Origin of the sequence: Corallincola spongiicola (assembly GCF_004284785.1) — a bacterium.
In the GTDB taxonomy this organism is placed as follows: domain Bacteria; phylum Pseudomonadota; class Gammaproteobacteria; order Enterobacterales; family Neiellaceae; genus Corallincola; species Corallincola holothuriorum.
In genome coordinates this window covers 115,344-230,686 of sequence record NZ_SHLY01000001.1, presented here as the reverse complement: position 1 = coordinate 230,686, position 115,343 = coordinate 115,344, and the positions used below count along the sequence as shown (strand labels likewise).

Annotated in this window: 84 protein-coding genes; 44 read left to right on the top strand and 40 right to left on the bottom strand. The window is 47.9% G+C overall.

Annotated features, from left to right (window positions below):
• The first annotated feature begins 131 nt into the window (after positions 1-131).
• The gene (locus EXY25_RS00970) at positions 132-605 is read left to right on the top strand and encodes an NYN domain-containing protein (protein ID WP_130566011.1); all 474 of its coding nucleotides are present in this window, start codon (positions 132-134) and stop codon (positions 603-605) included.
• A 33-nt stretch (positions 606-638) separates the two neighbouring features.
• Here the strand turns inward: EXY25_RS00970 and EXY25_RS00965 are convergent, their stop codons facing one another.
• The 5 genes from EXY25_RS00965 to EXY25_RS00945 form a co-directional block, all read right to left on the bottom strand.
• Entirely contained in the window at positions 639-1,055 is a 417-nt protein-coding gene (locus EXY25_RS00965) for a hypothetical protein (protein ID WP_130565401.1), read from the bottom strand.
• 191 nt (positions 1,056-1,246) lie between these two features.
• The gene (locus tag EXY25_RS00960) at positions 1,247-1,984 is read right to left on the bottom strand and encodes a TIGR00266 family protein (RefSeq protein ID WP_246019468.1); all 738 of its coding nucleotides are present in this window, start codon (positions 1,982-1,984) and stop codon (positions 1,247-1,249) included.
• A gap of 9 nt (positions 1,985-1,993) precedes the next feature.
• Complete coding sequence (locus tag EXY25_RS00955; protein ID WP_114338549.1) at positions 1,994-2,677, bottom strand: TIGR00266 family protein; 684 nt, start codon at positions 2,675-2,677, stop codon at positions 1,994-1,996.
• Between the two features lie 26 nt (positions 2,678-2,703).
• On the bottom strand, positions 2,704-3,366 hold the full coding sequence (locus tag EXY25_RS00950; protein ID WP_130565400.1) for a TIGR00266 family protein: 663 nt from the start codon (positions 3,364-3,366) through the stop codon (positions 2,704-2,706).
• Between the two features lie 56 nt (positions 3,367-3,422).
• Positions 3,423-4,631, bottom strand: a complete 1,209-nt coding sequence (locus EXY25_RS00945) for a M48 family metallopeptidase (protein ID WP_130565399.1) — start codon at positions 4,629-4,631, stop codon at positions 3,423-3,425.
• 668 nt (positions 4,632-5,299) lie between these two features.
• Between EXY25_RS00945 and EXY25_RS00935 the strand changes: the two genes are divergently transcribed.
• Entirely contained in the window at positions 5,300-6,361 is a 1,062-nt protein-coding gene (locus EXY25_RS00935) for a beta/alpha barrel domain-containing protein (RefSeq protein WP_165419212.1), read from the top strand.
• Positions 6,362-6,568: 207 nt separating this feature from the next.
• Complete coding sequence (locus EXY25_RS00930) at positions 6,569-7,411, top strand: alpha/beta hydrolase (RefSeq protein WP_130565397.1); 843 nt, start codon at positions 6,569-6,571, stop codon at positions 7,409-7,411.
• 272 nt (positions 7,412-7,683) lie between these two features.
• On the opposite strand, the gene EXY25_RS00925 is transcribed toward EXY25_RS00930, so the two are convergent.
• A complete protein-coding gene (locus EXY25_RS00925) occupies positions 7,684-8,085 on the bottom strand; it encodes a hypothetical protein (protein WP_130565396.1) in 402 nt (133 codons plus the stop codon).
• A complete protein-coding gene (locus EXY25_RS00920; protein WP_130565395.1) occupies positions 8,075-10,063 on the bottom strand; it encodes a DUF4132 domain-containing protein in 1,989 nt (662 codons plus the stop codon). The genes EXY25_RS00925 and EXY25_RS00920 overlap by 11 nt, the downstream gene beginning before the upstream one ends.
• A 449-nt stretch (positions 10,064-10,512) precedes the next feature.
• Between EXY25_RS00920 and EXY25_RS00910 the strand changes: the two genes are divergently transcribed.
• Positions 10,513-11,154, top strand: coding sequence for a LysE family translocator (locus tag EXY25_RS00910; protein ID WP_130565393.1), 642 nt, complete (start codon positions 10,513-10,515; stop codon positions 11,152-11,154).
• Positions 11,155-11,232: 78 nt separating this feature from the next.
• On the opposite strand, the gene EXY25_RS00905 is transcribed toward EXY25_RS00910, so the two are convergent.
• The 5 genes from EXY25_RS00905 to recC form a co-directional block, all read right to left on the bottom strand.
• The gene (locus EXY25_RS00905) at positions 11,233-13,122 is read right to left on the bottom strand and encodes an AsmA family protein (protein WP_246019506.1); all 1,890 of its coding nucleotides are present in this window, start codon (positions 13,120-13,122) and stop codon (positions 11,233-11,235) included.
• Positions 13,123-13,398: 276 nt separating this feature from the next.
• Entirely contained in the window at positions 13,399-16,644 is a 3,246-nt protein-coding gene (locus tag EXY25_RS00900) for an RICIN domain-containing protein (protein ID WP_130565391.1), read from the bottom strand.
• Positions 16,645-17,181: 537 nt separating this feature from the next.
• The gene (gene recD, locus EXY25_RS00895; protein ID WP_130565390.1) at positions 17,182-19,044 is read right to left on the bottom strand and encodes an exodeoxyribonuclease V subunit alpha; all 1,863 of its coding nucleotides are present in this window, start codon (positions 19,042-19,044) and stop codon (positions 17,182-17,184) included.
• On the bottom strand, positions 19,041-22,769 hold the full coding sequence (gene recB, locus EXY25_RS00890) for an exodeoxyribonuclease V subunit beta (RefSeq protein WP_130565389.1): 3,729 nt from the start codon (positions 22,767-22,769) through the stop codon (positions 19,041-19,043). The genes recD and recB overlap by 4 nt, the downstream gene beginning before the upstream one ends.
• Positions 22,770-22,771: 2 nt before the next feature.
• Complete coding sequence (gene recC, locus EXY25_RS00885) at positions 22,772-26,158, bottom strand: exodeoxyribonuclease V subunit gamma (protein WP_130565388.1); 3,387 nt, start codon at positions 26,156-26,158, stop codon at positions 22,772-22,774.
• A 414-nt stretch (positions 26,159-26,572) separates the two neighbouring features.
• Between recC and pykF the strand changes: the two genes are divergently transcribed.
• The 5 genes from pykF (at position 26,573) to EXY25_RS00860 (ending at position 34,673) form a co-directional block, all read left to right on the top strand.
• Positions 26,573-27,979: a pyruvate kinase PykF gene (gene pykF, locus EXY25_RS00880; protein ID WP_130565387.1), complete on the top strand. Its 1,407-nt coding sequence runs from the start codon at positions 26,573-26,575 to the stop codon at positions 27,977-27,979.
• A gap of 646 nt (positions 27,980-28,625) precedes the next feature.
• The gene (locus tag EXY25_RS00875) at positions 28,626-29,822 is read left to right on the top strand and encodes a hypothetical protein (RefSeq protein WP_130565386.1); all 1,197 of its coding nucleotides are present in this window, start codon (positions 28,626-28,628) and stop codon (positions 29,820-29,822) included.
• 25 nt (positions 29,823-29,847) lie between these two features.
• Positions 29,848-31,965, top strand: coding sequence for a 5-histidylcysteine sulfoxide synthase (gene ovoA, locus EXY25_RS00870; RefSeq protein WP_425455734.1), 2,118 nt, complete (start codon positions 29,848-29,850; stop codon positions 31,963-31,965).
• A gap of 247 nt (positions 31,966-32,212) precedes the next feature.
• A complete protein-coding gene (locus tag EXY25_RS00865; RefSeq protein WP_130565385.1) occupies positions 32,213-33,310 on the top strand; it encodes a phosphotransferase enzyme family protein in 1,098 nt (365 codons plus the stop codon).
• Positions 33,294-34,673, top strand: a complete 1,380-nt coding sequence (locus EXY25_RS00860; RefSeq protein ID WP_130565384.1) for an MATE family efflux transporter — start codon at positions 33,294-33,296, stop codon at positions 34,671-34,673. The genes EXY25_RS00865 and EXY25_RS00860 overlap by 17 nt, the downstream gene beginning before the upstream one ends.
• Before the next feature lie 46 nt (positions 34,674-34,719).
• Here the strand turns inward: EXY25_RS00860 and EXY25_RS00855 are convergent, their stop codons facing one another.
• Together EXY25_RS00855 and EXY25_RS00850 are read right to left on the bottom strand one after the other, a co-directional pair.
• Positions 34,720-35,700, bottom strand: a complete 981-nt coding sequence (locus EXY25_RS00855) for a hypothetical protein (RefSeq protein ID WP_130565383.1) — start codon at positions 35,698-35,700, stop codon at positions 34,720-34,722.
• Positions 35,701-35,906: 206 nt separating this feature from the next.
• Positions 35,907-36,971, bottom strand: coding sequence for a hypothetical protein (locus EXY25_RS00850; RefSeq protein WP_130565382.1), 1,065 nt, complete (start codon positions 36,969-36,971; stop codon positions 35,907-35,909).
• Between the two features lie 401 nt (positions 36,972-37,372).
• Between EXY25_RS00850 and EXY25_RS00845 the strand changes: the two genes are divergently transcribed.
• The 5 genes from EXY25_RS00845 to EXY25_RS00825 all read left to right on the top strand — a co-directional run bounded on the left by EXY25_RS00845 (position 37,373) and on the right by EXY25_RS00825 (position 41,059).
• Positions 37,373-37,813: a hypothetical protein gene (locus EXY25_RS00845; protein WP_130565381.1), complete on the top strand. Its 441-nt coding sequence runs from the start codon at positions 37,373-37,375 to the stop codon at positions 37,811-37,813.
• Positions 37,814-37,891: 78 nt separating this feature from the next.
• Entirely contained in the window at positions 37,892-38,665 is a 774-nt protein-coding gene (locus EXY25_RS00840) for a class I SAM-dependent methyltransferase (protein WP_130565380.1), read from the top strand.
• A 125-nt stretch (positions 38,666-38,790) separates the two neighbouring features.
• The gene (yghU, locus tag EXY25_RS00835) at positions 38,791-39,630 is read left to right on the top strand and encodes a glutathione-dependent disulfide-bond oxidoreductase (protein ID WP_130565379.1); all 840 of its coding nucleotides are present in this window, start codon (positions 38,791-38,793) and stop codon (positions 39,628-39,630) included.
• Between the two features lie 169 nt (positions 39,631-39,799).
• Positions 39,800-40,522 carry a hypothetical protein gene (locus EXY25_RS00830; protein ID WP_130565378.1) on the top strand — a complete coding sequence of 241 codons (723 nt, stop codon included), beginning with the start codon at positions 39,800-39,802 and terminating at the stop codon, positions 40,520-40,522.
• Between the two features lie 42 nt (positions 40,523-40,564).
• Positions 40,565-41,059 carry a hypothetical protein gene (locus EXY25_RS00825; RefSeq protein WP_130565377.1) on the top strand — a complete coding sequence of 165 codons (495 nt, stop codon included), beginning with the start codon at positions 40,565-40,567 and terminating at the stop codon, positions 41,057-41,059.
• A 68-nt stretch (positions 41,060-41,127) separates the two neighbouring features.
• Here the strand turns inward: EXY25_RS00825 and EXY25_RS00820 are convergent, their stop codons facing one another.
• Together EXY25_RS00820 and EXY25_RS00815 are read right to left on the bottom strand one after the other, a co-directional pair.
• Positions 41,128-42,567 (bottom strand): aminotransferase-like domain-containing protein, encoded by a 1,440-nt coding sequence (locus EXY25_RS00820; protein WP_130565376.1) that lies wholly within the window; start codon positions 42,565-42,567, stop codon positions 41,128-41,130.
• A 197-nt stretch (positions 42,568-42,764) separates the two neighbouring features.
• Entirely contained in the window at positions 42,765-43,688 is a 924-nt protein-coding gene (locus EXY25_RS00815) for a manganese-dependent inorganic pyrophosphatase (protein ID WP_130565375.1), read from the bottom strand.
• A gap of 300 nt (positions 43,689-43,988) precedes the next feature.
• On the opposite strand from EXY25_RS00815, the gene EXY25_RS00810 reads away from it, so the two are divergent.
• Positions 43,989-44,924: a DMT family transporter gene (locus EXY25_RS00810; protein WP_130565374.1), complete on the top strand. Its 936-nt coding sequence runs from the start codon at positions 43,989-43,991 to the stop codon at positions 44,922-44,924.
• An 83-nt stretch (positions 44,925-45,007) separates the two neighbouring features.
• Here EXY25_RS00810 and EXY25_RS00805 read toward each other — a convergent pair whose 3' ends face one another.
• Both EXY25_RS00805 and EXY25_RS00800 read right to left on the bottom strand, forming a co-directional pair.
• Positions 45,008-45,415, bottom strand: a complete 408-nt coding sequence (locus EXY25_RS00805) for a hypothetical protein (RefSeq protein WP_114338523.1) — start codon at positions 45,413-45,415, stop codon at positions 45,008-45,010.
• 51 nt (positions 45,416-45,466) lie between these two features.
• Positions 45,467-46,033 carry a TetR/AcrR family transcriptional regulator gene (locus tag EXY25_RS00800; protein WP_114338522.1) on the bottom strand — a complete coding sequence of 189 codons (567 nt, stop codon included), beginning with the start codon at positions 46,031-46,033 and terminating at the stop codon, positions 45,467-45,469.
• Positions 46,034-46,179: 146 nt separating this feature from the next.
• Between EXY25_RS00800 and EXY25_RS00795 the strand changes: the two genes are divergently transcribed.
• Together EXY25_RS00795 and EXY25_RS00790 are read left to right on the top strand one after the other, a co-directional pair.
• Positions 46,180-47,238, top strand: coding sequence for an efflux RND transporter periplasmic adaptor subunit (locus EXY25_RS00795; protein WP_165419211.1), 1,059 nt, complete (start codon positions 46,180-46,182; stop codon positions 47,236-47,238).
• A 5-nt stretch (positions 47,239-47,243) separates the two neighbouring features.
• Positions 47,244-50,309 carry an efflux RND transporter permease subunit gene (locus EXY25_RS00790; RefSeq protein WP_130565372.1) on the top strand — a complete coding sequence of 1,022 codons (3,066 nt, stop codon included), beginning with the start codon at positions 47,244-47,246 and terminating at the stop codon, positions 50,307-50,309.
• Between the two features lie 77 nt (positions 50,310-50,386).
• Here EXY25_RS00790 and EXY25_RS00785 read toward each other — a convergent pair whose 3' ends face one another.
• Positions 50,387-51,217, bottom strand: coding sequence for a spondin domain-containing protein (locus EXY25_RS00785; protein WP_114338519.1), 831 nt, complete (start codon positions 51,215-51,217; stop codon positions 50,387-50,389).
• Between the two features lie 299 nt (positions 51,218-51,516).
• Between EXY25_RS00785 and EXY25_RS00780 the strand changes: the two genes are divergently transcribed.
• Positions 51,517-52,185 carry a CBS domain-containing protein gene (locus tag EXY25_RS00780; protein WP_130565371.1) on the top strand — a complete coding sequence of 223 codons (669 nt, stop codon included), beginning with the start codon at positions 51,517-51,519 and terminating at the stop codon, positions 52,183-52,185.
• Between the two features lie 149 nt (positions 52,186-52,334).
• The gene (locus EXY25_RS00775) at positions 52,335-52,982 is read left to right on the top strand and encodes a class I SAM-dependent methyltransferase (protein WP_130565370.1); all 648 of its coding nucleotides are present in this window, start codon (positions 52,335-52,337) and stop codon (positions 52,980-52,982) included.
• 50 nt (positions 52,983-53,032) lie between these two features.
• Here EXY25_RS00775 and EXY25_RS00770 read toward each other — a convergent pair whose 3' ends face one another.
• From EXY25_RS00770 to EXY25_RS00760, 3 genes are all read right to left on the bottom strand, one after another.
• Complete coding sequence (locus EXY25_RS00770; protein ID WP_130565369.1) at positions 53,033-54,589, bottom strand: EAL domain-containing protein; 1,557 nt, start codon at positions 54,587-54,589, stop codon at positions 53,033-53,035.
• A gap of 88 nt (positions 54,590-54,677) precedes the next feature.
• Positions 54,678-55,646, bottom strand: coding sequence for a putative signal transducing protein (locus EXY25_RS00765; RefSeq protein WP_130565368.1), 969 nt, complete (start codon positions 55,644-55,646; stop codon positions 54,678-54,680).
• A gap of 49 nt (positions 55,647-55,695) precedes the next feature.
• The gene (locus tag EXY25_RS00760; RefSeq protein ID WP_165419210.1) at positions 55,696-57,636 is read right to left on the bottom strand and encodes an alpha-amylase family glycosyl hydrolase; all 1,941 of its coding nucleotides are present in this window, start codon (positions 57,634-57,636) and stop codon (positions 55,696-55,698) included.
• A gap of 268 nt (positions 57,637-57,904) precedes the next feature.
• On the opposite strand from EXY25_RS00760, the gene EXY25_RS00755 reads away from it, so the two are divergent.
• The 7 genes from EXY25_RS00755 (at position 57,905) to EXY25_RS00725 (ending at position 74,965) form a co-directional block, all read left to right on the top strand.
• Positions 57,905-58,510, top strand: a complete 606-nt coding sequence (locus EXY25_RS00755; RefSeq protein ID WP_130565366.1) for an NADPH-dependent FMN reductase — start codon at positions 57,905-57,907, stop codon at positions 58,508-58,510.
• 42 nt (positions 58,511-58,552) lie between these two features.
• Positions 58,553-58,972 carry a VOC family protein gene (locus tag EXY25_RS00750; protein WP_114338512.1) on the top strand — a complete coding sequence of 140 codons (420 nt, stop codon included), beginning with the start codon at positions 58,553-58,555 and terminating at the stop codon, positions 58,970-58,972.
• A 198-nt stretch (positions 58,973-59,170) separates the two neighbouring features.
• A complete protein-coding gene (locus tag EXY25_RS00745) occupies positions 59,171-60,835 on the top strand; it encodes an ABC transporter transmembrane domain-containing protein (RefSeq protein ID WP_130565365.1) in 1,665 nt (554 codons plus the stop codon).
• Positions 60,832-62,880, top strand: coding sequence for a peptidase domain-containing ABC transporter (locus tag EXY25_RS00740; protein WP_246019467.1), 2,049 nt, complete (start codon positions 60,832-60,834; stop codon positions 62,878-62,880). The genes EXY25_RS00745 and EXY25_RS00740 overlap by 4 nt, the downstream gene beginning before the upstream one ends.
• 3 nt (positions 62,881-62,883) lie before the next feature.
• Positions 62,884-64,209 (top strand): HlyD family type I secretion periplasmic adaptor subunit, encoded by a 1,326-nt coding sequence (locus EXY25_RS00735; protein ID WP_130565364.1) that lies wholly within the window; start codon positions 62,884-62,886, stop codon positions 64,207-64,209.
• An 11-nt stretch (positions 64,210-64,220) separates the two neighbouring features.
• Entirely contained in the window at positions 64,221-74,144 is a 9,924-nt protein-coding gene (locus tag EXY25_RS00730) for a VCBS domain-containing protein (RefSeq protein ID WP_130565363.1), read from the top strand.
• A gap of 224 nt (positions 74,145-74,368) precedes the next feature.
• The gene (locus tag EXY25_RS00725; RefSeq protein ID WP_130565362.1) at positions 74,369-74,965 is read left to right on the top strand and encodes an acetate uptake transporter; all 597 of its coding nucleotides are present in this window, start codon (positions 74,369-74,371) and stop codon (positions 74,963-74,965) included.
• A gap of 64 nt (positions 74,966-75,029) precedes the next feature.
• Here the strand turns inward: EXY25_RS00725 and EXY25_RS00720 are convergent, their stop codons facing one another.
• Complete coding sequence (locus EXY25_RS00720; RefSeq protein ID WP_114338506.1) at positions 75,030-75,803, bottom strand: SDR family NAD(P)-dependent oxidoreductase; 774 nt, start codon at positions 75,801-75,803, stop codon at positions 75,030-75,032.
• A 341-nt stretch (positions 75,804-76,144) separates the two neighbouring features.
• Here EXY25_RS00720 and EXY25_RS00715 point away from each other — a divergent pair, with 341 nt between their 5' ends.
• The 7 genes from EXY25_RS00715 (at position 76,145) to EXY25_RS00685 (ending at position 85,321) form a co-directional block, all read left to right on the top strand.
• The gene (locus EXY25_RS00715) at positions 76,145-76,756 is read left to right on the top strand and encodes a TetR/AcrR family transcriptional regulator (RefSeq protein WP_165419209.1); all 612 of its coding nucleotides are present in this window, start codon (positions 76,145-76,147) and stop codon (positions 76,754-76,756) included.
• A complete protein-coding gene (locus EXY25_RS00710; RefSeq protein WP_130565360.1) occupies positions 76,740-78,062 on the top strand; it encodes an efflux RND transporter periplasmic adaptor subunit in 1,323 nt (440 codons plus the stop codon). The genes EXY25_RS00715 and EXY25_RS00710 overlap by 17 nt, the downstream gene beginning before the upstream one ends.
• Positions 78,059-81,163, top strand: coding sequence for an efflux RND transporter permease subunit (locus EXY25_RS00705; RefSeq protein WP_130565359.1), 3,105 nt, complete (start codon positions 78,059-78,061; stop codon positions 81,161-81,163). Before EXY25_RS00710 ends, EXY25_RS00705 begins: the two co-directional genes overlap by 4 nt.
• A gap of 154 nt (positions 81,164-81,317) precedes the next feature.
• A complete protein-coding gene (gene mepK / locus EXY25_RS00700) occupies positions 81,318-81,878 on the top strand; it encodes a peptidoglycan L,D-endopeptidase MepK (RefSeq protein ID WP_130565358.1) in 561 nt (186 codons plus the stop codon).
• 46 nt (positions 81,879-81,924) lie between these two features.
• Positions 81,925-83,535 (top strand): L,D-transpeptidase family protein, encoded by a 1,611-nt coding sequence (locus tag EXY25_RS00695; RefSeq protein ID WP_130565357.1) that lies wholly within the window; start codon positions 81,925-81,927, stop codon positions 83,533-83,535.
• 52 nt (positions 83,536-83,587) lie between these two features.
• Complete coding sequence (locus tag EXY25_RS00690) at positions 83,588-84,403, top strand: potassium channel family protein (protein ID WP_130565356.1); 816 nt, start codon at positions 83,588-83,590, stop codon at positions 84,401-84,403.
• A 66-nt stretch (positions 84,404-84,469) separates the two neighbouring features.
• Positions 84,470-85,321: a lipase family protein gene (locus EXY25_RS00685; protein WP_130565355.1), complete on the top strand. Its 852-nt coding sequence runs from the start codon at positions 84,470-84,472 to the stop codon at positions 85,319-85,321.
• Between the two features lie 80 nt (positions 85,322-85,401).
• Here the strand turns inward: EXY25_RS00685 and EXY25_RS00680 are convergent, their stop codons facing one another.
• The 8 genes from EXY25_RS00680 to EXY25_RS00645 form a co-directional block, all read right to left on the bottom strand.
• Positions 85,402-85,770, bottom strand: a complete 369-nt coding sequence (locus EXY25_RS00680; protein ID WP_130565354.1) for a hypothetical protein — start codon at positions 85,768-85,770, stop codon at positions 85,402-85,404.
• 553 nt (positions 85,771-86,323) lie between these two features.
• Positions 86,324-86,731 (bottom strand): hypothetical protein, encoded by a 408-nt coding sequence (locus EXY25_RS00675; RefSeq protein ID WP_114338625.1) that lies wholly within the window; start codon positions 86,729-86,731, stop codon positions 86,324-86,326.
• An 88-nt stretch (positions 86,732-86,819) separates the two neighbouring features.
• The gene (locus tag EXY25_RS00670) at positions 86,820-87,521 is read right to left on the bottom strand and encodes a phospholipase D-like domain-containing protein (RefSeq protein ID WP_130565353.1); all 702 of its coding nucleotides are present in this window, start codon (positions 87,519-87,521) and stop codon (positions 86,820-86,822) included.
• Entirely contained in the window at positions 87,521-92,893 is a 5,373-nt protein-coding gene (locus EXY25_RS00665; protein ID WP_207232081.1) for a DNA repair ATPase, read from the bottom strand. Before EXY25_RS00665 ends, EXY25_RS00670 begins: the two co-directional genes overlap by 1 nt.
• Positions 92,894-93,038: 145 nt before the next feature.
• Entirely contained in the window at positions 93,039-95,099 is a 2,061-nt protein-coding gene (locus tag EXY25_RS00660) for a flotillin family protein (RefSeq protein WP_246019466.1), read from the bottom strand.
• A gap of 55 nt (positions 95,100-95,154) precedes the next feature.
• Positions 95,155-95,799: an OB-fold-containig protein gene (locus EXY25_RS00655; protein ID WP_130565351.1), complete on the bottom strand. Its 645-nt coding sequence runs from the start codon at positions 95,797-95,799 to the stop codon at positions 95,155-95,157.
• A 5-nt stretch (positions 95,800-95,804) separates the two neighbouring features.
• Entirely contained in the window at positions 95,805-96,530 is a 726-nt protein-coding gene (locus tag EXY25_RS00650; protein ID WP_130565350.1) for a hypothetical protein, read from the bottom strand.
• Between the two features lie 119 nt (positions 96,531-96,649).
• Positions 96,650-96,916 (bottom strand): DUF6471 domain-containing protein, encoded by a 267-nt coding sequence (locus tag EXY25_RS00645; RefSeq protein WP_130565349.1) that lies wholly within the window; start codon positions 96,914-96,916, stop codon positions 96,650-96,652.
• Positions 96,917-97,108: 192 nt separating this feature from the next.
• Between EXY25_RS00645 and EXY25_RS00640 the strand changes: the two genes are divergently transcribed.
• The 7 genes from EXY25_RS00640 to EXY25_RS00610 all read left to right on the top strand — a co-directional run bounded on the left by EXY25_RS00640 (position 97,109) and on the right by EXY25_RS00610 (position 102,248).
• A complete protein-coding gene (locus tag EXY25_RS00640; protein ID WP_114338497.1) occupies positions 97,109-97,537 on the top strand; it encodes a YjfI family protein in 429 nt (142 codons plus the stop codon).
• Positions 97,538-97,549: 12 nt separating this feature from the next.
• Positions 97,550-98,236 carry a PspA/IM30 family protein gene (locus tag EXY25_RS00635; protein WP_114338496.1) on the top strand — a complete coding sequence of 229 codons (687 nt, stop codon included), beginning with the start codon at positions 97,550-97,552 and terminating at the stop codon, positions 98,234-98,236.
• A 15-nt stretch (positions 98,237-98,251) separates the two neighbouring features.
• Positions 98,252-99,337, top strand: a complete 1,086-nt coding sequence (locus EXY25_RS00630) for a potassium channel family protein (RefSeq protein ID WP_130565348.1) — start codon at positions 98,252-98,254, stop codon at positions 99,335-99,337.
• On the top strand, positions 99,334-99,990 hold the full coding sequence (locus EXY25_RS00625) for a YjfK family protein (protein ID WP_130565347.1): 657 nt from the start codon (positions 99,334-99,336) through the stop codon (positions 99,988-99,990). The genes EXY25_RS00630 and EXY25_RS00625 overlap by 4 nt, the downstream gene beginning before the upstream one ends.
• A 90-nt stretch (positions 99,991-100,080) precedes the next feature.
• On the top strand, positions 100,081-100,485 hold the full coding sequence (locus tag EXY25_RS00620) for a DUF350 domain-containing protein (RefSeq protein ID WP_213014108.1): 405 nt from the start codon (positions 100,081-100,083) through the stop codon (positions 100,483-100,485).
• A 12-nt stretch (positions 100,486-100,497) separates the two neighbouring features.
• Positions 100,498-101,091, top strand: a complete 594-nt coding sequence (locus EXY25_RS00615) for a DUF1190 domain-containing protein (RefSeq protein WP_114338493.1) — start codon at positions 100,498-100,500, stop codon at positions 101,089-101,091.
• On the top strand, positions 101,091-102,248 hold the full coding sequence (locus EXY25_RS00610; RefSeq protein WP_130565346.1) for a glutathionylspermidine synthase family protein: 1,158 nt from the start codon (positions 101,091-101,093) through the stop codon (positions 102,246-102,248). The genes EXY25_RS00615 and EXY25_RS00610 overlap by 1 nt, the downstream gene beginning before the upstream one ends.
• A gap of 45 nt (positions 102,249-102,293) precedes the next feature.
• On the opposite strand, the gene EXY25_RS00605 is transcribed toward EXY25_RS00610, so the two are convergent.
• From EXY25_RS00605 to EXY25_RS00595, 3 genes are read right to left on the bottom strand one after another with little or no spacing between them, the layout of a single operon-like run.
• Complete coding sequence (locus EXY25_RS00605) at positions 102,294-102,779, bottom strand: hypothetical protein (protein WP_130565345.1); 486 nt, start codon at positions 102,777-102,779, stop codon at positions 102,294-102,296.
• A gap of 1 nt (position 102,780) precedes the next feature.
• On the bottom strand, positions 102,781-103,545 hold the full coding sequence (locus EXY25_RS00600) for an Imm49 family immunity protein (protein ID WP_165419208.1): 765 nt from the start codon (positions 103,543-103,545) through the stop codon (positions 102,781-102,783).
• 17 nt (positions 103,546-103,562) lie between these two features.
• A complete protein-coding gene (locus EXY25_RS00595) occupies positions 103,563-105,590 on the bottom strand; it encodes a hypothetical protein (protein ID WP_130565343.1) in 2,028 nt (675 codons plus the stop codon).
• A 367-nt stretch (positions 105,591-105,957) separates the two neighbouring features.
• Here EXY25_RS00595 and EXY25_RS00590 point away from each other — a divergent pair, with 367 nt between their 5' ends.
• On the top strand, positions 105,958-106,146 hold the full coding sequence (locus EXY25_RS00590; protein WP_114338488.1) for a hypothetical protein: 189 nt from the start codon (positions 105,958-105,960) through the stop codon (positions 106,144-106,146).
• A 37-nt stretch (positions 106,147-106,183) separates the two neighbouring features.
• On the opposite strand, the gene EXY25_RS00585 is transcribed toward EXY25_RS00590, so the two are convergent.
• The gene (locus EXY25_RS00585; RefSeq protein ID WP_130565342.1) at positions 106,184-107,380 is read right to left on the bottom strand and encodes an MFS transporter; all 1,197 of its coding nucleotides are present in this window, start codon (positions 107,378-107,380) and stop codon (positions 106,184-106,186) included.
• A gap of 157 nt (positions 107,381-107,537) precedes the next feature.
• Between EXY25_RS00585 and EXY25_RS00580 the strand changes: the two genes are divergently transcribed.
• Positions 107,538-109,472 (top strand): RecQ family ATP-dependent DNA helicase, encoded by a 1,935-nt coding sequence (locus tag EXY25_RS00580; protein ID WP_130565341.1) that lies wholly within the window; start codon positions 107,538-107,540, stop codon positions 109,470-109,472.
• Here EXY25_RS00580 and EXY25_RS00575 read toward each other — a convergent pair.
• From EXY25_RS00575 to EXY25_RS00565, 3 genes are all read right to left on the bottom strand, one after another.
• Entirely contained in the window at positions 109,469-109,795 is a 327-nt protein-coding gene (locus EXY25_RS00575; protein WP_233496479.1) for a hypothetical protein, read from the bottom strand. The two genes, EXY25_RS00580 and EXY25_RS00575, sit on opposite strands and share 4 nt — an antisense overlap.
• A gap of 313 nt (positions 109,796-110,108) precedes the next feature.
• Positions 110,109-111,497 carry an ATP-dependent RNA helicase DbpA gene (dbpA, locus tag EXY25_RS00570; protein WP_114338484.1) on the bottom strand — a complete coding sequence of 463 codons (1,389 nt, stop codon included), beginning with the start codon at positions 111,495-111,497 and terminating at the stop codon, positions 110,109-110,111.
• A 194-nt stretch (positions 111,498-111,691) separates the two neighbouring features.
• Positions 111,692-112,387 (bottom strand): M50 family metallopeptidase, encoded by a 696-nt coding sequence (locus tag EXY25_RS00565; RefSeq protein WP_130565340.1) that lies wholly within the window; start codon positions 112,385-112,387, stop codon positions 111,692-111,694.
• Between the two features lie 180 nt (positions 112,388-112,567).
• On the opposite strand from EXY25_RS00565, the gene EXY25_RS00560 reads away from it, so the two are divergent.
• Together EXY25_RS00560 and EXY25_RS00555 are read left to right on the top strand one after the other, a co-directional pair.
• A complete protein-coding gene (locus EXY25_RS00560; protein WP_130565339.1) occupies positions 112,568-113,182 on the top strand; it encodes a hypothetical protein in 615 nt (204 codons plus the stop codon).
• Positions 113,182-114,270 (top strand): rhomboid family intramembrane serine protease, encoded by a 1,089-nt coding sequence (locus EXY25_RS00555; RefSeq protein ID WP_130565338.1) that lies wholly within the window; start codon positions 113,182-113,184, stop codon positions 114,268-114,270. Before EXY25_RS00560 ends, EXY25_RS00555 begins: the two co-directional genes overlap by 1 nt.
• A gap of 85 nt (positions 114,271-114,355) precedes the next feature.
• Here the strand turns inward: EXY25_RS00555 and EXY25_RS00550 are convergent, their stop codons facing one another.
• Together EXY25_RS00550 and EXY25_RS00545 are read right to left on the bottom strand one after the other, a co-directional pair.
• Positions 114,356-114,727 carry a hypothetical protein gene (locus EXY25_RS00550; RefSeq protein ID WP_130565337.1) on the bottom strand — a complete coding sequence of 124 codons (372 nt, stop codon included), beginning with the start codon at positions 114,725-114,727 and terminating at the stop codon, positions 114,356-114,358.
• 50 nt (positions 114,728-114,777) lie between these two features.
• On the bottom strand, positions 114,778-115,275 hold the full coding sequence (locus tag EXY25_RS00545; protein WP_130565336.1) for a hypothetical protein: 498 nt from the start codon (positions 115,273-115,275) through the stop codon (positions 114,778-114,780).
• Between the last annotated feature and the right edge of the window lie 68 nt (positions 115,276-115,343).

Here is a 115,343-nt window from a genome sequence, read left to right as displayed (position 1 = left end):
AAACGCGACGAAAATGAGCATAATATTGCGCAATAAGTATGAAAATAACCATCAAAGCGCTTATAGTGGCAAGCATTGACCATGCCTTCTTAGAGTTGGCAATCAGCCGATCCCCCACTACGGAATACACCTTGAACAAAATAGCCTTATTCGTCGACGTGCAAAATATTTACTACACCTGCAGACAGGCCTTTGGGCGCCAATTTGATTATCACAAGCTGTGGCAGCGGATCGGTTATGAAGGTGAAATAGTCACGGCCAATGCGTACGCCATTGCACGACAAGACGATGGACAAAGGAAGTTTCAGGACGCCCTGCGCCATATCGGATTCGAGGTAAAACTTAAGCCGTTTATTCAGCGCGCTGACGGCTCGGCTAAGGGTGACTGGGATGTTGGAATTACCATCGACATAATGGATATAGCGCAGCAGGTAGATACTGTAATACTGCTATCTGGTGATGGGGATTTTGATCTGCTATTACAAAAAGTCACGGAGAAGTACGGCGTGACCACCCATGTCTACGGTGTGCAGGAACTGACAGCCAATAGCCTTATTCGTTCTGCCAGTCATTTTCATCCAATAGAACAAGATCTATTGAAGTAGGTCTTGTTTTCGTAATAAATTCAGAGATAGAACCTAGCCTTCGCAAGGTTCATCAGTCACCTGCCAAACAACAGGTTCCCAATACTCATTTTTCTTAGAGTAGCTCTTTTCTGGAATAAATTTCGCCGCCAGATTATAGCGCTTATTCGCCTCAATTTCGACTACAAGCACCTTGGAATAGCCGCGCTTATTTCCTACAACGCTAAGGCGCGAGTCAGTGATTTTTTCATACACTTTGAATGAGTGCTTTCCCGGTGCTAACTTATACGCACCTTTGGTAACCACATTGCTGCCATCAATTTGATCAATCGATGTCATATAAAGGTCCTGAGTTTTTGGCGGAACAAAGAACACTGAAGCGCGACCACAAGCCTCGCCAGCCTCTATGTTATTACTTTGACACGCAGACAAGGTCAGCACACAGGCCAACATTATAAAGATTTGCTTCATAGTGAACATTCCATTCAAAAATAGACACTTAACAACCCTAGTCACGTTGCTGAAAATTAGCCAACAAGTACGGCAGGTCGTTTGCCTCCATATAGACAACGAATACAGAACGATAATTCACTTTTCGGCAAAAAATAAAACAATTAATTCAAGGGCTAACAGGTATCCCCCCGCGTCAGCCCCATCTCTTACTACTTCTTATTTACCGGCCTAAACCAATGCGCCCAGCCGACAAAAGCGCTGGCGCCGCGGGTTTGGATCCAGACTTTACCCTTACCACTAAAGCGGCAAACAAACCCTTCACCGGAGAAGAACAGAGACTTATAACCACCCACTTTGGTGACTTTGTATTCCAGCCCTTCAGTGAAGGCGACGATGTTGCCGGTATCCACGACGTAGTCTTCTTCAACGTCAATCTCGATCACCGCACCGTACGAGTTGAAGAACAGATCTCCAGTGCCTTTCGCGCGGATCAAAAACAGACTTTCACCAGAGAAGAAGCCTTTCACCAGCCCCTGCCATTTGCTCTCAATCTCGATATCCGGGCCACAGGCAACAAATGCACCGTTTTGCAGATAGATGGTGTCGTCGTTCAGGTACTGATGACACAGATCGCCCGGTGTACCCGGCGCAATACCCACTTCACCATCCACACCTTCAGCGGTGAATTCGTTAATGAAGATGCTTTCACTGGTCAGCAAACGGCTAAGACCGCCACGCATCTTGGTTTTCATCTTCATATTAGTGTCCATGGTCGCCATCGCTGAGGCTTCCACTTTCAACATGTTGTCCGCGGGCAGTTGTACCGTCACAAAGCCGTAGTCTGGCTTACCAACCATCTCGAACGCGTAGCCTTTTGGCTCGGGTTGGCTTACTGACAAAGCTGGCTCAGGCGCTTGAGTATTATCTTCCATAGTTAACTCGCTCATTTTTGCTCCTTAGGCTTTACGCGCTCGTAATGAAGGTCCAAGGGCGTTTCCAAAACTAGAGGTGTTGTGGCTCTGACACCAAACCGTGCCCGTTCCCTTAAATTTACACACCAAACCTTCACCACCTAACCAGGAGTGCAACCAACTCTTACCGGCTTTGGTGATGCTGAAATCTAGGGTTTCATCGAACGCGACGATATGACCGGAATCGACAATATATTCGCCATCAACCTCAACCGGATAGATAGCACCAAACGAAGATAGTATCACCTTGCCTTGGCCCTTGAGGTTCAGCCAAAGTACTCCCTCACCGGAAAATAAGGACTTAAATCCCTGCCAACCTAGATCAACGTCGATACCGCTGTCACTAGCTAAGTAGGAGCCGCTTTGTACGATCAAATTATCGTTATCCAGCTCCATGGTCATCATGTCTCCCGCCAAATCCGTGCCGAAGAACACAGTACCGGAGTCACCTTTCGGCTCAAAGTGGTTGAGGAACAATGACTCGCCGCCGAGCATACGCTTGGCCGCTTTAAACAGACCACCAGAGTTCTTTTTGTGGGTAGTTGTGGTGATATCCATGTTACCGCTCATGGCGATCATGGCACCTGCTTCAGCAGTGATAGTTTCTCCCGCCTGCAATGTCACTTTTGCCGCCGTATTACCGGGACGATGAGTCAATTCAATATCCATTTATTTACTCCTATTAACGCCCTGGTTTATCGGAATTTCGGATTCAGCCAGCTCGACAAGCCAGACAAACTGCGGGTTTGCACGATAATTTTCCCTTTGCCCTGTACGCGAGTCACTAGGCCTTCCCCACCAAAAAAGCTAGAGAAAATGCCTCCTGCCAGTTGTAGCTTTAGCTTGATGCCTGGCTCATAGGCCACCAAATGCGAGGTATCAACAATATATTCGCCATCCACCTCTTTCTCGACCAGCGCGCCATAAGCACCGTAAAACACTTTACCGGTGCCTTTGACTGTCAGCTTAAACAAGCCTTCACGGGCGATAAATGACACGAAACCAGCCCAACGCAGGCCCAGTTCAACGCCGTCCGAAGACGCAAGATAAGCCCCTGGCTGGAGATGAAACTCTTCGTCATTTAGCTCGATGCAGCGGATCTCGCCCGGCACTGGCTGCACCAGAGTCACCCGCTTGTTAGCAATGGTATTGTTGGTAAAGCGGCTCACAAACAGTGTTTCACCACCCAGATACTTTTTCAGTAACCCTCTGAAGAAGCCCCCGTTGAAAGTCGCAGTAAGATCGAGATCGGCATCCATGCTGCTCATGGCATCCGACTCGCTGACAATGGTTTCTCCTGGCTCTAAATCGACATCGATATAAGAAAACGCCTGGGAGCCTTTTATTTCAGCTTTCATTCCCTTTTCCTTGTGGTCAGCGGTGAGAACTGTCACCGCACAAATTGAAATTAGTTTTATCGACCTGCTTCGAGCACAACATCAGTTTCATTAAGTTCCAGCTGACTGTCGTCATCAACCACAAACCCCTCAACACCGGCTTTTAGCCGGGCAAATGGCTGCGACAGGTCGAGAAATTCTGACGTTGCATTCGAGTTGTAGTCCTCTAGGGCATTAATCCGTTCATCCGTGGCGGGGTGAGAGCTGATAAAGCCCATGCCCGTCTTTATCCACTCCTGAGTATCTTCATCACCCAACTCGGCTAGCTTTTCCTGCTCTTTCGCTTGCATCTTTTGGAAAAAACGAGCCAAACCGGTGGGGTCGATGTTGGCTTTAATCAGTAAGGCATGACTGAGCCGATCCGCCTCTGATTCAAAATCCCTTGAATACCCCTGGCTAATCAGCAAAGGGGCCGCATCGGCTACTACAGCTAATACACCGGACACATCGCCAATCAGCGCACTCACGGCAACATAGATCCCAGCGTGAGAGATCACGTTACGAATACCATGACGCTCTCGGACATGGATGATTTCGTGCCCGACAACGCCCAGTAATTCAGCAGCATCGTCAGCAGTTAAAATCAATCCAGAGTTAATTACGACAATACCACCGGGCAGTGCAAACGCGTTCAAATTGCTGTCGTTGACGATATAAAAGTGATAATCAAAGCGCCGTTTCGGTAACAGATCGATCAGTGGCGTCACCAAGGGCTCAAGCAAACGTGACGATTGCTCATCGTCCATTAACTCGGCACTAATCTGATACTGGGCAAAACTGGATTCACCCAGCTGCTGCTCCCATTCTACGGGCACTTGCTCAGCGATCACGGCACTGGCACGATGCAGGTTCATCAACGCGGCAATGGGCACAGCTAAACAAACCAAAAGCACCACCACCAACAGCGACCAGTTAAATAGATGCTTAGAGCGAGCACCGCGCATCATACCGGCCAGGTGGGGATACTGTTTAAAGTGAGGGTCTTTGAGGACAGATTTATCCGAGGTATAAAAACGCCAATCAGGCCGGCCTGGATGGGTAAAAAACACCAGGCGATCGCTGGCCCCACCCTGCTCCATCTGCAACTCATTCAGACTTAATTCGATCTGCTGATCTGCAATGGTAAATATCAAATGCGAACTGCCCACCCGTAACTGACCGGAAGCTTTACCTTTCGCGAGAGACGAATGCACTCCATGACACGGATAGAGAGAGGGTTCAGACATTGTGCGGCGTATTCCCTGTGTTGATTAACTCACAACGCCATGGACGACTGGACAAGTTGTTACCAGTTCAGTCCAGCAAGGCCACTGCAAGCGCTATTAAAAATCCCTTAAACTTCAATCAGTCAGTTACAATCAATCGAAGCACTTTATACCAATCCGCATAAAGATATGGTCAACCAGGAAGTCTGGGCAAGTTCAATTCAAGGCGCAGTCATGCCGCAATGGTTGTTCCCTTGCAAATGGCTGCAACGTAGAAGTGGGCTTGCCCAGACTTCCCCGTAGGGCGGGTTTTAAATCACTTTATGCAGCGTTAGCTGATTTCGGCGCAGAACAACTATGCCTTCAGTCACCTGCCTTGCCTAAAGTGATTTAAATTCCCGCTGGTAAATCATATTCTTATGCGGATTGGTATTACCTTGAGCTGCGCATTATAAGCTGGCCCATAAGGAGCAACCTTGACCAAAGTCCAGTTTCTGGAGTCGAATCGCATCGGCAACAGTGATGTCGATAAATTGGGTCTGATATCTCTGTAAGACCAACGAATGATGTTTGGACGATCCCTGCGACTCTCTGATCCGGCTCAGAACTTGGGCTATTTTTACGATACTCATTCAAAGAGATAACACTTAAAATGGCTTCCTTTCATCACCATGGCTGAGGCAGCACCTATGCAATTCGAACTTTATGACATAAGCAAAACCTACGAAGATAATTACCAGAATGGTCCTTTCTTTGCGGGTGACATGCCGACCCGCCCTGCGATTAAGCAGATGCAAAAGGTGTTCGACTTTGAGGTAAACTCTCGTCTAGGTGTACCTGCTGGTCCCCTGCTCAACAGCCATTGGTGCGATGTCTATGCCCAACTGGGTTTCGATTTGCCGGTTTATAAAACCGTGCGCAGTGTCGAGCGCGCTTGCCATCCCGCGCCAAACTGTATCTTCCTTAATGCCGAAAATCAGTTTGGTCATCAGGATATCAATACCCAGATGAAACCGGGCGTACGCCCTTCGCTGGATGAAAAAATCACCATCACCAACTCGTTTGGCGTACCTTCACTTTCGCCCGAGGTATGGATGAAAGATATTGAAGCGGGCAACAAAAAAATGGCATCCGGCCAATTGATGCTTGTGTCCGTTAACGGTACACCAGGGTTGGCTGAACGCGATTTAGTTGAAGATTATGGCTATGTCTCTGCCATGGCCAAAGAAGCTGGCGCCAAGATCATTGAAGTGAATTACTCCTGCCCTAACTTGGGTGGCAGCAAAGAAGGTGCCCTGTTCTCAGATCCGGAAAACTCTGCACTGGTCTCGAAAAAGATACGTGAATCGATCGGCGACACGCCACTGATGATCAAACTAGGCTGGATGCCTGCAGAACAGCTGGAAAAAGTGATTGCAGCCAACCGACCTTACGTTGATGGCTTTGCCGCGATTAACACCATTCCTCGCAAGATCGTCAATGACCAAGGCGGCTCAGCCCTGCCGGGTGAAGGTCGATTGCAAAGCGGCACCTGTGGCTTCGCCATCGGCGAACTGGCCGAAGAAGTGACCAGCAACCTGATCGACCTGCGAACCAAGTGGAAAGATGACTTTGTAATCTGTTCCGTCGGCGGCATGATGACAGCACAGGATCTGCACCGCCGTCTGGAGATGGGCGCTGATATGGTGATGAGTGCTACTGCCGCGATGTGGGACCCATATTTGGCCCAGCGATTCCACGAATACAAGTAAGCAGATCACTCGCAGATTGATTTTTTAAAACCGCCTTCCGGCGGTTTTTTATGTACAGGAAGTACAGTACACCCGCAGCACTTCGCGGGGTGAGCCTTGCCGCGGGGGCATGGTATCCAAAACAGTTCCTGGGGCATGCTACTGCACAGGAGCGGCAGCTTACTTAAAGCTACAATTCGGAACAGCAAGTCATGATAGGAGAGATTGATGCAAGGCAGAGTTCTAATTCGGACGAGATGGTGTTTACTGATTGGCACGCTACTCATTATTAGCGGCTGCCGCGATGCCATGGTTAACGCGTTTGCGTTTTATCCTGAACGCTTGCCGCCTGAAGCCGCTGCCCCATCAGATGCTGAAGAGTTGATATTGAATACGCCAGATGGCGAACAGCTACAAGCACTTTGGTTTGATACACAATCAGATAGAACGGTGCTGTATCTGCATGGCAATGCAGGGCACCTTTTCTATCGCATTGACGACGCCAGAAAAATCGCTGCCTCCGGTGTTAACGTCTTGCTGCTTAGCTATCGTGGTTATGGCAAGAGTAGCGGCTCACCTTCCGAACAAGGGCTGTATACCGATGCGCAAACGGCGCTGGACTATCTGTTAACAGAACGTGGGTTCGAAGAGCAAGATCTGTTTATCTATGGCCGTTCTCTTGGCTCAGCGATGGCTGTTCACATCGCCCAGCATCGACAGCTGGCCGGACTGGTATTAGTTACGCCTTTTTCCAGCGGTAACGACATGGCAAAAGTCATGGGGATGGGTTGGTTAAACTGGGCGCTAGGCTCGCCATTAGATTCGATTCATAAAGTACCTAATATCCCTGCCCCCGCCCTGTTTATTCACGGCGACGCCGACGACATTGTGCCGTTTGCCTTAGGGCAAAAACTATTTGATGCATATCCAGGGGCAGAGAATAGCCATAAACGATTCATTGCCGTGCCCGGCGCAGACCATAACGACCTGAGTGTGATTGCCTATCCAGACTATTGGTATTGGATTGAAGCCTTTATGGCGGAAGTAAGCGAAAGTGATGCGAAGAGCTAAATCAAACAAGAGCGATCATGCTATAAAACGATTGGCGAGTTGGTACTTTGCGAGAAACAGATCAATCAAGGCATCTGCATGGCTGCAGCCAGATTTAATAAGGTGTTTGATGATCAATTATGTTGAAAATCCCCGCAGCTGATCAGCCTCATTAAAAAATAGACATTCTGTACCCCTTTTATTTTTGGCTTTGGTTAGCAATTAGTTGCCTATAGCGGAGCAGCTAACTCACATAGGCTGCTCTGTTTCGCATATAACATCGACTAGCTCACTTAACCCCCAACAAGTGGAGGTAAACGATAGAACTCTAGGGTAGACGATTTACGGACATCAACAACCGCATCTAAGCTGGTCAGTTGCTGGTCGTCATAAACAACAAAATAGCCGTTTATCTCAAAAGCGTTTAACGCAGATTCCTGAAGATTTTTCAATTCTTCCTCAGTTTTGGCGCCACTATTATCGACCAATAATGCCCAACGTTTTTCATCTGTTAAGAAAGTGCTGTTTTTATTAGAGAGAAGCGCCGCCTCCAACTCTACTTCGACACGTAGCGCAATAACCTCTCCTAAGGTAAGCGTGCTTTTTACGAGAGAAAGAGGTAACGACGACGAGTTTTTACTCGCACTACTCAAATCAAAACGGTCGAATATGCGTAGCTCGAACTTACTCGACATTTGAGACCTCTAGTCCCATCTGAGAGAGAATTTCCGTGTCCTTAATCTTGTCATCCGCGGCAAGCAACATCGCTTTAGACAAGATTAATGAGAGCATTTCATCTCCCTCAAAAGGCAGCATCACATTGGCCTTCTTTCGTGACTCAACAATACAAAGGTATCGGCTATTTGGCTTAATAAAGACACTGCCTGAACCACAGTGAATTCTGTAAGTTTGCCTTTTGCCTTCAACCTCAAGAAACTTGCCATCTATCTTGAGCTGTTTTGCGATTTTCAACTTAGGGATAAGTGCTGAAAGCACTTGTTTTCGAGTCTTAGCTGTCTCTGACAGTTCGCCTGCTGTTAGCTTATACCAGTCTCTATGGCGCTCTCTCCACTCTGGGTCATTCGCTATGGTGCTAACACTGACGAAGAGATCGACATCTCTCATGATCTCAGAGTAAATCAGCGATTCAACGTTCTCTAAGTCACCGCCTTTACCGTCAACATCAACAGTCAATCGGCCAGTTAAAACGGTGGCATAATACCCATGAGCAACCAACCCGTAATCATCATTTCCTCTTGCGTCGAATCGCACACTCGTCCCAAACGCTGGAATACCAATAACCGCTTCATTCTGTGAGCCACAATCCCACTGCCCACCAAGGGTCTGGTGCCAACCACGCTGATCGGTTAATGCATGAAACTGTAAATGATTAAGAACATGACCACTAAAACGCTCGCTATACACCTGTGATTTGCGCTCTGCGTCCGTTAGTGAGTATGTTTCTCGAAATGCCTGCTTAAAGGGTTGGGTAATTTCAGCCTTAACGATAAAAGTTCGCCATTTCAAAACCTGCTCAGTTGAGGCATTCAGGGGGTGCCATAGGCTAACGAGGCTCTTGGGAGCCGGCTCCACAACTTTGCCGGAACAATCGACAAACTGATCATCCTGCCATATTGCATCAACGACACAGTTCTCGTAGCTGAAGCGCCAAATGAGTCTGCGAGCAATAAAGCCAATAAGCCTATGATCGAGATATTGGTCCTGCCAATCGGCAAAGGGCAAATCGCTCTGTAGCCGATAAAGTCCCTCAATACGTTTAACGTGTGAACTGGATGCAAGCTTGATACTCTTGTCCAGTTGCCTTAACTGTTTCAGCGCTTCTACATGCCCGGTTTTTAAAGTCTGAGGCACTGACTTTTGGACCTTTCCCGTCTTGGTGCAGGACCACGTGAGTGACGACCGCCCATTTCCAATCAATGCCAACAAATAGGAGTACTCACCCAACTCACCTTGTTTGTAACCTACCCCCGACAATTCGTAATCAGAGGCAATTACAGAAACTAGTTGCTCGGTTGTTGTTTTTCTTAATTCGGCAGCTTTGTCGATACAGCGATCGATATTAGAGGTCGCTCTTTTGTATTTGGTCTGAGCTCGAAGATCGAGGAGTTGTCGAAGTCCGTGGCTGCCCTGCATTTTTGCCAGACACATAGCTGCCGCATTTGCGACTTTGGCATTGCGCGGACCTACGAGCGGAATCTTGGAAAACATATCTGCCGCGACAGTACGCATCAAAGTGGCAGTATCAGCATCATTGAACGTGTCACATAGCCAAATAAGCCCCTGGAGAACGTCTGAGCCAGCATTGTTGTGGGCGTAAACGATAGAGTAATCATCGAAGCTGCGATTGAAATCACCATCAGGATCTTCATCCGTCCGCTTCTCTTTTAACAAAGGAAGGCACTCGTTTAGAAAGCTCAAAAACGATTCATCACCAACGGCAGAGAATAATGGTTCAACTTCTTTGAGCCACTTTGTCTTTGGTGCTGACCCCTTGTCTCCGCTACAGTGACGCAGCAGGTTGGACCAACTAAACTGCAGTTCATCGGTTTGCGAACCGATAAAATCACGCGCTTTTACCGCCCAAGGCTCTCCACTATCAAAGAGCTTCTCTAGCTCAGATACCTTCGAACATCTATCCGAAATGGTGTGCATAGTATTCCCTTACATTGAGATAACAACACTATTCATGGGTAATTTAAATAGATCGAACTCAGGTGTCGATGGCTTTACCTTAGTTTTGGGAACTCCATATGCGAGCGATAAAAATAACTATATTCTTTGCTTAGGTAGGAAAAGCCATTCGACACGATGATTAAATAACGATGGTTTTCTGCGGGGTGTAGTGAACGACAATAACCTCAAAGGCTGGCTACAAAAGAGCGAGCTGTTTCACTCAATCGAACAACTTGAAAAGCATCGAGTATGGCTCGCTAAAATGGCTCTCCATTTACGACAAACGGCACTAAAGACTGAGCCGATGGAGCTCGATAAACTGCGTAATAATCTACATGCTATTCTAACCATCTCAGCTCAATGCTTACCCGACGCCAAATGAGATAACGCTACGGATCAGCTTTACTAAACCTTAAAGTGAGAAACGGATGTCAACCGAACTGATTATCAGCTTTTGCCTCGTCGCTTTACTCAGTGGCATGGTGCCTGGCCCCAATGGCTTGCTCATTGTGAGCCACTCCCTCACGCTCGGCAGAAGAACAGCCCTTATCACGCTTTCAGGCACCCTTTGCGCTTTTTACGCCCATGGCCTGTTTTCAGTGGTTGGGATCTCCGCTCTGATCATGAGTTCTTCAGAATTGTTTATGTTGGTCAAAGCCCTAGGTGTCGCTTATCTCTGCTACCTAGGCATAACGTCGCTATGGCAGGCAATTAATTCAAATAGAAACGTACAGAAAAAGACGCCCCAACCATTAGCGCATCGGCTTAACTACAAAAAAGCTTGGTTACAGGGGTTTATCACCAACCTGCTGAACCCAAAAGTATCGATGTTTTATCTCGCACTATTTCCGCAGTTTTTATCTGAGTCATCGGATATTGTAACTACCACTTTTTTTCTGGTCACAGTACAAATCATCATTGTGGGTTGCTGGTTCGCATCGTTGGCACTGCTTGCTCATAAAACAGTCGGACTAGGAAAACCGATGCTGACACGCCTCCTCAAAGGCGGTGTTGGCGTGTTGATGCTTTGGTTTGGGGTGAAACTGGCTAAAGTCCAAACCAGCGCTTAAATACGACTCCTTTCATCGGATATTTGAGGAGCCGAGGTGCCTTCTAGACTGCAAACACCATGAATGTGCGCTATCAACCTACTTAGCATCATTCTCAGAAATGGTAATGCAGTTATCAGCGTTATCTCCTAAATCTCCCAATCCCGCCAGTGCGGCTGGCGGAAAGATAAATAGGCTGGCGATACCTGCCACACGACGCGCTGCACCCAATTTTTCTAAAGATGATTTAGGTTCATAAAATGTACCCGTTACCGCCAATGGAACACCAAGGCTAATAGCTGATGACTTGGGTTTTGGGGTAAACACCATATCTAAGGTTTCCTTGCCAAAATCTATCGTGCCAGCACCTCGCACAGTAGATTTTTTCGTATCAACCACCACGGCCGTCGGCTTCGACACACCGTCTTTAACGGTGACATGCGCAGCTAAGCAATTCATTTTTACTCGTTTGTCATCTTTATCACCTAATTGCGAAATCAATAAGCGGCGAATGGAGGTTGCAGTCTCAGCCGCCCGCAACTCCGCAGTGCCTTCACTTATCAACGCTCGCCCTTCCCCCGTCATACTGGCCATCAATGCAGCTAAAGAATCACCTTGGCCTTGAACATCCACATTGACATGTCCCTGCCCTTCCAAAAACGTCATATCGGTCATCAAACCAACGATTTCGGCCATTTCCACGTCCGTTCCTGTGGCTTTAATATGGAACAAGGGCAGTTTGTGTGATGAATCGATGGTCGCATCAGCGGAGACCTTGCCGTGAAACATCTCTGTCGCTTCAATCGCAAGCATCAACACATCATCACTGAGTTTCATATCCAACACGCTGTTAGCAGCATGCAAAGCCGCAAAAGAAAACTGCTGAATATCTAACTGAACATGGCCATCAAAATCACGCATCCAATTCACCGAAAATGGTCTGTCGCTAAACACTTTTTCCGCTGAAACTTGTTCAGTTGTGCTGGAATTATCCGTGCTTGTTGCCGCCAGCAAGGGATCAAGGTTAAGCACCTTAGAGTGAAGCTGACCATCGACACGCCAACGCCTCGTGCTCTCTTTCAGCGTTAGGCTTCCTGCGATATCACTTTCACCAACCCGAACATTGATGTTTTTAGCATTAAACTCTGCTACACCGTGGCGCAAATCAAACGCTAGGTGCCAAGGCATAGGTGATGACAATTCGAGCCCGGTAAAGTGCTGCAACTGCGACAAGTCATCGCCGCTTGCGTTGACATGAACATCAAGACCTTTCAGTTCGAAAACATCATCTGTTTTACCACTGATATTGAACGCTAATCCCTGCGTAGTTAATGAAATGTCGCCTTGCCATGGCTCACCGTTAAAATGCCTTATTAAACTGCTCATTTCACCAGCGACAAGCAGTTCAACGCCATCTAACTTGCCACTAACATCCCAGGAAAATCGCTCATTTCCAGATTCGCTGGGCTCAATTCGTAAGGAGTCTATACCCAACGTATGTTCGTTTTGCTTGGCGGTATCGCGCCACACAATGGCTGAGTTTTCGACCGCTATCCATTCAAATGTTGGCAGTACAGCGTTCGAATCACCAAGTTGCCCCTCAAACTTCCAGTTACTGATGCCATCGGCATTTTTTTCAAATATCACTTCAGCGCCGCGTAACCGTACTTTACGAACATGTAGCTCGCCCATAAGCAAAGGTAGCCACGCCATCTGAATATCCAGGTAATCAGTTTTCAACATCAGTGGAGTTGAGCCCCAAGGCGCATTCGCCAGGGAGACATTGTTGATGGCAAAATACGGCTGAGGAAAAAGTTTCAACTCAGCATCACCAGTAATGGTCAATTGACGCCCCGTGGTTGCTAACACACGCTTTTCCAGCTCCACCCGATATTCGTTGGGATCGACAAGATGAAAGGCCACGCTCAACAAGACCAAGCCGAGTATAAAAAGGCTGCATAGAACCACTAATAGACGCTTGGTTATCATCACTTATCTTGTTCCTCGATTCGGCGGGTAATAAAGCCAGTGTTCAACATGCGGGGCGACTAATAGGATATAACAAACTGTTCAGTCAGTGAGAAAAGATCAAGCACGCCCTATTAGCGATAGCGTTAAATCACGTTGGCGATGAAGCCTAGGTCATGAAACTAGAGTTATGAAGCTAGAGTGATGGAGTTAAAGTAAGGTCAGATGTCGCTCGATGCTATAACGGCGGCATTAGCTCAGTTTAAACTGAGCTAATGCCGATAGATAACGCGCTATTTAGTTCATGAATCGGAACTGTTGATTAAGTCCGTTAATACATTGCCATTGATGCATGTTTGCACCGTTGGCTTCCGACACACCTTTGATGTCGGCACACTTATCACTCTTTCTTGACCGTAATTCAAACCAACCATCGCCGAGGTCAACTATCCGCCAATGCTGATTTTGATTACTGCCTTGGCAGCTGTACTGCTGCAATTTTGCACCATTGTTTTTACTGCCATACGCAAGATCTAAACACTTGTCACTGACCTGTGAACGAATGCTATACCAGCCACTACCCTGTTCTTCAAAACGGAAACGTTGATTAGCATTGTTGGTATTGCAGGACCACTGATGGTAAATCGAACCGTTATCTGTATTGCCGTTAGCGACATCCATGCAGCGCTGACTATGACGTAACTGCAGATTGACCCAGCCTGTCGACGGCTGAAGCGCAGCACTTTGCAATGTAATGTCATTTATCTGGTCTGTGGCGAGGTTTTCCGTCCATGATGAGCTAACTGGACGAATACTGCTTTTAGCTATGTAGCCTTCGCCTGCTTCAACGTCATAACCTAGATCTACCGTTAGCGTTACTGTACTTTCACCGGCAGGAACCGTTTCAGTAGCTTCACCGAGCCAGGTATCAGCAGACCAAAATTCGACCACAACATCTCGCTGTTCTGTGGCGGCATAAGCCACCTTAAAGCTGAAGCGAGAGCCTACATCTTGCTGTCGTTCGATGGCTGCAAAGCTGATGTCATCAACCTTGGGCAGTGGCGAAATGATGCTGATATCGTTCAACTGATCTGTATCGATATTCTCGCGCCATGTGGTATTGGTGGGACGAATAGCCCCTTTCAGTTGATAATCGTTAGCGCCCGCCAAAGGTGCCTCATTTAAATCAACAAACACATCTGTTGTGCCTGCCCCCGCATTAACAGCCGTTTTTCCTGCTGCTAGCCAGTTGCTGCCATCCCAAACTTCAACAACCAAATCCCGCGCTTGCGTAGCGGAATAACGCACAGCAAAGCGATAGCGAGTCCCGCTTTCTAACTCAGTGATGAGTTCAGCAAACTCAAACAAGTCCTCGCTTGGCGCATTCGCGGCTTCAATTCTTATCCCGTTAATTTGAACATTGTCGATGTTAGATTGCCAATCGGCCCCCACCGGACGAATGCTCGCTTTAAAAAGGTAGCCTGTCGCTCCACTGACAGTCGGTTGTGGTAGGGAGACGGTCAATGCTGTCACATCACTGCCGGCCGATACTGACTTACGTGTCGACGTGATGTATTGATCTTGATGCCACAACTCCAGTACCAAATCTCGGCCAATTGAAGCAGAGTATTCCACATTCACGGTATAGCTATCCGCAGGTGCTAATTCACTTATTTGGTCAGCAAATCGAATCGTATCTTCTTTGCCCGAAGTCTCAGCCCCACTATGAACTTCCAAAACCACAGAGCTGACTCGGCCGCCGTTATCAGGGAACGTCACAGTCACCACGGGGTTCTTAGACAGCAGTTGATTATCAACAGGGATATGAATGGCACCGAAGAACTCACCTCGAGAGGATTGGTCGCCTCCTTTCCAGTTTGACGGTACTGATACCTTAGTGCCATTTATCATCACTGTCGGTTTTTTCGAACGCTGATGAGAACGACCCAGGCTGAGTTTCAATAATGAATGGCCAGTGGCCACTTTAACGTCACGAAAACGGAAAGTAAGCGCCTTATTGGCGATAATAGATTGTAGGTGATCATCTGAGTAATAAGTCGCCACATCAAGAGACTCAGTAAACTGAATCGCTTCAGCGAAAGTGTATTCAATAACCACGGTTTCACCGGGGATCAAAGTTAAGCTAGAAGGCGCCATCACATTGTTTTCATCGCGATAGACAGGCTTAGAATTGGCGTAAATTTTAAGCTGCTTTTGACGCACATTAGTTATCTGCCCCATCTCATTAACAAAGGCTAGTGACACACTTTGTTCAGTTTCAGCAAGGCTGTTCAACGCAACATACGCCTTATTGCCATCAACAAACGCTTGCACCTGCACATCTTCATTTGAAGACAACGCTTTAACACGGTGGCCAGTCACATTTGCCCATAACTGATAGAAATGGATCCGAGGAGTCCAGAAGAAACGTTGTGGTTTGCCATTACTGATACTGCTTGGATCAGGACGTAAAACAACCGCACCATAGGGTGCCCAGTTATTCCCAGCATTGTAGTGCCAGGCCGCTTTACCGGTAATAAATGGAATAGAGGTCAACAGGCGATCCTGTCGATCTAAAAGTTGGAACAACATGTTATTGATGGAACGGATCGACTGCACACTCTTTATATCGCTATACCCGTCGCCGTAGCCTTTCTCGATGCCACCATATTCACTGATGGTTACCGGCTTAACACGATCCCATTTGTAATGGCTATAGGTTTCCAACAAATCAAGAATCGCTTCCAGATTGCTACCTGAACGCTGATTGTTAGCCCCTGTCACATTCACCCCGTCATAAGGGTGAACCGAAAACGAATCAATATAGGGACCCGCCTCATCCATGAACTGCTTCATGCGACCATTAAAGTGGCCAAAGTCCCATAACTCCATCGAAGGCCAAGCACTGGAGTAGCCAATCACCTGCGTATTAATATTATCCTGATCGAACTTCCTTCCGATCTCTTTAAACAGCTGAGTCATTTCAGCCCGCGCTTTATCATCACTGATGCCGAATTCTCCGGCATGGACAAACGGCTCATTGATCGGCTCGTAGAATAGTGGACGCGATGTATCATCAAAATAGTACTTAAAATAGTTTGCAGCCCAAGCCGCCGCCTTTACTGGATCTTGTCCTGCCGTATAAGCCGCTTTCGGATGATCGGTAACGATATTTCGAGTGGACAAAAAGGCGTAATTAGGGTGCTTCTTCGTCGACTGAACATTTCGCTCACCATTGCTTTTTGCGGTGGCCTGATCAGGGTATGAGCCATGACCTTTGTGGGCGGAAAACGGACTCCAAAATTGGCGCCCAAAGCCGACATTGAGATCATTGACCAGATAATCCAACTCATCTTGAGTTACCTGGTTTTCTAACGCCGTCATATGAATGTTGAAGTATTTACTTCGATCAAGCTCAGACACGCCACCCACAAATTTTTGGGTGTTGAGATCGATTGTTACTTTATCTTCCGCATGTATCGCGATGCTCATCAGAGAGGTCGCCACAAGCACCATCCCTCGAAACCACTGCTTCAGTTCCATCTTCCTTTCAACCTTCAATCAGAATATATTTTTATTGTTTAAAGCCTGTTTGACGAGTCAGAGAACGCCAAAAATTCACCATTAAGCGATCCTGTTATACGTTCACCTTAATTAGCTTTAGCCTTTAAAAACAACAAGTTACAAAACCAAGGGGAAGGTAGCAATATTTAGAAGCGGAGGCAATTGAACAACGAATTTGGGTGTAAATAATCAGATACGCGAGCGCCCCCCTTTAAACATCAACACGCACCATTAACAATGCGTCTGCAAAGAAGGTCATCCGCCATAAATCGAGAGAGATGAGAACGTGTGACTGACACATGTGTCAGTCCTCTGCTTCTAGAAAAATAAAAGCCGCGATTTACGCGGCCTTTAGCAAAACTTAAAGCGAAGTTAGGCTAATAACTCACTTTCAGGGTGACACTGCTATAGGCTCTATAAGCACGTATACCAACATGCCACACATCTTCGGTAGGTGTACTGATAGCGACCGATTCATTATTGCCGTCACTTGCGGAGGCAAATACCGAAATAACGCTATTTATCCTGCATCCGCTCCGCCAGCCCGGAATAACGTTCACTTTTTTGTACCAGCGCGGCGCGCCAGATATGTTGGCCGCCAGCCACATAGAGATGCTGTTTAGCGCGGGTCAGACCGGTATAGAGTAGTTCAGGTGTGAGTAGCGGACTCTCCTGCTCGGGTAGCAATAGAGCCACATGAGCAAACTCTGAGCCTTGGGTTTTGTGGATCGTCATTGCATACACAGTTTCGACTTGCGGCAAGCGCGCCAAGCTGATCCGTTTATACCCCAGATCTTCCTGCTCAAACCACGCAGCTAAGCGGCCATCTTCCATCGGCCAGATCAGACCGACATCACCATTGAACAGACCGGTGCTATAGCTATTCTGGGTCACCATCACAGGGCGCCCAGCATAGTGCTGCTCGGGATTAATACGTCCGTTGCGCTGCGCCAGCCACTGCTCAATGCGCACGTTCAATTGCTCGACACCACGATCACCGACTCGTGTTGGTACCAGAACGCGAAATCTGGCTAACGCGGCAAATGCTTCATCCAGCGTTGACGCGCGCGCGATATCTAAGAAATAGTGGGCGCTGGCCAGTGGTAACCACTCTTCGACCATGGCTGCGTTGATGTAACTAAGCTGGTTGGCATCATTATGTTGAAAGCTTATTTGCTGGACACAGCGATCCATTAACCGCTTCGTTGTCGCATCACTGTCTGCTTTGATCACCTCTTTGGCAAACACACCGATCTCACCACCAAACCGGCGACTTTGGGTCAGCAAAGTCAGGTGGTCATAGTTAGCATTAATTGCCGTGGGCACCTGCTGACCACAAAGCTCATTTATCTGCACCGCAGCCTGCGGAGAATAACCAGGGTGCTCGGCACAAGTAAGATCGGCCATTACCCGTCCCACCTCCACCGAAGGCAACTGTTCAGCATCACCGAGTAATACAAGAGTAGCGTCGTCGGGTAAGGCACGCAGCACCCGCGCCATCATCGGCAGATCAATCATCGACACTTCATCGATGAGCAGCAGATCACAGCGCAGCGGCTGCTCGCGATTAAATTTTAAATCTAGGCTCTGCGGGCGGTAGCCTAATAAACGGTGCAGTGTCGCAGCTTGTTCAGGAATAGCATCAACAATAGCCGCATCGATGCCTTGTTTAAGCATGTCGCATTTAGCATCTGCGATAGATTCTTTTAACCGTTGGGCGGCCTTGCCGGTAGGCGCGGCCATCTGGATCTGTAACTGACATTCATGAGCCGCTTGTAGTGCCGCCAATAAGCGCGTCACGGTATAGGTTTTACCTGTACCGGGGCCGCCAGAAATGATACTCAGTTTGCGCCCTATGGCATTGGCCACCGCAACCTGTTGCCAATCTGGCTCCGCCAACGATGCAGCTGATGCCACCGGAAACAGCTGCAGTAATAACTCTGTCAGCCGGGCTTGTTGCTGGCCAGATAAAGGCGACAATTGCAACTTACTCTGCAGCGCTGCCGCCACTTCCCCTTCAAATAGCCAATAACGACGAATATAGAGCAGACCGGTGTCAGCATCATAAACCACGCCTTTGTTGGCTGCCGGCGCACACGAAATCGTAGCTAAACAATCAGCCAGCCGATCTTGCGATGGAAACAGATAGCCTTTTTTATCCGCTTCTCTGTCATCCCAAAACAACTTGTTGGCCACCTGAGATAACGGCAAGCAGCTGTGACCTTGGCGCAGCGCCCACTGCAACGCCAGTAACAGATGAAATAGCAACTCCGGCCGTTGCGGCGCAAGCTCCAAACTCATTTGCTGAGCAAAAAAGTAATCGATCGCCTCGATATCAGCCAATTGCTGTTGGCACTGTTCACTGTTGCTGTAACTCATGCTTGCCCTCCTTCATCATCAAAAGAGAACAACTCACCTTGTTGCGGCATTGCCTCGGCGCTAGGTAATGCCACTGGCTTAGCCGTTGCTTCATTCGCTGCCGCCAGTTCTTGGTCTGCAAACACGGCGTCTAGTTGTAACAGCAACGACGTATCCACTCGACAACTAAACACACCAGCAAACGGCATGCCCGTCGGCGCATCAGGACTCATCCCTCTTAAGTACAGGTAGTACACACCGCCAATATGGTTTGCTGGATCATAATCAGGTAATCGCACCTGCAAATAGCGATGTAATGCCACGCTGTAGATGAGGTACTGCAGGTCATAGAAATGGGTCTGGTTATTCTGCATCAGTGCGTCGCTACAGTAATCTGCCAGAGACTCTCCTAAATGCGTCGATTTGTAATCAGCGACATAGTAGCGCCCTTGATACTCAAAGATCAGGTCAATAAATCCATGCATCATACCCGCCAGCACGTCCCGCCCCGGCAGGGTAATTGGCGCGCTCCAACCGCGATGTTGTTGTAAACATCGCGCGATCTGAGATAGTGATACCTTCGCCATGGGGAAATAGAACTCGGACTCGCGCAGGGTTTGTGGCCAGCTCAAATCAGCTAAAGTAAATGACTCTTGATTAACCAAAGAGGGAAGCTCAGCGTGCAGGCATTCAATCAGCCAATCTCGCAAAGCTTCATGCTGGTTATCATCTAAACGGCCAAACCGTTGGATCGGCGCTTCCATCGACCATTCCCAATGAGGCTGAGAAAAGTCAGTGTGTTCCAAAATATCGTGGAGCAAATTACCAGCATCCGCACCTTTACGCAGAGTAAAGCGCAGTGGCAGCTCTCTTGGTAAGGCAGGTGTTGGCTCTGCTAACACCACGTCATCATTGTCGGCACGCTCTTTACTCTCTTGCCTGACATGAGCGGCATTGCGCACCAAGGCAGAGAACGAACTCAAGGACCAATTATCATCAACATTGGCGGAAAAGGTGATCGCAGGCAAATCAGGTAACGGCGATGGCTGCACAGCCAGTTCCAGCTCAACGCTATTATCTGGGCAATCCAAAATGATTAGCTGACTGGAGCCATCACTGCTTTGACTTAACTCGTTTAGTTTGTCTGGCCACTCGTCATTATCCTTAATCTTCAGCGCCAAACCCAAGGGGGAGCGGGCACTGTTTTTAAATGGCACGACACCAAGATAACAACGATGGGCGGCACGGGTGACGGCCACATAAAGTAAACGGATTGACTCAGCTTCGCCTTCCGCAGTGGTTTGGCGAATGGCCTCGTCGGTTTGCCCCACCAGGCGCACTTGCGCCTGAGTATCGACATCGTGATATTCAAAATAGTCATACAGAGTCTGACCAAAACGCGCAGGATCTTTATAATGACTGGCAAACGGAATAAACACGATGGGGTATTCCAACCCTTTCGATCCATGCATGGTGACAATGCGGATCAGGTTGGCGTCGCTCTCCAACCTCAGCTGCGACTCTTCGTTTGCTGACTGGTGCTGACACTGCTCTTTAAACCACTTCAGTAGCTGCTGTGGGTGTTTATGACGGCGAGAAGCTTGCTGCAGCAGCTCCGCCAGGTGCAGCATGTTGGTCAACGCCCGCTCATGATTATCCGGTGCGGGTTGATAATCATGGTGAATAAGCTGCATCAGCATCGCCATACAGCCTCGCTCCAGCCACAATTGCCGAAGTAGCAACGCCCGTTGCCGCTGCTGTTCCCACAACAGTTCATGATCGGGGTCGCGATACTTCGCTAATTGTTCGGCAGTACCGCCCATCAAATAAGTAGAAAGCGCCGCTGTCAGCAAGGCATCGTTTTCACACTCCAACAGCCCTTCTAACACACGCAATAGCTCACGCGCTTCCGTTGAACTGTAGATATCCTCCTTATCGCTAAGATAGACCGAAGGATAGCCCGCGTCAGCGAGCGCTTGACGCATAAGCGCGGCTTCCGCACCCCGACGCACCAAAACAGCGATCGCTTGCTCTTTGACCGGCTCGTTACCCAATCGCGCCTGCTGAAGTAAGCGGACAATCTCGCTAACGCAGTGCTCTGCCATCGCTTGTTGAAGATCTGCTGCGCTGACTTTATGCGAGCTAGACTCGCGATCAACGCCCTTCTCGTCTTCTTCATCGCTCACCGTTGCCAGCGCCGACTCGGGTAGCCAAAGGTAATTCAGTGCGTGCCGGTCTGCGATGGGATCAACCAGCGGCGTACTATTCGCTTTGGCTTTGACGGTATGATTCACCCGCTCATAGCCAATGTCGTAGCCAAACAGATCCTCCGGCATTTCCTGGCTCAGCGGCTGCCCCCAAAACAAACGGTTATAGCCGGTGACCACCTCCGGCACTGAGCGCCAGTTGGTATCCATCACCCATTGATAGTCCGCCCCCTGGCGCGCCTGCAGATAGGTGAAGATATCACCGCCTCGGAACGCATAAATCGCCTGTTTCGGATCACCAATCATTAGCAGCGTATGTTGTTCAGCGCCTTTTGGATAAAGATGATCGAAAATCGCATACTGCAGCGGATCTGTGTCCTGAAATTCATCGACCAGCGCCACCGGGTATTGCTGGCGCAGCGCGTCAATTAGGGGCTGACCATGTTCCGATTGGATCTGCACACTGAGCTGGGTGATCAGATCGTCAAAATCCATCAACGCCTGCGTTTTCTTGGCGTCAGCAAAGCGTTGACGAATAGACCGGATCCCCTCGACTACCAGCTGATAAGCAGGCACTTTGCCTAACTGCTTCTCGAACGTTCCCTGATAGTTTTTCCGCTGTTTATCAAAATTACCTCGCAGCTCTTTAAACGCCGCGAAAATCGGTACCAAGACCGATTTGAGCTCCTCTTTGCGATAGCGATTACCATTAATAAAGTCACCGGCCGCCTTCGGACACGGCGTATCATCATCGCACGCCAACCAAGCGATCAGCTCTTCCCACTCAGCTTCACGTTCGGCCGCCTGTTTATGGGGCAATACCAGCAATTCAAACACGGTTGTTTTATGGGGCAACAACTCAGCTAACACTTGCTGTTTCCGGGCAAAAAACAGCGTATTAAAGTGCGGACCGATATCGTCTGCAAACGCTTGCTGCATCGCTTCTGCCACAGGCGCGATCACCTCACTCGTGGAATGCAAAGCGGAACGAAATTTGTCGTAAAAAGCTTCTGGTGTATGCCAGCCTTCCGCAGCGAGCAAGCCAAAACGCGCCGCATCATGATTAATACAACGGATCCAATCGCGCACCGCTTCCATCAGCAGTTCGCTGGTATCTGCTTCCATCGCCACTTCAAGAGGAATACCACTGCTAAATGCCTGTTGCTGCAGTGCCCGACGGCAAAAGCTATGAATAGTGAAGATTGCTGCTTCATCGAGTTCCAGCAGCGCAGGCTTAAGTATTTGCTGAGCTTGCTCGCAGCTAAACAGTGATTCCATATGAGCGAAGAAGGGATCGCTGGCTCCCAACTCGCCCCAATTTTCAACCGCGCTACGCAACTCTTTGTCGATACGGCCACGGAGCTCTTCCGTGGCCGCCTTGGTAAAGGTCATCACTAGGATCTGCTGTACTGTCAGTTGCTTTTCCAGCAACAAACGCAGATACAACCGGGTAATATTGTAGGTTTTTCCTGTCCCGGCACTCGCTTCAATGAGATGACGTCCCTGCAGGGGTAAAGTGGCGGCATTGAGCATCTTCATGCTTACTTAACCTCCTGCAACTGCTGATACAGCGGCAGATATAGATCGGCAAGTGATCGTACTACACGCTCATCTAGAGGGGGGACTAACGGATAAAACCACTGAAAATAGTCGTCGGCCATAAGACCACGGACGTTGTCATCACCAGCAATGGTTTTACGCCATAACTGTTGTACGGTCAGATCTTCAACATCAGGAAGCGGCTGTTCAGCGCTGGCTTTACCAAACAGGGTTTTCCCCAAACCGCCGTGTAACAAACTCGGCGTTGTTAACGACTGCTGCCAATAACTTAGCCAGTTAGAAAGCTCGGCTCTAGCCTCTTGCGGCGATAGCGTCGCGGCGAACACTGCTTGCCGCGCACTCCAGCTTTTACCGCGATTTGGCGTATGCAAAAACACACCACGGCTCTGGCAAGGCTGATCTCTTACCACAGTTGCCACAAGATGATGTAGCCGCAAACCTATCTCATCTTTGGCTTTGCGACTGGCAGGCCGTCCCAACAACAACTCTGGGCAATTTGCATCATCAACATGCTGACGCCACGACAGGTCCGCACTCAAAGTTATACCGTCGATCTCAATATTTACCGCTTCGGTGGTGATCTCACCAAACTGCGTCAATTTGTCGCTGTAGAGCTGTGCTTGCTGTTGCCATTCATCAAACAGCGCATCGGTGATCGGCGATTCAGGCAGGTGACCGCTTAAACTATGCAGCAGCTTAACCTCTTCGGTGCTTTGTCCGGCTAACATCCGCTGGGCAAACGCTTCCCGGATCAAATAGGCCTGTAGCGAATCGCTGGCAAAAGGTTCAGGATCTTCCAAGCCGAGCGCCAATTCATTAAAACGCAACGCCAGACGCTGTTCGGCGAACTGCTTTAACGGATTATCGAAGCCTTTAATAATGGTAGAAAGCGCTACCGGTTCAACTGGCAGCTCCAACGCTGGCAGTTGTAACTGATTTTCACGTAGCGCCCCCGGTTGCTGCAGTCGTGTCCATCCCGGATCAAAGCTGGGGAAACGCCCCTGATAACTGTCTCGACTAAACGGGTGCAACGATTGCTGCAACAGGTCAGCAGGCCCTTGCGCCTCATCGTCAGCCTCTAATAACTGCCAACCATACCCTCGCTCTAGGTAGTCCATCAGCTCTTTTAAGATCAAACTGGGTTGGCGTTCGCTATTGTTACGAATATTCCGCCCCTGATAACTTAAATAGAGAGTTTCACGAGCGGAGATCAACGCTTCCAGAAACAGGTATCTATCGTCACCACGACGCGAACGATCTCCGCTGCGGCGGGGCTGCTGCGACATCAGATCAAAACTCAGAGGCGTACTTTGTCTTGGAAACTGGCCATCGTTTAATCCCAGCACGGCGATCACCTTAAACGGGATACTCCGCATCGGTACCATAGAGCAGAAGGTGATCTGTCCGGTCAGAAAATGGTTACCACCATCCGGCTGGGTAAAGTGGTGATTAAGGTAGTGGCGGATCACTGCCAACTCAATTTTATCGCCATAGTCCGCTTGCGCCGTGTATTCCGCCAGACTATTGATCACCTGCGAAATAAGGTCGCTGGCGTCCTGTTCATTACTGGCGTCGGGGGCAAAAAAGCTCTCTTTTAGCCCCAACAGATACACTTGCCACTGTTCTGCTGTGCGTGATTTCAGCAGTTCCGCCGTGTGCCACTGTAAACGCTCCAATAACTGCATCAGGCGGCCAAGCAATACCGCTTGCTGCCCTTCGACATGGGGTAACAGCAGTCGACATCGCTGATCTTCATCACCGCCAGCTGAATTTCGATCGATATAGAAACTATCGCCTTGGGCAAATCCCAATAACAAACGACTGAGGCCCCACTGCCAGGTATAGGTCTCGCTGCTTGCGTCCTGCTGAGTGATCGTGCGTTTATGCTCTTGATCGCGCCCCCAATGGATCGCGGCCTCTTTTAGCCACCATTCAACTAACGTCAGTTCATCATGGCTAAAGCCAAATTTTGCCTGTAATGCAGGTAAGCGCAAATAGTCGAGGATCTTACTGACTTCAAAACGACTGTCGGGTAGCTGCAGCAACTCACAGAACACGGCAATCAATGGTTCGGCATCAAGCAGTGTTCTATCAGCAATTGAACAGGGCAGTTTTGGGCTCGCGTTGCCATCCGCTTTGTCCCAAGGGCGTCGAAACACGGCATCGATATAGGGCGCGTAATCCTCGATCGCTGGGCACATCACTAACACATCTTGCGGCTTAAGATCGGGCTTGTTCTGAAATTGATGCAACAGGTAATCGTGTAGCGTCTGTACCTCACGCAGCGCACTGTGGGCTGTACTGATAACCACAGAGTCATCGACAAAACGAGGAGGTACTTCGGCAGCACGAGCATCCTGCAACAGCAAGATATCGCGCTGCACACAGTTCAATACAGAAGCTATAATCTCTCTTTCTGTTTTGTTAGCTGGTTCATCAAACGCACTGATCTCATAACTTTTCACTCCCTGCAAAGCATTGAAGAACTCTTTACCCTGTTGGCCGAGATTGGCTAACAACGGGTTGCCTAAATCGCTTTGCTCATCTGTCCATGACAGCACCTGCTGCTCGCGCTGCTGTTTGGCCAGCAGCTTATCGCTCTTCAGATCACCCCAAAAGGTGACGCAGGGATTAAGGTGAAACAGGTGCACTTGTGTATGTTCAGCTAACGCTTCGAAAAATGCCAAGGTCTGCGGTGCTAACGTATTGATGGCAAAGATCAGCACTTGCTTTGGTAGCTTAGAGACGTTGGCGGGTATCGCTTCTATCGCTAACTGTTGCAGATGTACCGGATGATTGGGCTCCTGTGCCACAAGCGCACACCATAACCAGCGCTGCCAGCGCTCGGTATGTTGCCCTTGGCTAGCAACCATAGCATCAACGATTGCTGACTCCCCCGCCTGCCATTTCATTAACCAATCTGGGCGGAACATCATGTACTGCTCGAAGATATCAGCCAACTTGGTCGCCAACTGAAAACGCTTTAAGCGATCGGGCTGGCCAGTCTCACCCAACCAGTAGTGGGTGGCTTGCTCCGCTTCAGCAAGCTGCAAAAACTCAGTAGACGCTAGCAATTGATCCAGACGCCAGGCCAATACCTCACGGCGGTAATTCGATTGCTTAGGAACACTCTCCTGCCCCAACAGATTTCGTGCCAAATCCCAAATGAAACGTGAGGGCATGGGGAATTCGAGATTCATCGAAATACCCTGACTACTAGCCAGTTCAAGGTTAAGCCAATGCTGCATCCCCTTACTTTCAACCAAAACTGTATCGGGCTGCAGCACACCACCTTGCCGCTGTGCCAAAACAGCTTGCACTAGCAGCGCCAGGTCTTCTAATCGATTGGCAGGATAAACGGTCAGCACTCACTACCCCTTGGTAGAAATATCAGCCTAAACAGTCTCAGTTCAATTGTTACAAAAAAACCGATAAGTCTCGCAACGCTACATGCTAAACCAGCAACATGAGGGATGCTATTAGCGTTATTATGACGCGTGTCGTGTTTTCCAGCAGATTGAAAATTCCCACTAAAGTCAGACAGCTATCTGATTGAACACTATTCAACCAAACAACCTAGTCGTCTGATCTGCATTTACGACGGAAACGACTACACTATTGTCTTGCCACGTTAACAATATTTGATCACGCTCATGTAAATAGCTGCAATGTGAGATATCTCTCAGGAAATCAGTGCATTTTTTACAAAAAGTGATAGGGTATCGCGCAATTTTGAGATACCTAAATCTAACCTTAGTTGCTAAGACTACAGAGGCTTTGAAATGAGAAAGACCAAGATAGTTTGTACTATTGGACCAGCGTCAGAATCTAAAGAGATGCTTACCAAGCTTGTTAAAGCAGGCATGAACGTAATGCGTTTGAACTTCTCCCACGGTGATTACGATGAGCACGGCGCACGTATCAATGCGGTTCGCGAAGTATCTGCCGAACTGGGTCAGAAAGTCGCAGTCCTTCTCGACACTAAAGGTCCTGAAATCCGTACCATGAACCTAGCTGACGGTGATGTGATCCTGGAAGCGGGTCAAACTTTCACTCTGACTACAGACCAAAGCATCACTGGCGACAACACTCGTGTTGCTGTGACTTACGAAGATTTCGCAAAAGACCTGAGTGTTGGCAATACCGTGTTGCTGGACGACGGCCTTATCCAACTGACTGTCACTGAAATCAGCGGTAACGACGTAATCTGCCGTGTTGAAAACACTGGTGAGCTGGGTAACAAGAAAGGCGTTAACCTGCCTGGCGTTAGCGTTAACCTGCCTGCCCTGTCTGAAAAAGACAAAGGTGACTTGGTTTGGGGTTGTCAGCAAGGTGTTGACTTCGTTGCGGCTTCTTTCATCCGTCGTCAATCTGACGTTGTTGAAATCCGTGACCTGCTGAATGCCAACGGCGGTAGCGACATCAAGATCTTGTCAAAAATCGAAAACCAGGAAGGCGTTGATAACTTCGACGGTATTCTGGCAGCTTCTGACGGCATCATGGTTGCTCGTGGCGACCTGGGTGTTGAAATTGCCGTTGAAGAGGTGATCTTCGCGCAGAAGATGATGATCGATAAGTGTGTTGTTGCACGTAAGCCAGTTATCACTGCTACACAGATGCTTGATTCAATGATCAAGAACCCACGTCCTACTCGCGCAGAAGCGGGTGACGTTGCCAACGCCATTCTTGATGGCACTGACGCAGTTATGTTGTCAGGTGAATCTGCTAAAGGTAAATACCCAGCAGAAACCGTTGCTATCATGGCTCAAATCTGTGAGCGCACTGATAACGCGATGCCTCCTGTACAACGTGAGTTGCCAGAAGAAGTGGGTGCACTGCGCATCACCGAATCTCTGTGTAAGTCAGCTGTTGCAACGGCACGCAACTTGGATGCAAAAGCTATCGTTGTTTGCACTAACGAAGGTAAATCAGTTAAGTCTGTGCGTAAGTACTTCCCAGAAGCACAAATTCTGGCAATGACTAGCAATGCAAAAACTGCACAGCACCTATGCCTGACTAAAGGCGTTAGCGCTTCTGTTGTTGAAGACTTCGAAAACAGCGACTGCATCTACACTCGCGCGAAAGAGAAAGCGGTTCAGTACGGTTTGGCAAAAGCTGGCGACGCAATCGTCGTTGTAGCGGGCGCCCTTGTTGGTACCACTAACACTATCTCTGTTCACACTATCTAATCGTTTTGCATTAGCTAGCTGTAAACTTGAAAAAGGCGCCTTTGGCGCCTTTTTTGTTGCTTGTGATTTACACAGAAAATTCGCCAATATCCTGCAACGCTCTACAAACCGACAGCTCAAAGCAAAAGACCCCTCATCTCAATCCTCCCCCCAAGAGAGAAGAGACAAAGAGAAAAGCATGCCACCGGCGGAACATCGTCAAGCCTTCGCTCCCTCTTTTACTCCCTCTCCTCAATCGCCCCCCAAGAGAGACAAGGCTAAGAGAAAAGCTTTCCACCGCCGGAACATCGTCAAGCCTTGCTCCCTATTTTTCTCCCCACCAAGGGAGTGAGGGTTCTTCTCGCTGGCTGCTGCTAAATGATGATTTAGATACAAAACCAGAGCTCAGCTCCCCCTCTTCTCATTTTCCCCAAAGCAAAACAGGCTAAGGCAGATACGTAAAATTTATCTCTCCACCTCCCTTCTCTGCACAGCCCGTTATAACCTTGTTTGATTCAAGCAACTGCAACAATTGCCATCTACAATTTTGTTTACAAGGAATATTTAGCGAAATTAATCCGCTATTTCTCAGGTCTTTGAGATCGGAAGTGGTGTTTAGCACCGTATAACAGCCATCACAGCTAAAGCTCAGCAAGGGAATACCCATTTGGAACGGATAAGCAGGTTAGCAAGAAAAGCTTTGACGATGCTGGACACCAAGGTGCGCAGCTATGGCTTTACCCCTGTCGTCCACTTTGAATTGGAGGGCGGTTTCAAACCCAGCGCCAAGATGGGCAACAAACAACTCAACTTCAGCGCGATTAATCAGGCGATGGCGAAACTGAATCTGCAAGCCGAACTGAAACCTGAATATTGGCAGAATCAGTGGGAGTATGTGTCTTTGTTTGAAGGCCAATCGCCACTGACAGAAGCCAATAATCTTGAAAAAGCGATGCAGATTTTACCCTCACTACTTAAACAATTTGGTGCACAGGATGTCTACATCCGTCCGGTGATCTGGGCTGGCGACAAAGGGTCACTTGCCACCGGCAGTAAGGCGATTTTTACCGACAAAAGCCGTGATATCCATATTCCTAACGCGGTACAGCTAAACCTCAGTTTACTCGATAGCAACGGCGATAACTTAATGGCGGATGGCCCACTGGCAGAACAGATCCAGCATCGAATGCTACAAACTAGCTACGACTGCTGCTGCATCTTTTTGCCAGAAGAGGAAGCCTATGAGCGCCTGAAGTTAAAAACCGTCTACGGCCTGACAGATGAACTTAGCTCACCGGATAACTTATCAGGGGGCCATCAAGGCAGCATCGCACTCTATCGTCAGTGGGGAAAACACAACCAGCCAATGGGTGTAGAGCCTCTCTTGGTAGATGCACAGCAGAATACATTAACGACACATCAAGACTGGCGTAAAACCGCTCGTATCGAACATCGTATCGGTGCCGCCAGCCGATATTTTAGTCCTCATTTAAACGTGGTCTACGCGCTGGCCAACGTCGTTGATGTGCTACATTCACGACAAAAAGGGGCGCTCATGCCAATCGGCAGAAGCGGCGATAATCAGCAGGTATATCCGTCGCGGGATCTGCCTGATTCGCTATACGGTAGCGCTACATTCCCGGGAGGCGCGCTGTCACTATTCAAACAAAATGATTGGCTAGGGCAGATGATTTGGCTGGCACAAAGCGACCACACAGTGGCGAACAACAAGAGCTGTTCAGAAGAGCAGGATATTGGCTCAGAGCTTAAGCAAGCCGTCATCGATTTCTATGAGTCAAAGCGACCAGAAGATACCAAAGGCGCATCACCCAGCCAGCCAGCAAACAAGCACTTCGCATCTTAAAGTAAACCGAACAAGGTTAGTAAACATGAGTCAGCAGAACCGTATAAGCCAGATGAAAACGCCTCTGTTAACGGGCGAAGATCCCGAAGCAAAGCGTGCCGAATTAAAGGCTTACTTTCAGAATACCTGGTCAACCTACGAGTCACTATTCGAGCTGATTACTCAAGACAAAGCTTTCTTTCTGCGGCCTGAGCCACTGCGCCACCCGCTAATTTTCTACTTTGGCCATACCGCCGTTTTTTTCGTCAACAAGTTAATACTGGGTAAGTTTCTAGATCATCGTATCGATCCGCGGCTGGAAAGCTTATGCGCTATCGGCGTCGACGAGATGAGTTGGGATGACCTAGACAGTCGTCACTATGAATGGCCCAGTGCTGACGAAGTTAGAGCCTATCGTGGCAAAGTCGCCAGTACGATTGAAAGCCTGATCGATCAGATGCCGTTGTCACTGCCAATTCAACAGGATTCACTTGCTTGGGTGATACTGATGGGCTGTGAGCATGAGCGTATTCACCTTGAAACTTCTTCGGTGATCATGCGCATGTTGCCGTTAGAATATTTGCAGCAAGATCCTCGCTGGCAAGCTTGCCCCTATCATGGTGATGCGCCAAGCAATCACCTAAAACCGGTGAGCACACAAACCATAGTTAAGGGCAAAAAACTTGAAGACCTTACTTATGGCTGGGACAACGAGTATGGGGAACAAATCACGGAAGTCGAAGCTTTCGATGCCGCTACCTATCTGGTTTCCAATCGGGAGTTTATCGATTTCATTAACGCAGGGGGCTATCAAGAACCTGACTATTGGACGGAAGAAGGACAGGCTTGGCTGCGGTTCTCCCGCGCCGAGATGCCCCGCTTCTGGTTAAGAAAGAATGGCCAATACTACCAGCGTAACTTAATCGAAGAGATCCCACTGCCGGCGAATTGGCCGGTAGAGGTAAACTATCTGGAAGCCAAAGCTTTTTGCAATTGGAAGGCAAAATCTACCGGAGAAACCATTCGCTTACCCTCTGAGGCAGAGTGGTATTGCCTACGTGAGCTGATATCCACGGATCTACCCACGTGGCAAGAAGCGCCCGGCAATATTAACCTGGAATACTTCGCTTCCAGCTGCCCTGTCGACAAATTTGAAACTGCAGGTTTTTACGACATTATCGGCAACGTATGGCAATGGACCGAATCCCCTATCGATGGCTACACCGGCTTTGAAGTGCATCCACTATATGATGACTTCTCCACACCCACTTTTGACGGGAAACATAACCTATTCAAAGGCGGAAGCTGGATATCCACCGGCAATGAAGCGCTGAAAAGTTCCCGTTACGCATTTCGCCGCCACTTCTTCCAACATGCCGGTTTTCGCTATATTCGCGCGCAACAAGCCGAGCCTGTGCAGGCTCCCGTGCATAACTATGAAACCGATACGGAGATCACTTGCCAACTCGAAGCGCATTTTGGCAAGCCACCGGCGGGAATCCCTAACTTTCAGGTCAACACAGTGAAACTGCTTCTCGAGGAGATCACGCCAAAACCGGAAGCCAAGGTGTTAGACATTGGTTGTGGTGTCGGGCGCGCCAGCTTCGAGCTCGCCAAACATGCAGCCCAAGTTGACGCCATCGACTTCACCGCGCGCAATATTCAACAAGGCTACGCCCTGCTCGAACAGGGAGAGAAACGCTACACCAGTCAAACCGAAGGGGAGCTGGTCGCGTTTAACACCGTTGACTTGCACACCCTTGGCTATGAGCAAGATAAACATAAAATCAACTTTATTCAGGGCGATCCATGCAACCTTAAGCCCCGCTTTAGCGGCTACGATTTGGTACTAGCAAATAACTTAATCGACCGGCTTAATCAGCCCGCTCGTTTTCTTGAACAGATGTGGGAACGCTTGAACGACAAAGGGTATCTGGTGATCACATCAACCTACGATTGGCAGGAAACGTTTACCAGCAAACAGTATTGGCTTGGTGGCATAAAGGTCAACGGCGAGAACTTTACCACGCTAGATGGACTCACTGAGCTGCTGATCCCGAAATTTGAACTCGTATCGGTGAAGTCGTTGCCTTTAGTTCTGCCGCAAAACAAGCGCCGGGCAATTTACGCTACAGCCGAAATGACGATTTGGCGTAAAAGGTAGATAGTGACAAGGTTATTACCGACAAAGTTGAGCCCCACGTTCGCGCCCTCTCTCCTTGAAGGGGGCTCGACATAAATTCAGGTTCTTAACGGAATGAGCAGTTTGCTTTCAGGTTTCGTTGTCGGCGATCGCGACATAACGTTGTGATAATGACTAATCCCACAAAAACCAATTCAACTAGCCACAATTTCACTGGTAGACTGGCAGCTAATATCTTGTTATCTCAGCTGCTTAGTCAGGAATTCTCATGCCATACGAGCCGGTTCAGGGCCGATTACATTACATCCTAGAGAAGTACAAACTAGAGCCTCTCGGTGACATTACAATTAGCTTCTGTTCTATGGCCAATGAGATGTTCAGTTTCGATACTGAACAGGGGCGTTTCTACCTAAAAAATTGTCTAAAAAACAATAGCCCTGAACGAATTGCTTTAGAAATTGATTTTTCCCAGCATCTACAAACTAACCAGATGCCCTGCCCCGAAGTGTTACCTGCTGCGAGCGGCGAAAACACCGTCTGCTATAACGGTTTTGTGTTCTTAATGACCCGCGCCTTTGAAGGTTCAACCCCCCATTGGAATGACACCTTACAACTGTGGCATGTCAGCGAAACAATGCGCGGATTGGGTTCCTTTCATCGCGCAGCCGCAACTTTTCCTGTTGAGCGAGACAGCGACCGGATTAAAAGTTTTCAATTTGACCGCCAACTGGCATGGTTAGACTGCCTGGAACAGAAATTAAATTCAGCTAAAACAAAAACCTCAATAAAAGAGGCATTGGCACTATTGCCACGTCTGCGAGGTGTGATAAATGCAATCAGGCCAGAAGTAGAAAATAAGTTACTTCCCAATTGTCAGGTACAGATGATCCACGGTGATTTTCACTGTTTTAATCTGTTCTTCAAAAATGAAAAAATGACGGGCTGCTGCGATTTCGATTTTATTCGCCGGGATCTTGTACTGTTCGATATCTGGTGGTGTATCAACAGCATCATAGACGCATTCTATATCCCGCAAAAATGGCGCGATAAGGTCAAAGATCCAGATTTCCAGCCCAGTGCCGAGGCGATTCAAGCACTGATCAATCTAGCCGTAAAAGAGTGCATCACACTCTATCGCCAAACAGCCAAGCTCAGTGATCAAGAGTTAGCCTTTCTGCCATTGATGCCTGCGCTACTGCTACTTAATAATATGCAGTTTTTTGAACCAGATAACTCTGATGAAGAGTGTGCAGATCACGTGCAATGGCTAACTTACCTGCTAGATGGTGTTGAGCGGCACCACAGCCAGTTACGTCAAGCGGTCGCACCACTGCTAAAGACCACAGCCGATGCTGCGCACGATTAAGACCCGACAAAGCCGCCAACTTTTCACTTTGGCCTTGCCATTGATGGTGCAAGCACTACTTGCTTCCAGTATGTCGTTTGTCGATGCGCTGATGGTTGGCCAATTAGGTGAACAAGTCATCGCTGCCTTGGGTAACGCGATCCAGTTGATCCTGTTTTGTCACATCCTATTAGCTGCGATTGAAGGCGGTGGTGCCGTATTGCTGGCTCAATACCATGGCTCAGGCCAGAACAGAAAGCTCGGTTCGCTTCTATCAAGCTTATGCTTAGTCGGTGTAGTTTGTGGCTTACTTATAGCAATACTGTTTATCAACGCTGGAGAATGGCTGGCCAGTATACTGACACTAGAGATGTGGCAAGCCCCCCAGCACGGTTTAGCAGTAGCTCCTCTTACCGGCAATTACTTAAGCATCATCGGCTGGAGTATGCCGTTTGTGGTTGTCGGTGCGATCCTTTCCTGCGCCTTTCAATCCACCGGCGACACCCGTACCCCAGTAAAAATCAGCATCGCTTTTAACCTACTCAACATTATTGGCAACTGGTTACTGATATTTGGCGCTGCTATTCCTGCGGTTAGCGAGCCTCTATTTACCCCGATGGGTTATATCGGTGCCGCAATATCCACCGCCGTCACCGGTTCAGGTGCGAGTATCGTCATACTATGGCTGGCCGCAGGTAAGAAACGCCCCTGGCATGGCCAGTTGCACAGACCAAGTTTCGCAGCGCTAGGGAAAGTGTTTCATATTGGCCTACCTATGTCAGTAGACGGCTTTTTCTGGCAAAGCGCCAGAGTATTCTACACCGTGGTAATGAACGCCATCGGTGCCAAAGCCTTTGCCGTATACGTAATCGTCCGCACATTAAAAGCGCTACTGATGCTACCGATGGAGGGGCTAAATAGCGCATCACAAATACTGATCGGTCAGATATTGGGCAAAGGAAAATTTCAGCGGGCAAAAATCGCATCTAAGCACAGTATTCAACTTGTCTTGCTGGTGACCACACTCCCGGTAGCAGCTATTTTAATCGGCGCAGATTTGTTTCTGCAGCTATACGAAATAGCACCAGACACGGCCGAAAACGCGCGGATCTGCATCTATATTTTGGCTATATCTCTGTATGCCACGGCGATAAATTCCGTAGTACCAGCCATTCTCACATCGGGCGGTGACACCTACAGCAGCATGAACATCACGCTGGCGTGTTTTCTGTTGGTAGGAGCACCCAGTGCTTGGTTACTAGGGATCACCTTTGAGTACGGGCTCATAGGCGCTTTTATCGGTATATCACTGGAAGAGGTTGCGAAAGCCGTGGTATTTATCTGGCGATTGAATCAACAACGCTGGCTACGGCAACTAGCCTGATGAGCAAAACGACGGCATTCAGTTCGCCCCTGAACGGCGTACCGCCTTACCCGCCAAACTCTGTTTCATCAACAACAAACGGCACACTACCCGCACCCAGAAAACCATCAGGCAATGGCCAAAGCAGCTGATACTCCCCATCTAACTTAGTACTCTCATTTCCATCGGCGTCGAGCTCAAAAACCAATTCACCGTCTAAGATCGCTAAGGAGATAATCTCTCCGATTTCTCGCTGATGGCCAAACTTGAACTTGATACTGGTGAGGTACTTTGCCAATTTGGCGCTATCGATCTCTAAGCCAGTTTGCTTAATTTTGCCTGTAAACTTGTCTGGCAACGCCACGCAATTATCATAATTCCGCCGGCAGATCTGAAAACGACCATTTTTATATTCTAACCGCTCCCACAATACTGAGCTAACACGCCCAGCAAACCGCACATCAAACTCACTGCGGCGAAATAACTCATCACCAATAAACCCCAAAGCTTCAGGGAGATAGTCATCATCAGGATACCCAAAACGCCATAGGTTTTGTTCATCATCGGGCCAATCAAACAACGAAGAAAAATAGGCGCTGGCAATCACCTCATCCAACGTCATTTCCACTAATGGGTTAACCAAGGTGCGACTGACGCCATTGTGACCATGAAAATGATAGATAAGGTAGGTATCAAAGTCACTGTCAGCTTGCTGCCATGACCAAATAAAGCCAACATTGCCCTGAAGCTCGTAGCTACGACGGAATAATGGAGGCTGCTCAATCACTGACGAGAGATACTTTTCAGCCGTTTTCCGCGCAAGGCTATCCAAATCAGGTAACAGCCAGCGCCACTTCTGGTCAGCAAACTTCACAGTCAAGCCTTGACCAAGAAACTCTCCCCGGCTATCTACTGCCTGGATTAATGCCCGGTCAACCTCGTCATAGGCGGCGAGATATTGATTTGATACATAGAGCCGTACGGCTAAGGCGGCTAAAGAAAGCAACAACAAATAGCCGCACAGCCAGATAAATACTTTCCTAATCATCACCCATCGTTATTCAGTATGATCTAGGGTCTGTTGACCTTTGTTGAGTGTTTTTGCAGCCAAGACTGCCCGAAGGGTTCGTTGAAACACGTTCTGAACTACGTCATTCACTACTTACTTTGACTGCTAAGCTACGCAGATCACTTTATGCTCAAAACGTGTTTCATTCGAACACAATTCATACACTAAAGGTCAACTTACCCTAGTCATAAATTAGTATTACTCAGGCTTTCTTCACTCGCGAGCAGTGGTTCGCCATTTGAGGGTAATAAATCATCAGGTACTTTCTTTAAAATAACCGCGGAACGCTCACTCTGAAGAGCATTCACATCGACCACCGTTACTGCAAAGAAATAGTAACCAGGCTTAAGTTTCGACACATCAAGCTCAACTGTCATCGGCCCACCAGGCACCTCGTCAAGTAGAGTAAGATTCTCTCTCTCCTGTCCATACCAGACTTGATATTTATCCACTTCCCATGCTTTTAACGGGCTACTGTCAGTTCGCGTAGCTGGCGCACTCCAGACTAACTTGGGAACGGGCTGGTCACCAGGAGGCAGATCCTCCGGTTCATTGGGATCACTTTCTGGAGGTGCTTCCGGTAACTCAGGTTCCTCTGGCTCTACCTCTGGCGGCCTTTCCGGTAACTCAGGTTCCTCCGGTTCTACCCCCGGCGGCGTTTCCGGTAATGCAGGTTCTTCCGGCTCTACCCCTGGCGGCGTTTCTGGTAAAGCAGGTTCCTCCGGCTCTACCTCCGGCGGTGCATCCGGTAAAGCAGGTTCCTCCGGCTCTACCTCCGGCGGCGTTTCTGGTAACACAGGTTCCTCCGGCTCTACCCCTGGCGGCATTTCCGGTAATCCAGGTTCATCCGGCTTTGAAATAATCACCACGGGTTGGTCTGGCGATGGCACAGGCAAGGTACCTGTAGGGCTTTCAGGCTGTGGCACTGCAGGAGGCAAAGCTGGTACAGGAACGCTTCCTGTACTTGTAGGTGGTTGCGGCTGCACAGGCACTTCTGAAGGTGCCTCTGGAACGGTGGATGCAGGTAGTTCTGGTATAACGGTAGCTGGCTGTTCAACGGGTTGTAGCGGTTGCTCTGGAGCGGTTTCGACCGGCGTGTCGACGACCTCTTGCTCAACGTCCGCCGTAACCTCTCCTGACGCCTCAATGACCTCTGTAGGCTCAGTACTTTCGCTTCCATCGCCACACGAAGCCACAAACAAACACGCACTGAATCCCGCTACCAGCATTTGCCATGTAGTGTTGTTCAAAACTCTCTTTCCCTGATAAAAGACCAAAACGGCCAAAAATAAAAATGAATAATTTAAATTTTTAACTAATGCGGACAACAGGACAAAGCAGAAGAACCTCACACAAAAGCGCCTGCACCTTCCCATGACAGCGCCAAAATTTCAACTGTTTGGCTCAGTAATCAACGGAAATGCAGGTCGAGCCATTGAATAGCACGCAGGCGGTGCCGTCATTGATTCAAAACAAGATTGCTCATGACTTGCTGCGACATGACAGAAATGTGATTGAAAGCGTTTAGAATTTAGTCAACCTAAATAACAATATTGATGCTATCAAGGTGTTGGAACTGGTCACACACTCAGCCAGCAAGTAGTGTAAAGCCACTGATAGTAATAATCTGTTCGTAGGAAGGATAATACGCATGAAAAAGCTAGTCGTTGGGTTACTCGTCAGTGTATTAGTCGCCTGCGCCAGTAATACGTTACCACCGCGCAATATTACTAAAAACCTGCATACCTTAGGTGGTGGATTTGTGTTCTCCTCCAAAGGAGGTATCTACTACGCCATGACCTATGTGGCGGGAAGTGAGCTCAACACGCCAGTGTATGTAATCGCAACCTTTGAAAACCCTGCAGACAAAGCGGCCCCTCTTGTTATCGATTTAGGCATAATAGATTTTGCGACACAGCAACAATTGAAATCGCCAGAGTTTTCGGCCATTGAAAATGATAGAAACTACCAGGTCACCGTCGATCTGCATCAAAGCGCCGCACAAAGCGAATTGATTGAATCCCATAGTGATGAAGTCAGGTTCAGCATTAATGAAGAGATGGCAAAGCAATTTGGTTTAACGTTACTATGACCTATCACTCGCAATGACGAGTCAACAACGCAATATAACTTACCCAAATCTGCTTTAACTCACTTGGAATCACATAGTATGGACTACATCGCTCTAAACAAAGCCGCTTGGGACAAACGAACAGATGTACATGTGGATTCCAAATTTTATGATGTTGAAGGCTTTTTAAAAGGTAACTCCTCATTGAACCCCATTGAGCTTGCTCATGTGGGGAATGTCAGCAATAAGAGCTTACTCCACCTGCAGTGTCACTTTGGCCTAGACACCCTTTCTTGGGCCAGAATGGGGGCAGAGGTAACGGGGGTCGATCTGTCCTCTGTGGCGATAAATCAGGCTAGAAGCTTGGCAAGTAAATTAGCGCTCAACGCTCATTTTATTAATCAGGATATCTATCTTTTCGGCGATACCAATCAGCAACAGTTTGATATTGTATTCACCTCCTATGGCGCTTTATGTTGGTTGCCCGATCTGGATCGTTGGGCCGAAACAGTGGCCAAAGCACTTAAAGATAACGGTGAGCTGCACCTTATCGAGTTCCATCCCTGCATAGACCTGTATTCGGGCTACTCTTACTTTCCTAAGCAACAGCCAGACGTCGAAGAGGAAGGCACCTACACAGAAAACTGTAGCGGAGAAAAATCGCCAACAGCCGTATGGGCCCACTCACTTGGAGAGCTATTTACGGCGTTAGTCAAAGCGGGGATCAAGGTCGAAGAGTTTGAAGAGTCCCCATTCAGTCCTTACAACTGTCTGCCAGATCTTCAGTATGTCGAGGATAAAGGCTACCAACTTCTGTTTAAAGAACAGCAGGTACCATTGGTATATCGGATTAAAGGTATCAAGCAGCCCTAACTCGCTTCGCACCTCACAACCTTGAACACTCGTTCAAAAAATGCCAAAGTCAAAACTTAAGAATGAGTAAGCCATATTTTTCGTTGAGCTGTTAACGGTAAGATTTCGCAATTAGGTAGCCTATTATGAGTGATACAAGCTATACCCCACCGAAAGTCTGGACTTGGGATAACGCCAGTGGCGGTAAATTTGCCAGCGTCAATCGCCCTATTGCCGGAGCGACCCATGAAAAAGATCTGCCAGTGGGCAAACACCCGCTCCAACTCTACTCATTGGCTACCCCCAATGGCGTAAAAGTCACGATTCTATTGGAAGAGTTACTGGCGCTTGGCATTGAACAAGCGGAGTACGATGCCTTCCTAATAGATATCATGGAAGGCAATCAGTTCAGTAGTGGCTTTGTCGCCGTAAACCCCAACTCGAAAATCCCCGCTCTACTGGATATGAGTACCACACCACCAATTCGAGTATTCGAATCGGGGTCAATTATGGTGTATCTGGCTGAAAAATTCGGTGCTCTCATACCAACAGACACAACAACGCGAACTGAATGTATGTCGTGGCTTTTTTGGCAAATGGGCTCAGCACCGTTTCTCGGGGGTGGCTTTGGCCATTTCTACGCTTACGCGCCGGAGAAGTACGAGTACCCAATTAACCGCTACGCCATGGAAGTGAAACGGCAGCTTGATGTGCTCGACCAACAGTTGGCTTCAGGACGCTATTTATGTGGTGATGAATACACTATTGCCGATATTGCCGTGTTCGCTTGGTATGGCGTTTTAGTGACCGGCACCCTTTACGAAGCGCAGGAGTTCTTGCAAGTCAGTTCCTACAAACATCTAGTGCGGTGGGCGACAGAGATAGGTGAGCGTCCCGCGGTTAAACGCGGTAGACGGGTGAACCTGACATGGGGTCCTGAAGAAGAGCAAGTACCTGAGCGTCATTCAGCGAAAGATCTGGATTAATACTAGCGACATAATAGCCAACCCTTTCACAGGCAAAAGAAGCATCCGCGATCATGCCTGTGAAATACAAGGTAACAAGTTATAGATCAAAAATAGTTAATTAATCGACAGTTAATCAAAACGTTATGTTTATAATCATCCACGTTTTGAATAATTAGATTGAGCACGCATGGAAGATAGTAATTTTTTTAAATGGATATGGCGTTTTAACGGCATCATGATTTCGTTGGCTGGTGTTGCGGTGATTTTGGCAACCTTTGTGGGGGTTATCATCGTCGCATTCGAGCTCACACAAGACCGCACCGTTCACAATGTTGTTCATGTTGAAGAGCAGATTGAATCCGACGACAGCGAGAAAATTGAAGAAAGCTGGAAGTTCGGTCATATGTCAGTGATTTCTGACTCTCATTACGCAGTTGTACCACTTAACTCAGTACAAGGGCGCAATAGCGCTAGCTACAGTAAGTCGTTATCTTCGACAAGAAATTACCTGTTTATGGACACCACCAGCAACCGAAAACAGTGGTTGCTACCCCACAATGACTACCTCCTACTAAATCGTGAAAGCTTATCCCATAGCGCGGCGCTCGACACGCCCGTTGCGGTGACAGTTTCAGCCTTGATGTACGAAGTCATAAAACAGGATAGCAATAAAGATGAGCAGCTTAGCCGCGCCGATATGCAGACAATTGCGTTATCGAATATCGACGGGAGTAACTACACCGAGGTCCTTTCAAATATCGACATTGTACTGGGCAGCACTGTCACAGCTGACAACCAATTGTTCATCGTCTACCAACGCCAAAACGTCGGCTATTCTGCCACGATAGATCTGACGCATTTTAAGGTGAAAAATGAATCAGAGTTACCACAAGCAGGTATAAAAAATTAGCTTGTGAAAATCGCTTGTGGCGGACATGGAAGGAGTAACATCATGAGGCTAGCAAACAAAATAGCTGTGCTAGTTGTTGCCATGCAATGGCTCTCGGCGTGCACTTCTAATGTGTATCTAGCCACAACACCTGAAGATGCCTACCCCGGTGCCCATTCGAAAATAATGGTTCACGTGACGAACGCTGATCACCCAGATTACATCGTACTCAAGCGATCACACATATATGAGCTTAGCGACGATGATACAAGCCAGACAAAACTCACCTTGCATGCTCCAGATACCTACCCAACCTGCGGCAACGGCATTTTTGGTACTCTTTTTACGCTAGGACTGATACCCACTCATACACCGATACGAGAAGATTTCACCTACACACTTGAAGAAAATGAAAACTCAACCAGGTACCGACACTCATTAAACATGTACGAAGCCACCTCGATTTGGGAGTGGCTCTACAAACCCTTTGCAGAAATGGAAACTGACGTAAGAGCGAACGCATTAGCTGTCAGTAACCGAGAGTCGGCAAGATTTTAATCAGCCAAAGCCGTCAACAGAAACGTCCGAAAGAATAGCCAAGAATAGGCCTATCGGTTTTTCGATAGCTAACCCATTTCCTTTACCAAGCTTGCCAGTGTTTTTACGCCCTGCTCTACTTGTTCGCACCAGGGCAAACTGTAACTAATTCGGATGCAATGTTTAAACCGATTAATAGGCGAAAACAGGCTGCCGGGGCTAATGCTGATCTGCTTAGCCAATGCCGCCTGAAACAATTCATCACCATCTATAGCGCGGTCAAACTCCAGCCATAAAACCGCTCCGCCTTTTGGGTCACTGACCAAAACGTTAGGCCCGAAAGACTCACGAACCAAGCTAACCATGCGATCTTTATTCGTTTGCAGCACCTGCCTGAGGTGCCGAATATAGCGGTCGTACTCGCCACTGCGCATATACTCGGTGATGGTCCACTGATTCAAAAGCGGTGCAGAACATGAAAAAGCACGTTTGCAGCGACCTACTTTGTCGGCAAAACCTGGAGCAAGTACCCAACCGATCCGATAACCTGGTGCGGCGGTTTTAGAAAAGGAAGAACAAGTTAGCACCATATTCTTCTTGCTAAAGACCTGTGCAGGTAATCCTCGCTCGCTACCAAAATAGAGCTCGCCGTACACATCGTCCTCAATCAAAGGAATATTTCGGGACTCTAGCAAACGTACAATCTCTTTCTTTTTACTGTTACTTAACCAACACCCCATCGGGTTGGCGATCGAGCTAGATAACACAACAGCTGCAATATCATGCTGATCTACGGCTCCCTCAATATCTGCAATGCTGATACTTTCATCTGCACACAGGGGGATCTCGAATGCCAGCATATCTAAGCTTTCGATTAGCTCCAGAATACCGAAATAACACGGCGTCTCTACTGCGATCACATCTCCCGGTTTCGCCACCGCCTGCAGCGCTAAACAGATCGCCTCTTGAGCACCATTAGTAATAACGATCTCATCCCCATTGACCTGCAACCCATGATCCAAATACCGCATCGCTAACTGTTGCCGCAGCGGCTCGTAACCTTGCGTAGGCCCATACTGAAAAGCACGATCACCTGCCACAGACATGACCCGTCTCATCGCCCTATTCAACGCTTTACTTGCTGGCATCGTGGCGACGGGATTAGCGACGCCCAGAGGGAGGTTTCCCGCTTGATGGATCCCTTGATAAACCTGTTCAATAAGTTGTTGACGAGTGACGGGCACAGGCTTTTTGGCCAGTTTACTTTTGGTGGGGGACACAGCGTTAGGCTCTAACGCTTTCAGGTAATAGCCCGATTTTTCCCGAGCGTAGATGAGCCCCTGCTGTTCCAGCTCGATGTATGCCTGCTTGATGGTTGGCACGCTGACGCTCAGTTTTGTGGCAAGACTGCGTAGCGAAGGCAGCTTATCCCCAGCTTTCAATGCATCAGAGCGTTGCATCTCTCGAACCAGGTCAATCACCTGCTGATAGAGGAAGGTATGCGAGTCTTTATGGAGTGAAAGTGACATAAGCAAATATATCTGTATAGGCCAGTTTTTAAAAATTTAACTGTTACATAAACAGATTGCGAGATAATTTTGCTAAGGATGAGGGTCGCAGGATAAATGCGGGTGAAAAAAAGGGCCGTCACTTAACGTGACGGCCCTTAATACCTGTAGCCTTTTGCAATCAGCTTTAACCTGAAGTCTTGTTGTTCAAGAATGGCCTATGCAAACGCATCTTGTAACGGTGGGACAACTTGCTTTTTCCGGCTCATCACGCCATCTAGCCAAGCTTTTCCATCAACTAACGACTTGCCGAATGCCTTCTCGACCAAGGCTGCGTCATCACTGGCCACGAGCAGTTCAGAGCCCTCTTTCATAATGTCAGTAAGCAACAATAGAACAGAGTGGCGATCACCCTCTTCCTTAACCGCTGCGATATCTGTTTGCAGATCGGCTTTCATCTCATCAAACAGCGCCAAATCAATCACTTCTAATTGACCAATGCCGATGATGTTGTCGCCCATCTTAAAGTCTTTAAAATCACGTAGGACGAGCTCACGCACAGGCGTGCCTTCAACAGACGACTTAACCGTGAACATCTCCATTCCCAGCGCTTTGTAATCTTCGATACCAGCGATCTCGGCAAGCGCTTCAACACACTTAATATCTGCAGTTGTACACGTCGGTGACTTAAATATCACGGTGTCACTTAAAATCGCGCACATCATTGCACCAGCGATGTTTTTCGGGATCTCAACGCCGTGGAAGTCGTACATCATTTTGATAATAGTATTGGTACAACCTACCGGACGGATCCAGCACTCAAGCGGTGTCGATGTCGTTATGTCACCCAACTTATGATGGTCGATAATACCTAAAACCGTGGTGTCGTCGATGTCATCAGGTCCTTGAATACGGTCTGAGTGGTCAACGACATAAATCCCATCGGTATCAGCAAAAGTCATTTTGAGCTCTGGTTGCTCAAAGCCAAACTTATCTAATATGAACAGAGTTTCAGGTGACAGTTCACCTAAACGTGCAGGCAGTGTTTCTTCACCAATGGTGGTTTTCAGGTACGAAAGAGCGATAGCTGAACAAATCGAATCTGAATCAGGGACTTTGTGTCCTACTGCGTAAGCTGGCATAAATCTTCTCTCTTATGAACGCTGACGTATGTGTTAACAAATCGGTATGGCGCGCATTCTAGCAAAATGAAACCCTAGGAGCATAGACGCGATATGCGCTGATTTACTGTTTTCCTGTCTAGCGAGTAAAATCGCATTCATTCAAGACTGACCAGTAGCAACAAGTAACAACTCACCCCTCCCGCTTCAGCACGCATCTGTGCAGGTCTTATTTATGAAAAACTGTATATGTTACTTAGACAGTATCAGCGTTACTTTTACTCCCGATTTATATTCTTGGAACATCAGCGGGAGGCCTCCATGAAAAATTCTTTTCTCTACCTAAGCACCGTGTTGATCTGGGGCTCAACCTGGTTAGCCATCGAATTTCAATTAGGCATAGTGGCGCCTGAAGTGTCACTGTTTTATCGCTTTACCATGGCTGCAATACTGATGTGGGGATATTGCAAGTGGCGAAAACTCGAAATGAATTATTCCCTTCGAGAGCATGGCTATTTTGTCTTACTGGCCTGTTTTAATTTTGGTTTTAACTATCTGGTCTTATATTGGGCGCAGGCTTATCTAAATTCCGCGATGACCTCAATCGCCTTCTCGACACTGTTGATCATTAACATTATCAATACCCGTCTGTTTTTCGGTAAACGTATTGCCAGTCGAATATACATTGGCGCGTCGATAGGGATTGCCGGAATTGTCGCTCTTTTCTGGCACGACTTTGGCGGCTTCGACTTCTCCAGTACTGCAATGATAGGACTGGTGATGGCGTTGCTCGGCACATTTATGGCGTCTCTGGGAAATATGGTGAGCGTAAGAAACTCCAATAAAGGCATCGGGGTCTTACAGGGCAACGCTTGGGGGATGTTCTACAGCAGCATCATCTTATTGGTTTACATCGAGTTTAGCGGTGCTGAATTTATCGTAGATATGCGTTGGTCCTATCTCGCTTCACTGGCCTATTTAACATTGTTCGGTACAGTATTCGCTTTCGCTTGCTACTTTGTCTTACTAAAAAATATTGGCCCAGAAAAAGCCAGCTACACCATTGTTCTGTTCCCAATTGTGGCGGTGATACTAAGTACGCTATTTGAAGGCTTTGTATGGCAGGAGAATACCGTATTAGGGTTTGTGCTAGTGATCACGGGTAATGCCGTTGTACTGACCCCATTGAAAAAATTAAAAATGATTAGTTTAAAGTACAGCCAACGGCAGCAACAAAAAGCTTGGTTGCTGAAATAAAAGCGTGCTGCCGGATAAAGAAACTTGAATATCTAATGGCTGATCGGGGAATTGGCAAGACGCTGGTGAGCGTGGTCTTCAATTCAGGAAACACGCTCCCGCTCAAAACCAATACTTGCTAGCCACTCATAAGCTTGCGCCTGTGTGTCACAAAAGCAGTAATTGATACCAGCGCCACAATATACCCGTTCAAACTGGGCTCTAACAATCGACTTTACCGCCGTATCTCCGGTAACCATGGCGGTAGAGGTTAAACCCAGCGCCTTTCTCATTTTGACTAGGCTTGCCATCTCTTTTTCAGCTTCAGGCGTCATTAATCCAGTACCGTGAACAATGATAATGCATGCCCATGGATTAGGGCTTAACTCCCTAATCACAGCCAACATGTCGGCTTTATAACTAACAATCAACTCTTCATTCCAAGGCCCCTTGGCATCAACCAAAAGAATTCGGCCCTGACATTGAATCGAATATTCACCGTGTTGTTCCACTAAAACGTTTCCTATAGATCCAGCTCAATGCGCACACTCCAATCATGCCGATTAGGTGAGTGCAGCTCGATACAGCTTAACCATGTTCGACACAGTTTCACGTGCTTGTTTCGTGGTTGCCGTAGTAAATACACCTTTGGCGCACAATACCAAATTGCTACCTAACTGCAGTTCAGATAGCCCACAACGACTCAAGTCAACTTGCCCAGTCCGCTCACCTTCTCGTAGTAATTCACCGACAAATTGACTCAGCACTTCAATATGAGCAGCCATCGCATCAACGCAATACTTATTAGCCGCTTGAACAATATCCTGCAACACCACAGAGTCACTTATTTCTTCAAATATAGGCTTCGCCCAATCAAGCAGCATCGCTTCAAGCGTCGACCAGGTATCTTTGTATTGCGCCTTAAAACTCGGCAGATTTGCCTGCATTTCTTGGTGATGACGCAAACACACCTCACGAAAAAGAACCTCTTTGTTTGAGAACTGCTTGTGTATCGTGACTCGAGAAATCTCAGCATAACGGCTGATCATTGAAATGTTGGTTGCACTGTACCCATGACGAAAAAAGCAATCACGGGCGGCATCAAGGATGGTCTGTGTCGTGGAAGGCATTCTACTTCTTATGAATTCTGCACTCTGCTATCTGCCGACAGAGTAGCGACTTAGACCACACTTCGCAATTTCCATGTTTACACTTTTTGTAAATATGTTAACTTGTCGGCACATTTTTGTTATGTATGCATCCTGTAGGTATTCCCGTGAAGCTTTTCCAATTGCCATTCGTTATGTTGTCTATGGTACTTGTCGCCTGTTCAGGAGATGAAGCGCCAACAGCCACCCATGTGGCAACTCCAAAAGTGGTTCAGCTGTCTCCTGTCACACTTGCCAACGAACAACAGTCTTATCAGTTTCCTGCCACAGTAAAGCCGGTGAAGACGGTTAAATTGAATTTCGAAGTGTCTGGACGATTGAATTTCACCGATATGATCCAGGGCACAACCATTAAAAAAGGCCACCTGCTGGCGACGATGGATAGCGCCCCTTTTGAACGACGAGTGAGAGAAAATTTTGCCCGCCATAAGCAAGCCCGATTAGAACTGGATAGACTTCTTTCTCTATATGAAAAAAAGCTCGCGGCGAAAAGAGACTTGGATAATGCCGAAACTCAGTTTGAGATCACCTTGGTTGACCTTGAAAACAGCCGTCAGGATCTGAGTGACTCTAAGCTGGAAGCCCCATTTGATGCATTAATCAGTGAGCGTTTGTTAGAAAACGATAGCTATATCAGCGCAGGGACGGCCGTTGTCACGCTGCAAGATGTGTCCAAAGTACGCTTCGAGCTCAACGTATCTGAGCGCATTTTAAGTGCCAATATCAGCAACGAAATTATCAGCGCACAGGCCTTTATCAATGGTGCTATCAACAAAACATTTGATATCCATTACATCGAACATACCACCGAACCAGATCCCGTCACGCAAACTTATAAAGTACTGTTCGAAATGGATCCACCTGAGGGTATACGCCTAACCCCCGGTCTTAGAGCTTACGTAGAGGTGAACGTACAAAACAAGCATCATGAAGCGGGCATAGTGGTACCGCTAAATGCAATTGTACCTCTTGGCGAACAACGTTTTAGCGTATGGAAGTACCAACCCGAGAGCAAAACCGTCACCGCAGCAGCCATAGACGTTGCAACCATCAGCGGCAACTTTGCCATTGTTCGTGCAGGGTTAGAGGAAGGTGATGAAGTGGTATCGGCAGGTGTTTCGCAAATGAACGAAGGGTTACTCGTTCAACGTTACGTTGCGGAGTAAACCTCATGGATATCGCACGCTACTCTATTAATACGCCCGTAAATACATGGCTCATGATCCTGGTCTGCCTGATTGGCGGAATGGTCGGGTTAAGTAATATCGGCCGCTTGGAAGATCCCGCATTTACGATTAAGCAGGCCAAAGTGCTGACCAGCTATACCGGTGCCAGTGCCGCTAAAGTTGAACGTGAAATCACCGAGCCGGTCGAGATCGCTATCCAACAAATGCCCCAGCTACGACGCGTCACTTCGGTTTCAAAACCAGGTCAATCGGAAGTCACCGTTGAGATAAAAACCAACTACGATGCTGACAAGCTACCACAGATATGGGATGAGCTACGTAAGCGGCTCTCAGACATGTCAGGCAGTCTGCCCAATGGTGCTGGCAAGCCAAAAGTGGTCGATGATTTCGGTGAAGTGTTCGGTCTTTACTACGCGTTAACTGCGCCAGATTTCACTCCGTATCAGTTACGTGAGTTCTCTCGCATTATCCGACGAGATCTACTGATGGTTCCCGGCGTTGCGAAAGTCGAAGTGAATGGCGTTATGCAGGAGCAGATCGTCGCGGAAATGGATCCAAACCATATCGCAGGGCTAGGACTGTCATTCCCCGATGTGGCCGCTCTACTGCAGTATAATCTGCGCCCGTTTAATAGTGGCCGTATGCTGATAGAAGGCAATCAGGTACGCATTCCAATTGAAGCCGCTAAGAACCACTTGCAAGAGATCGGCAATTTGATGCTCGCTGTACCGGGCAGCAATGCGACGATCCGTATCCAAGATTTTGCAGATCTGCGGCTCGAAACTAAAGATGTACAACCCCACTTGATCCGCTACCAGGGAGATCAAGCGATCACCCTCGCCGTGGCCGCACAAAATGATGTCAACATCGTTGAAGTGGGCAAGGCTGTTCAAGAGCAAGTCAAAGCCGTATTGGCACGATTGCCTGCAGGTATCACGCTAGATGCTATTTATGACCAAGGCAAAGTGGTCGATGAATCTGTTGATGGCTTTTTATTGAACCTTCAACTGTCTGTCATCGTTGTGACGTTAACGCTTTGCCTGTTTATGGGCTGGCGCTCAGGCGTCGTCGTTGGCTCAATCTTGTTGATGACGGTCATGGGGACAATCATGACGATGTGGTTGTTCTCGTTACAACTTCAGCGCATCTCCCTTGGCGCCATGGTGATCGCCATGGGCATGCTCGTCGATAACGCCATTGTGGTTGCCGAAGGCATGATGCTGAGAATGCAGCAAGGCAAATCGGCCAGAGAAGCGGCAAGCTTTATCGTCAAGCGCACCCAATGGCCGTTACTTGGGGCGACAGTGATCGGGATCGCTGCTTTTTCAGGGATAGGGCTATCCGATGATCAAACAGGAGAATTCCTGTTTTCACTTTTCGCCGTCATCTTAATCTCTCTTATATTAAGCTGGATTTTGGCTGTCACAGCTACACCACTCTTTGGTAGCTATTTCTATAAAACAGAAAATAAGGGCAGCCAAGAGAGTTTTAACTCGTTCTTGCATAAAGGCTATTTGGCTGCACTTCGCGGCGCATTAAAATTTCGATGGCTAACCGTTGCCGTTCTTATTGCCATCACAGCGGTCGCCTATGCGAACTTTGGCAATGTGAAAAAAGGCTTCTTTCCTCCGTCAAACACCCCCATTTTTTATATCCATTATTGGGGTCCACAAAATCGAGACATTCGCACCACAGAAGCTGTAATGGCGGAAGCAGAGAAAGTTGTCATGGCCGGTGAAAATGTTGATTCGGTGAGTACCTTTATTGGCCGAGGTGCCGATCGTTTTACCCTTACCTACGCTCCCGAATCAGCCAACGAAAGCTATGGACTGTTCCTGGTTCGTATGGATAGCGCTGACAATATCGATGCTTTTGCAAACACAATCGCCGACAAATTAGCAAGCTTAGATCCTGATGCAGACATTTATGTAAAACGGATAATTTTTGGTCCTGGCTCTGCAGCCAAAATCGAAGCGCGTTTTTCAGGGCCAGATGCAACCGTATTACGGCAGCTGGGTGAACAAGCCTTAGCACTGTTTCGTGCCGATGGTCAGGTAAAAGACACCCGACATAATTGGCGCGAAAAAGTGATCACCATGATGCCTTTGTACGACGAGTATAACGCCAGTGTCGCCGGTGTAACCCGCGCCGACTTTGCTGATGCGGTGCAGTACACCACCAACGGATTACAGTTGGGTAAACTTCGCGACGGCGACTACGACTACCCTATCGTCGCTAAGACGCCAAACTCTGAAAATGCGACGGTCGATAGCCTGCGTGACGCTCAAGTATGGAGCGCACAACAACGCCGCTATATTCCATTGAGTCAGGTAATGGAAAAAATCCAACTAGCCAGCGAAGACGTATTGCGTCAGCGACGGAATAGGATCCGCACCATCAGTGTACTCGCAGAGCCTGCAGCTCATGAAACTGCGGCAGCCGCACTGACTCGACTGCAACCCGCACTAGAAGCTATCCCACTACCAGATGGGTACAAACTGGAATGGGGTGGTGAATACGAGTCATCAAGAGATGCGCAGAAAGCACTAGGTGGTGGCTTACCGGTGAGTTTTCTTATCATGCTATTAGTCACCGTATTGCTATTCGGTAAGGTCAGACAACCTCTCATCATTTGGCTAATAGTACCCATGGCGGTAGTAGGCGTCGTATCCGGGCTGATCGCCACTGATATGCCATTCGGATTTATGTCCTTATTAGGCTTCTTAAGTCTATTCGGCATGATGATCAAAAACGCTATTGTGTTGATTGAAGAGATCGACTTACAGATTGAAGAAGGTAAACCGGTGCGGGAAGCCATCGTCGATGCCAGTCTAAGCCGTTTACGGCCTGTGTCATTGGCTGCCATCACCACGATTTTAGGTATGGCACCGCTGTTGTTTGATGCTTTCTTTGCCGATATGTCCGTAACAATTATGGGCGGCCTCACCTTCGCAACGCTACTCACATTGATCGCTGTACCCGTACTGTACAGCATCATGTTTAGAGTCAGTTTTAGGGTTAAAAATCTGCCTCAAGCGACAACGAAATAGTATTCACACTTCAGTAAAAAGCCCTCTCAATCTATGAGAGGGCTTTCTTCATCAAAATACACAAGATTAGCTATCAGCTACAAAGTCTGGCCTCGCTTCCGGCGCAGTGCTGCTACACCAAAGGCGCTGAGCGCGAATACGCCGATAATAGCCGGATCAGGCACTTCACGGATCTGGATCCTCGCCACTTCAAAGCCCTGTTGGGTAAAGTCAGCAGCCATCTCGTCGATGGTATAACCGGTAGGTGTTGATCCGCCAATAATCGCTAAGCCGCCGGGAAGTACATCCAGGCCGGTATGAAAACCAACAACGCCATTTTCATCCTGCCGAGCCTCGCCATCAGCCCCCACTAAAAAGGGCGAACCAAAGCCACGATTAAGCTCTGTGCCAGAATCCCAAACAGATGACCCCAATACCAGAATATCCAAATCCTGAAACTCACCCATCATGTCAAACAGCGAGTAAGCCATGGCATCGTCGTTGCCGATAAAGCCATCATTGGTGGGAATAAGCATAGATAGAAAGCTGAAATAGCCACTGCTAGCGGCATCCACTTCAAACACATCCGAAGTAGCACTCTCCCCTGGCTCAAAAACGGGTGCCATACCACCAAAGGCCGCCAACGTACCTTGCACCCCATCGGCATGAGAGGCAGTAAATGACGCGGATATACCAGATGTATCACCATTTTCAGCCAACGCCTGCAGCTCAGCAGAAGCCGCGGAACCCGCATCAAAGCTGTCGAAACTGCCATCGTGAAAACCCATCCAAACTGGCGTAATTGCCAATCCACCGTCAGCAAACAAGCTGCTAACTTCCACTTTTACATACGTTGCATTGGCAGCGCCTGACCAACCGATGGCGCTCACCATCGCAGTCAATAAAACTCTCTTTGTATTCTTAAGCATAAGGGTTGTCCCAAGTTTTAAACCTCAGCGTCCATCAAAGGTGATAAAACGCGACGAACGGTTTTAAACTCTCTCCAGCCATTGAACGACAAACAGGAGATCGTTATTCCTGTGCAAGACGTACCACTAAATGAACTTCGAGTGTTTCACTACAAACCAAATTCAGTTTGGTGAGCAGTTATCACAAAAGTATCACTAAGAAATAACGAATTGCGCAAACACACAGGTCTTGCGCAGCGCTTGACCAAGGTTCCTTAGTTACCGGTGCCAAAACACACAGACATCAAACGGATAAAGTTATGTTTTATATCTACTCTCCCCAAGGACGTATATTCTCCGGCACCCTCGAGATGCTCAAAAAGGTGGAAGCGGTCAGTGATAGCGCTAAGGGGGAAGTGCGTCAGGAGTTCATGTTGCAACAAGAGGTTGAAGCATCGGTTCGCCAAAACATGACACCTGCAGAAACGCAGGAAGAGGAGAAGCCTTACCAAGCACCAGAAGGCCTGATAACAAAGTACAACCAGGTCTTAAAGTCACAGGGGCAGCGAGAGCCGGTATACCATGTTTACCAAGTAATGAGCCGTCCTGTGGTTAGCGTAACGCCAGATTTTTCTATCGAACGTCTGTTTCAAACCTTTGAACAGTATCCCTACAAGTTGTTTCCCGTAGTAACAGGTAACCAACTGATCGCCGCCATATCAAGAGCACAACTGTATCACCTCATGTTAACTAACCCCGAGGCAGCATACCGTGAATCGACCCTAGCTATGCTTCTCGACACGGGAGAACAACAAGTGCTTACCGCAGATCCGGTGACCGATATCCGGCGAGCAGCGCGGGTGATGTTAGAAGAAAAGCTCGAAGCCCTACCCGTTGTAGATTCATCAGGGCAAGTACAAGGCATCATATCGCGAACCGATATATTGCATTGCGTAGTAAAAGATCCACCGCTGTCGATCTGGACCTAGATCGGCAAACAATCTCAATCAATATAGGTCCTGTCGCCTTGGCAGCCAATTCGCTATTCCCTGCTTGCTGATGTATGGTGAAAACTCTCTGGCACATGCCTTGTTAAACAAGTTGTTTGCTTCCATTCCTCTGTATAAGAGCCGCAGCAATGAGTTTACGCGTCAGCTACAACACCCATGAATTTGAAGATATCGATATTCATCTGCGTACATTACGCGACAATCAGCAGTTTGAAGACAACGATGGTATTGCCGAAAAATTAGGGATATCTTCCGCTACATGGCCACTGTTTGGTATCGTCTGGCCCTCTGCTCAGGTTTTAGCCCATTACCTGTATGACTTTGACTTTGCGAACAAACGCATCTTAGAAGTCGGCTGTGGTATCGGCCTTAGCAGCTTACTACTCAATCACCTGAATGCAGACATCACCGCAACAGATTATCACCCCGAAGTTGAAAGCTTTATGCTGAAAAACACCCAGTTAAATGATGATCCTAAGATCCCATTTGTTCGCACTGGCTGGGCTGATGAGGTCACCGAATTAGGCACTTTCGATCTCATCGTTGGTAGTGATCTGTTGTATGAAGATGAACATATCGAAATGCTCGCAGGTTTTATCGACCAACACTGTAAAGCACAGTGCGAGATCATATTGGTTGATCCTGGCCGTGGTCGTCATGCCAAGTTCAGTAAGAAGATGGCGACATTAGGTTTCTCTTTCGAGATGAGTAAGCCACGAGAGCAGACCTACCTCGATAAACCATTTAAAGGCGTGGTACTAAAGTACAGCCGATAGTCGCTGTAACAAGTCTCGTCATTCGATGTCAGATCCTTAGTCACTGAACGCTACGGCTGCCCTTCTGCGCTGTTTCTTTGCGTCTGCAACAACTGGTTCAATTGTGCAATGGGCATTGGCTTGCCAAATGCCCAACCTTGGCCGTACTCAACATCTAAATCAACTAAGGCATCACGTTGCATCTTGTTTTCGACACCTTCGGCCACTACTTTCAATCCCAATCCGTGGGCGATAGCAACAATATGCTTAATAAGTGACGATTTGATACTGCCCTCTTCCATGTCAAAAACAAAAGTCCGGTCAATCTTCAACAATTGGCAATGCAGTTTCTTCAGTTGGTTAAAGTTGGAATAACCGGTACCAAAGTCATCAATCGCGATGCTAAAACCCGCCTGATGCAGTACTGCCAGATTCCGCCGCGCACTGTCGCCATCCAGATACTCATCTTCGGTGATCTCAAAAACAATATCGAAGGGTGACTCCTTTAACGAAGGTATATGGGGCAATTCGGCAATGGCATCGTTAGTTACGTCTTGAGGGAAAATATTAAAACTCACCCTAAAACTAACACCGACGCCGGATATGGTGGACAAGTCATCCATCGCTTTGCTAATTAGCTGACGAGTAAACAGCCAAGTTCTATCCAGCTCACGTATGAATGGTATAAATCTATCTGGAGACATTGGCCCCTGATTATCTTCAAACCGGGCTAACATCTCACAACCGATAACCTGTTCGGTACGCAAATCAACAATCGGTTGATATAGGCAGTAAAAAGCGTCCTCGGCAAGTCCACGCTTTATTCGCTGTTTATCCGAACGATGGCGCCTAAACAGGTAAGTTAAAATAGCAAAGCAGCCCCCTCCGACACAAAAGCTTACCAGCAGCAATAATAAGATGACTAACCCATAGCCATGAGCGAACGCCAGTTGATTCAAATCCAGAGCGACACAATATGGACTCACCGTACTACAATGCGTGTAGTAGCTATCACCTAGCCGGGAAAACAGGCCTGGTACCGACTTACCGATGATAAACGTACCTCGAACACCAAATACATGCTCCACTTCATCACCCATCCGTGCGACCAACTGCCAAGAAAATGGAGCCATAGTGGTGTGACTAATAAAGCGCGGATCCAGTACCACGTTGTATCGATCCTTGCGGACCATGATCGCTTGGTAATCCATATCAAACATGAGCAGTGGGCGGTCAACCCACAATGAATAACCATTGAGATCGATGAGATCGGGTGGGTCTTCAGCAACCGGGGTTTCCAACATCCCCATTCCTGTTGTGCACACCAGATTGTTTTCAATGAAGAAACCGATATCTTTGATATGATCGGACTGAAACAGCGCACGACGCATCGCCAATAAATTACGCTGATCACAAAACTGATAACCTAAAGCATTTAGCTTTTTAATGACGATCGTCGTATCAACAGCTCGTTTTTCCACTTCATGAAGGACGTACTCGGCCTTTCTCAATTGATTGACCCGAATATCGGCCACAAGGGTATAAGCAAGCACAAACCCAAGCCCCACGGTCACAAGCAAGCTGAGTATTAGCGCCACCCAACCATCACGAACTCTTAATGTTGGCATCGAGAATTTACGCACGATAGAAAAGACTAAATCTTAATATAATCTATAACTTAGCTTACTGCTGAACTAATAGGTGGCTCTCACGAGGCTAGCGTTCCGCACATTTGGCGATCCAAAGTGGTTTGTCGACCTGTCGAGCAAGTGATACCGCTTCATCTAAAAATGCTTCGACTCCTTGGCCTAGTAGGAAAATTCTAGTGTAGTCCTTGCGGATAATATTCAACTCGTAAAAGACAAACGAGTCTTCAGCGTCGGTAGGGAGGATCTCGATGAATTGGAATGCCAGCAGATCTGATAAGTTAACCGTTTCCACTTTACTTACTCTAGGCCACCACCGCGGTATTTCACCTCTAACAATCTGACCTTTATCTAAATAGAAATTTGTCGTTTCGAGTTTGCGAGACAGTGAACCAAAAGAGACAACCGCCATTAATGCAGAGAAGGCATAAGAGAGCCATTGGCTAGTTTCAAGGGATAGCGAGTTGATCGGTTTATGTCTGAACGCCCAAACAACCAGCAGGGCGATAGCCAAAGGGATCAATGACAACAAAATAGAAGAAACGGTCACCCTATAGCCAATCATCGAAGAGCCAAACTGGCAAAGCTTATGGGTTCTGTAACTCTCGCGAAAACGGGATTGCGGCGCCCAGCAAATATGCTCAGGCCGTATCGCAATGCGTCGCATACATTCAATGGACGCTTTCGCCACCCAGCAAGTCGAACGGTCTAATCGATGCTGAGCAACGCCAGCTCCTGAAACCTTAATGTATGCTGGCTCTGAAACGGTTTCGACGTTAAGGGTCGTTTCTTCCTCTTCATCTAAGTCCAGCTCATCAGCAACATCCTTCGAATGGTCACTGGCCAGAACTAATCTAGCGCGTTCCAGATGCTCGGCAAGCACCAACAGCCTGATGCCACCGGCAGAATTACCTAGCTGCATACTGGCTACATGCTCATTGGCAACCACCGCAGGTATCCCTGAAAGTTCCAAATTGTCCCGCGCAATTTGTGCTTCATAGGGAAAATCATAAATTGCGACAACAACAGATCCCGTCATTCACAAACATCCCTTTGCTACAAGCCGTTATCGTCGTCACTGCAACGGCTTAATCACACCCTTCAGCCAACTGGAAGCCATACCGGCGTGTCACCTCATCAAACCAGAACTGATAACAGCCCGATTCGGCTAACTGCAAACGGATATTACTGCCGTCAACTTCGCCACGCTGGTCGTTTTCATTATCGCCCCAGTTTAAGCCCCATGACGATTGACCACTGACTTCAAATTTATATTCGTAACGGCCATGGCTCAGCTGAGTGACGATGCTCCAAAGGCCATCATCCCCGCGACTCATTGGCAAACTGCCGCCCCAATCATTCATACTGCCCCGCAAAAACAGGGACGTTAAAGCGGGCGCTTGAATATTAGGTAACGTCGTCGGCGCCACGACATTAGGGTAATACCCGTCGATCAATTTCTGAGGTTCCGCGCCCAAATAGAGCACAGTGACGCTATTTGGTGGGATCCTTGCCACTTCAACTTTACTTGCGGTGACGCTATCAATAACCGCAGGGATCTTAACCTTACCCAATAGTAGCGATAGGTGAGCCCAATCTTCAGACAATGACTCACTCTCAGCAGATTTAAAAAACGGCATTAAATCCAAGGTTGCCTGTTGCTCACTACTGCTGGCGTTTATCAAAATCACAACACCCGTGCCCTGATATAGGCGCATAAAACTACTGACACCATATTGCCGCGTGACAACAGGCAGTTCGGAACCATGGGTGATAGCCTGATATTGGTGGCGGATCTGCAATAGATCACGATAGCCACTAAGCAGTGAATGCGGCTTAGCCGTTTGTCTTTCCACATCCTGCCAATTAAACAATGCACGTAGCTCCGCATCTGGCTTAGGTTTACCTTTCAGCCCTAATTCATTGCCATAGAAAATCATCGGTGTTCCCTGCCCTAAGATCTGCAGTGCAGCAGCAATAAAGGCTTTATTGGCGTTCCCTTCATAGCGAGTCAGAGGACGGGGGAGATAGCTATCATGATTACTAAGGAACGTTGCCATCTGATAGCCAGAAGGGAAATTCTGACGCTGATAGCGTTTAAGATCGGCGACCGCATCAGGTGCTATATTATCAACCACCTCTGTTGCCGCCCACGCCCAGTTAAAATCTAAACCAAGGTGGATCTGATTACTGCCATCACCAAAATAGTTGCCGACCTGTTCACGTGGACGCCACGTCTCAGCGAGTAGTACTTTGGCTGGCGAATAACTGTCAGCAATGTTGCGGTAATCTTGTAATAGCTTAAATGTACCGGCTCTATCGGCCTGTAAACCTGGGCCATCTTCGATAAGGTAGGGGGCACCATCAACTCGCGCACCATCAAAGCCAAAATCCAACCAATACTTCAGCACCTTCTCCATTTCAGCACGGACATAGGGGTTATGTAGGTTAAGATCCGCGATCTCTGCACTTTGAAAGTAGGTATAAAAATAGCGGTCACCATGGGGCTTCCAGACGTCATGCCACTGCCCACCACCCCAAGCCGCTTGCCAATCATTGCTAGGTTGATCCTGCCAGACATACCAATTGCGCTTCTGCCCGCCTGCCGCTGAATCAATAAACCAAGGATGCTTAATCGAAGTGTAGCCTGGCACAAAATCAAACAGCACCTTTACGCCGCGTTGATGGGCAAGCTCCAGCAAAGATTTAAGCGTTTTCTCATCACCGAAGCGCGGATTCACAGTGTAGTAATCCAGTACATCATAACCGTGAATATTATCCATCGGATCATCTGACGTTCGTTCAGAGAGGTAAAACGGAGAGAGAAGGATCAGATCTATTCCCAGATCACCACCGGTGTCAGGGTCGCCGTCATTAAGATAGTCAAAGCGATCGATAATCCCCTGAATATCGCCAACCTGATCTTCATCATTAGAGTCAGCAAAAGACTTAATCCAAATATGGTAGCCGGTTGCCTGTCGGTACCACGCACTGGTGTCAGGAGCTGACGCCAACGCACTCACAGACACTATTGAACTGACTATTGATATAAGTAATTTCTGGGCAAGCGTCTGTGAAAATATAGGTATCTGCCGTAGCACTGTTTCTCTCCCTGAGCGCACCTACAGAGGTGATTCTTGAGTCGACATTTAACCTGTCCCGCGCGAACAAAACAACAATCGTGGCAAGGGGTTGTGAACGACCCGGCAAAAAAAACCGATTAAATAAACTAATAGCTTTACTTTCTTAGGTAAAGAATCTAGCCTAACCATTAAATAAACCAAATGGATTACTTAAATGAGATTATTGATTGTCAGCGGTAGCCAAAGAAAACGCTCACAAAGTGCCAAGGTGGCAGGCTATTTGGCTGAAAAGATGGAAGGCTTTGACCAGGTAGACCACATTGAGCTGTGCCAATACCAACTACCATTCTGGGACGGTGACACATTGACTGGCAAGGACGCAGAGATATGGGACTCGCTTCGGCAACGCAGCCAGCAATCTGATGCATTGATATTGATTACCCCTGAATGGGGTGGCATGGCATCACCGCTTATTCGTAACTTCCTATTGATGAGTTCACTGGAAGATACCGCCCACAAACCCGTGATGTTGGTATCCGTCGTCAGTGGTATTAATGGCGCCTACCCCATCGCTGAGTTGCGCATGAATGCACTGAAAAATCTCAAGCTGGTTCCGGTGCCAGACCACCTTATCGTCAGAAATGTAGGCGAATGTCTTAATGGCAATGAAGTTAACGGCAAGCGTGATCAGCAACTCAGGCAACGGATCGATTACCACCTGCATATGCTGCATCAGTATGCTCAGGCACTATTGCCGCTGCGTCACTCTTATCAACACAGTCCCCATCCACAGCAAGCTGATTTTGCTTATGGCATGTAACAGTAACGGGCATAGTCCCCAAAAAATATAGAGGAAATAGAGATGATCAGATTAGAACATATCAACCTAGTCGTACCGGATCTAAAAGCGGCACTGGCTTTCTATCAAGTCGCCTTTCCCCACTGGCATATAAGGGGGGGCGGTGAAGCTGAGTGGTATGGCACTCCCAGAGAGTGGCTGCACTTTGGCGATGAAAACAATTACATCACACTCAATGACAAGGGCACGGGTGAAAACAGGGAATTAACGGGCCTGAGCACAGGACTCGCCCACTTCGCCTTTGTCGTAGATGACATTGACGGCATGATCGCCCGTCTAGAAGCTGCGGGATACCCGGTTGCGAAACAGGGGGCAGATGAGCCCTATCGAAAAAATGTCTACTTTATCGATCCGGCCGGATTTGAAGTGGAGTTCGTGCAGTATTTAAGTGATATACCGGATGAAAGAAATCGCTATAGTTAATAATCAATTCAGAGGCGCAGTTATTGCGGTTGCGTCTCTGGATTGCTCCGAAGTAACACTATTAACGAAAGCCTTCAGTCGCTCCACAAAAAGATGATCCAACTCATCAGCATACACCTATAAAAATCAACACATTCCGAACACTATCTTTTAGTAGCTTCTATACTCAAAGCAAAATTTTTATGGGGAGTGAAATATATGCTGGATCGGGTAACCTCCAGACCTTTTCCACTTATTAAACAGGCAAAAGGGTTTTCTCAAGCGGCTCTAGCGTCTGTCGTTATTAACATTCTGTCACTGGCCCTACCACTGACTATGTTGCAAATATTCGATCGCATTCTTCCCAACCAAAGCTTAGGTACAGCAACAGTACTGGTGGTTAGTGTGGCCATTGCGATCCTGTTGGAAACCCTACTTCGATTCGCTCGAAGTTGGGTACTTGCCGCTTCAGCAAGTCACTTTGAACTATCTGCCACCATAAATACATCGCAAGCGTTAATGGATGCCGATTACCAACAGATCGAGCAATTAGGTACAGGGAGAATCTTTAGCGGACTTTCGAGCATTGCCACGGTAAGAGATCTCTATTCTGGACAAGCAGCGCTAGCCATCATGGATTTTCCATTTGTAGTTATTTTTCTCGTGCTTGTAGCCTATATCGGTGGCGTACTTGTTTTTATTCCGCTAGCGGTATGGTTGGTGGTGGGGCTAATTGTTTGGTTACTTGGTAAGAAGCTCTATCAAGTAACAAATACTGTAGCATTAAGTGATAGCCAACGGACACGCATGTTGATGCATGTGTTAATTGGAATTAGCACGGCGAAAGCACTGGCTTTGGAAACCAAACTCGCAAGTAAGTATCGCGAATTAAATCATCAACGGTTAGCACAACAACAGCAGGTAGACTGGCTCGCTTCTCGCTTGCAAGAAATCATTCAAGGTGCATCACAAGGCACAACCTTATTGTTAGTGTTAGTTGGGTGCTTAGCAGTGCTTAATGGTGAATTGACGTCAGGTGGTCTCGCAGCGTGTTCGATATTAGCTGGTCGAGCAGTTGCTCCTCTCAGTGCAATCATTAGCCTTCGTTCACGTTTGGTTGCAGCGAAATCAGCCATGACGAGCGTCGATACGATCGTTAACTTACCCAGTAGTCACTTCACAGGTACACATACCTATCAGGCAAAACTACCCGCTCCGTTCATTAAGCTCTGTCAACTATCAGCAAAAAGGGTATGTGCTCATCTGGACCATGTATCACTCACTATCCCTGCAAATAGACTAACCGTCGTGCGTTCAGACCCCCTTACCCACGCGAGTCTCTTACTAACGACGATAGGTGGCTTGCAAAAACCCTGTGAAGGAGATATCTACTTCAACGAAATACCCCAGTACCATCACAACCAAAATGAGTTTTCTCAGTCGGTACTTTACGTTAGCAGCTGGCCCCCACTATTTGATGGCTCGTTAATCGACAACATGACCATGTTCAATCCAGAACTGGCACCAGAAGCAATGAAACTAGCGGATGACTTAGGCCTAACCACCACCATTTCAAGGTTAAATAATGGTTATCAAACACCCGTCGGAGAAGGCGCTGATACTCGTCTAAGCCAAGGCGCAATAAAGCTAATCGCCATGGTTCGAGCATTGGTACAAAAGCCTTCGTTATTACTACTGGACGAGCCACTAGTGTCGTTGGATATCGATGGCCAAAATAGATTAGTGACACTCTTAAAACAGATGACGCCAGAAATGACGGTTGTTGCAAGCAGCCACAACCCATCACTGATCGACCACTGTGATGCTCAGATCGAAATTGGCTCCTCAGGTCATGCTCATTTGTCCCAACAGGAGGGAGCATGATGAATACTCAACATTCTGACTTACACCAGTCATTGGTCGGTTTGTTTCAACAGCTAGGTATGTATGCTCAAGCCAATAAAATAGCCACAGATCCTCAACTCCATTTTTTGGATACTATTGGATTTAATCGTCAATTAGACAGGTACGATATAGATTTTTCAGTGTTGCCTGCAGACCACAAAAAGATGATGTGTGCGATACACCCGTTCGTGGTTATTCCAAGTGACTCACAAGCGTTTGTCGCGCGGCGAAAGGATGAGCGTTTAGAGCACTTGGCTGCCGACCAGACATGGCAACCATTAACCAATATCACCTCAATGGCTGGCGCCCATATGGTGTTAATTGAACATCTGCCAGGGCAAAGAGGAGAACAGAGTAGATTTACCCAAGAGCTAGATAAACGCCGAAAATGGTACCGCCCTGTATTTTGGTTAAGCCTCCTTGCAAGTATTACCGGATTAACAGTCCCCCTGTTTACTATGGCTGTGTACGACAAAGTTATTGGTGGTCAGGCACCCGCAGAACTACCAGGGATCGCAATGGGGGCCATACTGGCACTGGCGATACTCGTTGTCTGTCGCATTGTACGCGCAGCCATTCTTTGTTCTGTCAGTAACCGTATGGCACGTGATCTTTCTGACATGACGTTTAGCCGCTTATTACATATGCCGCTAATGGTATTAGGCCGTGTCGGGATATCCAATCACATTGCCAGATTGAGAAATGCAGAGCGTGTTCGAATGCTGTTTTCCGGTCCCGGAGGCGCTGGTTTAATTGATATCCCTTTCACGTTGATCGCGCTGTTTACCATCGTCTTATTGAGTGGTTGGTTAGTTGTTGTGCCTGTCGGTATGCTCGGATTGTACTATCTAATAGCTCGCGGACTGCAAAAATATGCTCAACGAGCCTCCCCTACGCTATCGACTAAACATCAGAACTCTATTAACGAACTAACCAAGCAACTACTCGCGCTAAAAACCAGTGGTAATTACAGTGGTTGGATTGAGAGGTTTATTCGCCAAACTCGTATCAACTGTCAACAAAACTTTGCCTATGCAAAAAGAAATGGCCTAAACCAAGCTGTCAGCCACGGACTAAGCCTGATGACGGCCTTGGTTACGGTATTTACAGGTATATTTCTAGTATTAGATCAAAGTATTACGGCTGGCGCATTGATAGCCAGCACGATGTTGATTTGGCGGATCACCGGCCCTGCCCAGCTCGCTTTCGCATCATTACCCAAAATGGCCATGCTGAAAAGTGCTTCACAACAGTTTGATAACTTCATGAAAGTGAAAACTGAAAATAATGAATTACGACTAGAGATCCCAGACAGTTCGGGTCCCCCGTCATTGAAATTTCAGCATGTCACACTGCGATTCAGCGCAACGCAAGAGCCAGTCTTATCGAGTATTGATTTCGAAATATGCCCCGGTGAAGTGGCAGTTGTTATCGGACCAAATCAAGCTGGCAAATCAACATTGTTACAGGCTGCTCTTGGCGTTATCGAACCACAATCAGGTTTTATAACGATCAATGACAGGAATCTAACCCAGTACGATCCGACCAACTTCAGACACTGGGCTGGGTATGCGCCTGCACAACCAGATCTGTTCCCTGGAACGTTAGCTGATAACTTAAGAATTTCACGTCCCGAAGCCACAGAAGAAGAGTTACAGCAAGCACTGCTAGAAGCAGGCGCCGCCACTCTTTTAGACACTCTAGGTGGCAGCCTAAATCAAGATCTATTCGAACAAGGCTACAGCACGTTAACTGCGATTGAAGGCAGTTATATTAGCTTAGCTAGAGCACTATTAAAACGCTCACCATTGCTGCTTCTCGATGAGCCGATAGCCAATCAAAACCCTCGCGCAAGGCGGCAATTTGTGCACACCCTTGAACAACTAAAAGGGCGTCATACCGTCTTATTTAGCAGCCATGATCCAGAGTTAATAAAACATGCAGACAAAGTGCTGGTGCTAGACAAAGGCTGCTTAGTTTACGCTGGACCTCAACCACAATCACAGCCCGTGCAGGAGGCTTAATCTATGCAGCAATCCCCTCTTCGTCAACGAGTATGGCCCGCGTATGAATTCGCTGATGCAGTCGAATCCCCTGCAGAACAGCGCCTAATACGTAACATTATCTTTATTGTGAGTGGCGCAATTTTATTAATAGCAACGTGGTCAATTTTCACGTCTATCGAGGAGGTAGCAAAGGCAAAAGGTCAAGTAGTGCCTCTTGGTCACAGACAGATAATACAAAGCCAACTAGGTGGAACACTGGCGACAATTAACGTGGAAGAGGGTGATGTCGTAAAAAAAGGCGATGTCTTGGCCAATTTCTTAGCCATTGATAGTCAATCCGCAGTGGAAGAATTAGAGAGCAAACAAGCAAACTTAACGCTACAGATAGAACGCTACAATGCGTTTATTGAACGTCGGGAAATGAATGTATCCAATTATGCAACCACCTACCCTTCCCTTGTATCTCAGCAGATAAAGGCTTTTGGTCACATGCAAGCAGAGTTCAATGCTAGCGTAGCACTAGCAGAAACGGGGCTCGCAAAAACGCAAGCTGAACTCGATGCCATTAAGTCTGAATTACCAGCACTCAGAGATCAGATCAGTGCTTCAACAAAGACGTTGGCGATGATGAACTCGCTGAGCGGTCAGAAAGCCGTTTCTCAAGTACAAATATTAGATGCCCAACAAAAAACTGATAGCTATTTGCGTGAACTAAAGGCAATGGAAGGAAAAGAACTTGTCTTGGCTAAAAATCTCGCTAATGACCGCCAACAGTTAAAACAAAAGCAAGCGGCGCTTTTTACTGAAGTCAGTGAAAAACGTGCTGACGCGCAAGCAGAACTGTTAGCGGTTCGCGCTCGGCTGAAATCATCTGGCCAACAGGTCGCCCAAACCACCGTTTTGTCTCCGGTAAATGGAGTCATCCAATCAATACCGTCTACCTCATCGGGCAGTGTTGTTGCCCCGGGAGGCACGGTGGCAGTTATTGTTCCCACAACACCAACGGCCTTGCTGGAAGCCAAGCTATCACCTCGTGACATCGGCTTTGTTACCGTAGGACAGACGGCTCGAATTAAAGTTGATGCCTTTGATTACAGTCGGTATGGCGCCCTTGATGGCGTTGTAAAAAAGATATCACCAACCACGGATGCCGACGAGCACGGCGGGGTATTTTACAAAGTACAAATAGCGATCGAAAAACCCTATTTTCGTGATAATCCCGAACAATTTGGGTTGATACCAGGCATGACCGCTGAGGCTGATATCGTGACCGGCGAAAAAACTGTCTTCCAATACCTATGGAAGCCGATCTTCACCAACATCAGCAGCGCCTTCGGTGAACGTTAGGAGGATATTTGATGACCAAGTCAGACAAAGATAACAAACAACCTCATACCCTAGGCCTATCAGTTCCTGACGCAAACGATCAAAGCCAGATGGAACAAACGTCATTACATGGCGAAAAATCAACACGCAAGGCGTTTCAAAAGTCCAAGCAGATCGATAAGGATGTGAAGCGCTTAAAAGCCAAAGAGCTTAGAGATAAGGAACTAAAAACTACCGGCGACAACGAAGACCTCGTAGCGGCGAAATCAAAAGCTGCTCCTGTAAGCTCACAAAATGAGCAATCTGCTCCAGAGCAGTTACTAGAAGATCCTGCGGAAAAACAAGCGCAGACTAACATTAACATCGCAAATGTTGAGCAGAAGGCAATTCAAAGCAGAGAGTCAGAAGGCGGATCAGAGCAACAACAGTCGATCGATAACGCGCCTGAAGCGCCGACCAAAAGTAGTGGTACAGTCAGGTATCATGGTACCCATGGCAACATAACACCGACAGACACTCATATACCCCCAGTTACTACAGCACCTGATATATCCGTCGCAAAAACAGCGCAAGAGAACAATGCAGCCACGTTTATTCGTCAACAAACGGTTAAAGCGCCGGATAATTCCGGGCCACATACTAACCCTCCCCAAGGTCAAGCAACAAACACAAAGACGAAAGAACAGATGCTTGGAAAAGGCCATACCCCGCCAACGGATGGCCATACTAGCGTCACTCAAACCAGCTCTTCAAGCGAAAAAGATCCCCTGGGGGCACCTTCGCCAGCACAACACCATTCTGTCATATCGGGCGTTAAATCAGGTTCAATCACCGAAGACAAAGAGCTTACTAACGGGCTGCTTCACACTTCGGGTCAGCTCGATGTTATAACTCCTGACACAGGGCAAGATCGATTTACGGCTACCTCAATACAAGGCCAGCTTGGTACGCTGAGTATCAATAATCAGGGTCACTGGATCTACACCGCCGATAATTCTCAGCCTACGATCCAAGGCCTTAAAAGCGGTGAGTCACTCACCGACACATTGCTGGTGCACTCCGTTAATGGCACTGAACAAAAAATCACTGTGACGATTAACGGTACCGACGATAAAGCCGTGATTGCTGGCACAGCAACGGCCTCGCTCACTGAAGATAAAGAGGTTCATAATGGCCTACTTCGCGTTGATGGTGCGTTAACAATCACTGACGCAGACAACGGCGAAGCCCAGTTCCAAGCAACATCTTTGCAAGGCCAATTTGGTACCTTGTCGATTAATCAATTAGGTCATTGGATCTACACCGCAGACAACTCACAAAGTTCAATTCAAGGGCTAAAAAACGGTGAGTCACTCACCGACACATTACTGGTGCACTCCGTTGATGGCACTGAGCAAAAAATCACTGTCACCATTAACGGGACTGATGACAAAGCCGAAATCGCTGGCACCAGCACCGCCAGTCTCACGGAAGATAAAGAGATTCATAATGGCCTACTTCGCGTTGATGGTGCGCTGACTGTCACTGATGTTGATGCTGGAGAAAACCAATTCCAAGCAGAAGTATTGCAAGGCCAGTTCGGTACGCTGAGTATCAATAGTCTGGGTCATTGGACCTACACCGCTGATAATTCTCAGCCTACGATCCAAGGCCTTAAAAGCAGAGAGTCTCTCACCGACACGTTACTGGTGCACTCCGTTGATGGCACCGAGCAAAAAATCTCTGTCACGATTGATGGCACCGACGATAAAGCGGTGATAGGTGGTACTGCAACCGCGAGTCTTACCGAAGATAAAGAGGTTCATAGTGGGCAGCTACGTGTCGATGGGGCGCTGACGGTAACGGATGCGGATAGTGGTCAGGCACAATTTACCGCGACCTCATTACAAGGGCAGTTTGGTACTCTTTCAGTCAATGAATTAGGTCATTGGACTTACACTGCGGATAATTCACAAACGGCTATTCAAGGCTTAAAAACCGGTGAAGCCTTAACTGACACTCTAGTTGTTCACAGCGTCGATGGCACTGAACAGAAAATCACAGTGACGATTAACGGCACCGACGATAAAGCGGTGATTGCTGGCACAGCTACGGCTTCGCTCACTGAAGATAAAGACGTTCATAGTGGTCTACTTCGTGTTGATGGGGCGCTGACTATCACTGACGCCGATGCAGGCCAAAACCAATTCGCTGCTACCTCGTTGCAAGGTCAGTTTGGTACTCTTTCAATCAATGAATTAGGTCACTGGACTTACACTGCGGATAATTCACAAGCGACCATTCAAGGGTTAAAGAACGGAGAGTCAGTTACCGATACTCTAATTGTTCATAGTGTTGACGGCACTGAACAAAAAATCACTGTCACGATTGATGGCACCGACGATAAAGCCGTGATTGCTGGCACAGCCACGGCCTCGCTCACTGAAGATAAAGAGGTTCATAATGGCCTATTTCGCGTTGATGGGGCGCTGACGGTCACTGATGTTGATGCTGGAGAAAACCAATTCCAAGCAGGTGTATTGCAAGGCAAATTTGGCACCTTGTCGATTAACCAATTGGGTCATTGGACCTACACCGCAGACAATTCACAAGCGACCATTCAAGGGTTAAAAAACGGAGAGTCAGTTACCGATACTCTAATTGTTCATAGTGTTGACGGCACCGAGCAAAAGATCACTGTCACCATTAACGGCTCTAACGACTTACCCGTTATTTCAGGAGTATCCTCAGGAAACGTTATTGAACAGGGAGAAAATATTACTGGGAAAGCGAATGCAACTGGCACCCTTATTGCGACTGATCTTGACTCAACTGACAGTATTCAATGGGCGATTAGCCAACCTCAAGGTCAATTTGGTAATTTATCAATCGATCAGCAAGGAAACTGGCGTTATCAGTTAGATAATTCAACAGGTGGCACGACAGATAAGCTGGCTGCAGGTCAACAGCAACAAGAGACATTTTGGGTAACGGCAACCGACTCATCAGGAGTGGCTGTACCACATAAAGTTGTTGTTGATGTAACGGGGAGTAATGATAAGCCTATTGTCACTGCTTGGGCTCAACTAGCAGCCGGAACAGAAGACAAACCTGTCATAATTCAAATCGCAGATCTACTCAGACACGCAAGCGATATTGATACCACTGATACTCTGCGAGTCGAGAACTTGCAAGCCTCCCATGGCCACCTCATAAACAATAACGATGGCAGCTACACCTTCACTCCAGATAAGGATTTTAATGGTGAAGTTCGCTTGAGCTATAACGTAGTAGATGGGCAAGGTGACAATGTTAGTACCCAAGCCAAATTTGACCTAGCAGCATCTCCCGATAATGCAGTTATTACCGACGCCCAAACAAACCCGAACTTACGGGGTGTCACTGAAGATCGCGGCTATATCGATACTCACTATAAACTGAATTATAACGGCCAACTGAACATCCAAGACCCAGATGCCGGTGAAGCTAAATTTGATCCAAATATTGGCCCGCAAACCAACCAAGGTATTGGTTATGACACTAAGCTAGGCGGCCATGTGGTGCTAATGCAAAATGGTCATTACACCTACACCTTGGACAATCGAAATATTCAACACCTCGCAGAGGGAGAAGCGATAAAAGACTCGGTTGTTATTCGCTCAGCGGATGGCACCACTCATACCATTGAAATGACGGTTCACGGTACAAATGACAGACCCACGATTGCTGCACAGTCGCATACGGTTATTGAAGGTGGTGCCCTCATATATGGGCAAATGCGTGGGCAAGATATTGATACTGGCGCAACACTGCATTATTCAACCCCAAAAATTGATGGACTGATATTTAACACTGATGGCAGCTATAGCTTCGATCCGAGCAACTCAAGTTATCAATCCTTAGCATCTGGCGTCACTAAAACCCTTACCATCCCGGTCACTGTAACCGATGAGCATAATGCCAGCTCTACGCAAAACCTTACAATTAGTATTACTGGAGTTAATAATGCCGCTGTCATAGGTGGGGTTGATACGGGGGATGTCATCGAAGGTACTGCAGGTCGAGATATGTCCCCTGATTATGCTCAACCTGGTATGAGTCATTTAGGTAATAGTCCTCTTTATGCCAGTGGTGCGCTAACTATTACTGATGTTGATACAGATGAATCTGCATTTGATTCTCATGGCGTCGGATACAATTATGTCGGTAAATATGGCGATTTGTTACTGCGAGAAGATGGTACATGGTCCTATTATGCTGATGCTGGAAACATCCGTGGGAAAGGTGGCCATGCAACAAATAGGGGCACCGCAATTGATCATCTTGGCAAAGGAGAAACCCTGACTGATACTGTGACCGTTTATTCAAAAGATGGCACATCTCACGATATTGTCATCACCATTCATGGCAGTAATGATCGCCCCTATTGTTCGTCAGAAGTGCAACTGAATGCAGGCACTGAAGATACTCGCCAAACCATTACAGTCGCGCAACTGCTGCAAAACACGGTTGATGTAGATAACAATGATGCTGGGCTGCTGAGCATTGAGAACCTGCATGCCGACCACGGTTCCATTAAGCATAATCAAGACGGCAGTTTCACCTTTACACCAGAGAAAGATTATAACGGCCAAGTTCATTTCACCTATGACGTGAAAGATGCCCACGGTGGTATCACTCACACTGGTGCATCCACTAGCTTGACTGCTGTAGATGATCACACAGTATTTGCTGGCATAACCACAGATTTTGCTAAAGAAGATGTTGACCCTGGTGCCAACTCTTATGGCAACTTTGGTGGCAGCCGTTTTGCTGGTACCCAATGGCATCAACTAACGATTACGGATACAGACAGTAAGGTTGATCAAATCGACATTGAGTTTGGTGGGAAAACTGTTACTTGGCAAGTCGGGTCGCCTCTTGATATCCAAACCAATTATGGCAAGTTCGAACTAACAACATATTCCCATGGCCCGCACAAGGGCGAGCTAGTTTGGTTGTATAACGGTGATAATCGCAACCCATCGATTCAAGGTTTAAAAGAAGGGGAATCTTTACACGAAAGTATCACTTTAGTTGCGCCAGACGGCACCCGCCAAGCACTGTCTGTAGAGATAAAAGGCACAGAAGATCATGTAATTATTGATGCCCCCAATCATCTTGGCGATGTGATTGAGCATCAATCAACAGGCGCACAAGTCAGTGGTCAGCTACAGGCCCATGATAGTGATACTCATGATTCAGTGAGCTGGGCCATTACCCAAACTGCTGGCAAATATGGTGAATTTTCAGTTGATACCGATGGCCACTGGCACTACGTTGTCGATGAGTCAAAAGCAGGAGTATTAGGGCAAGGTGATGAATGGAACGAACACTTCACCATTGAGGCTATATCAACCGATGGGAGCCGAATCACCAAGACAGTGACTGTTGTTGTTCACGGTAGTAACGACGCGCCAACCGTTAAAAGCGGCCTAGTACTTAGCCAAGGCAGTGAAGACAAGCAGGTTATATTAACCCAACAGGATTTGTTAGCCCATGCCAGTGATAGTGACAGCAACGATCAAGGCTGGCTAAAAGCCACCCACTTAACAGTCGACCATGGGACAATCAGCACCAATGCCGATGGCAGCTTCACCTTTACCCCAGACAAAGACTACAACGGAGTTGTACACTTTAATTATGATGTCATGGATCGCCACGGAGGGGCTACGCAAACAGACGCAACGATCAATTTAGTTGCTGTCAATGATGCTTCAGTACTTGCGAGTGCGTTATCTAGCAACGAAGTGATTGAAGATCATCTTAGCCGTCCCGCTTCTCATACGTTAACTTCCTATTGGAAAAATCTTGATATTACTGACACCGATGGTCAAGCAGATGCACAAATTGTCAAAATTGAAGTTAATGGTGTAGAGCATAGCGTCCCCGCCAATTTTGCAATGACCTTACAGGGAGCTCACGGTTCATTTGTCACCACTCATGGCTTTGATGGGCATAATAAATGGAGTTATATCGCAGATAATAATCACACTGAAATTCAACAATTAAAAGATGGTCAAAGCCTCACCGATCACATGACATTAATCACCGCAGATGGCACGCGCATTCCTATTACAGCGACGATTAAAGGCACAGAGGATCACGTCATTATCGATACTCCTGATTCGTTAACAGCATCGATGGGCACTGCTATTGAAGATCAAATAACCTCCCTATCGGGCACATTACAGGTACACGATGTTGATAAAGATGATAGCGTGCATTTTCAAACGCAGAATTTAACAGGTAATTTTGGCAGTTTCAGTGTCGCTAAAGATGGTACTTGGCATTACCAATTAGATGCTACCAAAGCACAGCACTTAACGGCGGGACAAAATCAAACAGAAGGATTTGATATTGTAGCTATTTCAAGTGATGGCTCTAAAGCAACACAACATATTCAAATTAATGTACAAGGTAGCAACGACTCTGCGATCATCGCAGGTATCGATACTAGCAGTGTCACCGAAAATTCCGCCGGTAAAGATATGTCACCTGACTATGCGCAACCGGGGATGGCCCACCTAGACCGTAACCCTCTGTATGCCAGTGGCACATTAACTATTTCTGACTTGGATTCCGGCGAAGCAGCCTTCAACACTCACGGGATCGGTTTTACCTACTCGGGTAAATTCGGTGATCTATTGCTTCAAGAAAATGGTCAATGGACCTATTATGCTGATGCTGGCGGAGTGCGCATTAAAGGCGGCTACGCGTCCAACAGAGGCTCGACAATTGACCAGCTCGGTGAAGGCCAAACCCTAACTGATACTATTACGGTTTATTCAAAAGATGGCACCTCTCACGATATTGTCATTACGATTCATGGCAGTAATGACCGCCCCTATTGCTCATCCGAGGTCCTACTACAAAGTGGCAGTGAAGATACACGCCAAACGCTGACTACCGGTCAACTGTTGGCAAATACTGTCGATGTGGATGCCAATGACGCCGGTAAACTAACCATTGAAAACCTGCACGCCGACCATGGTTCGATATTAATTAATAGCGATGGCACCTTCACCTTTACCCCAGACAAAGACTACAACGGCGCGGTGCACTTTAACTATGACGTCAAAGACGCGCACGGTGGAATAACCCACACCAGCGCAAGTACGACTCTTGCGGCGGTGAATGATGCGGCCCTTATCAATGGTCAGTCACGAGCATCATCAAACGTCGATATCTTCGAAGATGCTGCAACGAGTCGTCTGACGGGGCAGTTAACACTGACTGATGTGGATAGCGGCGAAGCCAACTTTGTGCCACAAGCTCATTTACTGGGGCAATATGGTGAAATAAATATAGAAGCAGATGGCCACTGGGCATATAGCCTAAACAATAAGTTAGCCGCAACCAATGCCTTAAAGGCAGGCCAAATTGTCACCGATAGCTTTACCTTTAGTTCACCCGACGGCACAGCTAGCCATACCATCAACATTCAAGTTCACGGCCATGATGATCGCCCTAGCCTCAGCCTCAACGAAGGGGAAGCACAGCAGTCACTCGATCTCTTTGGCGGGCTTAATGCTACGGGCGTGAGCCAATTGCAATTTTCAACTGACGGTATCCACTTTTCTAATCGGGTGCCCGATGGTTTTATGCTTGCCAGAGATGGGCATACCTTGCAGGTCGACCCCGCCCACAATAGCTACAACCACTTAGCTAACGGCATTGCCTCAACCATTGACATTAAGTATCAGTTACAACAAAGCGCGGGCAGCAACCTACAAGCCTCGCAGCAGCAAGCACGAGTAGTTATCACTGGCACCAGCGACAAACCGATTATTCACAGCTTTAGCCCGCATTCGCCACAAAACAATGGCCCGGTTACAGGGAATCTACTCCAAGGCGCAACAGATGTGGATGATGGTGCACACTTAGAGCTTCATGATGTGCAGTATAAAGATCCTGTAACGCAGCACTACGTGACGGTTCAAGCGGGGCAAACTCACAACATTAGCGGTGTTGGGATGATTGCGATTTCAGCCAATGGCGACTACAGCTTTACTCCAAACAACTCTTTTAGTGGGCAAGTGCCTTCTCTTATCTATCGAGTAACAGACACGCACGGTGATTATGCGGATAATAGCCAGAACACCTTGAGTATTCATATAGATCCATACCAGCCTCCCATTATTGCACCGTTAACGGTAGCACTGGCAAATGATACCGGTAGCTCGGCTACAGATTTAGTCACTCAGGATGGGACGCTTAGCATCTCAGGCCAAACAGCGGGAATGCAGGTAGAGTATTCTATTGACGGCGGCAAAAATTGGAGTACTCAATTTTCGCCAATTGAAGGGGTGAATCAGCTACAGGTGAGACAGACTGATGGTGCTGGGCATGCTTCAGCAGCCAGCAGTCTTAGTTTCACCCTAGACACCCAATCACCTTCGCCACATATTAGTCTTGATCCTGTTACCGCCGATAACGTGCTTAATCAAACAGAGCTCAGTGCTAATCTAGCGGTCACTGGGACAGTGAGCAGCGAGGTCAATGTAGGAGATAAGGTTACCCTTACGCTGGGGGCACGCACATACACCGGTGCAGTTGATGCTAATCATCAATTCTCTATTGACGTTCCCGCCGACCAACTGGGCAGTCACACCAATATCATGGCATCAATCACTATAACCGATGAAGCCGGAAACAGTGCCACCGCGACAGATAACCATCACTACAGCATAGATACAGGCGCAAGCATTCGGGTTAACCCCATTTCCGGCGACAATATTATTGAAGCGAGTGAACACCACCAAACCATTGATATAACCGGTACTGTGTCTGGGGTTGAAGATGGACAAACAGTTACAGTCTCCATTGGCGGTCATCACTACCAAGCTGCAGTGGCTCATGGTGCTTGGAGTACTTCTTTAACTGCAGCAGAGGTGCAGGCTCTGCCGGGAGGCACCGTTGATATTACCGCGTCAGTTCAGGATCTTGCGGGTAATCTAGCATCAATACACAGTCCGCTTTTTGTTGGTGATAGCGCTAATCCTGTACCGAGCTTGAGCTTTAAAGCACCACCCACACCTACGGGCGGTGGCAGTATTGGCTCGCACATATCTGGCGATTTGGTTGTACCACCGTTAATACAACAACTCACCCCTCATTTACCCAGTGGTGGTTGGGCGATTAGTGATGGAAAAGGTCATACCTCTACTAGCCTACACGGCCAATATGGCACCTTAACTATCGACCCAGATACTGGTCACGTTGACTATGTTTATAGCCAAGCGCCAGCTCCTGGCAATAAAGCAGCAGGAGGCACCCATTGGGCAGGGCAAACAGTATCAGAAGAGCATCATGATGTGTTTCAAGTTGTTTATCACGATGTACATGCATCAAATGTGGATGTTAAAGTGAATCTGGATGTGACCTATGTTCATGGCCATAGTGGTCACAATCAAACCTCTACTCATCTTGTTGCTATGACCGTCACACCTGACACTTCGGTGGCTCCGCCACCGGCTGCTGAGATGCACGACGCACCGGACGACATACAGGCTTTTAGCGCCAGCATCACAGAAGATGAATCATCATTTGACCATGTAGTATCAGATATTGGCGCTGCCGATGAAACGCCTCCCGCTCAGCCGTCACATACAACTCCGATTAGTCCTTCAGAAGCAAGTTCACCCATCGATCACTATTTACAAATGGTTGGTATAAGTCAGACGGATATTACGCCAGCATCTGAGACACCATTGGCCACTGATTTACCTGATATGGCAGCAACACAGATTAACCAAGATGCAGAGATGTTTGATACCCAGCCTGCAGACGCGTTTGAAAACCCCTTGCAGGATGAACACCAGCATAAACTTGATGATGCCACGATGGGTGAGCAGCCGGTCGACCACTTAGATAACCAAGTCAACGATGACGAGCTGATGCACTCCGCACTCCACAATATGCACAATCAATGGTAATAAAACAGCCCCATGAGCAAATAAAGCTTGGTTAAGATCCACTCGATACACTGCAAATTTATGGCGGCAGAACGAGTTCGCAAAGCTATCTCAATTATTAATAAGCGATCTTGGCTATGTTTTGTTCGCTGACATTTGCCAATGTAATACAAAGCTTGTGTGATCTATGTCACACGACTACAATCGCGCCTCCTTAATTACCTCCCTCCCTCGGAGTAACGTACGTGACCGAAAAGTTGGCGAATCCAGCCCCATTAGGCCTTATGGGCTTTGGCATGACCACTATCTTACTAAATATCCACAATGCAGGTTTTTTTCCTATTAGCGCCATGATCCTGGCCATGGGGCTCTGTTACGGCGGTTTAGCTCAAATCATCGCCGGCATCATGGAATACAAACGCGGTAACACCTTTGGCGTTACTGCCTTTATCTCTTACGGTACTTTTTGGTGGAGTTTGGTACTACTTCTGGTCTTGCCTGAAATGGGTATCGCTGAAGCAACGCCCCAAGCCTACATGGGATTTTACCTGCTGATGTGGGGCATATTTACCCTGTTTATGTTGGCAGGCACAGTCAAATTTCCACGGGTTAAACAGTTTGTCTTTGCATCATTAACGCTGCTGTTCTTCTTGTTGGCGCTCCGCGATTTCACCGGCAGCGCCGTGATAGGCACGATTGCTGGCTACGAAGGTATTTTATGTGGCGCTAGCGCAATCTATCTGGCAATGGCGACCGTGATCAATGAGCAATATGGACGCACAGTATTACCTATTGGCGAGCACAAGCTCAGCGCGCCAATCCAGTTGAAAGTGGCCGCATAAAAGCTGCTAAGTCAATCCAAAAGGCATCTTATCGGTGCCTGTTTGGATCCTTATATCAAACGTCTTATATCGAGCGAATAATCCCGCCCTCAACTCTTAGTGCACTGCCATTAACCGCACCATTCCCAGCAACAAAAACGGCAGCATCGGCCACCTCTTCAATGGTAATAAACCGCTGGATCAACGAGTTCGGCTCATGTTCCTGGAAGTAGTTTTCCACCAGTTCATCTAGTGGCCTGCCCTCCTCTTTTGCTAGACCTGCAAAGTACTCCTCTACCCCAGCCGTCCAGGTTGGCCCCGGCAATAGCGTGTTGACGGTAACGTTGGTCCCTTTAGTCAACTCTGCAAGTCCACGTGATAAGCCTGTCAGCGCCGTCTTACTCACGGAATAATGGATCATCTGCGGTAACGGTTTATAGCCAGCTTCGCTTGCCACATTGATGATCCCACCACTGTCGCGCGCCAACATACCTGGCATCAGCGCCCGGCAAAGACGCACAACGCTAAGCACATTGGTCTGGTAGTAACGCAGCCACTCATCGTCATCAATGGCAAAAAAATCCGCCACACTAAAAATACCGGCATTATTCACTAAATATTCAACATCATCTAAATGAGATAGTTGCTGTAACACCTCGTCACATGCATTCGCGCTACTAAGATCACCAGCTACGCTCGCATAGCCCTTAATGTCCAAGCAAACCTGTGCGGCCTGTTGTGCATCTCGGCCATGCACAATGACGCGGCAACCCTTGTCAGCAAAGGATTGCGCGATCGCCAACCCTATCCCTTTTGTTGAACCGGTTACCAAAACCACTTTGTTATCTAAGTTGGCCATGCTGATATTCTCCAATGAGCGGGATTATTGAAAAGTACGCGTACTGCCATAAGCGTAATCCAAATATCCCTAAGCAAAGACTATTTCGATAACCACTGACAACCGTTAGTGCGCGATTATTCTTACGACACCAAACAAGCGTCAACAGTCCTGTTAATCAAAGAGATAAAACAGGAGAAAAGCACAGCATGTGCTTTACCTATCTTTACAGTGTTTTACCCCTATTTACCGAGAATCAGCGTAAATTAATCACTCCCAGATATACGATGAATTAAAGCCCTTCGCCATTCAGCATGGCGCGGTCTAAGATATTAATCACTCGATTAACAAGGAAACGCTCCATGGTTGGACGACCAAGTGAAGATAGCCGCGTTCGACAGCGGCTAATTGATGCTGCGGCGCAACTATTTACGTCGCTGCCTTACGAAAAAGTCAGCACTCGTGCCATCGCGACCCGAGCAGACTCCAACATAGGTATGATCCGCTACTATTTTGCTAACAAAGCAGGCTTATTCGAAGCTGTCTGTCGCCAGTTCATCGATCAGATGACGGCACAGTTGGAACGGTTTGTGAATAATAGTAGCGTCGATGGGCTGGGCGATATTATCAGCGGCTATTACGAAACGATGGCGCCGCTGCCGGCGTTTCCGAAACTGGTGCAGCGGGCAATGTCATTGCCGGAAAATGATCCTTCCCGACAGATCATCCAGCGCCTGTTTACCCATATCAACGACACCTTCGACCGGAAGATAGATGCCAGCATGAGTAAAGCGGATCTTAAGCCAGATCTTGATCCTAAACTGATCCGTATGTCCCTTATCAGTCTGATGGTATTTCCATTCCTAATGCCACCGGCCATCATGCAGATGCAGGGCATCAAGTTAGATACTAATTTCCTACAACGTTTAGCGAAACATAATAAGGAACTGTTAAAACATGGGCTTTCAGCTTAACTCCCTCACGCCGAAAAAGCGCCTATTTGTCTACGGTGTGGGGGCTGGTTTACTGGCTCTTATTGTCATCATCGCGCTAAAAGGCAAACCAGCACTTTCACCTTCCACAGAGAACGCTGCGGCAGTCGACATACTGGTCGTCAAACAACAGCTGATTGCGCCAACCATTGAGGGCTTCGGCCGTGTCGAGCCGAAGCAGATATGGCAAGCAGTTGCCGAAGTGAGCGGCCGTGTGGTTTACCGCAACCCAGACATGTATAAGGGCAAAACCCTACCAGCAGGTAGCACGCTGCTGCGTATCGACCGCACTGATTATGAGATCAGCCTGGCAGAGGCCGAAGCTGACCATCGCGCCATTGAAGTACAACTCGAAGGGAAAACCTTAGAACGGCAAAACTTAGCGCTGTCTTTGCAAATCGAGCATGATCGTCTGGCGCTGTCCAAACAAGAGCTTACCCGGAAAAAACAGCTAAAGAATAAAAACCTAGTGTCCCAGTCTGAGCTGGATCTTGAAGCGCAAAACCTACTGCAACAGCAGCAAAAGGTGCAAGAACTGGAAAACCAGTTAAAGCTGATGCCTAACGAAGAGGAACTGTTGCAAGCACAACTCCGCCAAGCCAGCGCCAGAGTTGATGATGCCAAACGCAAACTGGATAAAACCGAGGTAGTACTGCCCTTTCGAGGCAGAATCGCAGAAGTTGACGTCGAATTGGACCAAGTTGTTAATAGTCAGCAAGTGATGGTCAGCGCCCATGGTATGCAACTGATGAACGTGAATGCGCAAGTATCCATTCACGATATGCGAACGCTGGTACGGAGTTTGAACTTCAAGCCACTGGACAATGGCATGCCACAAGTCTCTGAACTGGGAATGACTGCCGAGCTAATCCTGGAAGGATTCGATTTTAACTATCGCTGGCCCGCCAGCGTTGACCGGATCAGTGACACGGTTGATCCCAGCCAAGCCACCGTCGGTATCTTTCTGGAAGTTGAACAAAACTGGCAAGAGATTGAGCCCGCTGTTAAACCGCCGCTAGTCAACGGTATGTTTCTCCGTGCGGAAATTAAGGGCAAGCCTAAAGCGCATTGGCTATTACCACTGAAAGCACTGCACGGTAATCAGATATATCTGCTGGATAACAATGATCAGTTACAGATCATTCCAGCGAAAATGCTGTTCTTCAACGGCCAATCAGTGGCCATTACCGCCGAACTTTCGCCGGGTAATCGTGTGATAACCACAGATCTAATGCCCGCGGTGGCTGGCATGGCACTGAAAGTAATCAACACCGAGGTTCAGCCGTGATCAACTATTTTACGCGGCACCCAACCGCAGCCAACCTATTGATGTTATCGATGATTTTGGTTGGCTTAATGGTGATCCCAACGATCAAGCGGGAGACCTTTCCAGAATTCGAATCTGATTTTGTGCAAGCACAGATAGTGCAACCGGGTGCGGCGCCTCAGGACGCCGAAGAAAACCTGTGTCAGCGAATGGAAGATGCCGTTGATGGCCTATCAGATATCGAAGAAGTGCGTTGTGAAGCCGTGGAAGGGATGGCCACCCTGACCCTAAAGCTCAATAGCGGCACAGATATCAGCCGCATGTTGCTCGATGTACAGACTCAGATTAATGCGGTGAAAGACTTTCCCGATGAAGCTGAGCCACCGGTCGTCACCGAGTTGTCCCGTACCAAACCGGTCATGGATGTCGCTCTAGTCGCCGATCTACCAGCGTCGGAGCTAAAGGCTTATGCCGAACAACTGAAGCGCCGCATCAAACTTGAAGCGGGCGTTAAACTGGTCACCATCAATGGCTTCTCTGATCATCAAATATTGGTGGAACTGTCGCTGACAGATATACGTCGTCTCGGCTTATCAGTCGGTGATATTGCCGACAAATTACGTCGGCAAAACGTGCGCCTGCCCTCCGGCACCATCGAGACCCACGACAAGAACCTGCTGATCCGTTTTGATGAACAAAAGGTCACCCCTGCGGCATTGGCAGAAACAGTGATCAGTTCAAATACCGATGGCGGTATCGTCAGGCTCGGCGATGTTGCCGTGCTCACTGATCGCTTTGAGCTGGACGAAGAGCATGTGCTGTTTGATGGCAAACCGGCCGCCATCTTGTCCATCAGTAAAAACAAAGAGGAGGACGTACTCAAAGTCAAAGAAGACTTGCTGCGACTGCTTGATGAGATACGCCCTAACCTGCCCGCAGGTGTGACGTTACAAACCACCAACGACATGTCTTCACTGGTCTCAGATCGTCTGAGTATGATGATCAAAAACGGTTTGCAGGGGGTGTTCCTCGTTTTCCTAACCATGTGGCTGTTCTTCAGTCTTCGCTACTCATTTTGGGTCGCCATGGGCTTACCCGTTGCCTTCTTAGCGGCCGTAGCGATGATGCCATTGTTTGGCCTGTCGATTAACGTGATGACGCTGGTCGCTTTTCTCATGGCGATCGGCATCATGATGGATGATGCCATTGTGATAGCGGAGTCAATCGCTTCCCATGTAGAACGCGGTATGGAGCGTTCTGAAGCCATTGTTGCAGGCGTTAAAAAGGTTGCACCGGGCGTGCTGTCATCGTTTTTAACCACGGTATTTATCTTCTCATCTCTGCTGTTTCTTGATGGTCAGATGGGCAATGTTCTAAAAGTCGTTCCCTTAACACTGCTACTGATCCTGACAATCAGTTTATTGGAAGCGTTTTTGATCCTGCCTAATCACCTGTCCCATGCGCTCAGCAAAAACAGTGACGGCGATGCGCCAAGAGGGATCCGCGCTTGGTTCCATCAGCACTTTGAAGCGTTTAGAAACAACCAGTTGGTCAACGCCGTTGAGTGGGTTGTTAAATGGCGCTACGGCTTCTTGGGCGCGATCATCGCCCTATTTTTACTCTCGCTCTCCTTGGTGGCTGGCGGCGCGGTGAAATTTATCGGGTTTCCAGAACTTGATGGCGATATCGTCGAAGCGCGCGTGGTACTGCCACCCGGTGCAACGCTGATGGAAACAAAAACAGTGGTCGAAAAGATCGTCGCGGCAGCAGAAAAAGTAGATGAACGCTTTTCTGCCGAGGAAGTGGACCAAAGCTATGTGCAACACCTGACTGAAAAATTCAATTTCAATAACGATGCGAAAGAGAAAGGCCCACATGTCGCCACCGTCCGCTTGGATCTGCTAAGCGCGGAACTACGCCACGGATCAATACACGAGTTCATTCGCCAATGGCGTGAAGAAACCGGCGAGTTAGCCGCCCCCTTGTCTATGGTATTTAAACAACCAGAGATGGGGCCCGCGGGGCGCGCCATCGAAATTCGCATACGGCATGACGATCTATATCTGCTTAAGCAGGTCTCCACCGAGGTCCAACAATACCTATCGAATTTTCAGGGAGTTTACGGTTTGCTCGATACCATGCGCCCCGGTAAAGAGGAAATATTAGTCACCTTGCGTCCCGGTGCAGAGGTGTATGGTATCGATGGTCAGATGCTCGCCAGCCAGCTGCGCGGCGCCTATTTCCATCAAACCGCTGATGAGATCCAAGTGGGGCCGGAAAATATCCAGATCGACGTTAAGCTGGCCAAAGCTGATGCGGCTAAGCTAAGCAACCTTCTCAACTTTCCTATTAATGTCGGCGACAAACAGGTGCCACTTGCTTCACTGGCCGAGATAGCCTTTCAACGCGGGTTTGTCCGTATTGAACGGATAGATGGCCTGCGAACAATCAGTGTGCTGGGCGATGTCGATGTCAGCCAGGCCAACACCAACGAGGTACTGCAGCTGTTCCGCAACGAGCTGATGCCACAACTGCTGGCGAAGCATCCAGGACTGCGTATAGAGTTCGAAGGAGAAGTTAAAGAAAGCGCCAAGACCGGAAGCTCCATGGGCAAAGGCTTTTTGCTCGGTCTCTTTGGCGTCTTTGCGATATTAAGCCTGCAGTTCAAAAGCTATTTGGAACCGGTCACCGTCATGGTTGCGATCCCTTTAGCTTTAATTGGTGTGCTTTGGGGGCACCTGCTACTCGGCTATAGCTTGTCTATGCCATCAGTGATGGGCTTTGTATCACTGGCAGGGATAGTGGTGAACGACTCTATCCTGCTGGTGCAATACATTCGTCATCACGTCGAAGAGGGGGATAGCGTGCATGAAGCCGTGGTACAAGCCAGTCGTGAGCGTTTTCGCGCGGTCTTTATCACCTCGATGACCACTGCCGCAGGGATGTTGCCACTGATGCTGGAGACGAGCTTGCAAGCGCAAGTGCTCAAGCCCCTAGTGATATCTGTGGTCTTTGGCATCTTCGCTTCAACAGTACTGGTATTGTTTATGGTGCCGGCCTTTTATTCAGTATTGGATGACTTTGGCAAAGTGAGCTTTGCTAAAAAGAAAGAAACACCATAACTACCTTTTTCACCACAAAGCTCAGTCTCTGTTCGCATAGAGACTGAGCTTTTATCACTGAGTAATTCAATACAATCATACAGCTAGTAAACACCACCTGTATCCTCACGATCCTTTGTGCAACTTTTAACCGTTAGCGCAGTCTATTACAGCTATGAAAAGACGTACCTTCATAAAATCTGTTGCTGGTTCCCTATCAGCCATCGCCCTTAATACACCACTGAACGCCATGGCATCAGGATCTCAGGAACAGCCCAAATACGCTCCGCTAAAACTGCATAACCTTCATACAGGTGAACGACTTGCTATCGCCTATGCTGACGGTACAGGCTATAACGCTGATGCACTGGCGCAAATCGCACACCTACTGCGAGACAGAAGAACCAAAGAAGTGCATCCCATCGATGTCAGAGTGTTAGATTTTCTTTCATCGATTTCTCAACAAATAGGTACAGAGAAAGAGATCGGCATCATCTCCGGTTACCGTTCACCCAAAAGCAATGCCAAGTTGGCAAACAGTAGCAATGGTGTCGCAAAACGCAGTCTACATATGCAGGGGAAAGCTATCGATTTTCGGGTCAATGAGGTCAAACTTAGTCAACTCAGAGATATCGCATGGCAATGCCAATCTGGCGGGGTTGGCTATTACCCCAAAGATCAATTTATCCATATCGATTGCGGAAGAACACGCTTTTGGGGATGGCATCCTAGCTGATAAGCTATGGTAATAGTTAACCATTATCAGAAAGAAGCATTGCATCATGATCAAACAGATATGGAATATCGCTGCCCTTTTTTTTCTCATGAGTCTTTCTGTCCACGCCAATAGCATTCCCGATAAAATTGCCAATGTATTGCACCAGTCACCACCAAAACAGATCACACAGATCCGCGAAATGGGATCGCTGTTTTCGATACTGGTTCAAGTTTATGATGCACGGCTATATCGGCCAATCTGGATCGATGACTCGGCGAAACTAACCGCTAACGGAAAACGACTATTAAGCCGCCTCAATGAAGCCCAAAGTGACGGACTAAATCCTGAACACTATTTGCTCGACAAGCTAAATACGCTAGCAAAAGAAACCCCATCATCAGATCCTATTGTTTTAGAGCTGTTATTAACCCTTTCAACAATGCAGTTTACCGAAGACCTGCGTAACGGCAGGCTCACACCAGGTGACCTGCAGATGGGTTTACCCATATTGGATAACCCAGTCGATCATCAGGCTTTCTTTGCCGCGGCCGCAAACGGAGAAGATCCGGTCAAACTAATAGACGCTTATGCCCCGCAAATACATATCTATCAGGCGATGCGGCGCTTGATGCATGAATGGCAAGGTATCTTGCATGAAGGTGAATTAACGGCCTTACAACTGAGCAAAACCTTAAACCCAGAAGACCCTTTACCTGCCAACTTTGCTGCAGGGATCTTAGATAGACTGGCGCTCTATCGTCTTCCAGCACCACAAAGCAGTGATATTTACTCAACCGCGTGGGTCGATGCCATCAAAGCGTTGCAAAAAGTGCATGGTCTCACCATAGACGGTGTCGTAGGAAAGCAGACGCTGACAGCCCTCAATATGAGCTGGGACGCACGAATTGGTAAAATGATTGCCAGTATGGAACGGTTGCGCTGGCTACCTGCACATATACCTCAACAACGCTTTATCATTGTTAATGTGCCCGAGTTTAAACTGAGGGCTTTCAACGGTGCACTCTCTGATCCTGAGTTAAAGATGCCCGTGGTCGTCGGGAAGAGCTACAGCCGTTATCGCACCCCGATATTTAGAGAAGTAATGAAGTATGTCGTGTTCACCCCATATTGGAACATCCCGAACAGTATCCTCCACCGCAGTATTGTCCCAGCAATTGATGGACCTGAATATTTTTCCAAACACTATTACGAGATGATCGAGCACTTTAGCTGGACGGCCAAAGTTCATCCGCCAACACCAGAAAACATTGAAAAGCTCAAGAATGGCAAACTACTTTTGCGCCAAACTCCCGGCGCGCACAACGCATTAGGCGAAGCCAAATTTATCTTTCCGAATGCTAACCACATCTATCTACATGGCACACCAGCGCATTCACTTTTCCAGCAAAGTGTTCGCGCATTCAGTCATGGCTGCATCCGCGTTGAAAACGTCCCTAAACTGGCGACTTGGATATTTCAGGAACAAGGCTGGGACAGAAACAAGGTGGACGAAGTCATTGCAAGCAAGCAACCAAAGCAGGTTAATCTAGAAAACGAAGTATTGGTCGCCATCTTGTATCAAACTGCGGTCATCGACTCGTCTGGCGATATTTTCTTGTTTGACGATATTTATGGCCATGACGAACACATGCTGAGACGACTACAACAGTTGTAACTAGCAACGACGCACGACGTGCTGCTGAAATCAAATTGGAATGACACGAACAATGAGTGAAGTACCATCACAAAATGAGGAGCCTATTGGCAGCTTTCAATTAGCCCTTTTGGCTTTGTCATTCTATGTCTTACTCGCGTTGATCATTCAAAGTCTATTCGAACTACCAGCAGAAGTTGTCGATATTCTCGATATCGCCGACAACGCTATCTGCCTGATTTTTATGACGGATTTCTTTATTAGATGGTACCGTGCTGATAACCGAAAACAGTTTATGAAATGGGGTTGGATAGATTTTATTTCCAGTATCCCAATGATCGATCCGCTCCGCTATGCCCGCGTCGTACGCATCGTCAGGGTGATGCGTATTCTGCGAGCAGTACGTTCAACAAAAGTACTCATCAGCTACGCCATGCGTCATAAAACAGAGAGTTCTTTTACTCTCGTTTGTACCGTGTCACTGCTGATGATTATCTTTGCTGCAATCGCCATCTTACAACTGGAACAGGGAGTTGAGGGGGCAAATGTAGAAACCGGTGCGGATGCGTTGTGGTGGTCGTTTGTGACGATAACAACGGTGGGTTACGGTGACTATTACCCTGTCTCTATCGGTGGGCGTATTATCGCCGCTATGTTGATGGTCGCGGGTGTTGGACTGTTCGGTACCTTTACCGGTTTTGTTGCATCCTGGCTACTGGAGGAGGATGAGGAGCGCAAGGATCAGCATGCCATTACAAATCTGCGTGATGACATCAAGACACTCCAAGTACAGCTAAACGAACTGCAAGCAGTGATTGCTCAGCAAAATAATAACGCAACATCAGCATCCGCGTCGTCGCCTAAAAGTGATGAAACAAAAATGTCGTAAAATTGCCACGAAGACATCATCATCTCGACGTTAATCTGGGGGTATTAGTAGCTACAGAACTCTCCTTTGAAAAAGTTAAAAAGCTATCAATACGAGCGCTATGCACTGCTGTGCCAAGCGTCCTACCCGACAGACTTTGATCACACCGCTTACGGGTTCAATACTGAAGGCCACTGCCTTATCCGCGATTTAAGTGGTCAAGTATCAATTCGGGTCATGTGGGGAGAAAAAAGAGAAGTTGTCGTGGTGTTCAGAGGGACTTACCACTTAACCGATTGGCTAACTAATCTGGCACTATTTCCAGTAAAACGAACATATCCAGGTGCAAGCTATCGCGTCCACTGGGGCTACTCTCGATTACTGGAGCAACCCAGTCCGTTGGCAAAATATGCCACCGAACCTTCCCTATTGCCGCCGACGCCACCCGGCTCTCAAATCGTGCCTCGGGATCACGCAGAAAAAGAGCGGAACGTCAGCGTATATGAACGGCTCCAACAAGTTCTTGAACCGCTCATTGCTGACGGTAAACGGATTACACTCACCGGGCACTCCTCTGGTGGCTCTATGGCCATCTTGGCCGCAGATAGATTAGAAAGACGCTATCCAACCAAGGTAAAACGAGTGATCACGTTCGGTCAGCCCGGCACGGGCACATGGAGCTTCAAAAAGCAGTACTTATTGCATAAACGTACGTACAGGATCTGCTGTGATATCGATATTGTGACTTTTTTACCGCCTATTCCCGGACTTTACTGGCATGTTGGGCGGATGCTATGGCTGCATAACGATAAGATTTACGAAAATGTCTCTGAGCACTTTCGCCTGGTCAAAAGCTTAACCAGCTGGCTCATGATGCCAATCAGTTACCATGACATGGGGAAATATATTCGTAGAAAAGATTTTTTTGATAAGCACTAAGCCGATGGCAGCTTATCGACAGAGGCATTGCCAAATTCAGGGAGTAACACACATTTGCCCTCCCCGAGTGACAAGCATACTCAGTTTATGCGGACGAGTTGTGCGCCGAGCAGGTGTGGCATCAAATAGGTATCGGTTCTAGCAGACATCACCGTCCAGTTACCCATACTATTTTTTTCAAAATAAGCGGATTTTACTCGTGCGGTATCAGCTTTAGCCAACGTCAATGCGCTACCATGGAATTCATACTCACCAGACAGCTTTAAACTCGCACAGTTAATCTGTACACGATCCATGCTTAGCTGTTGAATTGTTGCTGGGTAGTGATTGCCATCAAGCAAAGTGATCTGCCACTCGCCTTTCAGGCCAAGATCCAGCGGCTGGGTTGCGCAACCGCTCGTCAATACTGCTATAAGAGCCGAGAATACTACTACTCGCCAATACGTCATAGCTACTTCACCTATTTGTTATTTTCTTGTTACAAAACGCTTAATTTTTACGCATCTTATAGCAAGCTAATATTAAATAGAATGCCTCAAAACAACCATTTGACGACGTTCTCCATAACAACATGATAAACAAACTAATTTAGTTAAATCTATTTTTGGTGTCAGGATTTTTTACACTTTTAATTCAATAAGTTACAAGCGCACAAGTAACTAATCCTCCTACCAGCCAAACAACTAGATTAAGCCCTCCCAGCCTCATTTAACCTATCTAACCACCAAAAATCAGCCGCCGTAACAGATGTCAAAAGAGTAGTGTTAATTGAGAGTGAATTGATCCGTACGCTAACGAATTCGACGGTAGAAGCTAGATAACACAAAGCCAGCTATTTCGGTGAAACGAAGAAACGATGCTCAAGCACCTTAGTAAAGAGTGTGTGACTGAGATGAAAATGGGTAACCACAGCTGTAACAGAGAGAACCCATGAGCAACCAGAAAAAAAGGGCACCTTAGATAGTGCCCTTGTATCGCGATAAGTTAGCCTATCATCGAGTACTATTCACTTACTTCCGGCAGCCCTTTTAGCGAGCGCAAAAACAAGCCTACGCCACCAACGGACAACACTAAGATCACAATGAGATCGAATGAGGTCATAGTACGCATGCTGAAGTTTATCGAGGAGATCACGCCAAAGATAAGCGCCACCAGTGAGCCGATGGTGAGGATCCAACCAAGGATATTTTTGCTGTTGTAAAAAATAAGCCCAATACCAAAGATAAACGGGATCATCACCATACCGCTGGTGATCCCCCAGCCTGAGCCAAAGGAGTATAGAGAGGTACGCATACCAAAGCTGGAACGCACTGTAATGGCATTAAACAGCATATAAAAACCGCCACACATCATTACCAAGCCAATAAAGAATTGCCCCACCCCACCGCTGGTTCCGCCTGCTCCGCGCATCGCTTCTTCTCCTGAATTCTGTTTATTCATTTTGATTTACTGCTACCTTCAATCAACTCTCACCCGCCCATATCAATAGCAGGCTATATTAGGCGAACTTTTGCCACAAACGCTCAAACTGTTCCAGATAGGAAGCACATAGCGTTTCACTGTCCGTCACCAAAATGTTCTCTTCGTTCTTATCTGTCGCGCTGCGGGTCCAGTTAAAACTGCCGTTAAGCAAGGTTCCGCGGTCAAATAGCGCAAATTTGTGGTGCATATGATATTCAGTGCGATCCATACGTAACGGCACGCCCTGTCTAGCTAACCGGTCGACATCACTGCCACTGTCGTTGGCTTTGTCATTATCCGTGATGATCCGCACCTGCACGCCGCGATCATGGGCTTTCTTAATCGCAGCACTGAGGCGGTCATCTGAGATAGTAAAGACACAGATATCAATGTTGCGCTTGGCTTGATGACAAAGGTCAACGATCTTCTTCATGCAAGCCGTGCCTGGGCTGAAATACGCTCCCGAGGTGATCGCTTGTTTGCGCGTGGCCTGATCAAGGGTTTTCACCACCCGCTCCAGCCAACCAAGCGCCGACAACGCTTCAGCAGCATTATCATCTCCACTAGCCGTAGCAATTTTGTCACGGGCAATAGCAAACGCTCTGTTGCGAATAAAGCTCACTTTATCTGTGCTTAATGGTCGAGCAAGCTCCTTCAGCTCCGCCCGCTCACTGTCACTGAGCTTAAGATCATCGAAGCTATCAATCAGTTGTTTTTCTAATACGCTTAACTCACTCATCATGCATCCTCTGCACTCTGCTTACCGCCTTTAAGCGCGGCTAACTCATGCTCCAACTTGCCAATATTACGCAACAAGATCTGGATCTGATCGTTATCATCTGGCGCCAACGAGTGGGCGATAATTTGCAAGCTCTGAGTTAGCGTCGCCAGCTGATTTTCTAACCCAGGAATGGGCTGATTCACCACTTCAACACGGGATAACGCTTTTGCGAACACCTTCGACAACGTCAGAAAAGCGCGGGCCGACTTATTGAACTTGGCACGAGATGCCGAATGCTGTGCTTCAACCACTTCAATATGACGATCACTAGCCGCTTGTTGTGCCTGAGACAGCTCTTTTGACAACTGAACGATCGCTTGTGAGGTTTGCTCGCTACCGCTATCCGCAACTTCCGGCTTATTGACCATCAGTTCTGCCGCGCCTTTTACGCTGCTAACTAAGTCGTGCAGTTGTCCAACCACCTGCATGCCAGTATCGGCATCGTCGCCGCCCATCGCTTTACTACGGGCAAAGTCGGCCTTGATCTGCTGCCAACGAGCCGCTTCTGCATCGGTATGTGTGCCGCGCATCTCACCCAGTTTTAATAGGTTCTCTTCCGCCCCGCCGGTAAGTAGTTGTGCCTCTCCGAGATAATGATCAGCAATCACCTGCTTTAGCTCGGCGTCGTTCATCACCGCCGAGATCTTCTCCGCCATCTTGTTCATGTTGCGGTATGAACCCTGCAACTTAAACGCGGGCTCGGTACGGTATTTTTCCGCCTGGGAGGCACTAACGATGTACTGCTTGTTCACTTTCAGCAGCACATCACGCACCACCATCAATTTACGCAGCACATCCAGGATCTCATTAACCTCGGCGCCACTATAACTATGGCTAAGGTCATTGGTATTGATGGTGTCGGTTTCCACCATTTTGGCAAAACGATACAGATCCTGCATATCTCGGGTTGCTAGCGGTTGCAGCACCTGATTCGAGGTCAGACTGTTTTCGATATAGCTCAGTGCAAACGGCGCTTCCATGCCGCCAAGCACCTCACCTAAGTTGTAGATATCGGCACGGTTCGCCAACATGTCGGGGATCTTAAACACTTCGCCGGATTCAGTGTATGGGTTGCCCGCCATCACCACACAGAATTTCTTGCCGCGCATATCGTAGGTTTTTGATTCGTTACGCCATACCCCCTCAATACGACGGGTGCCGTCACACAAGGAGATAAATTTCTGCAAGAACTCGGGGTGGGTATGCTGAATATCATCAAGATACAGCATCACGTTATTGCCCATCTCCAGCGCCAGGTTGAGCTTTTCCAGCTCCTGCTTCGCGGTAGCGTTGGGCGCTTGCGTGGGATCCAATGAATCCACTTCATGCCCCAGCGACGGACAGTTAATCTTCATAAAGATCAAACCCAGCCGGTTCGCCACATACTCCATCAACGTGGTTTTACCGTAACCGGGCGGCGAGATCATCATCAACAAGCCCATTAAGTCGGTGCGCTTGTTTTCGCCCACGGTGCCCATCTGTTTCGCCAAGTTATCGCCAATAATTGGTAGGTAAACTTGATTAATCAGCTGGTTACGAACAAATGAACTGAGTGGTCGCGAAACAAATTCATGCAGCTTTAATTGTTTACGACGATCGCTGATCACCTGCTGTCGCGTATTGAGGTACTCATGATAGGCCGGCACAAACTGATCTCTGTGCTGCTGATAGTTGGTCAGGAAGCTATCCAAGCGCAACTGCAGTGACTGACTGTCAATGCGGCTATGTTCACCCAAGAGGCCATCCACACTGAAATTAAGATCCGCTTCGCTGTGACGACGGGAAACTCTCTCTTCGGCGTTAATGATCGCCACGGCTTCAGGAACATAGGCGGCTAATGCCTCCGCTGTATCCGCGGCGCCTGCTTTCTTACTCGCTAACATCGCGGTTAACCAGCTGTGGGTTAACGCCCAGCGCTCCCCCGCTTTGCCAACCAACTGCTGCAATGCTTCTTCAAATGTGCGCAGCGCTTTGCCAGCTTTAAGAGACTGCTTTAGCTCATCTGCCAACTGACGGGCGTACTTACTGGTTTCAAACTCCACCCTGTCGTTGGCCAGCTCACGCACCAAATAGCTCACCGCACGTTGGCAGTCGCTCTGGCTGACCGGAATGGTATGCAATTCAAGATAGGTATTCAGCTGACTCAGCAGCTCCTGCTCCAGTAAAACGAGTGCTTCGCCACTGGCAAACAGGGTTTGCATAGTCAATGCCGAGCGTGCCCGCTGGGGGCAGCTTTTCGCCCAAGCTTGTTGCTGATTGTTAGCCCAAAAGATAATCGCTAAACCACGACTTAGCGGATCAAACCGCAACAGGCCGACGCTTTGCCGTAAAGGCAACACTTTGGCCAGGATCAGCGCAGCATCATGGTCATGAACCCCTTTCTGATAGCCCTCTTTATATCTTGGCGCAGCAAACTCTCTGGCGATCTTAACCAGCGCCTCTTGCTCACTGGCAGCGCTGCTTAATAACTCTGGTGTAAGGCCATGCTCATGCATATCAGCGCTATCGAGGATCAATCCAGCCAGATATTCAGCGCGGTAGATCTCAGCAGATTCTGATTCGATATCCGCCTGCCAGTATTGGCTCAACTCAGCCAGCCGCTTATCTTCTACTGGCTCGAAATAGTCGGTACCTGTGAGGTGGAAATTAAGCTGGTTATTACGCGGTAAGATAGTGATATCTAGCGGCTGGGTATTCACACTAAATTTGTGCCGTGGTCCCAGCTTGATGACGTTACCGCCCTCTTCATAGATCTCGCTCTTATCTCGCAGCGATTTCAGCGCTTGATCTTTACCCATCTTAAAACGGGCATCGATATCATCGGCTTTCACCTGATCATCGAGTCCGCGCAACTGCTCGCTGATCTCTCGTACTTTCATCACCAGCGGATCGGCGGCATAAAAGCTGTTCAGTTCATCAGGCTCGGTGAAACGCTGTACCCGTTTTTGAATGTTACTGAGAATACGGCTGGCGGCATCCTGCAGGTTCTGTGCCTTGCGCTGGCGCTCATCAAGTAGCGCTTGTTTCTGCGCCTCAAAGCTTTCGTAAACTTCTTCCCGCTTGGAAAGAATATCGGCCAAGAACTCGTCATGCTCACTGAACTGGCTCTCCAGCTCTTCTAGCTGCACCAGCAAGCGCGTCAGCTGCTCATCACACTTCTCCGGCGTGGTGGCCGCACTCAGGGCATTGGTAATGCCTTGAGAAAACAACTTAAACGACGCGGAAAACTCAGCCACAGCTTCTGCCGAGCCAAGCTCTTTTTGCTTGTGTCCGGCACGGGCACGGCTCTGATTTAACTTGGCGTAAACCTCAGAGATAGCCTCAACAATGGCGGTACGCTGCTGTGCGTCATCCACTTTCAGGCTGGTCATCAGCTCAGATAGCAGATCCAGCTCTGAAGCCATCTTTTCAAGTCCGGCAACAGGTGCCTCCAGCTCTACAATCGAATTCGCATCGGCAAGCGCCTGTTCCAGCGTCCCTAGACGATCATGGTAGGGGGCAATGGCTTCAGCTGAAGAGAGAAATTCGCCGGTCTTCAGTGATATCTTGTCACCGGTTTCTTGTAGCTGCTGCTCCATCTCATCAATACGTGGGGTATTGATATAGCGGTAGTCACGGATCGTCAGTAAGTGACCGCGCAGCTTGCGAATGCTATCGAGGGCATCAACAAAAGCTTCAGCACTGTGCCAACTATCGACATTCATCGATTTGAGCAGCGCTTTTTGCTGTTGTTCCGCCTCAGCCATCGCCAACTCTGACTGCTGACGAATACTTTCTACTTTTTCAAACTCATCCAGCACCAGTTCACTGGTTTTGGCGATCTCGTGTAGCAGATCTGAGATCCCCTGTACTTCCTGATTGTCCAACCAGTAGTAGCTATCAAACAGGCGCAAGGTATTTTTGCACAGTTCATCATATAAACGCGCCGACACGGATTGCTCATCTACGGCACGGCATACACTGTAAAAATCGGAAATAGCACGCACTAATTCAGCATTGCCAATGCGGCCATAGACGCTGTCTTTCACCGGTGCTTTACTGGCATGCTCATCACTGCAATAGGGCGTTTCCCACACCTGCATCGGATGCACGCGGGTTGGCTCATCCCCTTCGGCATAGAAAATCACCATGGTGCCATCATCGAGCATGGCGTAACCATGGCCAAGTAACGGCACTTGCAGGCTTTTCTCGATCAGGTTGTACGCAAACAAGGCGATCGTTGCGTTCTCGGGGTTGTAGAACACATACATGGCATCTTCGCCATTGGGCGAGCGGCGCACACGACGGAAACGCATGCCAGTCATGTCTTCATCAAACAGTTTAAGCCCGCCTGACTCCAGATAAATGCCGCCAGGGAAAATAATGCCGTGATTTTCTGGCAACAGCCGACATGCCTGACCAATAGCATCGACACGCAACACTTCATGGGTCAGCTTGTTAAATAACAAGTAGCGCCAGGTCTCTTCACGATAAGGCAAGATTTTTAGCAGGATCAGGTGGCCGACCTCGGCATAAAACACATCGGCATCATCCAGCGACTGGGTCTGATCCACCACAGCTTCGGCGTAGATCCCCTCTCCGGACGCGGTGTTGTCTTCTATCTTAACGGTCAGATCACCACCGACCGTTTCCACAAACAGGGTATCGAGAATATTGAGGTGAGGATGTTTACCATGAACAGCATTCTCACGACTGGTTGCCTGCCATTCAAAATCATAAGCCGATGGCAAGGCGATATCACGCTCACCACGGTTGTCGATATACTCTACACGTTTGCCATCTGCACTGATCGACCAACGAAACACACGGATATCTTCTTCCCGTTCGCCGATCTGGAAGCTGGCCAGTAACTTGCCATCTTTGACCACCAGCTGCGACAAACGAGTGTTTTTGTAATAGGCGTACAGTTCATTAAACTCACGCACAAAGGCAGCATTGGCCAAAAACGTATCGTCACTGCGCGCGGGCTCTAAATCAAAGCCATCAGCAGTTTTTTGGAAATGATAGAGAGCAAATACATCACTGATGTGAGTCTCTTTTTTTAGCCCCATAAACACATTGAAGCCAAACAGCAGGTGTTCGCCAACGCAGACGATATCCTGGGCAATACAGTTATTTTCCGTGCGGGTACGCAAACGCCCCAGCACTTTCATTTCGGTACTACCAAACTCACTGATACGTGACTGGTTAAGAGCATCGACTTCTTCTCGAAGCTGCTTCCCTTGCCCTTCCAAGCGCTTACGGATCACTTCATAAGCGCCACCTTCGGTCACTGCCTTATCAACGATACCGGCTTCAGCGCCTTGTTTATCTAGGTTTTTATCCTGCACCCTGTGTACTCCCTGCGTGCTGTCGAAACAGTTTGGCCACCCTGACATCCCATGATGTATTCCTGAGACGTCAGGTGAAACTGGCCAGCCATATTGACCGTCCTAATGCGGATTTAACTCCGCACAAAGACGCTTGCCATAGGGCTTACAACAGATCGGTTGATGAGGTTGAGCTAGAAGGTTTCTTGCCCCCTTTCCCGCCACCCAGCGCCATCACCTTGCTTAACAGCTCCTGCACCACGGGGCTTTTACCCACGATCCCTTCAACTGATTTACCAACAGACAGAGACTTGGCGAACGAATCAAAGAACTCGCCCTGACCGCCAACGATGTCGATATTGGCATTCGACAACGCAGCTGACAGAACTTCAGCCTGCTCTTTGGCGATCTCTTTGCTCGCGCCGATAGACGCAATCGCTTCTTCAAACTGCTTCTCAAGCTGCATACGGAACTCTTCGTGGCTGCGCGCCTGATCGCTCATGGCATCCATCGCCTTGAACTTATCCACTAAACCTTCAGCTTCTGCGGTCAATTTCTCGCGAATAACTGTGGCAGCCACCAAACCTTTCTCTTTTTCTGCGGCGGCTTCTGCGAGACCTTGCTGTTCGTCGCCTTTGGCTTGCGCACCCAGCTTCTCTTCCAGCACCTTGGCTTCGGCCAGCCCCTCTTTCTCTTTGGCAATCGCTTGCGCTTCAATCACACGGGCTTTCGCCAACCCTTGCTGCTCATCACCTTGGGCCTGAGCTTCCATCTTCTTCGCGAGTACTTGTGCTTCAGCAGCACCTTCTTTCTCTAGTGCTTCCGCTTTTGCTTCCTGCACACGGGCATCAGCAAACCCTGGCGCCGCACGTTCCGCTTCAATACCTTCAGCCATACGTTTCATCGCATCGGCTTTCTTCGCTGCCGCTTCCAGTTCAGCTTGCGCCAATACGTTCAGTTCAACGGCTTTATGCTTAGCTTTGGTTTCATCGGCTTCGGCCTGCTTAACCTGCTTAACCAGCTCCTCTTCGGCTTGCGCCTGCGCCTCTAAGATCAACACCTGCTTAGAGCGGTCAGCTTCAGAAACTTCACGCACTTCCTTGATACGCTCCTCCTCTTCAGCCACTGTTTTCTCTACTGCCACACGCTCACGGGTCACGTTAGCAATATTGGTACGCTCAACTTCCAGGTCTTTTTCTTTGGCGATACGCTCAAGCTCAACTTCACGCTCGCGGGAGACCACTTCCAAATCCTGCGCCCGCGTTACTTTTTCTTTCTCAATCACTACGGCGCGCTGACGATTTTCAACCGCAATCTCGACTTCACGCTTACGGTTCTCTTCCTGAATATCGAGATCTTGCTGTGTTTTAATTCGGGCCTGTTCCGAGCGCAGACGCTCCTCTTCACTGACCTTAATGGTTTCAGCTTCTTCACGTGCTTGGATCGTAGCTATTTCTCGAGCCTGGCGCGCTTCGGCATCCGCTTGTTGACGCTCTAACGCCAACATAGACTCTTTGGTCTCTACGTTCTTCTTGGTGATCGCCAACTCTTCATTACGCTCAAACTCGTTGGTTTGCACGTTCTGAGTTGCCGTCAGTTCGGTAATTTTTCGTATGCCCTGAGCATCCAAGATATTGGTAGGATCTAAGGCACTCTTTGGTGTTTGTTCTAAGTAATCGATGGCAACATCTTCAAGAATGTAACCGTTTAGATCATCACCAATCACCTCAACAATCTTTTCACGGAAGGTCAGACGATCTTCAAACAAACGTACAAACTCAATCTGCTTACCAACGGTTTTCAGCGCTTCGGAGAACTTGGCGTTAAACAACTCATTCACCGCCGCTTTGTCAGATGCACGCTCTACGCCAATCGCCTTAGCGACCTTCAATACATCTTCCTGGGTTTCATTAACGCGCAGGTAGAACGCCACGGTAATGTCCGCACGCATATTGTCGCGGCAGATCAAACCATCACGTCCTCTTCGATCCACTTCCAGAGTGATCAAAGATATCTTCATCAGCTCTTTCTTGTGGATAACGGGGATGACCATACCGCCGGTGAACTTCACCTTTGGCGTTGAACTCATATCATTCACAATCAACGCTGTTCCTTGCGGAACCTTCTCGTAAAACGCCTTAAACATCATCGCAAGTACGAATATGACGCCAAAAATAACACCGATGATGGTAAGTACACCCATTGCTAGACCCATATCTATAGGCATATTGAATATTCCTTTTTCAAATTAAATTTGTACGAAAATTAGTTTCTAAATTGAGTTATTGCTTAAACAGTTCTGCTTCTGTCATCACGCGATAGGCATGTGTTTCCGGCAGGTATTCGAGGATCACGACAATATCGCCGCGAGTTAAGTTTTGCGTTTCGTCGGCCCGCACGCGCAACACCATGCCCGCGCCACCATCTTCCAATGTGGCTTCGCCAAATGTAGGGGTGACTTTTGAGGTGCGTATAACTACTTTTGAACCTACCAAATCGTTGGTAGATGTCGCATTCGCTGACTTAAACAAAGGTCGCAGAGGCTTAACGATTTGCGCGGCGATAAAAATGGAGGCAACAAAAGCCACCATGGCTACACCGGCACCTAATACCCACTGCAATACACCAGAGAACGAAAACAAAGGATTAATCACCAGCAACATGGAGAAGTAGCAGATACTCCAGCCTGTGAGTGCAATCGCTGTCAGCACGACAGTTAAAGGCACACCCGCCAACCCCAGTCTCAGTAGCAATCCGGCAAAACCTTCTAGGGCGCCGACATCCGCATCAACATCAATGTCGATATCTAATACGTCAACATCCACCGTTCCCAGGGCCGCAACGATCCAGTAGCAAAGCATGACTCCCAACAGGACGGTATAGATAACCGTAGGGAATTGCAGCAAGGTAGCTAAGAAAATATCCATATCATTTATCCCTTATACACAAGCATGCCGTTATGAAGGCAATAATTCACCTGAATGTTTTTAATCGTGGTACTGCATTGCCAATCAAACTGAACGCCATTCCAGGAGTCTTTCAGTACCGGAGTCAAAAACATCACGAGATTAGTTCCTTCAAGGCTGGTCCCAATACTCTTTTCAAACTGAACTCGGATTTCGCCATTATCATCAAGATAGATATCATGAATAACTGGGTCGTTAGGCAACTGACTCACATCAAAACCAAGCTCTTGTAAATCATCAGGAAACTGATCGTTTTCGAGAAAATATGTCGAAACCATGAGCTTTACGACAGCCAACTGACTATAAGCATGGGCAATCTGATTGGCTTGATAGTGTTCAGCTAAAAAAGTATTGGCAGTTTCATGTTCGGCTTGTTGCGCTAGGTTATTCCAAAGAGGTTGATAGAAAAAATAACCAGCGACCAACACAAATAAAGAAATAGATACGATATACAATGGCTTATGCTGTCTAAAAAACAACCTGCGCAACTGTCTATGAAGCGGTACTCCAGGCTCTCGCTGAGCTAACACTCGCTTTACTATCTTTTCAACGAATACGGGCTCGGTACCCGTGGCTTCAGCTGTCGCTATAATAAATTTCTCTGCGTAATGGCTCTCTTTTAAGCGCTCTTTATGCAGAGTCACAGCATCTAATACTTGCTGATGTTGTTCGTCAGTGATGGTTAATTCCAAAACAAAAATCCCTTAGTTTTGAACCAAAGCGCGAATATACAGAATTAGGCGCCTAACTGCTCTTTACACCCACTATTTTTATGAACAAGCTCTAACAAATTCCAACTAACACAACTGACCTAAGCTCTACGCGTCGCCTCTATCACCTGCTTAACTATCTCAGGTGACACCGAAAACTTGCACACAGACAAAATTTGAATAAAAAGATCCGCAGACATCTTGCCTTTGTTAACCTTCGACCTCAGATTATTGTCCAACTGTGTCGTTCCGAACTGCAGGTATAACTGTTTACTCAGTTCAGCGTACGTCATACCACTTTGCGCCATCATGGTTCTCACCAGGCGTTTAATAACAGAATCGAACGCAGGAGGCGTATCTGTTGTCATAGTGTTTCCTTAGTAATTTCATCGCGCATATTTGCGCGCTCAATCATTACATATTGTGAATGATACGAGTATTGGTCAATACGAACCAAAAAGCAACAAAACAAAACAAATGTTGAATATAGTTGACATTTATTATTTTTGAGAACATCCTTAAGTGGCTGGTTCGCCAGCCCCCATAACACGGAGTGAATCATGAGCTGGACTACACAAACTTTATTAGACGCGATGTACGAACTTGATGCGATTACTTCTGGAGAGGTAACTGTATCTTTGGTAGGCGACTGCTTGGCAGCCACCATGCATGAGCAGGGTGACCTGCCCGTCGTTATCAGCATCTCTGAAGATCAGATGTTGATGGAGTCTGTATTGTTTCCGGTTGCAGTAGTTAAGGACAAGGTAGCGTTGAACGATGAGTTCCTTCGCAACCATAAGTACCTGCCGCTTTCTACCGTTGCCATTGAAACCATTAACGGCGAGGACCATTACGTCCTATTTGGTGCGCTGAGTGCGACATCAACCATAGAAAACGTAATGCTGGAACTCACTAGCTTGGCAGATAACGTATTAACCGTTGCCGAAGCGTGTGAAGATCAAATTGCCCGTCACCCTGCAGCCGAATAAGAGGAATTTATCATGAGTTTATTTAAGAAACTGTTTACTTTCGGTCGTGCTATCAAAGCCGAGATGGAAGAAGAATTTACCGACGCTCAAGCAATCCGTTTGCTGGAGCAGCATATCCGCGACGCACGCCAAGCAATGGACGTAGCCGGTCGTAGCCGTATTGATTTAGCAGGTAAGAAAAAACTGGCTGAATCTAAGGTGGACAAGTTGCAAGCAGAGATCAGCAAATATGAAAACTTTGCCGTAGAAGCCCTAAGCAAAGGTGATGAAGCCTTGGCTGGCGAAGTGGCAGAAAAAATTGCAGCGCTGGAAACTCAGTTCACTGAAGACAAAGCGCATCTGGATACAATTAAGGCTGATTTTGCCCGTATCGAAACCACTATCGCTAAAAGCAAGAAACAGTTAGCGGAAATGGAGCGTCAACTGGCGCAGGTGAAAGCGACCGAAGCAGTACAAAAAGCACAAGAGCAGATCGCTGCAACCAGTATCAATGCCAATTCAAAAGTAGCCAATGCCGCAGATTCACTGCAGCGCATCAAGAATAAGCAAGCTGAGAAGCAAGCTAAACTTGAAGCAGCGGAAGAGTTATCTGACGACGGCAATGAACTAGAGAAGAAACTCAAGGACGCTGGGATCGGTAGTTCTACTTCCTCAGCTAACTCTGTGTTAGAGCGACTGAAAGCAAAACAAGCAGGCTAATAAAGGACGATTACCATGCAGTGGTGGTTGCGCTGGGCTAGCCTGCGCCTCAATCAACACCTGCGTTCACTAACTTGGCCGGCACTTGCCGGCCTTGTCGTTGGTCACGCAGTCACTTCTTATGCCTTGCTTTATTTGGCAGGCGAAACCGCATTAACCGAAAACCTCAGCCGTTATATCTACTGGTTTATGGTCACCATATCTACCGTAGGTTACGGCGATTATTCGCCAGAGAGTACCTCTGGCATGTGGGCTGTCACACTGTGGGTTATCCCCCTCGGTTTAGGTCTATTCGGTTCATTTATCGGCAAACTTGCCACTACTATCTCGCTAATGTGGGAGCAAACCATGAAAGGTGAACGTGATTTCGGGCATCTGTCTAATCACATTGTGTTGATCGGCTGGACGCCGATGCAGACACTAAAGATTATCGAACTGATACTGGGTGATAAAAATCGCCAACAACGTCAGATCCTTCTGTGCGTGACAGATGAGATGGAACACCCCTGCCCTGACCGTATTGAAGTTAACTTTATTCGCGTTGAAAGCTATTCTGAACCTAGTTCATTGCAGAGAGCTGGAATTGAAGAAGCGGATAAAGTAATAATTGATGGCGACAGTGACGAAGAGACTTTGGCCATCGCTTTAAGGGTTGGCGCATTGACTCAGCCAGATTCCACCCATGTCTGCGCTTACTTTGAAAGTGAATCGATGGCGCAACTAGTAGAAACGGCTTATCCCCATATTGAGGTCAGTACCTCACGCGAGGCTGAACTGCTGACACGTTCCATGCAAGATCCCGGCTCCAGCCGAGTATTTGAACAACTGATGAATACGCTCGACGGTGCCACGCAGTTTTCATTAACTATTCCAGTTAATGCACCGACCGCAAGTTTTGGCGAGCTATTTATCTACCTAAAACAGCAACATGATGCCACCCTGATTGCCGTGGCCGACCATAGCACTCAAGGCGAAGTGGAGATCAACCCGGCGATGAACAAACCACTCAGCTCAGGCGTAACGCTATATTATATTGCCGCCCAACGCTTAGCAGAGTCGAGCGTTAACTGGTCAGCATTAGCCCCGGAGAAAGCATCATGAGTTTTTTCAAAGATCTGTTCGGTAAAAAGAAGCAAGAGGAAGCACCCAAGCAGCCAGAAAAAGGCTTGTTTGGTTTGCACCTGGGTTGTGCCGTAGAGCTAAGCTCGTTGGATTTTCGCGTACTCGGTGACGAATTAAAGATGGAGTTTCCGGGCGACACGCAATTAATTGAAGCGATTAGCCGTACCTCTCTTGGCGCAGGGTCTTATATGCTGCGTTACTACACCAGCGACGATGCTTTTATCCAGATAAACTACAGCGGCGACGAAACTGAACATAATGTCGAAGATGTATTGCTGTTTGTTTACGATAAGAGCAACGCCATCGCAACCAAAGCGGAGTGGGAAAAAGTGATCGCCGCCGACTTTATTGGTACCCCGATCTTTCAACACAGTGACCGCGAATTCCAACGGGTATTTTTTGGCGATAACGACGGTAATGTGCCTCCCGTGGCCATGACTGAAAAGGTAGAAAACAAAGCCGGCGAACGTTATAGCGTTGATAACTTCTGTATGCTGTATGAAAGAGGCATTAACGACGATATCAACGAATTGCTATTGATTAATGCCGAGGAGAGCGGTGACAATGAGCGCATGCTTAGTTACGCCCTTGGCGTCAACCTATCACCGTCGCAATTTAGAGTGATCAGCTAAAGATAACCCAACGGCCTAGATAAACAATATCCGGTCGTTATAACACCAAGAATCAGCGTCAAATTTAAACAATTAAGGAAGCGAATAACTATGTTTATGGAATCCCTTCAGGGTTTACCTGCTTTTGCCCTCTATTTCGTCAGCGGCTACGTAATGATCCTGCTGTTTACCGCCATCTATACCAAAGCAACACCACACTGTGAATGGACCTTAATGCGCGAAAACAACAGTGCAGCGGCAGTTGCTTTTGGTCTAACCGTCGTGGGTTTCACCATCCCTGTTGCCAGTGCAGCCATCAACTCTGTGGGCGTTATCGACTTTATTATCTGGGGTGGCGTAGCCATGGTAACTCAGCTATTAACCTACTTTACTGTCCGCTTCTATATGCCGCGGTTGACTGAGCGCCTAACTGCCAATGAGCTGCCTGCGGGTGTATTCCTTGGTTGTTGCGCATTGGCAACCGGTATTTTGAACGCTGCCTGTATGACCTACTAGAGGAGCGTCAAAATGAAACGTTCCCGTACAGTCAAACTTACTCTGATGGGACTCGCTGGCGGCATGGTGACAGGCTGTAGCGAGCCACAAGAAGAGATCGTTACTTTTAAAAGTGTGGCAGAGTGCAAGGCCAGCGGCTTGTTTGAAGCCAGCGATTGCGAGTATCAATACGAAAAAGCAGTAGCGGCAAACCAACTGGAAGCACCACGCTACGATAGCCGGTACAACTGTGAAATGGACTTTGGTGCAGAGCAATGCCAGCCATCACGCAGCAGCGGCTTTTGGCAGCCCTTTATGGCTGGTTACATGATGTCGATGATCGCTCGCGATGTAGGCAATAGCCTCTATTATCGTAGCGCTTATTCACGCCCCTTATACCGTTCACGTGACGACTGGGGCATGTACCGTACCAGTAATAACTATCCGGTAGGCAGCTACGGCAGCACTGGCCGAGCCAGTAAATTACCGCGCTCTATCATGACTACCGTACCAAATAACTCCGGCCAAATTAAACGCAGTTCTGGCCAGTATGGCAAAAAAGCCGCGACGGTCAGCCGTGGTGGTTTTGGTTCTAAAACAGCTGCTCGCGGCGGCTGGGGTAGTTAGTGCTACGTATCGCCTGTGCACCGCGGCCTAATCTGCTGCAACGTGCTAACCAGTATGGGTTCGACTTTCATACCATTGATGGCGAACCCTACTGGGACGAAAACCACTACTATCAATTCACGCTCCAGCAGATTGAACGGGATCTTGAAGATCCTACCAACGAGCTAGAAGCGCTCTGCATGGATCTGGTTGAGCAAGTTGTTCGCGATGAGTATTGGCTAACAAAACTCCAGATCCCCAAGCATCAGTGGCAACTCATTCTTGATTCATGGCGCTTCAAAGAACCTAGCCTGTATGGGCGAATGGATTTTGCTTACAACGGCAACGGCCCTGCCAAGCTACTTGAATACAACGCTGATACACCAACCTCCATATACGAAGCTGCATTTTTTCAATGGATTTGGCTCGAAGATCAGGTCAAAGCGGGCACATTACTGCGTAGCACGGACCAGTTTAATTCTATCCAGGAAAAGCTGATCGCCCAGATGGCAAAGATCCCCTCTGATGGTGAAATGCACTTTGCCTGTTGTCAGGACAGTACCGAAGATCGGGCGACCGTCGAGTATCTGGAAGATTGCGCTCAGCAAGCTGGACTCGCGACACGCTTTATCTATGTCGAAGATATCGGCGTTAACACCAAAGGTCAGTTCACCGATCTCGACGACTACGAGATAAGTTGCCTGTTCAAACTCTATCCCTGGGAATGGATGCTCACGGATCCTTTCAGTGATTACTTAGCAAAATCGAAAACCCGCTTTGTCGAACCCGCCTGGAAAGCGATCCTGAGCAATAAGGGGATATTGCCCCTGTTGTGGCAGTTTCATAAAGGTCACCCCAACTTGCTGCCATCCTATTTTGAAGGTGAGCAAAAGGCCGATTTAGGCAACAGCTACTGTAAAAAGCCACTGTTTAGCCGTGAAGGCGCAAATATCTCACTGATAGAAGATGGCAAACCCACACTGGCCGTCGGCGGTGAGTACGGTGAAGAGGGCTATATCTACCAATCTCTCAGCCCCCTGCCCCGCTTTAACGAGAGCTTTACCCTCATCGGTAGCTGGGTGGTCGGCCACGAAGCTGCCGGCCTAACGATACGGGAGGATAATAGTTTGATCACCAAAGACACCAGCCGTTTTGTGCCCCATGTGATTGTTGGTTGAATACAAAATGGGTAGAACAGGTGTTCTACCTAGGTTCAGTCACGTTCATTGATTATGAAGCACTGCAACAGAAAGCCCTTTAGCAGAAGCAACAGATAAAACTTCTAAGTAGATCTTACATATCCGCTCCACAAGATCCCTTGACGTTCGCTTGTAGTAGTCGTCATTTAGAATTGGTTCAACACTATCCATTGTTCCGCTAAATCGGCTCTCAAGGGCTGCAAAGAGATCCTTAGACATCACTTTATTGATAAATCCAAAAGCCTCATTAGTTTCTGGGGAAGTCCCTAAGAGACTCATCGGTGAATAATTAAATGTTAATGTGGCAATAAGCTCTCTTACACCAAAGCAAGCGCCAATAGCCTCCAACCCAAACATAAAGGCAACACGATCAACTTCCAGCTCACTCTGGAAAATGCCGTGTTTTTGAGTGAGACAAACCAATTCGGTCAGCTTCTCCTCATCCGAGCCGATTAACTCGTTGGGATAGTCGGCTTCGTCGATAAGATAAAATGCGATATGGTCTTTCATATTAGGAAATTAAACTCACGGGTAAATAAACAGATTCAACGCTAGGCTTCCATCCTTTGCTTAAACCCAACTTAGCTAAAGCTAAAGCTGGCATAGAAAAGTAGCCATCATAACTTTGCTTAAGGTCGCCATTTTTCACTTCATCAATGTGACGTTCAACGCATTCACTAATGGCTTCTTGCCATTGAGTTTCATTATCGTGAAACAACGCCACAAGCCCACGGATCATGGGGACAACATAGACCTGCTCTTCTTTAGTTCGGGAGGGGAGTTCACACTCCTCCAACAATGCCGCCAGCTCTGTATCTAAAACTGGTTTATCTGCCAAATAGTTTTTAAGCACTGCAATATAACGCACAAGTAACCAGGGCTTCTCCTCATTCCCAGGGTAATCATATTTCAACGAATTGACCTCTGAAGCCAATCTAAGCTCTTCATCTGTTGCAAAACATATCAATACATTTAAATTTTCGTAAAAACCCCATGCACTTCGCGTTTGACCTATGGGTAAATCTAACTCTCGCAGATTATGTTTAGCCAACCCTGCACTTCCAGCGAGGGAGAAGTACTTCTTTATTTCTATAATAGGGCTCTCTTTCAAATAGCTAATGTAGCCCAGTTTATTGGCTGCTACTGTCACCCGATGCTGCCCTTTTTCTGAAGTATTTAACTCTGGGTCCGCCAACCACTTATCCATCACTCGCTGACTTCGTAGCAAATCTCTTTCTACCAATTCTAGATTGATTAAATTACTTGTAAGTTTCATAGCATTTTTCATTTTGTTTAATTAAAAGCATTCCCATTAGGAAGGGCTATTTCTTTAGCTCCGCTAGCAACCCCATTTGTCTCAATAGCTTCTAGCCCTATACCTGACACTTTTGGTGGAGGGCCAAATTCAATGGCATCAACTATATTTTGGCCTAACTCGCTGACAGCAGGGTTTGAAGAGCGCTCCATCTCAGCAGCAGTATTTTCAATCCACTCCTGCGACATTTGGTCACCCTTCTTGGCTTTTGTGCCTAACTTAGCTCCAGGCCCCTTCGCTTCAACAATAATTATTTCATTCACCGTACCATCGACATTCCGCTTAACCCAGACTTGATCAAAGCCTGTTCCTGATTCAAATCCTCTAACCATCTGTGCGTCAGGGTGATTTTGCTCCATGTAATTTGCCGCAGCCCTTTCTCCTTTAGCTTCAGTGACCTTAGCCTTATGCGCCCCAACTGTTCTGTTACTCTCTCCGCCTTCGATAGCCTCATCTCGACGCTGCTCATACTTTTCTTGGTGTTTATCAACAACTGTATGATGTTCATTCAATTTAGCGTCATGATTTGCATCGTAAATAGTCTTAGATTTCTGAGCTGTATCTATACCGCCGACCTCAGCCCCATCAGGCTTCTCGATGCGACTATCAATGCGTTGATCCGTTCTTCCCTGTTTTTTCTTAAAGCGAAGTTTTTTCTTAAGTTGTTTCGCTAACACTCTGAACAGCTGACCCAACTTCTTCAAACGAGTCAAGTAACGCATTTTGCTCGCAATAGATGCCGCCGCACCGATACCACCGGTTAACGCAGCAAGAACCGCTGTCAAAACAATTTCAAAGGCCGCACCACCAGAAAGCTCTGCCAGCTCCAACATATGCTGAGCCTTGCCGTAATCAGCTCCAAATTTTAGTAGAAGTGCTTTGGTTTCAGCATCATCATAAATAAAACTGGCAACTTCGTAGGCTTCTGCCAGCATTTCTTTTGTAATTGCAGACGGATCAAAGCCTAGCGCCTTGACGAGCGCTTCATGATTGCTGTCTTGCCAGTTATCAGCGAACGTTCCCAGCCAATCATCAGTTTCTGTGTCAAACGTTTCCCAAGCTGCAGCAAGTCCACGGCGAAGCTGTGAGGTGGGTGCCACTGCGTCATAGCCATTGTTGATAAATTCCAACATGCCGACACCGGCATTCCAAAAACCTTTAGTCCGATACCACTCAAATTTAATCGCTTTTTCGATAGGGTTTAGGGCTTGATATTCTTGTTCTAACTTAGCACTTTCCGCTCTTTCGTCGGCAAGAATGGCATCAAACGTAGTAGCGATTTGGCTACGCGTATTTTTTATCGCCGCTTCATCTGGCAGCTCACCAAACTCAACATCAACCTTACTGGGCTCTAAATCGGTAAAGTGGGCAAAGCCTTTTGCATCGAGTTTACCTTGTAAGACTTGACCGGTGGCCAGCGTGGCTTTGTAGGGTAACCCTGCCGCAGGTTTGCCATTAGGCAATGCACAATAGAGATCTAACGGTTCTAGCACCGGTGTTGTTGCAGCGGTGGCTACTTTCCCCCCCTGCGCGGTTGGCTGACTGACACCAGGCCCTGCGTTGTTGCTATTGTTCGAGGGTGACGATTTGGCCGACTTAGGCACGCTTAGCTGGCTGCTGCCCGCAGGAGGCACATCTTGCCAACGTCTGGCAGCGGCAAGTTGGTCATATCGGTTTTCTTCTCTGAATACCATCACATCGCCATGGGCGATAAGCGCAGTCAACTCTTGCGATAACTGGGCATCAGATTTTAGATGCAACAATGTCGCTTCAGGTTTAATTTGCAGATAGAGCTTGCGGATACTGAATGCCACTCCCCAGCTATCACTGTGGCTGCGTAACAATAATCCCGCATAGTAATCATCGCGCAGGTACCACAGCGCATCTTGGGGATCTTTGCCATCAAGCTGAGCGCTAGTGCAAAATATGTAACTGTTGGCAAGATTGTCGATAAGGAGCGTTTGATTAACTCTGGCGGCAACGCTCGCTGGCGTATTACTGTACATTGACACTCCTTAAAAAAAGGAGCTTGTTGCTTCGATTTGGCATTTCCTTCACATTCCCTGTGACATTCACCTGGCCCACTGCTTGGGCTGAAAATCCATTAAAATTGCTAGATTGTGAAGACTAGCACTGTCATCAGGAAATGAAAACCATCTGGAAATGTTAGCATTTGCTTAATTCAGAAAGGATTTCATCATTCAATTGGATTTCCACGATCTCAGGTAACTTGCACTATCAAGTCCACATCGACTGTTCTGCACAGTAAGAATAATTAGCTCCGCGATGCAGTAATTCATGGGTTCTGCCTGTCAAAACTACTAGGGAAAGCAAGTACCAGCTCCCTTTGCAGATAAACAGGAGGGTATAGCGATGAGCACAGCACACTATTTTGACTGGCAAAAAGAGGTGGCCGAGACGCTAAAAGATCACTATGGCGTTTCTGATGAAGTTGCAAACCATCTGCCAGCTAGCTTACTGGAACATCAATACTTTGATGACGAATTGTCGGTGGATGAAGCTGCTAAGCAGTTGATATCTGACCTAACTGCAAGTCGCTGATGCCCTGAGCGACAACAAGCGCCAGTAAGGTTACCCACTAACTTGCTGGCCTTTGCGCAGTGGCAGCCGAATCAAACCAGCGGATCTCATTTCCCTGTTGTGGTTTGTTGGGGATCAACTGGGTTAATAGCAGCGATGCCAAAGCCAACGCAGCGCCCAGATAAAACACCACTGCAGGTGACACCAACCAAACCAGCCCCAATGCCGCAGGTAAAATCACCGCTGCAATATGATTTATGGAAAAGCTCACCCCCGCCGTTGAGGCTATATCTTCCGGCGAAGCAATTTTTTGAAAGTAGGTACGAATAGCGATGGCAAATGCGAAAAACAGATGATCGAGCACATATAGAACAGCAGCTATATCAGCATCAGAAACCAGTGCATAACCGGTAAAAACCAGGAACAGGCCAACATACTCTATGGTTAGCGCGTGGCGCTCACCAATATGGCCGATCCACCGGCCAATTCGACTGGCAAAAAACAGATTAAAGAAATGGTTAAACAGAAACAGTAAGGCGATCTGCCCTGCGCTATAACCAAATTTTTCCACCATCAAGAAGCCTGCAAATACAACGAAGATCTGCCGCCGGGCACCGGAAAAAAAGGTCAGCAGGTAGAACAACCAGTAACGGCGTTTCAAAATCAGCTTTTTATGTTGTTCATGCCCATCTTGAAACTGCGGAAATGCCATCAGCATCAGTATTGCTAACAACACCGCAAAGCAACCAAACAGCAGATATACCCAGACATAAGCGACCGAAAAGTAGTCCAACAACAACCAGACACCACCAAAAGAGAGCACTGCCGCTGCACCTTTAACGGCCATCGCCTTCCCCATAAAGTGTGCGGTTTGCTCTTTTGGCAACCATTGCAGTGTTAACGATTGATTGATGGTCTCCAGATAATGGAACCCAATTGACATCAAGATCGTCGTCAAATAGAGGCCGATAGCCGCGGGGAAAAAACCGGTGATAGCCACCCCTACCCCTAGCACCAGCAGGGATACCACCGCAAAACGTTGTTCACGAATAAAGAGCAGTACAAAGACGGCTGTAAACGCTAAGAAACCAGGAACTTCGCGCAAACTTTGCAAGATGCCGATCTCTTTACCGGTAAACCCTGCCCCATCGATAGCGAAGTTATTAAGCAGTGCCAACCAAGTGGAAAATGCCACCGGCATAGCGAAGGCGATTAACAATAAAAAAGTCTGCGGCGAACGAAAGCGGTCAGTCATAGTCGATATCGATTGGCATCATAAAGAGGAGCAAACGCTATTTTAACAGAAAGAGCGACATTCTGTTGTCGTTGAAAATCGCCTCTCCCTCCCCACACACCGCTTTCCATGTTAGTTTCTATGCTCAGCACTTTGACTTTCCAGCCGCGGATAATCCATGCCTCTAGCAGCAACCCTTAAACAGTTTTTTGGCTTTGATCAGTTTCGTCCAGGTCAAGAACAGACCATATCTCAACTTTTGGCAGGAGACTCATCCTTAGCGATCTTCCCCACCGGCTCAGGAAAATCATTGTGTTATCAGCTAAGCGCGATTCACCTACCTCATTTGACCTTGGTGGTATCACCGCTATTAGCATTGATGAAAGATCAGTTGGACTTTCTTGCCAGTAAGGGGATTGCTGCTGCCAGCATCGACTCCACTCTCACGCCGGAACAGAACCAGCAGGTGATGGCCGATGTACGGTCAGGCAAATTGAAGATCCTGATGGTGTCGGTAGAGCGATTTAAGAATGAACGTTTTCGCCAGTTTATCGGCAGTGTGCCGTTGTCGATGTTAGTGGTAGATGAAGCCCACTGTATCTCTGAATGGGGTCATAACTTCCGCCCAGACTACCTCAAGCTACCCGCCTATCGGCAGCAATTGAATATCCCTTTGGTGCTGCTACTTACCGCGACCGCCACCCGCAAAGTCAAACTGGATATGGCAAGCAAATTCGCCATCGCTGAACAGCACATAGTGCAGACGGGATTCTACCGCGCCAATTTAGACCTGAGTGTCATACCCGTTGCCAGCGCAGAAAAAAACGCCCAGCTAGCACAGCAGGTACAACAACAAAATGGAGCTGGCATTGTATATGTCACACTTCAGCAAACCGCCGAACAAGTGGCTAACTATCTACAGCAGCAAGGGCTTAATGCCAGTGCTTATCATGCTGGATTTGATGATGAACGACGTAAACAGATCCAAGCAGACTTTATGGCTGGCAAGATTCAAATTGTGGTGGCAACCATTGCCTTTGGCATGGGGATCGACAAGTCAGATATACGTTTCGTTATCCACTATGATCTGCCGAAGTCGATTGAAAACTACAGCCAGGAAATAGGCCGAGCAGGACGCGATGGGCACCCTTCTCATTGCATCACGTTAGCCAATCTGGATGGAATCAATACTGTTGAGAACTTTGTATATGGTGACACGCCGGAGCTAAATGGTATTGAGTTTGTGCTTCAGAGCATTCGCGATGAAGCCCAAAATGGACAATGGGAATTACAAGTAACGGCGTTGTCGAATGCTGCAAACATTCGCCAATTACCGCTGAAAACACTGTTGGTGCAGTTAGAACTATTAGGTGTGCTAGAACCAAGTTATGCGTATTTTGCCGATTTTAAGTACAAATTTATTCAACCGAAAGAGACTGTGCTAGCGCGATTTGAAGGCGAGCGACAAGCGTTTATAAAAGCGATCATCGACAACACGAGATTTAAGAAAGTATGGGGTGAGCCGGATTTTGATGGTATTTGCCACGCGTATCAATGCCAGCGAGGCCGGATTGTCACCGCTTTGGAATACCTGCAAGAGCAGCAGTTAGTTGAGCTAGAAACTAAGAAAATGACCGAGGTATTTAACGTCAATCTATCTGCACTGGCGGCCACCGACCTGGCACAAACCCTCTATCAATATTTTGTCGACAAAGAGCAAAAAGAGATAAAACGTATTGCCGCTCTGGTACGCTTTTTTGAGCTAGACCGCTGTCTCAGTCACAACTTGTCATGTTACTTTGATGATCAGCAAGCCCCTGAACGTTGCGGGCATTGTTCCGTATGTCACGGTCACGTTGCCAAGCTCGCCTACTCGGAAACGCCTATTTGGGCTGATGAGCAGACCCTGTCAGTAATGCTAGCCGGGTTAAAGCAACATATGGCCACTCGCGCCAAGCACTCGTTAACCACAGAAACCTATTGCCGCTTTCTTGCCGGACTCAGCATCCCATTGTTTGCGCGTAACAAGGTCAGGCAATTACCCGGGTTCGGCTCATGTGAGCAATTCAGATACGCCGATATACGGGCAAAAGTGATAGCACTGCTGAATTAACGGCGTAATGTTTTATCGATTAGCATGGACAGCCGATCACCCGTTTCTATTTCAAAGTCGTCGAGAGACAAATTGATGAGATCTAAAACTTTCTCAACTTGCTCATGGGCAAGATTTTTATTTGCCATTAGATACTGCAGTTCAGGCAGGCTTTTATCGTAGCGCGGCACGACCTGCCAGCGAATAATCCCGGCATAGCGAGGTTCGAATGCCAGCTGCGCTAGCTGACAAAACCCTTCAATGTGATCGGCACCATCAGGCCCTAGGCAACCGGGCTCAACTCGGATAATAACAAGCAGCTTTCTCTCTTCTGCGACGCTCAAGCGATACTCCAAATTCGACATAGGCAAGGTACAAAACAGACCTTGAATCGGCTCATTTGGGCATACTACGAACTCATTGCAGAGAAAACTGCGCGCTCACAGGCAAATTATTAGTATTGTCGTAATAAGCGATAAGCTAATAGCAAACAGATAGACGCAGGCACCGCTAACGCAACAAACTGCCACTGGCTATATCGCAGGGTGCCTGATCGGTGTGAAATAACCAGCAGCAGAAAGCCCAACAAGCCAACGAGTTAGCTTTGATATCATGGCTCGTTCCAAAGCAGCTGCATCAATTTAAATCCAGCGACGACTAACCGCGTATAACACGAACGCGTACTGATTTACCTTTGATCTTACCCTGCTCCAGCTTACGCAGTGCAGGCTTCAATGCATCTCGGTGCACGGCGACATAAGCCCACATTGGACCCACTTTTATTTTACCCACCTGAGAGCCTTGAATACCGTTATCACCAGTCAGCGCGCCTAAGATATCACCTGGGCGGATCTTCTGTTTCTTACCGCCATCGAGCTGTAATGTCATCATCTCTGCTTGTGATGGCACTTGGCTTAACAGCTCGCGTGATGGCAACACCTCACCCTCAATGACTCGATCTAAATACTCTTCCAGTAAAGAGACTTTATACGCCTCTTTATCGGTATAGATGGAGCACGCAACGCCTTTGCTTCCCGCACGGCCGGTTCGCCCGATACGGTGAACGTGCACTTCAGCATCACGAGCTATGTGGTAGTTAAATACCGCATCCAGGGCATCAATATCCAACCCGCGGGCAGCGACATCTGTCGCCACCATGATCTTCACACTCTTATTGGCAAAACGCACCAGCGCTTGATCCCTCGCCTTTTGATCAAGATCGCCGTGTAGCGCCATCGCACTAAAACCAGCGTCAACCAAGGCATCATTCACCTCCTGGGTTTCACGCTTGGTATTACAGAAAACCACAGCCGATTCAGGATCATGTTTAAGTAACAACAACTTCAGTGCCAGTAGGCGATCATCGTTACTCGCCACCTGATAAAAGTGCTGACGAATACTGCTGTTGTCATGGGTAGATGCCGCTTGAACCAACGCCGGGGTCACCATGATCCGCTTAGCAATAGATTCGATCTGTGGCGGATAGGTCGCACTAAACAACAGGGTTTGACGATCTGCTGGTGTTTCATCAATGATGAAATCAAGCGCACTCTGAAAACCCATCTCCAGCATACGATCAGCTTCATCCAGCACTAAGGTATTCAAATCCTGTAACTTCAATAGCCCTTTACTTAGGTGCTCTTCTATCCGTCCCGGTGTGCCAACAATGATATGCGCACCGTGTTCCAAAGATCCGACCTGCGGCCCGAACGGCATACCACCGCATAAGGTCAACACCTTCACATTGTGAGTGGCGCGAGCTAAACGGCGTATTTCAACCGCCACTTGGTCGGCTAACTCGCGAGTCGGACAGAGCACCAACGCTTGAATTCGAAAACGCTTTACATCCAAACGGGACAACAGCCCCAAGCCAAACGCGGCGGTTTTACCTGAGCCAGTTTTGCCCTGCGCGATAACGTCCCTACCGGCAAGCATTAGCGGCAAGCTTTCCGCTTGAATGGGCGTCATTTGTTCATAGCCCAATGAAGATAAATTAGTCAGCTGTTGCTGGGGCAACGCCAGGGAGGCAAAGTCGAGTTCGCTCAAGGGATTATTCCTAATTGGGAAAATGAAGCTGCACTATGAGCTTCATTATCGCTGGTTTCTGTTGCAACGCGGGGTTAAACAGCGCTTTATAACGGCACATTCTATTACTATGGCGCAGACTTCGCTCAGTCTTTTTCACCAGCCGCTGAAGTTAAAAGGATTCAACAGACGAAGCACGGCATCAATACTGTGCTTCAGAGGCCGCTAGTCTCTGCACGGAGAGGCTCGCTGGCCATACGAGGTTGCGCCCAAGCTCGTCGACACAAATCGAAGATCATTAAGCCAGCGATGAGCGTCCAAAGCACAACCCAAACGATCCCCGGAATACCGGTATAACCTTTCATCGCCAGATGGTCACCCCGGTCTCCCACATACAACAGGTAGCTTGGACTGATGGCGCTTTGCAGCAGGATAAACAGCGCCAATACCTGATTGGCGAACGTCGCCCAATGCTGGTGGCGCCAGCGAAACAAACACCAGTATGTCACACCGATAAAGCCAACAATCAACAAGGTGATGGGATCTCGGGTATAGATCAGGCTACCAAGCACAAACAAACCGACAATAGCAAAATAGATCCAGCTACCGACTCTTCGGGAAACACTACTAAACTGGATCCGCGCCAAGGTATAGGCCCATAAGGAGGCCCCAGCATAACCGGAAAAAGTGACCAACCACGACCAGCCGCCACGTGAGGTAGCGAGACCGGAGCCATCAAGATGCAATGCAATAGAAACCACCTGCCCACCCGATAAAATAGCAGCGAGGCCATGACTACCCTCATGCAGCAGGGTTTCAAAATACTTTAATGGTGCACTGACCAAAGGTAGCCAGATCAGTATTAGCGCGCAAAGCAACGCAACAATCAGTTCAATACGGGGTTTTAGCATCTGTTATTTCAATAAATTAAGTCGATGAACATAAATACGGCTGAAGCAATGTAGCAGATTGTCTCCGTTCACCACTAGTCATGTTTAAGTAACAACTAAGCATGTAAACAGCGGCTATCACTTGCTAATGACAGCGGCATTCTCATACCATTCACCCCTTAACGCAGACATGGAGTCGAAATGAAAACGCCCGCCCCGCAAACTAAGTCCGACAAACCAGGCAAAAAGCCATTACCAAAGCTCGACAATAAAGATCTTTCTAAGAGCGGTTTTTGGCTTTCTCATCTGTTAACCATTCTGGCAACGGTCATTGGCGTTTACCTCGCAGCACAAGCGGGGCTTTCCCAGGCATTGATCTTCGATACGCTGCAAACCAAGCAGAACAATTACTACCTCCGCTCCTCCCTTTATGCTGAGTTAGCTGACAATACCGCCCTACTCAACGCATACAACCACGACGTTCTTAAGAAGGGAGTTTCTGTTGATACGATCAAGCTGAGAAACCCACGCTTAAGCTCCTACGTTTGGGAAAGTATGAAGTTTTCTCCCACGACGTTGGAAACCCCAACCTACTTCTTAACTCAAACGCGCCGCTTCTACGCGGACGTCAATGAGATCATCCATAAAGTAGAACAAGGTCAATATGGTAGTCAGCATGCCAGCAGCCTATTGCAGCAGCACTTAGACACTATGAACAACGAAGTGCTTCCCAAACTGCAAGCGAGCGCCACCGCACTGACAGTTGAACTGCAAAAGTACGATGTTGTCGTTGATCTTCAGGATGAGGTGAAATAATGGCAACACCAGCGCTCTGCCCTAGCTGCACGGATACCTATCTGGAGACAACCACTTGTCATGATGAGGAGTTAGACATTTGTCGTTCATGTGGCGGCCACTGGTTTGAACAAGGCGAAATGAACAAGGTGTTATCCAAAGTTGATAATGGCCAAGATCAGGTCGAATATCAGCAGCATTTAGGTGCGTCAATCGGTGTTAGTGAACGCCAGTGTCCGGATCGTCATGGCCCAATGCAAAGCCATCACCTACTCGCTGATTATCAACTGGAAATTGATATATGTGAGCATTGCGAAGGGGTATGGGTTGATAGCGATGAGCTTAACCAAGTAAAGCAGTCTCCGAAGTTACAGCAAGCACTTGGCTCGCTGAATCAAGCTCTGAGCTGGAAAAGTCGCGTATTTCAGTTTCTATCGCAGATGCCAGTCGAGTACAACATTAAGCCGAAACGTAAACCGGTCGTCACCTGGACGCTAATGGCGCTCAACTGTCTTATTTTTATGAGTTATGTTGGTAATCCAGAGTTGGCCAACCAATTGGTCTCTCTGTTTGGCAATGTGCCCGCAGCAACACTGGCCGGCGATCAATTATGGACACTGGCAAGCTGCATGTTTTTGCATGGGGATCCCCTTCACCTGCTGGGAAATATGTATTTCCTCTATGTAGTCGGTGACAATATTGAAGATGCATTAGGTCGTCGCCGCTTCATCGCGTTGTATTTTGCTCTCGGTATTTTATCCAGTCTGATCAGCGTAGTGCTTAATTGGCAGAGTGAGATCCCATCCATTGGTGCCAGCGGTGCAATAGCCGGGTTATTTGGGGTCTATTTAGTCTGGTTCCGCCATGCCAGCCTGACGTTTATGATATTTATCTATCAAAAGAAATTAGCGCCAGTTTGGTACTTCGCTATTTGGGTCGGACTAAATGTATTGGGCATGATGATTGGCGAAGGTGGTGTTGACTACTGGGCCCACATCGGCGGCTTTGTTAGCGGTTTAATCATGGGCGTTGCGCTAAAACCCTATATATTTATGCGTAACCCCTTACTGCAAATGCTGGCTCATCCAGCAGCAGTGGTTAACCGTTAGCCCCGTACTCACGGCAAAAATATGGAGGCGTTTCATTGCTGGGGCGGCTCCAATTTTAAAACCGAACCTTACCAACTTTAGTGCGCTAACTTATAGCGACGATGCGGTAGGCGATCACGGCCAACCCCACACTAAACAGGGTCAACATAGTGGCACCGGCGATTATCCGATACCGAAAACTGGTGTAGAGCAGCAGAGTCACTTTATCTAACGCCAAAAACTGCCCCCGATACCAAAACATCTCATTCAATTTTGCCAAGCGAAGCGCCGTCACTGAGCCGCCTAACACAGCAATAAAACCGACGAAGTAGACATTACATGCCAAATAAAACATAGATACCGTCTGAAACAGAGCCGATATTGCCGCACTTAGCAGCAGTAAGCCGACACCGATTAACATGGCATAACGGGCACTTCTTAACGCACTAGGTACTGCCTCTCTATTCACACATTCCATGCTATCCACCTCCGTTGGTGAGAAGTAGCGACAAAACCTAAACTCACGACTTAAAAACGCACGATGCCGACCAAGCGATAACTAGGAGGGTGATCCGTCGGTTGCAAATGCAGCAACAAACGTTGCCCTTCATAGGGTGCTTGCATGTCAAAACAGACCCAGAACACAGATGTTTCAGGATACTCACTGTGATGTGGGAAAACCGCCTGGTCGTCGGCATCACAAGCTCTGATCTTACCCGGATCGATATACTGAAGCAGACTAAACTGCGCTATCCGCGAATCATCCAGCACGGCGATGTCAACAACATCATTTTCTACGCAGGCTTGTGGTGTTACTTGGTTATCACTGGCACAGCGATGAACCGCACTAGCCAGGAACATCGCACCGTAATACTGCGGCTCGGGAAACTCCAGATCGACTGACGGATGAAAGGCGAGTTCGGCGTCCTGATGCTGATCACAACCGGATAGCAGGAGCAGCAATCCCACCACCAACCCTATCAATAAGAGATCATAGCTGTGATGGCTAAGTGGTTTATGGCCCATATAAAAACTGCTCCCTAAGTTATCCTGAGTTCAACTTACTATGCCATGCAGCGCCAAACAGTGTCTCA

Excerpts from the sequence above, each read along its gene's own strand:
- EXY25_RS00965 (WP_130565401.1), bottom strand. The coding sequence starts at position 1,055 with ATGAAGCAAATCTTTATAATGTTGGCCTGTGTGCTGACCTTGTCTGCG.
- EXY25_RS00960 (WP_246019468.1), bottom strand. The coding sequence starts at position 1,984 with ATGAGCGAGTTAACTATGGAAGATAATACTCAAGCGCCTGAGCCAGCT.
- EXY25_RS00955 (WP_114338549.1), bottom strand. The coding sequence starts at position 2,677 with ATGGATATTGAATTGACTCATCGTCCCGGTAATACGGCGGCAAAAGTG.
- EXY25_RS00950 (WP_130565400.1), bottom strand. The coding sequence starts at position 3,366 with ATGAAAGCTGAAATAAAAGGCTCCCAGGCGTTTTCTTATATCGATGTC.
- EXY25_RS00945 (WP_130565399.1), bottom strand. The coding sequence starts at position 4,631 with ATGTCTGAACCCTCTCTCTATCCGTGTCATGGAGTGCATTCGTCTCTC.
- EXY25_RS00935 (WP_165419212.1), top strand. The coding sequence starts at position 5,300 with ATGCAATTCGAACTTTATGACATAAGCAAAACCTACGAAGATAATTAC.
- EXY25_RS00930 (WP_130565397.1), top strand. The coding sequence starts at position 6,569 with ATGCAAGGCAGAGTTCTAATTCGGACGAGATGGTGTTTACTGATTGGC.
- EXY25_RS00925 (WP_130565396.1), bottom strand. The coding sequence starts at position 8,085 with ATGTCGAGTAAGTTCGAGCTACGCATATTCGACCGTTTTGATTTGAGT.
- EXY25_RS00920 (WP_130565395.1), bottom strand. The coding sequence starts at position 10,063 with ATGCACACCATTTCGGATAGATGTTCGAAGGTATCTGAGCTAGAGAAG.
- EXY25_RS00910 (WP_130565393.1), top strand. The coding sequence starts at position 10,513 with ATGTCAACCGAACTGATTATCAGCTTTTGCCTCGTCGCTTTACTCAGT.
- EXY25_RS00905 (WP_246019506.1), bottom strand. The coding sequence starts at position 13,122 with ATGATAACCAAGCGTCTATTAGTGGTTCTATGCAGCCTTTTTATACTC.
- EXY25_RS00900 (WP_130565391.1), bottom strand. The coding sequence starts at position 16,644 with ATGGAACTGAAGCAGTGGTTTCGAGGGATGGTGCTTGTGGCGACCTCT.
- recD (WP_130565390.1), bottom strand. The coding sequence starts at position 19,044 with ATGAGTTACAGCAACAGTGAACAGTGCCAACAGCAATTGGCTGATATC.
- recB (WP_130565389.1), bottom strand. The coding sequence starts at position 22,769 with ATGAAGATGCTCAATGCCGCCACTTTACCCCTGCAGGGACGTCATCTC.
- pykF (WP_130565387.1), top strand. The coding sequence starts at position 26,573 with ATGAGAAAGACCAAGATAGTTTGTACTATTGGACCAGCGTCAGAATCT.
- ovoA (WP_425455734.1), top strand. The coding sequence starts at position 29,848 with ATGAGTCAGCAGAACCGTATAAGCCAGATGAAAACGCCTCTGTTAACG.
- EXY25_RS00865 (WP_130565385.1), top strand. The coding sequence starts at position 32,213 with ATGCCATACGAGCCGGTTCAGGGCCGATTACATTACATCCTAGAGAAG.
- EXY25_RS00860 (WP_130565384.1), top strand. The coding sequence starts at position 33,294 with ATGCTGCGCACGATTAAGACCCGACAAAGCCGCCAACTTTTCACTTTG.
- EXY25_RS00855 (WP_130565383.1), bottom strand. The coding sequence starts at position 35,700 with ATGATTAGGAAAGTATTTATCTGGCTGTGCGGCTATTTGTTGTTGCTT.
- EXY25_RS00845 (WP_130565381.1), top strand. The coding sequence starts at position 37,373 with ATGAAAAAGCTAGTCGTTGGGTTACTCGTCAGTGTATTAGTCGCCTGC.
- EXY25_RS00840 (WP_130565380.1), top strand. The coding sequence starts at position 37,892 with ATGGACTACATCGCTCTAAACAAAGCCGCTTGGGACAAACGAACAGAT.
- yghU (WP_130565379.1), top strand. The coding sequence starts at position 38,791 with ATGAGTGATACAAGCTATACCCCACCGAAAGTCTGGACTTGGGATAAC.
- EXY25_RS00830 (WP_130565378.1), top strand. The coding sequence starts at position 39,800 with ATGGAAGATAGTAATTTTTTTAAATGGATATGGCGTTTTAACGGCATC.
- EXY25_RS00825 (WP_130565377.1), top strand. The coding sequence starts at position 40,565 with ATGAGGCTAGCAAACAAAATAGCTGTGCTAGTTGTTGCCATGCAATGG.
- EXY25_RS00820 (WP_130565376.1), bottom strand. The coding sequence starts at position 42,567 with ATGTCACTTTCACTCCATAAAGACTCGCATACCTTCCTCTATCAGCAG.
- EXY25_RS00815 (WP_130565375.1), bottom strand. The coding sequence starts at position 43,688 with ATGCCAGCTTACGCAGTAGGACACAAAGTCCCTGATTCAGATTCGATT.
- EXY25_RS00810 (WP_130565374.1), top strand. The coding sequence starts at position 43,989 with ATGAAAAATTCTTTTCTCTACCTAAGCACCGTGTTGATCTGGGGCTCA.
- EXY25_RS00800 (WP_114338522.1), bottom strand. The coding sequence starts at position 46,033 with ATGCCTTCCACGACACAGACCATCCTTGATGCCGCCCGTGATTGCTTT.
- EXY25_RS00790 (WP_130565372.1), top strand. The coding sequence starts at position 47,244 with ATGGATATCGCACGCTACTCTATTAATACGCCCGTAAATACATGGCTC.
- EXY25_RS00785 (WP_114338519.1), bottom strand. The coding sequence starts at position 51,217 with ATGCTTAAGAATACAAAGAGAGTTTTATTGACTGCGATGGTGAGCGCC.
- EXY25_RS00780 (WP_130565371.1), top strand. The coding sequence starts at position 51,517 with ATGTTTTATATCTACTCTCCCCAAGGACGTATATTCTCCGGCACCCTC.
- EXY25_RS00775 (WP_130565370.1), top strand. The coding sequence starts at position 52,335 with ATGAGTTTACGCGTCAGCTACAACACCCATGAATTTGAAGATATCGAT.
- EXY25_RS00770 (WP_130565369.1), bottom strand. The coding sequence starts at position 54,589 with ATGCCAACATTAAGAGTTCGTGATGGTTGGGTGGCGCTAATACTCAGC.
- EXY25_RS00765 (WP_130565368.1), bottom strand. The coding sequence starts at position 55,646 with ATGACGGGATCTGTTGTTGTCGCAATTTATGATTTTCCCTATGAAGCA.
- EXY25_RS00755 (WP_130565366.1), top strand. The coding sequence starts at position 57,905 with ATGAGATTATTGATTGTCAGCGGTAGCCAAAGAAAACGCTCACAAAGT.
- EXY25_RS00750 (WP_114338512.1), top strand. The coding sequence starts at position 58,553 with ATGATCAGATTAGAACATATCAACCTAGTCGTACCGGATCTAAAAGCG.
- EXY25_RS00745 (WP_130565365.1), top strand. The coding sequence starts at position 59,171 with ATGCTGGATCGGGTAACCTCCAGACCTTTTCCACTTATTAAACAGGCA.
- EXY25_RS00740 (WP_246019467.1), top strand. The coding sequence starts at position 60,832 with ATGATGAATACTCAACATTCTGACTTACACCAGTCATTGGTCGGTTTG.
- EXY25_RS00735 (WP_130565364.1), top strand. The coding sequence starts at position 62,884 with ATGCAGCAATCCCCTCTTCGTCAACGAGTATGGCCCGCGTATGAATTC.
- EXY25_RS00730 (WP_130565363.1), top strand. The coding sequence starts at position 64,221 with ATGACCAAGTCAGACAAAGATAACAAACAACCTCATACCCTAGGCCTA.
- EXY25_RS00720 (WP_114338506.1), bottom strand. The coding sequence starts at position 75,803 with ATGGCCAACTTAGATAACAAAGTGGTTTTGGTAACCGGTTCAACAAAA.
- EXY25_RS00715 (WP_165419209.1), top strand. The coding sequence starts at position 76,145 with ATGGTTGGACGACCAAGTGAAGATAGCCGCGTTCGACAGCGGCTAATT.
- EXY25_RS00710 (WP_130565360.1), top strand. The coding sequence starts at position 76,740 with ATGGGCTTTCAGCTTAACTCCCTCACGCCGAAAAAGCGCCTATTTGTC.
- mepK (WP_130565358.1), top strand. The coding sequence starts at position 81,318 with ATGAAAAGACGTACCTTCATAAAATCTGTTGCTGGTTCCCTATCAGCC.
- EXY25_RS00695 (WP_130565357.1), top strand. The coding sequence starts at position 81,925 with ATGATCAAACAGATATGGAATATCGCTGCCCTTTTTTTTCTCATGAGT.
- EXY25_RS00690 (WP_130565356.1), top strand. The coding sequence starts at position 83,588 with ATGAGTGAAGTACCATCACAAAATGAGGAGCCTATTGGCAGCTTTCAA.
- EXY25_RS00680 (WP_130565354.1), bottom strand. The coding sequence starts at position 85,770 with ATGACGTATTGGCGAGTAGTAGTATTCTCGGCTCTTATAGCAGTATTG.
- EXY25_RS00675 (WP_114338625.1), bottom strand. The coding sequence starts at position 86,731 with ATGCGCGGAGCAGGCGGAACCAGCGGTGGGGTGGGGCAATTCTTTATT.
- EXY25_RS00670 (WP_130565353.1), bottom strand. The coding sequence starts at position 87,521 with ATGAGTGAGTTAAGCGTATTAGAAAAACAACTGATTGATAGCTTCGAT.
- EXY25_RS00660 (WP_246019466.1), bottom strand. The coding sequence starts at position 95,099 with ATGCCTATAGATATGGGTCTAGCAATGGGTGTACTTACCATCATCGGT.
- EXY25_RS00655 (WP_130565351.1), bottom strand. The coding sequence starts at position 95,799 with ATGGATATTTTCTTAGCTACCTTGCTGCAATTCCCTACGGTTATCTAT.
- EXY25_RS00645 (WP_130565349.1), bottom strand. The coding sequence starts at position 96,916 with ATGACAACAGATACGCCTCCTGCGTTCGATTCTGTTATTAAACGCCTG.
- EXY25_RS00640 (WP_114338497.1), top strand. The coding sequence starts at position 97,109 with ATGAGCTGGACTACACAAACTTTATTAGACGCGATGTACGAACTTGAT.
- EXY25_RS00635 (WP_114338496.1), top strand. The coding sequence starts at position 97,550 with ATGAGTTTATTTAAGAAACTGTTTACTTTCGGTCGTGCTATCAAAGCC.
- EXY25_RS00630 (WP_130565348.1), top strand. The coding sequence starts at position 98,252 with ATGCAGTGGTGGTTGCGCTGGGCTAGCCTGCGCCTCAATCAACACCTG.
- EXY25_RS00625 (WP_130565347.1), top strand. The coding sequence starts at position 99,334 with ATGAGTTTTTTCAAAGATCTGTTCGGTAAAAAGAAGCAAGAGGAAGCA.
- EXY25_RS00620 (WP_213014108.1), top strand. The coding sequence starts at position 100,081 with ATGTTTATGGAATCCCTTCAGGGTTTACCTGCTTTTGCCCTCTATTTC.
- EXY25_RS00615 (WP_114338493.1), top strand. The coding sequence starts at position 100,498 with ATGAAACGTTCCCGTACAGTCAAACTTACTCTGATGGGACTCGCTGGC.
- EXY25_RS00605 (WP_130565345.1), bottom strand. The coding sequence starts at position 102,779 with ATGAAAGACCATATCGCATTTTATCTTATCGACGAAGCCGACTATCCC.
- EXY25_RS00600 (WP_165419208.1), bottom strand. The coding sequence starts at position 103,545 with ATGAAACTTACAAGTAATTTAATCAATCTAGAATTGGTAGAAAGAGAT.
- EXY25_RS00595 (WP_130565343.1), bottom strand. The coding sequence starts at position 105,590 with ATGTACAGTAATACGCCAGCGAGCGTTGCCGCCAGAGTTAATCAAACG.
- EXY25_RS00590 (WP_114338488.1), top strand. The coding sequence starts at position 105,958 with ATGAGCACAGCACACTATTTTGACTGGCAAAAAGAGGTGGCCGAGACG.
- EXY25_RS00585 (WP_130565342.1), bottom strand. The coding sequence starts at position 107,380 with ATGACTGACCGCTTTCGTTCGCCGCAGACTTTTTTATTGTTAATCGCC.
- EXY25_RS00580 (WP_130565341.1), top strand. The coding sequence starts at position 107,538 with ATGCCTCTAGCAGCAACCCTTAAACAGTTTTTTGGCTTTGATCAGTTT.
- EXY25_RS00565 (WP_130565340.1), bottom strand. The coding sequence starts at position 112,387 with ATGCTAAAACCCCGTATTGAACTGATTGTTGCGTTGCTTTGCGCGCTA.
- EXY25_RS00560 (WP_130565339.1), top strand. The coding sequence starts at position 112,568 with ATGAAAACGCCCGCCCCGCAAACTAAGTCCGACAAACCAGGCAAAAAG.
- EXY25_RS00555 (WP_130565338.1), top strand. The coding sequence starts at position 113,182 with ATGGCAACACCAGCGCTCTGCCCTAGCTGCACGGATACCTATCTGGAG.
- EXY25_RS00550 (WP_130565337.1), bottom strand. The coding sequence starts at position 114,727 with ATGGAATGTGTGAATAGAGAGGCAGTACCTAGTGCGTTAAGAAGTGCC.
- EXY25_RS00545 (WP_130565336.1), bottom strand. The coding sequence starts at position 115,275 with ATGGGCCATAAACCACTTAGCCATCACAGCTATGATCTCTTATTGATA.